Genomic DNA, 115,343 nt, shown 5'->3' with positions numbered 1-115,343 from the left:
CCGCCATGCGGAACTGGGTGTTTTGCTGTTCGGCCAGCGGCCTGCCGAACAGCTTGCGATCCATCACGTATGCGCGTGTAATGTCGAAGGCCTTGCGGCCATTGGCGATTGACCCGACCGCGGAGATCAGCCGCTCCTCGGCAAGGCCCTCCATCAGATAGTAGAAGCCCCTGCCCGCTTCTCCCAGCACGTTGGCCTTGGGCACCTTGACGTTCTGGAAGAACAGTTCGGCGGTGTCCTGCGCCGGCATGCCCATCTTCTTGAGATTGCGGCCACGCTCGAAGCCTTCCATGCCGCGCTCGACGATCAGCAGCACCATGGCGTGCTTCTTCTCGGTGCCTGCGAGCCTGGCGGCCACGATCACGACGTCGGAATTGATGCCGTTGGAGATATAGGTCTTCGAGCCGTTGAGCAGGAAATGGTCGCCCTTGTCCTCCGCCGTCGTCCGCATGCCCGCGAGGTCCGAGCCCGCGCCGGGCTCGGTCATCGCGATGGCCAGGATCGTCTCGCCGCTGACGCATTTCGGCAGGAAGCGGTCGCGCTGCTCCTCAGTGCCGAAGCGCTTGAAATAGGAGCCGACCAGGCGGCTGTGCAGCGTGTTGAACCAGCCCTTGCAGCCGGAGCGCGCGGTCTCCTCGATGATGATCTGCTCATAGCGGAAGTCCTCGTCGCCCATCCCGCCATACTTTTCCTCGGGCCAGATCATCAGGAAGCCGAGATCGCCGGCCTTCTTGAACGCGCTGCGGTCGACGATGCCGGCCTCCCGCCACGCCTCCATATGGGGCGAGATCTCGCTCGCGAGGAATTTGCGGTAGGCGTCGCGGAAGATGACCTGGTCTTCGGTAAAGCTGCGCATCATTCACCCAATAGCGCTCTCAAGCGGCGCGGAAACCGGCCGGCGCGCGGCGCGGCACGCACAAAAAAAATCGGAGCGCCGGTCTGCTTCAATTAAAACCGGCGCTCCGTCATTGAAACAAGCGACGCCTTACTTGCCCTTCCAGTTCGGCGCGCGTTTTTCTGCGAAGGCAGCAGCGCCCTCGCGGGCATCTTCGGACACGAAGACCGGAGCGACGATCTCCTGCTGCTTCTTCCACATCTGGTCTTCCGGCCAGAGCCGGGATTCGACGATCACCTGCTTGGATGCCTTGACGGCGAGCGGGCCATTGGCACCGATCGCGGCTGCAAGCTCGAGCGCGGCGTCGAGGGCGGGGCCATCGGTCACGCGATTGATGATGCCGAGCTCGTAAGCGCGCTGTGCGCCGAAGAACTCGCCTGTCAATGCGAACTCCATCGCCACGCGGAACGGCATCTGGCGCGGCATGCGGATCAGCCCACCGGCCGCAGCAGCCAGCCCGCGCTTCACCTCGGGGATGCCGAACTTGGCGTTGCGGTTGGCGACGATCATGTCGCAGGACAGCGCGATCTCCATCCCGCCGGCGAGCGCGTAGCCGTCGACGGCCGCAATCAACGGCTTCTTCGGCGGCGCCTCGGTGAGGCCGGCGAAGCCGCGGCCGGGAATCGACGGCCGCTCGCCCTTCAGGAATCCCTTGAGGTCCATGCCCGAGCAGAACGTGCCGCCGGCGCCGGTGATGATGCCGACGCTGAGGGCATCGTCGGCGTCGAGTCGGTCGATCGCTGCGGCCACGCCCTTGGAGAGGGCGAGGTTGGCAGCGTTCTTGGCTTCCGGCCGGTTCAACGTGATGATCAGTATGGGTCCGCGGACTTCAGTGAGGACCGGAGTTTCTTCGGACATCGCTTTGGTCTCCTGTTGCCGTGGTTATTGTTTGAGCATGATCTTTTCGGAAAACCGCTTTGCACTTTTCCGGATCATGCTCTAGCGCGGAGCCATGCGGATGGCGCCATCGAGGCGAACGTCTTCGCCGTTGAAGTAGCCGTTGGTGATCATGGTCAGCGCGAGATGCGCATACTCCTCCGGCATGCCGAGACGCTTCGGGAACGGCACCGACGCGCTGAGCGCGGCCTTGACGTTCTCCGGGGCGCCTTGCAGCAGCGGCGTGTTGAAGATGCCCGGCAGGATGGTGTTGACGCGGATACCCTCGGCCATCAGGTCGCGCGCGATCGGCAGGGTCATGCCGACGACGCCGGCCTTCGACGCCGAGTAAGCCGCCTGCCCCATCTGGCCGTCCTCGGCCGCGACCGACGCCGTGTTGACGACGGCACCGCGCTCACCGTGCTCCAGCGGGGACAGCGAAAGCATGCCCTGCGCCGACTTGGCGATGCAGCGGAAGGTGCCGACCAGGTTGATCTGGATGATGCGGTTGAAGGCGTCGATTGGGAAGTGCGTCGGTTCGCCGGTCTTCTTGTCCCGGCCTGCAGTCTTCACTGCATTGCCGGTGCCGGCGCAGTTCACCAGGATGCGCTCCTGGCCGTGCGCCGCGCGCGCCTTGGCGAAGCCCGCATCGACCTGCTCGTCGGAGGTGACGTCGACCTTGCAGAACACAGCGCCGATTTCCTTGGCGATGGCTTCACCCTTTTCTTCGTCGAAGTCGAAGATCGCAACTTTCACACCTTGCGCGGCGAGTGCGCGCGAGGTAGCTGCGCCGAGGCCGGAAGCGCCGCCGGTGACGACGGCGGCGACCGATGAATCGAGTTTCATGGCAATATCCTTTCGCCGATCAGATGCGTTCGATGATGATAGCGGGCGCCATGCCGCCGGCGGCGCACATGGTGACCAAGCCATAACGTCCGCCGCTCCGCTCGAGCTCGTCGAGCGCCGTGCCGATCAGGATCGATCCGGTCGCGCCGATCGGGTGGCCGAGCGCGATGGAGCCGCCATTGATGTTGACCTTCTCGCGATCCAGCTCGAGGTCGCGGATGAACTTCTCGGCAACGACCGCGAAGGCCTCGTTGATCTCCCAGACGTCAATGTCGTCCTTGGTCAGGCCGGCCTTGGCGAGAACCTTCTTGGCCGCCGGAACCGGCGCGTTGAGCATCAGCGTCGGATCGTCACCCTGATTGGCATAGGCCACGATCCGGCCGCGCGGCCTGAGGCCGTGCTTCTCGGCATATTCTTTGGAGGTGATGAGGACTGCGGCGGCGCCGTCCACCACGCCCGAGCTGTTGCCGGCGTGATGCACGCCCTTCCACTCGAGGTCCGGATAACGGCGCTGGATCTGCTTCTTGAAGGTCACACCGTTGCCGAGGTCGAAATCGGCAAGCTGCTCGAAGCTCGGCTTCAGCGAAGCAAGGCCTTCGGCCGTGGTCTCGGGGCGCGGGAATTCCTCACGATCGAGGGCGACGCTGCCGTCCTCGTTGAGCACCGGGATCACCGACTTGGCGAAGCGGCCTTCATCGATCGCCCGCTTGGCGCGCTGCTGGCTGACCAGCGCCAGCGCATCGCAGGCTTCGCGGCTGATCCCCTCGCGCGTGGCGATGGCGTCGCCGCATACGCCCTGGTGCGACTGCGGGTGGATCTCGTCAAGCGCCGGATTGCCCGAACCCATCATCCGCGCCGGCTGTCCCGCCTTGGAGCGCTCGGCAGCGAGGGTCTGCTGATAGCTCATCATCTCGGTACCGCCGGCGATGACGCAATCCTCCATTCCCGACATCACCGAAGCTGCCGCAAGGTTCACCGACGTGATGCCGCCGCCGCAGAAACGATCCAGCGTCGTGCCGCTGGCGTTGATGTCGTAGCCGGCCGCGAGCGCCGACATGCGTCCGAGATCGCCGCCCTGCTTGCCCTCCTGGGTCGAGGTCGACCAGATGATGTCATCGACGGTCGACGTATCGAGCTTGTTGCGCTCCTTAAGCGCGCCGAGCACCGTTGCCGCCAGTTGTTGCGGATGCAGGTGCGACAGCGCACCCTTGCCCGGCTTGCCGATGCCGCGCGGCGTGCGGACCGCGTCAATGATGTATGCTTCAGACATGCGTTTCCCTCTGCTTTGGATGTTCTTGACTGTGGGCTCGTGCCGGGGGTCCCGACCGTTTCGGGTCTTCTGTCCCAGAACTAGCCGAGGCGTCAGCGGTGTGGCGTGACCGCAAGCGGCGCGGCAACTGGCTTGCGCTGATCTTCGAAGTACTCGAAGCGCGAGTTGACCAGCATCGACGGTTGCGCCGGTGCGCGCTCCCGCTCGTCGGCGCGGACGGGCTTGTCGCACCCCTCCGCAAACAACGGGACGCCGGGCGCGGCCGCATGTGGACCGAGAGCATATTTCTGCTCTTGCGGCAGGTAGATCAATTGGCCGATCTGGGTGAGGGTCAAGGTGAGGCGGGAGACCGTCGATCGGGGAAGACCGCAGCGATCGGCGATCTCGCGATTGCCCAGGCGTATGCTTCGACCTTCGAAGCAACGCACGATGTCGAATGCGCGCGATACCACCTGTATCACGCGCCGGTTGTCCGTGCCGGCGGTGTCTTGCGCCATCAGTACCTCAGATCGACGTCCCATCGTTTACGCCTCACTCCTCATTGTCATACGGGTGAATGAAACCCACCCTGGTTCGGGCAGGACGCGCCGGTCCGCGACATCGCTGTCGAGCGCGCAACGCCGAGCGGCGTACGCGCGAGCGGACCTGCATGCAGGATCTGACGGCAGCGATCGGCGCACGCCGCGTCGCCGCCCGTGAGGATCGAGCCGGCGGCTGTGCCATGTCCGCGCGGCCACGAATTCGGCATGCCGGACAAGGCCATTCACGGTCTTTTCGAGGCCGGCCTGCATCGCGCCGATGGGCACCTGGCCGTCCAGCCCGGTGAAACCGCGACCTCGCGCGGCAAGCAGCTTCGGATAGCGACGGCCGGCCAGCATCAGGCGGATTCTTTCCCTAGGGCTTCGGGCTTTAATTAATTGATTAATTAGTCAGGTGATTAGAGTGGGCGCTCTCCCCTGTCAACTGTCCCCGCCGCAGGGCGCCCCGCGCTCGGGTCGCACCTCACGCATCGCTCAAGCCGCCCGGGGCCGGCTTGTCGGGCAGTAGCTGCCGATCCGTCGTGACGACCGTCAGACCGGTGCTGGACGGTAATCGAACGAAATGCGCGGCACGAGAGCCCACCCGCAAGCGCCGAGACGCAGCGACGGGGCATGGGGCCTCTTGGTTGCACGTCAGCTTTCGTCGTTCGGTATGGCGCGCGCCACGCGACGCCCGCTCCGCAAGTACCACTCAGATCTCGAAATGCCATCGCCGATGAGCGATCGCTCCGAGAATGAATTTCCTTTGTCGGTTCGACGGGCGAAGCGACCGTTCCAGAGAACTGGCGCCGCTCGACTCATTGATTGCAAACTTACGCGCTCATCCGCCTCTTCGCCGGCGCGACCGTGATCGTCGCGCCGACCCGGGCAGAAGCCGAAAACCTGCTCGCGGACTATGCCGCACATGTCGACCAGACCGGGCAGCTCGCTCTGCTCCCGGGTTGGACCGGCATCGATTTCTCGACCTATCGTCCCGACTAGGCGGTGCAATATGTTCGAGAGCAACGCGATCCAGTCGATGGTGGAGAACTTCACCCTGCGGAGCGAGCGCCCGATGCGCCGAATTCATTGTCGTACGAATGCCGAGCGGGGCCGCGGCGGAGACCTTAGCGGACCAATGCCACAGCGAGCTCACCTGGCTGCCGATGTCCTGAAAGAGCACCCGCGCTTCGTCGAACTCGGTTGTCGGCAACGAGTCGCAGGTCCGCTACATCGCGAACCTGCGCCACGGCCCTGCGCATCCGTTGTCGTTACCGCGACGACAGACGCTGCCTTTCGTCATCGGTCAGCTGCTGCGCCTGCTCGGCCGTCAGCGCACCGCTGCCGACCACGCGAAACATGCTGTTCGGATCATAACTCTGCCGCTCGCTGCCGCCGCGACGCTGGTCATTGTCTGCGGGCTCCGGCGTGCCATCGCCTCCGCCATAGCCGAGCACTTCGACAATGATGACCGAGGGCTGTCCAGTATTGGCTGCCGGTGCCGCCGCCGTCGGTTGCTGCGCCGCGCCCGCGGTGTTGTTCGCCGCGGTCAACGCGCCCACCGGCGGCCCCTGCACCACCGGCACACCGACCGACGTGCCCTGCACCTGGATATTGGCGATGTTGAGCACCTGCAGCGCTTCGAGGGTGAGATTGCCCGACACGCGGATGCCCGCCTCGCCGGCATCGATCGTGCCGTGCGGCGCGAACAGGTCGACGTTACCAGGGGGAACGCCGGGAACGCCAATCAGGGTTGCGATGCCGGCGCCGGTTTGCGGCGTGTTCGGCGTTTTGGTCGCGCCGCCATACTGATCGTAGACGACCAAAGGCGGCGATGTCACGATCGAGGTCTGCTTGCCCTTGCCGGCGTTGAGATCGCCGTTGGTCGAGAACATCAGGATGTCGCCGCCGAGTTCGGTGAAGACGCGCGACTGCGCCACCACGACGCTCCGATCGGTGAAGATGTTGATGTCGCCGCCTTCGAGCGTCAGCAGGCCGGGGCGCGCGGTGTCGGTCTGCCCGGTCAGGTCGGGCGTCTGGTTTTCGATGCCGAGCGACACGCCGCCACCGGGCGCTAGGATGTTGATGTTGCCACCCTGCTCGGTGCGGGCGCGTGCGAGCTGGAACAGCGAAAGGCTGCCGGCATAGGCTGTGGTGGTGCCACCGATCACGCTGCCCGGGAACAGGGTCTGGATCGCCCGGTAAGCCCGATCGTAACCCTTACCCCCTGCGCCATGCCCATTGGCTGCGGCTTCGCCGCCCGCCCTGAGCTCGGCGAAGTACACCTGCTCGATGAACGGCAATTGTGCGGCCGGGGCGAGGTTGCGGAAATCGGCGAGCGCCTGGTCGCGACTGAGGGCGATGCCCTCGATCCCGCTCATGTAGCTGGTGAGCTGCGCCAGATAGGCTTGCGTCGTCGCATCCGTGTTCCGCGGATCGAAATAGAGGTTGATGAAGGCCGCGTTGTCGGGACCGTTGGCACCGGTGCCGACCGCGATGCCGATCGAGGCACCGGTCGCGGGCAGCAACGGATTGTCCGCGTTGCCGACCGACGTGATGCCAAGCCCCTGCGTGTGATACGCGCCCATCTGCGCAACGATGTCGCGACCTGCAAGGACCGATAGCGATCCAGGCCCCGCCACACGAATGTTGAAGAAGTCCGGGTAGGCCAGGCTGCAAGGCTGGCAGCTGACGATGTCGCGCCCGGCCTGCACCAGCGAGACGTCGCCGGGCCCGGCGTTCTCGATGTCGATAATCGGCTTGACGATATCGAGGCCGGCGCGCACCTGCGCGCGCTCCGATGTCGCCAGCGCGAGGTTTGTCAGGCTCCCCTGGACCGCATAGACATGCACGGTGCGCGGATTGTTGAACTGCACCAGGTTCGAGGGCACTGACAAAGAGCCACCAAACGTGTCGTAGGACGGATTGGAGAGTGTGCTCGCGTAATCACTGCCTGCCGGTGCCGAGGCACCGGTGAGCTGGGACGCCAGATCGACCGCGGTCATGCTGACGCCAAAACCTATGATGTCCTGCTGCGCCAGCAGATCGAGGCGCGCCGTCGGCGCGGCCAGTGCAGCCAGATAATGGAAGTTGAAGCTGCTTTGTTGAATGCTGCCGGCGCGGATCGAGCCGCCGGCCGCGGTCAATTCGAAGATCGATGGCGCAAAATCACCATGCACCGTGATGTCGCCGCCGGCCGAGAACTCGGTCAGGGCGCTGCCAGCCGTCATGCTGGTGAAGAAGCCATAGGGTGCCACAGGGTTGTAGTAAAATGAGGGGGGCCCATTTCCCTCCAGACCAGCCGGGACGCGATAGCCGCCGCTGCTCGACGGATCGGGCTGCTGCGTCATCCGCGTCGGATCGCCGACGATCGCATTGATTCCCCGGCGCGACACCACATTGAACTGGGCATCGCCGATCAACAGATCCACCCGCGCAATGGCCAGCGAACTGGTGTTCAGCGGTGCCATCCCGACCTCGCCGGCCTGGATGTCGGCCGTCCCCCGCCCGACCAGCAGATTGGCGTAGTTGATACCGCCCCCGACGGTCAGCGAGAGATTGCCGCCGCCATACACCGACAATGCACCGGTGCCGGTCAATCCGCCGGTCGTCGGCAGGCTGATGTCGACAGCCTTCAGGTCACCATCGACTGCGACCCGGACGTTGCCTCCTCCCAGCGCGCCGAGCCCCTTGAACGCGGCCACCGATGGAAATGAGTCGGTCGCGTAATCGAGATACGGTTGATAGTAGGTGCCGAAATTGACGAACCAGGTCGGACTGGCAGCCTTCGGCTCGGTCCAAAGCCAATAGGTGTCGAGCTCAGAGGCCGCGTAGCTCTTCACACCATTATTGCTTGTATCCGCGCCGATCAGGCTGCCATGCGCCTTGACCGTGAGATTGCCGCCGCCATTCGAATAGCTGGCGTTGAATGTGAGGGGATACAGCGTATCGTACGACAGCAGATTGAAGTTCGCGTCGTACGTATAGCCAAGATAGCTGCTGTAGTCGTACGTGTTGGCAGACAGGATCGGAACGCGCTGTGCCGGCGTGAAATTCGGCGTCACGGGCTCCCCTGCGGTATAGATGCCGAACGCGGTCTGAATGTCGATATTTCCCGCCGCAGCGAGCTCGAGGTCGCGCGCGCCGGTGCGGACCACGCTCGGAATCTGGACGACGGTGCCGCTGTCATTGACGTTGGCGTCAATCAGGTACGGCGCCGCGAACACGATCGAGCCTGGCTCGGGATTGGCCACCGTGGCCGCGGGACGCAGCACGGCCGGCACGACCGCCAGCGGATCGGCACCGGCGAGATCCGCGCCCGCGACCAGCCGCAGCGTCGCTGATCCGGAGCCCGCCGTCAGCGGCGCCGCGATGGCGAAGATGCTGCCGTCCGGCGAACCGACCGGCGCGGCAAAGCCGTCGCTGATGCTGCCGTTGATCAGCAGGTTTCCGGCCGCACGCAACGTCAGCACCATCGGCTCGCCATTGTAGCGATAGGTGTGCAGATCGATTCCGGAATTGGCGCTGGACGGATTTTGCAACAGCTGGAGGTCACCGCTGCTGCGTAGCTCGATGCCAGGCATCAGGTGGAAGGCGGTGACGGAGGTACCCGTCAGCGTGCCGATGCCCGTCCTGATCGTGGCCGCGGCGATATACGCCTGCGCGTCGGCGTCGGCCGTCGCCAGGCTGGCGTCGACATAGGGCGTGCCGGTGACGTCATAGGTCTTGACCGCCTCGACAACGATCTCGCGCGCGCCGGCGACCTGGACCCCGTTGTTGCTGACGCGTACGCCGGTGCTGCCGTCGCCGTTGATTGTCCGCGGCACGCGCAGCCAGACCTGTCCGCCATTGAGCGCGATGTTCGGGTCGGCGCCGACGACGCTGATCGTCGGCGCGCTGCCGGAGCCGGCGTCGACATCGAACGTCAACATGCCCGAGCTGTTGCCGGCAAGGCCGAGAAACACCGTACCGCCCCTGGCCGAGGTGGTGCCGGCATTGAGCGTCGCATGCGCGCCGAGCTCCAGATTGTTGCCGGCGATCAGGCGAATGGTCGCATCGCTGCCGCCGCTCGCATCGATCAGGCCGGCAACGGTGATGCTGCCGCTGCTCGCGGTCAACTCGACGTTGCGCGCGGTGATGTTGCCGACATTGATGTCGCCGTTCGCCAGCGTCAGCGCCTGCTCGCCCGAGAACCCCGCGATGCCGCCGAGCAGTGCACCAGCGTCACCCGACTTGAGCGTGAGGACCGCCTTGCCGCCGGCGTAGCGCGGATCGGCGCTCGCCAGCAACTGCCCGTCGAGATGGGCGGTCCCGTTCGGCGCGACGATGGTGAGCGTCCCCGCGTTGCTGCCCTGGTCGGAGTCGATGACATTGAGCGCCGGCAGCGTCACCGAGCCGAGCCGGCCGCCGCGCAGATCGACCACCGCCCCGGACGCAACAGCGACATCGCCGTTCACGGTCTGCAGCGTGACGTCGCCGGCCGGCGCAATCCGCACCACGTCGAAGAACGGCGTCACCGCGCCGCCGACATTGGTGACCGACCCGGCCTGCAGTGTGATGCCGTTCTGCGCGGTGAAGGTGATCGCGCCGGATGGCAGGTCGATGATGGTGCCCTGGACGATGCTCTGCGCCGAGACCGAGAGCGTCGCGCCGTCGGAATTGACGGCCGACTGGACGGCGCCACCGGGCCGCGCGGCGAAGCTGACCGTGCCGGCATTGGCGACGAGCTGCGTCAGCGCGCCGGCCTGCGCCGTCACCAGGGGCGCCGCGATCGTCAGACCACCGCTGACGCTGAAGGTGCCCGGCATCACCTGACCGGGGGCGTAGGACACCGTGCCGATTTTTTGCATCGTGCCCGCAGCGATCGGGCCCGCATAGGCGACGCCGCCGATCACCTGCTCGGACGCCGCCAGCGTCACGGTGTTGAAGCCACCGAAGGCAAGATTGCCGCCGCCGCCCAGCGTCAGCTGCGTCGCATCGATCTCGAAGGCGCCTTGCCCAAATCCCGTCGCAGCTGCGCCCGTTGCGCCGCCGTTCAGCGTGATCGTGTCGGCGCGGAGCCTGACGCGGTCGGCGGCGGCACCAAATCCATTGACCACGGGCGCGCTCAACGTCAGCCCGGCGAGCAGGGGCTGACCGGTCGCCGGATCCAGATCACCGAGATCGACCGAGCCATAGACGTTGATCGCGGTGGACGCCGACAGCATCAGGTTGCCGGTCGCCGGCAGATGACGCAGCGGATCACCTTCGGACAACTGCGCGAGCAGGCTGGCACTCAGATTGAAGCCCGAAGCACCTCCCGCGCCGAAATTGATCACCGGCACGCTGACCATCACGGTCGGCGCCGCAAGGCGGGCGGAAGGATCCATGCTGATCGTGTTCGAGGCGCTCAGCGCCAGCACGCTGCCGCCGAAGATTTGCGCGCCCGCGCCGATACTCAGCTTGCTCGCGCCGCCGCTCCCCATCGGCAACGTGACCGGCAGCACCGGTGCGTTGGACGCCAGCACGAATGCGCCCGCCCCACCTCCGCCGACACGCGCGAGCGCGATCGATCCCAGGGTCTTGCCGGTGTTCGGATCGTTCGGGAACAGGGTGGAGATCGCGCCGAACGAGGTCGTGTCGATCTGCGCACCGGCGCCGATCGTTATCGCCTTGCTCGCCGTCAGCATGATTTCGGGTGCGGTCAGCACCGCCCCACTATCGATCTGGAGCTGCTGCGCCGCCGGCGTGATGGTCAGCACGTTACCGTTCAGGTTGCGTGTACCGCCGATCAGAATGCTCTGCGCGCCAATGCTGTCGAGCGCACTGGCCTGCAGCCCGGTCATGCCCGGCGCTGCGGTGCCCCCCGGCGCGAGGATCTCGAGATTCGAAGCCACGATATCGGCCTGCCCGCCCCGGCCGCCGGCCGGAGCCGAGAAGTCGCCGAACCCGCCGGTGACCGGCAACGACAGACTGTTGGTTGCACTGATGACAAGTTGCCCCGCATCGAGCGGCAGATAGGGTGCCGCGATGCCGCTTGCGGCTGCTTTGGACGTATAGAACTGGCTCGCCGTGGCTTCGGCATATTGCGACTGCCGGCGGACGACCGCTCCCGGTGTGACGATGTAGGCCGAGGGCAGCGAATCGCGGATGCCTGTATTGGCGACCTCGCCAAAGCCGATCACACGGTAGGAGCCGTCACGCAGTGCAAAGTTCCGGAGCGCCGTGGCGGAGGTCTGATTCTCGGCCACGGTGACCTTGTAAGCGCCGGGCAACAACGCGTAGTGGCCCGGCAGCAAGGTATAGGTGCCCGCCGGCAGCCCCGGAATTCCGCTCAAATAGACTTGCTGACCGACCTGCAGCGCAACTGGCGCTGACGTCGTCTGCGTTGGATCGCTGAGCTGCATCTGCGGGTCGCGCGGCGCATAGCGGTTGCCGAGGCTCGGCAGGACCGCGAATGTCTGGGTGCCGTCGAGCGTATCGACCGACCCGCCGGCGCCGCTGACGAACTGCGCGCCATAGAGGTCGCCGCCGCCGGACTCGTCGATGCGCGCAGTGGGGGCCCCACCGGACGCACCCGAAACCGTCAACGCCCGGCCGTAGAACGAGATTGTCTTGGCCGACGGCGCGCTGATCGTATTCGGCGTGCCGCTATTGTCGTAGCCGTAGATCCAGTCGGTGTTGCCGAGCGGCGCGCCATACGGGATCAGCGTGCCGCCCGCCGACACCGACGTGATGCTTCCCGGGAGCAGGTTGATCGCGCGCGTGCCGGCGGGATTGTTCGGGTCTCCGAAGGTGATCTGCCCGAGCGGCGCCAGCAGGACGCCACCCTGATTGATGGTCGGGGCGATGATCTGGACGGCTCCGCCCGCTGACAGCGGCACGTAGGGCGCCTGGCCGTTGCTGGCAAAGCTGACCACGCTGTTGGGCCCCGTCGCCTGGATCAGGAACAGACTGCTCGTAATGCTTGCGTATGCATTGCTGACCGGTCCGCTGCTGATCGGGTAGATTTCCGTCCCCGTGAACGTCACGTCGCCGGCCGTCGTCAACGTGGTCGGCTTGAGGGCGTAAGAGGGTGCCGTCCTCGAGACCGGCACCAGGCGGATGTCGCCCAGGCTGTTGAACGACATGCTGGCGAAGCCAGGCAGCGACACCGCCTGCCGAACCGGAGTGCTGAAATCGATGAAGCTGGTGACGTAGCTGTAACTCGCACCGCTGCGCAGCGTGCCCTCGATGTCGATCAGGTCGGCATCGACCGCAAGACGCGCCGTACCGGCCATGGGCACCGCGCTGTAGCTGCCGAGAGGGACGTAGCTGCTGCTGGAATATTCGTTGACGTTGCGCTGACCGCCGCCGATGTCGACATAGGGCGCGCTGAGCCGAACGCTCGCGCCCGGCGTCGCACTGATGTTGCTGGCGTTGATGGTCAGGCTGCGCGCCGCGGCAAGGTTGACGTTGCCGTTGAACACCAGGGCATCGACCGCGCCGAGCGACACCGACGCGAAGCCGCCGCTGGAGATCTGGTCGGCGCCGATGAAGATATCTCCGAGCAAGCTGCCTGGGACCGCCTGCCCCTGCGACAGACCAGTCGCCATCAGCGGCGCTGCCTGGCTCACGATCGTCTGGAAGACCGGCTGCACGAACTGCGAGACCCCGGTGTTATCAGCGACATTGGTCCCGATCACCTGATCGATCGTCAGGCTGCCGCCCACAGCGCCGGCTCCACCGGCCTGCGCCTTCATGCTGGCGTCGAACAGCAGACCGAGCGATGCCCGGATCGCGATGCTACCGCCCGGAGTCGCAACTTGTGTCTGGATCAGACCGGATCGACCCGCGACCTGGAGTATCGTTCCCGATGTCCCCGACACATCAATGATCGCTCCGGCTTGCGCCACGACGACACCGAGCGGTTGCTCTCCATAAGGCTGGGTGGCCGAATAGGGGTAGTAGAGCGAGGGCTGGGCTTCCTGATTGATGTTGACCTGACCGCCATCGAGCACGGTGTTGACTGGGCGCCCGGATACATCCAGCGTCGATGTGACGAGGCCGGGCGCCAGCAACCGGGCATCCGCTCCGATCCAGAGCGTCTGCGTGGCAGCATAGGACGGCCCATTGTTGGGCGGCACGCCAACCGGCGAGCCGACCGCGACCCAGGTTCCGGTCGTGCCGGTCAAATCGAGATTGATGGTTCCCGCGGGCGCGCTGATCGTGCCGTCGACCGTCAATTGATGGCGTGCGTGAAGAGATATCGTCGCCTGAGGATCGGCATTGATCACGGCGCCCCGCTGAACATCGAGATTGCCGTTGAAGGCGTCGATCGCGCTGAGGACGAGGTTGACCGGCCCCGGCCGCAGATACGAGGGCAGCATCCGCACCGTCGCAACGCCTGCGACATCGCTGCCGGTCGGTGCCGAAATAGCCTGCGGATTCGGAACCAGATTGACCCCATGCAGCTCGAGATCGGTGCCGCCCGCGACCGTCAGGTTCTGGTAGCTGTAGAGGGCGTACTGGCTGAAGCCGCCGCTGGCAAAGAAGCCGGTCGACAGCCGCATCACGCTGGCGGGATCGACCGGCGTGAGATTGCTGGTCCCGTCGGCGTTGATGCTGCCGATCGTGCGGAGCGGAAGGATGCCGTCTCCGCCGATCTGGATCACGGGGGTGGCGATACCGAGCATGCCGCCACGGGTGAAGCCATAGGACCGCAGCACACCGTCGAGATAGACCCGGCCCGGGTAAGTCTGGGCGACCGTCGTCGAATTGTGCAGCGTCGCACCGAAACCGTCGGCGATCAGCGTGATGTTGCCACCCGTCCCGACCGGCAGGCCGTTGCTGGTCTTGATCCGGCCCGTGCTCTGCATCCAGCCGCCGCTCGACGCATCGATCACCGCTCCGTCATCGATCCGAACGCTGCCGTAGGCGATCAGCTTGACGTTGCCGCCGTCGTAGAGCGCAGGCGGGGTATCGCTGCCGCCGGTGCGATCGTTGACCCAGAGGCCACGTGTATCGATCACACTGCCCGGACGCAGTTCGATGTCGCCGGTGAAGACAGTCGTTCCCTGCAGCGCCGCATTGACGGTTACCGAGCCGGCACGCGCTACCAGTTGACCATCGATCGAAATTCCCCCGCCAGCAAAGGCGACGTTCGAGTTCAAGGTGATCGAGCCGCCGGGGGCAACCTGAAGCTTGGCGCCGCCCACGATGCTGATGGCGGGAGATACCGTGCCGCTGACCGGATCGGTCACGCCGCCGCGCGCATTGATGGTGATGCTGCCGTAGTTCGCCTGGTTGAGCAGATCGGCCGACAGATAGACGGTCTGTTGCCAGGACGGCGGCAGCGGCGACGTCGCACTCGCGAGATCCGGCGGCGCAACTGACGGCGCGATGATGCTCGCATCGGCCGCCGCGATGGTGAGCGCGGCGCCCGCCGGAAGCGAGTTGGCGGACCGCTGATAGGGCCCATTGATTGTCGCCGCAACAACCGAGGCATCGACCTCTGCTGCGCTTGCCATCACGGTCAGAGCGCCGGCGGCGCGTCCTTCGAGATAGGCGGGCTGGTACACCTGATTGGGGACCATTGGATTGGCGTAGAATTCGGTGACGCCCCAGTGAGCGTGATTGACCGTGAAGCCGACCCCGATCGAGATGTAGGTCAGGTCGGCAGGGGCCTGATTTGCGCGGTAGATCCTGCCGTCCGAGCCGACCAGCCAGGTGACCGGCACATAGCCGGCCTGATGCGCGAGCGAGCCGCCGGCAATATCGATCAGCGCACCAGGCCGCAGGATGGCATCGCCCGTGGAGTAGGCGATCACCGAACCGCCCGTGGTCAGGCGCTGGTCGATCGGACGCGCGACCTGCCCGAGCCATCCCGACACCTCGAGCAGCCCGCCTGCGGTGTAGACCCGATCCGATGCCACAGGGTCGAGATCGTGTACGTTCACCCACACGTTCTTGCTGGACAAGATGCCGCCGCGCTGCAATGGCGAGTCGCGCAACTCGTTGGCGCGCACGTTCACCTGCACCACATCGCTCGACGCCGCGACCGGCACGCCCTGCAACCCCGAAACGTCGATCAGGGAACCTGCGTCGACAAGAACCCGCGCCCCGTCGCGGTTGTAGTTCGTGTTGATCTTGGCGGTGGGATTGTCCTGCAGATAGAGCTGGTCTCCGTAGCTCGATGCTTCAAGCGCAACCCGTCCGGACGGCGCGATGATCGCAGCTCCCGGCTGCATGTTGACGAAGCCGCCCTCGACCGTAATCCGCGACTGGGCCTGCGGCTGGGTGTCCATCGCGGTCAGACCGTCCTCCTCGGGAAGTACCGCGGTGAGGCTGCCACGCGCGAGCTGCATCGCACCGGTCTGCGTCGACACCGCGTAGTGCGAGGTGCTGTCATAGCCGAACATCCCCTGCAGTCCCTGCTGCGCGGACAACAGGATCGAACCGGCCTGGTTGACCGAGGTGGTCGCCACCAGCACGCCGGATTGCTGCAAATTCATGCCGGCCAGCGTGACGTTTCCGGTCGGCGCCGCGATGAGGCCGGTGTTGCTGACCGTGCCGCCATTGAGCACATTCAACAGCAGGCCCTGCTGGCTCGTGCTGCCGCTTGTCGTGACATAAACCGACGTGCCGGCGGCGAGCGCGGCCTGGCCGCCTGGCGTGACGATACTGCCGCCGTTCTGCACATTGGCGCCGAACAGGAATACGTTCCCGCCTCCCGTGGTGACGGATTGGGGCGCCGCCGTGACGATCACAGCACCAGCCTCGACGATGATGTTGCCGGTCGGGCCGCTGCTGCTGGCGAAGATCGGGGCCTGCAGGTCGCCTGCATTGTCGAACGGCGAGCGATTGAGCAGGGCGGTCTTGAATTGCTGATCGGTGATATTGAGCGTCGACGCCACCAGCGAGCCGACATTGATCTGACTCGCGCCGCCGAAAATGATGCCGCTCTGGTTGATCAGAAGCACCTTGCCGTCAGCCTTGATGTTGCCGAGGATCTGGCTCGGCCCGACATTGCCGGTCACGCGATTGAGCGCGACCCAGTTGCTGTTGCCCTGCTGGTTGAAGACGACGTCGGTCCGGGCGCCGACATTGAAGCTCTGCCAGTTGAGGATTGCCTGCGGCGCGGTCTGGGTGATGCCGACGCTGGTGCGTCCGTTGACGCTCGCCTGGCTCGGAAGATTGGCGCCCGACCAGAGGCCCGATCCGGGCCCAGCGCCCGGCGCGACCTGGAGCCCACCCGGCGCCAGACCATCGGGCACCACCAGCTGGGGCAGCGTCCGCGACGTGCCCGAGGCCCGTGCGGCACTGCGCGCGGCCGCCTGTGCCGCCTGCATGGCCTGGATTGCCTGCGCCGCCCGCGCCAATGAACCAGAGCTTTGGGCAGCCGCGTCTGCCGCCTGCTGGGCCGCAGCGCTCGCCGCATCGGCCGCGTAACGCGGCGCCGCGACCGTCCAGGCGCCGCTCGGCGACCTCGCACTCGCAGGATACGCAGCGAGCAACAACGTCACCAGGCTGGTGCCGGCCATCAACCCGCCGCGGGACACCCGGCGCGACGCCCGCAACGGCGCAACGGCGGCCAATTCACCGCGTGCACGGGGATGATGGGTGGCTTGAGCTCGAACCGGCATGACACGTCCTTCCAGCGAACACCGCAGAGGTCACACCAGCGTGACGGGAAGCCACGCCGAAAACCGCAAGGGACTTTTGTGAAAGTTTCGTGTCACCGCAGAGCGGCCGGAAGATCGTAAGATCGTGCTCAGCTCAGCAGCACGATCCCGCCAGGCAGCAACCGCACGCGCGCATCGAACGCCTGCTGGATCTGGGTCAGAACCTCGTCCATCCGATCGATACGAAAGCGGCCACTGACGGGCAACCGTGCGATCGCGGCATTGATGATGAAGATGCGGCCAGGCCGGTAGCGGTTGATCTCCTCGACCGCATCGGATAGCGGCGTGAAGCGAAACAGCAGGAAGCCGCGCTGCCAGGCAGAGGCGGCCTCGATATCGGCAGCGGCAAGTGTCTCCCCGCGCGCGTCGTAGCGCAGTTGCTGCCCCTCCTTCATGGCGATCGCCTGGGCGCCACGCTGGACCAGCAGCTCGCCCTTGAGGCAGGTCACACAGACCGGCTGCTCGCCGCCAGCCGGCACATAGCGCACGTCGAACTGCGCCTTGTCGGCGAGAATCCAGCGGTCGGCCGCGCGTACGCCAAAGCTGCGCCCGGTCGTGGCGAATGCCGCCTCGCCGGAGAGCAACTCGATCCGTGCCGCGCCGGGATCGGCCGGCCGAAGCGCAATGCTGGTCTGCACGTTCATCTGGATCGAAACATCGCCCGGCAACGCCACGTGGCGCTGCTCGCCAGTGCCGGTCCGGTAGTCGGCCGCGAACTCCGACCAGGACGGCCACAGACCGAGCGGCGGCCGCGCAAGCACATAGACGCCCCCCGCCGCGGCAGCGGTCGCGAGCCCGCCGCCGAGCAACGCACGGCGGTTGAGCGGGCGCGAAGCGCTCGGCAACTGTCCGGTCATCATTGCCGCCCGCACATTGCGGCCGGCCGGCGCAAGGTCTCGCCACAGGCGGCTCGCGGCGGCGAAAGCGGCGACATGGTCCGCGCTCTGGGCACACCAACGCCGCAGCGCCTCGGCGTCCGCGGCGGTGGCATGTCCGGAGGTGAGATGCCGGACCCAGCCTACTGCTTCCCGCTTGAGCGGATCAAATTCCATGTCGTCCTTATCCATCGCGCTCATGGTCGGCGTCCGCCTCGTGCCCACCTGCGCCGAGATGCGGCGGCTTTTGCCACCACTCTCAAGGAGACGTTTCCAGCCGGGCGGAACCGCATGCTATCCGCCGCTCCGATCACGCCGCTTCAGACAATACTCCTGCGCCCGCTGCAGCTCTAGCTCAACCAGGCGCAGGGAAATACCGAAGCGGCGGGCTATCTCCTGCCGCGGCATCTGGTCGAGCCGCGCTGCCAGCAGAATCGCGCGGCGGCGCGGCGGCAGCTCGTGCAGGATGGCTTCCAGCCCGCGCAGATCCGAACGCGCGCGCGCCACCTGCTCCGGATCTGGCGCGCCATCGGCGATCTCGAGCAGTCCATCGACCTCGGCTGCGCTCAGGGTGCGGCTATCGGTATTGCGTTGGCGATCACGCGCCGCGTTCATGGCGACGCCAAAGATATAGCTGCCGGGATCGCGGACGACACCGACCGAATCCACCCGGGCGATGCGCAGCCAAGCGTCCTGCAGCGCCTCGCCCGCCAGCTCGGCCGATCCGAGCCGTCTTGCCAGCCGTCGCTTGAGTTCATCATAGCGCTCGACCAGCAGGCGTCTCATCAGCGTCAGGGACGCCTCGGTCATGGTGCCGCGCTGGCGCGACGCGCCGGCGAACCATTGCAGGCCATCGTCGTGCCAGGTCCCTGTGGGACGACCACCAGGGTAACCGGCTGGGCAAGGCCGGGCGGCGGCGGCGCGTCGACCTGCATCCGGCGTAGCGCGTGATCGATGCCCGCATCGACCGCGGCGCTGCCCGCCGAGCCCAGCCGCGCGAACCTCTCCACGTTGCCGGCCGGATCGATCCAGAACTGCAGCGCGATCCGATAACGGCCCGGCCGTGCATCGGCCTCCGCGCACAGTGCGGTCCGAAGGCCGGTCTGCAGCCGCGCATAATAATGATTCACCGGAACCGGCAGCGCCGCCTGCGCCGTGGCCGGTGCGGGATAAAGTACGAAAGACGTCTCTCCGAGCACACGCGCCGACAGACCGCTGCCCGCAAGCAGACGCGCAAGCGCTGTGTCCGCGGTCATGGGCCCGCGCACGGCGCTGGAATGCAGTCCGGCCGTCAGGTTGCTGTTGTAGAGGACGTTCCGGCCAGCCACGGCACCATACTGCTCGAGCGCGGCCGCCAACGGCTGGGCCGTGATATCAAAGTCGATCTGCGCCTCCTGTGCCGACACTTCCGGCGGCGCCAGAACAAGACAGACGCCGAACATCAGAGCACGGCACAGCCGAGCGCTCGACGCTCGCGCATCGGGGGTCAACTCGGCTCCTCGCGCTTACAAGCCTGTCATGGTCGGGCGGGGACGATAGGCAGGCTGTGTAACAATCTCATGTCAGCAGGGACGGATGGCCGACATGCCCCGAAGCGGATGCGGTTCTTTGGTGGGCGCACCAGGCACCGAATTCGCGACCTGGCCGGTGTCAACCGCCCGCAGAGGCTACCGGACGCCGGTCGGCATCTACCGTCCCTATCAATTGGAGCGGATGCATTATTCCAAACTCTACGACTACACTCCGATGCCGTATTCGATCTTCTTTCACGCCGGATACGCCGTTCACGGCACCACTGAAGTCCGCAATCTGGGTCGTCCGGTGTCTCACGGCTGCGTCAGGCTCGGCCCGGACGATGCGAGATCACTATTCCAGTTGGTTCAAAGCCAGGGATTGCAAAACACGACGATCGAGATCGTCGAGTAGCGCCAGGATAGCGTCAATCGACACCACTTCAGTCAACGCAGTTTCAGTCAGTTGGCGCGATCAGGATCGCCTTTAGACGACGCGCAAGCAATTCTGACACTCCGGCCCGATTGAGATGACCAGTATCGCAATAGAACCGCGGCTCCTCCAGCTCGGCGGAGAAAGTGCAGAAGCCAATACCCAAATTCGCGAATGCCGCCGTTACCGCTTCATCAAACGCGACCTCATTCGGCAGGAGAGCTCGGAACCGAACGGACGCGCGCATCTTAACGACAGCGACACGGACATTTCGCTGCTTTGCAAATTCAAGCAGCTTCACAAGTTCCGTCGAATAGCGGGCCGCCACTGCTTGACGTCCCGGCCTCCGGGAAAAGGTAAGCAATCCGACTTAGTGGCTGATCCTGAGCGACCGGTAGGCACGATCGACTTGCAACTCTTCCTCCCAGACGTCTTGCAGGCTCTTGCCACGGCGAGTTTCAGTTCGGCGTGAAACGAGCGTGTCGCTCGCCGCTTTCTGAGCGCCTCCCTTGTTGATTGAGATCAAGGAGGCTTTGTCTTCTCGGCATATAGTTTAACAGTTCAGCAACCTCAAAGGAGAGTATTCGCCATGGCGGAAGCTGCGACCAAGTTACCCGTCAAGACCGAAGGGGCTCCGGCTGCGCAACCGACAAGGTCCTCGGATTGGCAACCGTTCGAAGCTCTTCGCAATCAGGTCGATCGGCTGTTTCATGAGTTCCAGACTGGATTCCTGCAGGCTCCGTCCTATCGTTCGTTGTTGGACATCGAGCCCTTCTGGCGCCGTGATTACGGGTTCAATGTCACGCCGGCTATCGACATCGTCGAAAAGGACAAGGCGTTCGAGGTGACCGCCGAACTGCCGGGCCTCGATGTCAAGAACATCGATCTTCAGCTTTCCGACAATGTGCTGACGATCAAGGGCGAAAAGCAGGAAGAGAAAGAAGAGAAGGCCAAGGACCACTACGTTTCGGAGCGTCGTTACGGCTCGTTCCGTCGATCACTTCAGGTGCCCGGGACCGTCGACACCGACAAAATCGAAGCACATTTCAAGGGGGGCGTTCTGACCGTCACCCTTCCGAAGTCGCCGGAAGCGCAGAAGAAGCAGAAGACTATCCCTGTGACCCCGAAGTGAGTGAACCGCTGGCCTCACCGTCGTACGTGATCGGTGAGGCCGCAGCGTTTTGACGATGGCGCCCGGAGACGCAGCTAAATGGCCCATAAGCAGATCCTGTTTCATTCCGCGGCCCGAGAGAAAATCCTGCGCGGCGCAACGCTGCTGGCGGATGCTGTCCGCGTTACGCTCGGCCCCAAGTCGAAATCGGTCCTGATTCAGAAGAGCTGGGGGGCGCCGATCGTCTGCAATGACGGCGTTACCATCGCTAAGGAATTTGACCTAAAGGATCCGGAAGAGAACCTCGGCGCTCAAGTGCTTCGCCAGGCCGCGGAGAGAACCGGCGACGTTGTCGGCGATGGCACCAGCACGTCGACCATTCTTGCCCACGCTATTCTTGCCGATGGCGTGCGCAACGTTGTGGCTGGAGCCAGCGCGATCGATCTCAAGCGAGGACTTGATCGGGCAGCCCGCGTCGCGATCGAGGCGCTTCACGGAATGTCGCGCCCGGTGAATTCCAAAGCGGAGAAGGCTCAGGTTGCAACCATTTCAGCCCACAATGACGCCGCGGTGGGCACCCTGGTGGCCGACGCCATCGAGAAGGTCGGCGGCGAAGGCGTGATCTCTGTCGAGGAATCGAAGACCACCGAGACCACACTGGATGTCGTCGAAGGCATGAAGTTCGATCGTGGCTTTATTTCACCTTACTTTGTAACCGACGCGGAGCGCATGGAAGCGGTCCTTGAAGATCCGTTTGTGCTGCTTTGCGACCACAAAATCGGCGCCTTGCGCGATCTTGTTCCCATCCTGGAGCAGGTCGCCAAGTCGGGCCGATCGCTATTGATCGTCGCCGAAGACATCGAGGGGGAAGCACTAGCGACCCTGATCGTCAATCAGCTTAGAGGCGTCCTTAAGGGCTGCGCCGTCAAGGCGCCCGGCTTCGGAGATCGGCGAAAGGCAATGCTGGAGGACATCGCAATATTGACCGGTGCACAGGTCGTGTCCGAAGAACTCGGATTGAAGCTCGAGAGCGTGACGCTGCAACAGCTGGGGCGCGCCTCACGGGTGGTGGCCGACAAGGAGAATACCACGCTGATCGGCAGCGGCGGCGATCGCTCCCGGATCGAAGCGCGCATTCAACAGATCCGGCGAGAAATCGAGAAGACAACCAGCGACTACGATCGCGAGAAACTCGAGGAGCGGCTTGCCAAGCTCGTCGGCGGCGTTGCCGTCATTCGCGTCGGAGCTCCGACCGAGGCCGAGATGAAGGCAAGGAAGGAGGCGCTGGATGATGCCATCAGTTCCACCAAGGCCGCAGTGGCCGAAGGAATTGTGCCTGGCGGCGGTCTCGCACTACTGAAGTGCATCGACGCGGTCACGCGGGAAGAAACCACCTGCGAAGGTGACGAAAAGACCGGCATCCAGATCCTGAGACGAGCGCTCGAAGCACCGGCGCGGCAGATTGCGGAGAATTCCGCTGTAGATGGTGGCGTGGTGGTTGCTCGCATGCTGGCAGGCCAGGGCAACTTTGGTTTCGACGCCGCGCGCAAGGAATACGTCGATCTTGTCGAGGCCGGTATCGTCGATCCAGCAAAGGTGGTGCGAACCGCACTGGAAAATGCAGTCTCCGTCGCCAGCGTGCTGCTGCTCACCGAAGCGACGATGACGGAAATTCCGGAGGCGAAGAGGGAACGGCCGGCCGAGCCGGAGATAACCATGTAGCTGACTTGCTAACGGCGGCGGCGAAAGAGGAGCGCCTACCTCAGGCGAGATTTCCTGTCCGCGGGAAGTGTGTTTGCGCAAGGCGCTACGCCTGCTGCATCCGACACTAGGCGGAGCCGGCGCGCTTCCAAACAATGAGAAGCAGCTTCGGATTATCAATCTGCCGCGACCAATCGCCGACTTGTCGACCACTTGATCTCGCTCAACACCAGACCGGTTATAGGGGCTCATACAAGATTGACCTTTCAACTCGTGAGCCGTGCGATGACAAAAGCACTACCCCTTCCCAATTTGTCGATCTCTCCGGAGAAGGCGTTCTTCATTGTCGCCATGGCGCGCCGGTACGACGCCAAGGACGGCGTCACCGATCCAGAATCGGGCTCCAACGCCACCGATGACGGCATGCGCTCCGTGCTTGAGGACCGAAAGGATGATCCGGTTCGTGCCGAACTCGACAGCTTCATCCACGATTTGAACGAGGACGAGCAGATAGATTTGGTTGCCCTCGCCTGGCTCGGACGCGGCGACGGGAGCATCGAGAATTGGGATGAACTTCGCGCCGAAGCTTCCCGTGCGCATAACAAGCGAACGGCCGCTTACTTATTGGAAATGCCTTTATTGTCCGATTATCTGGAGGAAGCCCTTTCGAAATTCGGCCATTCTGCAGAAGAATATGAAGGATCGCTCCTATAGGCCATCTCCATCAGTCATGAATGCCGACGCTCTGTATCGATCCGCAATCAAGCTGCATTCCATGCGCGGAACGTGTGTCCTGCGGCCTTTAACCGTGTCGTCGGTGCATCCGGAACCCGCAGACCGCACCGCGTGGGCGGCCGTCAGATGATCCCACATCCAAGACCGCGTTCAGTGCTGTCGCGCGAATCTCCCGGCTAAGTGCCCGCTCCAGGCCGAGAGGCGGTGCCTAAACCGCGGCCGGCATACCACAGGGCGCTCCGTACTTTTCCCTATGGAATCGACCCGAATTTTCGGCAGACACTTCCGTTGCTATCTGCAGAGCCTGTGGATCTCGTCCCGTAGGAGACGGAACATGACTCAGGTATATTTTCATTGCTCCAACATTGAAGGTGTCCTGATCGATCGAAGCGGCGTCGCTGTAGGCGACCTGGCTGAGGCATGTGATCATGCCACCCTTGTCGTGCAATCGCTCATCACGGCGCCCAACTTGGAAGATTGGCGGAGCTGGGTCTTGCACGTCAGTGACGATTGCGGCGAAGAGATACTGATCCTCCCCTTTGCGTCCGTGCTCGGCAAGCCACATTGAGAGGGGATCATGTGGATCGCACAAGCACACCCGCATTCGCCGGCGTCGCGCCAACGCTTGAAATCGATCATGACGAAGTGGCACAAGCTAATCAGAGCTGCCCGTGATCCCTATCGACCGGAGCTTCACTACATGCGAGGACCCGGGCCAAAGTGGCACGAAAAGCATCGAAGTCGCACCGGATGCGCTTGATCCAATCAGAACTACTCGCTTCTCTTGGCTGGCCTTGGGCCGTCATGTACGCTGCGCTTGGTCATCCCTTTTCTTAGGAAGAGCCTCTTTCTTCGTCCTCTTTCTTTTCTTCGTCGGCGAGCAGCTTCAGCAGCGCCTTGCGCTCCCCCTCCGTATGCAGGGGAATCGCACGTGCGCGGCTGCAAGTATTTGCCAAATCGGGAGAAAGAGATTCTGAAGGTCGCTCCTGATCTAGAGGGAGCGGCCGATGCAACGATTTGCCGAGTGCTTTGAAGATTTGCCCGACCCGCGGGCCGACAACGCGCTGCATGACCTGACCGAGATCTTGTTCATCGCACTGATGGCGACGCTGTGCGGGGCGACGAGTTGCACCGACATGGCACTGTTTGCCCGGATGAAGGCCTATCTTTGGCAGGATGTGCTGGAGCTCAAGAATGGCCTGCCGAGCCACGACACGTTCAGCCGGGTATTCCGGATGCTCGATCCGAAGGCGTTCGAGGTCGCGTTCCGGCGTTTTATGACGGCCTTTGCGCAAGGCGCGAAGATCAAGCGGCCGCGCGGGGTGATCGCGCTCGACGGCAAGGCGTTGCGGCGGGGTTACGAACGCGGCAAGAGCCACATGCCGCCGGTGATGGTGACCGCCTGGGCGGAGCAGACGCGCATGGCGCTCGCCAATGTGCTGGCGCCGAACAACAACGAAGCCGACGGTGCCCTGCAGTTGCTTGCGCTTCTGCAACTCAAGGGCTGCGTGGTCACGGCCGATGCCCTGCATTGCCACCGCGGGATGGCCGAAGCGATTGTGGCACGGGGCGGTGACTACGTGCTGGCGGTGAAGGCGAACCAGCCCGCTCTGTTGGAGGATGCCAAAGCCGCAATCCGCGCCGTCAAACGCAAGGGCAAGACCTCGCTGACCACCATCGATGCGGAACATGGACGCAACGAGAAGCGTGTGGCGCTGGTCGCATCGGTTCCTGGCATGGCCAAGAAGCACGACTTTCCGGGCCTCAAAGCTGTCGCCCGCATCACCAGCAAGCGGGGACAGGACGACACGGTCGAGCGCTACTTCCTGATGAGCCGCCCCTACAGCCGCAAAGAGGTCCTGCGCATCGTCCGTGCTCATTGGGGCATCGAAAATCGCCTGCACTGGCCGCTCGACGTCACCCTCGACGAGGACCTCGCCCGCAATCGCAAGGACAACGGACCGGCCAACCTGGCCGTGCTCAGGCGTCTGGCTCTCAACGTCGCCCAAGCCCACCCGGACACGACAGTCTCCCTGCGCGGCAAGCTCAAGCGCGCCGGATGGAACGATGCATTCCTCTTCGAACTCCTCGGCCACATGCGATAGCCCTGCCTCCGTATGCGGCTCTTCGAGGCGCTTTCGAAAAGCGCCAAGTTTTCCTGGTGGATGAACTTCTCCACGGCAGCCTCCTGGAAGGCATTGAGCAAGCTTCATGAAGCTCTCTCTTCGACTGCAGTCCAGTGCTCAATCTGGATTGTTTGGAGGCAGAACGCCGCACTCAAGATGGCTTTGCCCAGTCATTCACTGGCCCGAGCCTCACTTGGCAGCGGCCTGGAATCTCAGTCCTCGAACAAGGGCGGGTCCGGTTGGTCGCTGCGCTCGATTTGCTCGACCGACTGGTTGTGTTCTACTGGGATCTCGCGTTCGACGTCAACCTGCTCGTCTTCGATCAGGCCCGAGGCTTCGCCTGTCTGTTCGGAGAGAGGCGCACGCCCTTTCCGTGGAGGCGATGCTGATTGCGAAACATTCCGCTGGCTTGTGTATCGCATGTGCCTCGCAACTCATGACCTCAATGGGACATCAGACAGCAGATCGGCTCGAGGTTAGCAAATCGCGCGTCATACCGCCAAAGACCCACTCGTTGAGCCGGCTGTGGCCGTAAGCCCCGGTCACCAGCAAATCGGCCCCCTCGTCTTCGGCCAGCCCAACCAGAAGCGCGCGTAGGACATGGCGGCTCCTCATTGGCAATAGAAACATACGACCACGTCTCGGCCCAATCCTCTTGACTCAAATCAAATCCTTGCGGGCAGCCCGGTTCAGATGAAGCCGCTTCAGGCGGCGTCAAGATGCCTTTCAATTTCGCTGATTGGAATTTTCGTCAGGTCCTTGTTTATCTCGGCAACAATGCACGCCTTGACATCGGAATGGAACGAATTTCGCAACTCAGCGAGCGTTCTCGGTGGCGCTACCACAATGAGGGCCTTCGCCCTGCTGGTCCGAACCAGCTTTTCCATGGCTGCGGCGACCTTTCGCGCAAAGTGATGCTCTTCGATATCATGCCAATCGGTTGTTTCGAGAGCGCTACGACGGCCTGGCAGTGCCGCTTCGCTCATACGTCCCGGTCGGTCGCTGCCCTGATCGTGAGTTGACGGATTTACGTCTTCAAAAACCTCCTCAGCCCTGAGATTTGGAGATATCGCGTCGCCATCATTTCGCAGGAACAAGGCCTTTCGGCCGTCGCCGACAAACACCAGGGCGTTATGCGGGATCTTTAGCATGTTCGTGCGCTCCTCTTACCGGCACCTGTACCCGAGCCACGTTTCCCCACTTTGGCCGTTCACACGCCGAACGGATAGGTATCAGGAAGCCCCTTGATCTCAGCGGTCTCCAGCGGGGTCACGGCACGGGTATCGTCGAACCAGATGTACTCATCAAACTGTTGCGGCAGGGTGGCCCGGAAGTAATGGCTCGCGAGTTCAGTCTCGGGCCGGTAGATTACGCCGATTGCCCGCTCAAGACGCTCCTTGCCAAGACCGGCCGGCCCGCACAGATCGCTGCGGCCGCGCAAACCAAGCATAAAGCGCGCCAGCCCGGTTGCGTGACATAACTGCTCGTAGCTATTCGGGACCGAAAGTCGAACCTTCTTCACTTCCATCGGACCATCCCAGTCTGATGCTGCGGCAACCGTCCCGCTGTGGGTGCCGAACCCGACCAGATAGGCCAGCTCCCCGAACTCCTTGCGGCACAGTTGACCGAGATTGTACTCGCCGCGAACAGCCATCTCGGTCGCTCCTGCGTTGCCCACGTGCGAATTGTGCGCCCATACCACGGCTTTGCTGTCCGGGCCGTGAAACGCGAGCAAATTCTTCAGCGTCTCGAACATATGGCTGTCGCGCAAGTTCCAGGACGCGCGTGAGCCGTAATACATGACGCGATAATAGCGCTCCGCGTTCGCAACGAGACGCGCGTTCTGTTCGGCATCGAGAAAACGTTCGCCATCATGCTCGGCGTAAGTTCGGCGCTTTGCCAGAAGGTCGGTGAGGGCGCCTACCACGTGAGATTCGCATGTGGGATAGGATCCGGTCAACGCCGCATGACCGTACGTGGCCGGGTCGCGCTGCCAAGGCGTCAGGCAACCGTAGCGTTCGCGGGCGACGCTCGCCGATTCCGGGTCGACATCATCGAGGTAGTTCAGGACGGAGCGGATCGAGTCATAGAGGCTGTAGAGATCAAGACCATGAAATGCAACGCGCTTGTTGCGTTCGAGTGTGCCATTGTGTTTGCGAAGCCAACTGACGAAATCGCGCACCTCGGTGTTTCGCCACATCCAGGTCGGAAACCGCGCAAAAGCAGTCCACTCGGACGGCGGATACTGGAAGTGTCGCGCGTAATGGTCGACGCGCGCGGCATCTGGCCAGTCGGCCTCGATTGCAATAAAGCGAAAGCCCTTCTCGACGACGAGATCGTGGGTGATGCGCTCACGCATCCGGTAGAATTCCGAGGTGCCATGGGTCGCCTCGCCGAGCAGCACGATCCGAGCTGGGCCAACCCGGTCCATCAAGGGGTTGAGATCGGCAGTCTGGATCGATGAAAACGATTCAGCAGCATCCGCAAGTTTACGGACCAATTGTTCGTCCGTTGATACAGGACGCGACACCCGGCGCGCACGCGCGGGGCCGCCGCCTCTGGCGGTCTCCCAACCCTCTTCCCCGATCAATGGAACGAAGCGAACGTCGGCAATATCTTCGCTGCGATACTCGTTGGTTGAAACGCGGGTGACCCGCACCAATTCCTGACTGCGTTGGTCCGCCCCCACCGGGATCACCAGCCGGCCCCCGATCTTCAACTGCTCCTTGAGAGATTCCGGAACTTGCGGCCCGCCGGCGGCGACCACGATGGCATCAAACGGAGCGTGGTCCGGCCACCCCTTAGTGCCATCGCCATGCAGGACATGAACGTTGTCATAACCGAACTCGACCAGTGTCGACGCGGCTTTCTCGGCGAGCGTGCCGAGCCGTTCGACCGTGTAGACGTTGGCCGCGATCTCCGACAGCACCGCCGCGGCATAGCCGGAGCCTGCTCCGATCTCGAGAACCTTTTCTCCGCCTTTGAGCATCAAGGCCTCGATCATGAAGGCGACGATGTAGGGCTGCGAAATCGTCTGATCGCCCGCGATCGGAAGCGGCGAATCCTCGTAGGCAAATTCACGAAGTTTTGTTGGCAGGAACACTTCGCGCGGCACCTTCCGCATCGCATCAAGTACCAACTCGTCGCATACGCCGCGCGCGGCGATATCTCGCTCGACCATCCGCCTCCGAAGCGCTGTCATTTCACTGGAAGGCGGGTCTTTGAAGGTCGGAACTGCCATGATGATGGCTCTCTGCCGAGGTTAACTTATCAATTATCGACAATAATGCCTACGACCGTTGCGACCCAATAAGTTCCATTGACAGGATCGAAAGTGGCCACGCCAGCCGACTGGCGTTGCGTCCGTAGCACTCGCGGACGCTGTGGAGATGGCTGCCGCGAGCAGCGGAGCCGCCGAAACAGTCCCGCCTGCCAACACGACGATGGCGATCGCACTGGCCGCAATCATTTTTTCTAAGATATTCGCGTTGTCGTCCGAGCAGTTTGATCGACATCAAGGGCGACCGGCGGATCGGACCCAAATGCGGTTCGTCGAATCGGCCGTGCAGGCCATGCGTCCGGGGCATTTTTATGCGCTTAGGCCGACTGGCCCTGTCCACTCGGCGGCGAAAGATGATCACTCCTATTTTTCTCGGGCGAGAGACTATGGCACCCAGCGTAGAATGACCGGCCGCTTGCGCGAACCGCTGGCTGGCAACTCTCGTGGCACGCCCAAGATTATTGGGGCAACGGCCGCGCCGCTTTCCGGAATTCCAAGCTCCGCCTTTATGTCAGGCGTATTCAGGATGCCGACCGCGAACCCGATGCAACAGGTGCCAAGCCCCTGCGCCGTGGCTGCAAGCATGAGATTCTGTGCCGCCAACCAGCAATCCGCCTCGACGAACGGACCCTTGGCCTTGCAACACACGACGATGAGCGTGCCAGCGTCATAGAAGACGTTGAAGTTGGGGTCAGAAAGCACCGCCAATGCGCGCGGCTCGGCCTTTTGGAAATGCGATGTTGCCTGCTGCTGGCCGAGCAGCAGGGCCTTGGCACGGTCGGAATACTGTCGCAAGCGCGCCCTGTCCTGAATAACGACAAACGCCCAAGGCTCTGCATGAAGCGCCGTGGGCGCCTGCACGGCCGCACCAAGCAACTGTTCGATCGTGCCTCGTTCAATTTCGTCGGGCGTATAACTTCTCACTGCCCGCCGCTGATAGATTGCAGTCAGAGTGTCGAGCTTGGAATAGGTCAGCATCGGCCTTCTCCTTGTCAAAAATTAAATGTTAGACCTCTACGGCATTCGCACCTTGACCCGGCGCAACCGCGTACCAGCCATGGGCGCTGCTTGGCCGATCCAGCACCGGCGCCCGCACTGGCAGGTTGATGCGCATCAAGCCGCGACAGTATGATCCGTGCTATTTTGAAAGGTAATCATTTGGAAAATCATTTCCGTGGGCCTGAGGCCGATCAGGCCGAGCCGCGAACCTTCTGCTCCGCGGGCAAGTCAGCGGAGTGAAGGCAGATCAACCGAGAGCCACATGCCCTACCGCTCGAATGACGACCTCCCCTTCCCGATCCGCAATCACCTGCCCCCTCATGCCCAGGCCATCTATCGCGAGGCCTTCAACCACTGCTTTGCCGCGCATGCGGGAGACCGCAGGCAGGAAGAAGTCGCTCACCGGACCGCATGGTCTGCGGTTAAGCGATCTTACGTCAAACTCGGCGATCATTGGGTTGCCCGCTCGGATCGTTGCTAGACTACGGCCGGCCGCCCAGTGTCGCGCAAACAGGGCTGCGCGAGCACTGACAGACCTAATAGGCTATGGATCTGCACAAGGCTGGTGGCGAGCCGCCCCGGGGCGCCTAATGCGACATCATCAGGCAGATTGGAGCTTGCTGGAGCAAGCTCCGCGTCATGCCGCCGAACATCCATTCACCGAGCCGGCTATGCCCATAGCCTCCGGTGACGGTCAGGTCCGCGCCTTCGTTCCTCGCCAGTCTGATGAGGTAATCTCCGTACGGCTCGGCCGAATGAACGCGGACCTCGAACTGGCAACTGACGCTATGCCGCTCAAGAAAGCTTGCGACATCACGCGGCCGAGCCGGAGTATGGCTCGAGCCCGGAATCACCCCATGTGTGAAAACGTGCCCTAGCAAAGAGTGCGCAGAATTGTCTTCTCTCTTCTGTCTACGCTGAGCGCCAGATTCTATTTTGTCTTGTTCAGCGAAATCGAGACAAACCTTCTACGCTCAGGTTTGTCGGCGGAGTTTTCACCCAGCCCTGGGCCCGTAGCGGTCATGCCGCTGGGGTCGCCGCAGGTCCGCTCGGCTACGATTCCTCAGAACCCGAAGAATTTCTTCCGCAGCGCGTCCTCGTATTTCGCCTTCGCTTCCTTCACAGTTTTGCGCAGTTCTTCCTCTTCGAAATGCGCCTGCTCCCAATTGTCGACATCGGCGACGTCGTGGTTGACGGAAGCGAGTGCCTCCTCGTTACGGATTGCGGCTATCCAGGCTTCTACGGCGGCCTTGTAGGCGGCCTGCATTTCGTCCAGTTCCAGGTGCTCGCTCATGGCAGTCCCCCTGTGTGAAAGAGATCAAAGGTTTATAATAAGGCCGAATGAACAAGCGACGACACCGCAAGCTGTACGGTTTTCGCGCTCTGCGCGCTTCAGGATTGCCGGGAGCCCATGCGGAACGCGATCAGTGGCGGCCCGCGCCGGAATTTGGTGTAACGCAGCTCAGACGTGATCGCAGAATCCTTGGGCCGGCTTAATCGGCAGCGCCTTCTTCTGCGGGTCGAACAGCGGCTCGAAGCCGTTGTAGCAATCGGCTTGCAGGATACCGGCGAAGGCGGCCAGATGCTTCTGGGGATGCTCGCCTCGTCGGTCGCTCGAGGCGTAATAGACCGCCGCCAGTGGCGAAGGCCCGGCGAAGGGCCGATCATCCCGCACGCAGGTCCAGATCCGCCCGGTCGTGCACTTGCCCTTCGCGGGATGGTAGCGTCATCGCCATACGAGGAATGAAGAGGCCGCCAACTGAGGCAGCCTTACTCTGCCGCGCCTGGTTTCGAATTTTTGGCGTGCCAGTCCGGGAGCTTGGCTTCCTCTTCGGCCAATAGCCTGCGCAGCAACGCGGTTTTCACCGTGTCCGTTTCGGTCGCCAAGAGCCGTTTGAAGTGGGCGATATTCGCCGTGAAGATGAAGTCCGCCACGGCCTAATCCACGTACAATCACAGGAACCAAGACGGCACCGTGTCACAACCTCCGTTTGCAAACATCATGTTACTAAGTAGCGGCGGCGCCCGTAAGACTACGGGCTTATGCACGGAAGAAAGCTTACGGCGAGGCGACCTTACTTCTCCCCCGCCAATTTTCCGGTCTTTAGATTGATAAGATGGAGCCCGGAGCAGGCTGAGCATTCCACAACCTGGTATTCGTCGGCCGACGCGGGCTGGTGTTCCAGCCTGTGCTGAACGTTCAGGCGAGTCTGCTGGCATTTGAAGATGACGTGTCGAGTCATGCTTCGGCTTATGTCTAAGGTAGATGGGTGGCGGCAACTCCGGAGAACTACTTAGGGTGCGACTTTCCGTCCTCGATCAACGTCCCCGAACATTGTCCATTCGACGAGTTTAGCCGAATCTATGATTTGGCGTATGATCTGCAATTGACGGGCTGTACGACCTTCCGACCCAATCCCGTGACCGGAATGGTCCTGAGTGAGGATGAGACCGGCGTCGAGGCGCGCACTGCTGTGTGGTCTAGCGGGAGGCGGACTAAGTGCGTGGATGGTCCAGACATTCACAAGCGGTCGGCCGTCGCGTAGTGATCGATGGCGGCCAAAAGCATATTGACCTGTCCGTTGCCCCACAGAGGCAGTAGGACTCTGGAGAAGCTGTAGCCGGATAACAGTGTCAGGCGAAGGAACGTCGGCGCGGCGGCCTCCACCGTGGCGCTGCTCTGGGCGCGCAGAAAGCTGAAGTTCACGTTCGGCGATATCTCGTCGAGGAAGCCTCCAACCACCGTAGCACCCTGCAAGCTATCGCTCATGAATTCGAAGCGGTAGCGCTCCGGCGACTCGGACACGCTCAGCAAGAAAGGAGTTCCCGGCAGATTGGGTAGGCTCTGAACACCGAGGTCGTCAGCAAAAGGCATTCCATTCTCGCCGCGCCTTAGGCCCTTCCAGATAGAGACGACTGGCTGCAGTCTGGCATCGAGGCGATCAGGAACCGGAAAGGGATTGTGGCAGCGCATCATCTCGCTCATGTGACTGAGAACTACAATTAAAATCTAGATGGTTCTTTCAGCCCCCTCTTGATCTTCATCAATCGGACAATCGATAGGCTCTGCATTGTTTCTTTATTCACGGCATTCAAAGGGCGGCAATGGTCAAGATACAAGGTGCGCCGCAGATGTCACTGGCGCCGAACTCCGGTTTCGTGTGGGGCGTTTCGACGTCAAGTTTTCAAATCGAAGGTGCGGCGCGCATCGATGGTCGCGGCGACAGCATCTGGGATGTCTATTGCCGCGAGCCCGGCCGCGTCAAAAATGGCGATACCGGCGAAACCGCTTGCGATCACTATCACCGCTACAAGGAAGACGTTGCGCTTATGCGCGATCTTGGCATCGACGCATACCGCTTCTCGATCTCGTGGCCGCGGGTTCTGTCCAAAGGACGCGGCGCAGCCAACGAGGCCGGGCTGGCCTTCTACGATAGATTGATCGATGAGCTGCTCGCATCAGGCATCGAACCCTGGATATGCCTCTATCACTGGGATCTGCCGCTGGCCCTCCACGAGCTTGGTGGCTGGCAGAACCGGGATATCGCAGGATGGTTTGCCGATTACACGGCACTCATCGCACGACGCTATGGCGACCGCGTCAGACGGTTTGCAACGTTCAATGAACCGTGCGTCTTCACGCTGTTCGGATATGGTTTCGGCTGGAACGCGCCGGGGATCGCCGACGCCGACGCCCTGCACAAGGCCATCCACCACGTCAATCTGAGCCATGGCGCTGCCCTTGAGGTGCTCCGGGCCGCGGTCCCCCACGCCTCGCTCGGCGCTATACACAATCAACAGCCGTGCCTTCCGGCTGGTCCGAATGCTGACGATGCGGCTGCCGCGAGGCATTTTGCCGAATACTGGAACGATGCGTTTCCCTATCCGCAGTACTTCGCGTCCTACCCTCCTGCGCTGGCGAAGGCGATCGAACCCTTCCAAAAACCCGGCGATATGGCGCTGATCGCCGGGCCGGTCGACTGGTTCGGGCTGAATCACTACTCGCCGCATTACATCAAGACAGATACCAATGTCATCGGGGCTACTTTCGGTGCGCCGCCACCGGACGTGCCAAGAACCACAATTGGATGGCCAATCGAGCCTGAGGCCTTTCGCGATACCCTGCTCGACATTCATCGCCGCTTCGGCTTGCCGATCTACGTCACGGAGAACGGAACCGCATCCGACGACACTCCCGACAGCTCCGGTCACGTCGACGATGTTGGGCGGATTGCCTATTTGCAAGCCTATACCGATGCCATGCAGGACGCGATCGCAGCGGGTGCGGATGTCCGTGGCTATTTTGTGTGGTCGTTGCTGGACAATTTTGAATGGACCTCTGGCTATGATCAGCGCTTTGGCCTGGTTTACGTCGACTTCCCCACGCAACGGCGCATACCCAAAGCTTCGGCCCGATGGTACGCCAGCCTCATCACGGGAAAACGAAGACCTTCAGTTCCGCAAATCAGCAAAAATTCTGCTGAAGCAATAACGGCAACGCGATGAGCGACCGTCGATCGAGGAACGAGCAGGCTCTTCTCGCGGACATCGGCGGCACCAACGCACGCTTCGCGCTTGCGCAGCGAGACGAAATTGGGCCGATCGAGCATCTCAGGGTTGCCGATTTTTCGAGCGCGACCGAGGCGATCGCTGCTTTCCTCACCCGTCGCGCAGGCGCCTCGCCTACAGCCGCGGTCCTCGGGGTCGCGGGGCCGGTGGAGAACAATCGCTGCTTTATCACCAACAGCCGATGGATGGTCGATGCGACTGACCTGCAGAGCAGGCTTGGGTTCGGGACAATTCATCTCCTCAACGATTTCGAAGCTGTCGCCTGGTCGCTGCCGGCACTGCAACCGTCCGATCTCTTCGCCATTGGACGGCATCCTCCGGCAACTGGCGCAGCCATGCTTGTGGTCGGGCCGGGCACCGGCTTTGGCGCAGCTTGCCTCTTTCCACGGGTGCCGTTGGTGGCGATCACTGAAGCCGGTCACGCGACGCTTCCTGCGACTTCCGAAAGGGAGGAGCGTGTCATCGGCCAACTGCGCCGGCGCTTCGAGCATGTATCCGTGGAGCGCGTTCTGTCCGGGTCCGGCCTTGCAAACCTGTATCAGGCGCTCGCCGCGATCGATGGCGTGGCAGTGCCGGACCGTGATCCCGCAGGGATCACTCAAGCGGCACTGGACAAGAGTTGTGACGTCTGCTGTGCGGCACTCGATATGTTCTGTTCCCTGCTCGGCGCCGTCGCCGGAGATCTCGCGCTGAACTTCTGCGCCCGAGGCGGGGTCTATATCGCGGGCGGCATCGTGCCGCGCTTTGCGGATCGCCTCATCGAATCGAAATTTCGAGCGCAATTCGAAAACAAGGGACGCTTTGAACGCTATCTTCGCGGTATTCCGACCAGCGTCATTATCCACCCCGACAGCAGCTTCATTGGGCTCAAGGCGTTCTTCGATCGAAATATAGCAAGCACTGACACATAGGCGGTTCATGCCAGGTCATGATAGATATTGTGACGATCACGCCTAATCCGGCAGTCGATCTGTCGACATCGGTTGAGAAGATCCTCCCGGTCTACAAGCTGCGGGGCACGTCGCAACAACGCGATCCCGGAGGTGGCGGCATCAATGTGGCGCGCGTCATTCGACGCTTAGGCGGAGATGTCCGCGCAATCTACCCCGTCGGCGGCGCCACTGGAGATTTGCTGCGCAGATTGCTCGATAGGGAGGGAGTGCCAAGTCAAACTTTCCCTATCACGGAGGAAACGCGGGAAGACTTCTTCGTTACTGAAGCCAGCACTGGCCGGCCGTTCCGCTTCATCCTGCCCGGACCGAGCCTCAGTGAGGGGGAGTGGCAACAATGTCTGACATTGCTCTGCAAGATCGAGCCATTTCCCCGCTTTGTGGTCGCAAGCGGAAGTCTGCCGCGAGGGGTTCCCGACGATTTCTATGCAAGGGTGACGAGAATTGCGACGCGGCTCGGCGCAAAAATGGTTCTTGATACATCGGGCCCAGCACTTGCTGCCGCCGTCGCCGAAGGAGTCGATTTGATCAAGCCGAATTTGCGGGAAATGCGGGAGTTGGCCGGCCACGAGCTAAACGATGCCGGCGAATGGGAAGCCTCCGCCAAAGCTCTCGTCCATAACGGCAAAGTAGGCACCGTTGCCCTGACCATGGGCCATCTCGGCGCGGTGCTGGTGACTCGCGACCGGGTGTTGCGAGCTGAGCGGCTTCCCATCACGCCGGCCGGCGCCGTCGGCGCAGGTGATAGCTTTCTCGGAGCGCTGCTCTGGCGGTTCGCTTCGAGAAGTAATCTCGAAGAGGCCTTCCGGTACGCTGTCGCCGGTGGGGCCGCAGCGCTGCTGAATCCCGGCACCAGTCTCTGCCTGCCCGACGATGTCGAGCGTCTTGCGCGGCAGGTTGTGATTAAAGCGGCGTGACGGGTTCGCCGAGGATGGAGGCCTTCTCACGAGCGGCCGACAAGACTCCATGATCGAGCTCGTCGAGCGAAAGCAGCAGACCGCCTACCCTTTCGAGGGAAGAGACCCAATCCGCCAGACGGCTGTAGTTGTCGACCAACCAATTGAACGAGGCCTGAACGAGAGTGAAAGCTGCGGCGGCCTGTGTAAGCTCGCCGAGCGTCATTGTGCCCGTCAGGAATTTTGGTGAACACAGGACGAGCCCGACGATGGGCGCAAGCAATGTGTTTCCTTGCGACACCAGCGTTGTATGCACGAGCAGCCAACAAAGGCGCCGCCATTGAGTGAGCACGTTCCGTAACGCCAGCTGGAGTCCCCACCGGACATCCGCCTCCTGCTGCTTGGGCATCGCCCCCTCACCGATATCCCGCAGCAAGTGAGCTGCCGTAATCAATTCAGCCTCGGCCTGGTTCTTGATCTGAATGACCCTTGTCAGTGGCGAGCCCACCAAAATCATAGCGGTCGTTACGATGCCGGCATAGACCGCGACACTTCCGACCAGGTAACCCGGTATCCAAAGCCGATAACCGAACACCGAGAAGCTGGCATCCCCCCCGACATTCCACAACACTTGAATGAAGATGACGGCGGTCAACAGAGATGAGACAAGCCCAAGCGCAAAGTCGACCGGCGCATCTGTTGCGATCCTCACATCCTCGGCAATGCGATATTCCGGGATGATCTTCTGATTTCCTTGCACAAGCGACAAACCTGTATATCGGTTGTTGTCGGCCCAATAGTCGATCAGATTGTTGGTCAGCCATTCGCGCCATTTGCGCTGCACGGTCATACGGCCCCAGACCGACGTGGCTGCGAGTACAACGCTCGCACCGCACAAGGGGATGAGAACGATGGCCTGAGCCTGCAAACGCTCTGGATCCCGGCTCTCCAGCGCGTCGAAGAAATCGCGATTCCAGTAATTCAAGCGAAACTGAAAATAGAGCTGCAGCGCGACCATGGCGACCAGCGAGGCGCAGAGCAGCCAAATCCGCCACGCCGACAGGCCGCGCCAGAGACCTGACGCGCTTTCCCAAAATCGGCGCCACTCCCGGTACCGGTTGTCTTCGCGCTCTTTGGACATGATCAAATTTGACAGCTAAAGACCTATCGTCGCCAAACACTTGATCTTCCGCAAAAGCTGCCACCGCTGGTCGGGCAAAATTGCATTGAAAATGCTGCGGCGCGGGAGAAGCATCATGAACGCTTCTGTTTACACACGATGGTTTAAGGATATCCGGCTTGAGGATGTTCCCTTGGTGGGGGGCAAAACCGCCTCGCTGGGGGAGCTCTACTCGGCGCTCGCGCGGCACGGAGTCAAAGTACCGAACGGCTTTGCGCTGATCGCATCGGCTTATCGTGACGCGCTGACAGAGGCAGGAGCTTGGGACGAACTCGGCGGCCTGCTCGCTGGCCTGGACAAGCGGAACATTGCGGATCTCGCCAAGCGAGCTCGTGCAGCGCGTGCCATCGTTTACGCCGCGACTGATCAGGAGTATCTGCGCCGCGAAGTTGCTGACGCCTATCGACAACTGGAACAAGAATACGGCGCCAATGTCGCGGTCGCGGTGCGAAGTTCGGCGACTGCCGAAGACCTGCCGACCGCGAGCTTCGCGGGACAGCACGAGAGCTTTCTCAACGTTCGCGGTCCGGATGACGTTATGCTAGCATGCCGGCGATGCTTTGCCTCGCTGTTCACAGATCGAGCGATCTCCTATCGCATCGACAATGGTTTCGATCATTTCAAGGTCGCACTATCCGTTGCGGTCATGAAGATGGTCCGCTCCGATCTCGCGGCGAGTGGCGTGATGTTCACGCTCGACACCGAATCCGGGTATCGCGACGTGGTCTTCGTGACCGGAGCGTATGGCCTCGGCGAAAACATTGTCCAGGGAACCGTGGACCCGGACGAATTCTATGTACACAAGCCGACTTTCAATAACGGTTTCCGCGCCGTCCTCTCGCGCCGAATGGGAACGAAGGAAATGCGGATGGTCTATGCAAAAGGACACGCAACCACCCGCAACGTTGCGACGTCGCAAGCGGCTCGCAAACGGTTCTGCATCGACGATAAGAATGTCCTGGAGCTCGCGCGGTGTGCCATCGTCGTGGAGAGCCACTATTCTCAAAAGGCCGGCGCGCCTACTCCCATGGATGTGGAGTGGGCGAAAGACGGCAGCGACGGCGCGCTCTATATCATCCAGGCGCGTCCGGAGACGGTGGCATCTCGCCGCGGCCCCGAAGCGCTGGAAAGCTATGCGCTCCAATCAACGGGCAAGGTTGTTGCCGCTGGCCGCGCCGTCGGTGAGAAGATCGCCACCGGGAAGGTTCGGCTGATCAAGAACGAACGCGATCTTCGCGCTTTCAGGCCTGGCGAGGTACTGATTGCCTCCGCGACCAGTCCGGACTGGGAACCGGTGATGAAGACCGCTGCTGCCATCGTCACGGACCACGGCGGCAGAACCTGTCATGCTGCCATTATCGCCCGCGAGCTCGGAGTGCCGGCGGTGGTCGGCACCGAAAACATCACGCGGCAGGTGAAAACTGGAATGTCGGTCACTGTGTCCTGCGCGGACGGCGACATCGGTCATGTCTATGATGGCGCACTACCGTTTTCGGTCGAGCGGATCGCGACGGACAGACTGGAAAGACCGCACACCGAAATCATGGTCAACCTTGGCAATCCGGAAATCGCCTTCAAGACGGCAATGGCGCCGAACGACGGCGTCGGGCTCGCGAGGATGGAGTTCATCATCAATCAACATATAGGGATCCATCCGATGGCGCTTGCGCAGCCCGCGAAGGTCAAATCCGCGCGCGATCGCCGCTCAATCAAGCTCCTCACCGAGCGCTACCAGAAACCGTCCGATTTCTTTGTCGAGCGGCTTTCGGAGGGTGTCGGCACCATCGCCGCGGCCTTCTATCCGCGCCCTGTCATTGTCAGGCTTTCCGATTTCAAGACGAACGAATATGCCAACCTATTGGGGGGCGTCGACTTCGAGCCGAAGGAGGAGAATCCGATGCTCGGGTTCCGCGGCGCCGCACGGTATGCTCACCCAGCCTATGCCGAGGGCTTCGCGCTGGAATGCGCAGCGCTGCGCCGCGTGCGTAACACGATGGGACTGACCAACCTCAAGATCATGATTCCGTTTTGCAGGCGCCTCGATGAGGCGCGCAATGTCATCGAAGCCATGGCACGTCACGGCCTTACTCGAGGCGAAGGCGGCCTTGAGATATTCATGATGTGCGAGATTCCAAACAACGTAATTCTGATAGATCAGTTCGCGAAATTGTTCGATGGATTTTCGATCGGCTCCAACGATCTGACCCAGCTCACGCTGGGCGTCGACAGGGACTCCGACATCGTCGCGTTCGATTTTGACGAGCGCGATCCCGGAATGCTGCAAATGCTGACAATGGCGGTGAGAGGCGCCAAGCGCAGCCGGCGGCATGTTGGGATCTGTGGCGAGGCGCCGGCAAACTATCCTGAGATCGCGAAATTCCTGACCGAACTCGGCATCGATTCGATCAGCGTCAATCCGTCGAGCGTGCTGCGGACGATGGCTATCGTCCGTGAAGCTGAACGGAGTATCGCCAAATCGACGGTTGTCGCAAGCTAGGTGCCTTTGTCGCGCCTGCGACAGTTTCAGCGCTTCGCAAACTTCATCGTTTTTCACGGCATCCTGAAATCGGCGCTCTTCCTCCAGTTCGATAAGAAGCGCCCCCGCGATTGATCTTCGCTGTTTTCGAACCGTTCTCGTCCTGCTTTTTCCGCGCGCGCTCATTGCGCTCATGCATGAGTTTTAGCGCTTCGCGCACTTCATCGTCGTCCAAGGCGTCCCGCACTCTGCGCTCGTCATTCTGCTGCTCAAAGAGAAGGGTCCTGCGATAAGCCTTCGCTGACGGCGAACAATTCTCTTCTCGCTTTTTCCGCATCTCTTTGGTCATTTGGGCATTCTCCGAATAACCAAAGAATGGAAAACCCGGCCATCGGGCTGCTTGAGCGAGATCAATATCTTGGCCCGGCGGACGTTCGGCCTTTCAGAAGGTTGTCTTTGAAATCTTGCGTACGCCAGCAATCAGATCGTCGACAGAGTCCTTCGTTGGGTCTTTGCCCTTGTGATCGCAGGCATTTCGGATGTCGCCGAGATGCTGGATGAACCGCCAAGTCTGTTGGTCAATCACATTCGCCGATTTCAAGCCTTCGTAGTAGTCGGATAGGGTTGGCTTCTTTTTTGCAATCGAAACCGAATGGTTTCTACATACTGTCGCCAAGTGCCCTTCTAGTACGACGCCCGCTACGCCTTATCCACCGCCGTCTTTAATTCTGCTTCGAAGCCCCCGGGCGTCTTAAACCGTGCAAACTTGTCGAGGTTAACGAAGAAGAGCGCCAAACTAATCGCAACAATCGACAAAGACATTTCGCCTTTGGACCGAAATACTCCAAGCAGGATCGGAAAGACGACAAGCGCGACGACTAACTTCTGAGTCAATTCGTTCATATGCCACCTAAAGTGGCCAATGCGTTAGGTCTTCAAACGGTAGATTAGCCCAGCCCAGCCACGAAGGGTCTTCAGCAACTTTGGCGTGAGGGCAAGGTCGAACGAAACTTATTCATAGCAAAGGCGCCACCCTACGCATGAGCGAATAGCAACACCAACTGAGCGAGTGTCAGCTACTTTCGTAAGGAAATAAATGGCTTAGCGATGATGCTGCCGTCAAAGGCGCATCAAAGACCCGCTGACAGGTTCTAGTTTTGATCTCGCGAAGGGCTGCCAACCTATTGATTTGATTGGTGGGCGCACCAGGGCTCGAACCTGGGACCCGCTGATTAAGAGTCAGCTGCTCTACCAACTGAGCTATGCGCCCGGAACTTGTCCGGAAATGACCCTCGCAAGAGAGGCCGTCGTTTAGCAAAGCGATTCCGCGATGTCCAGCAAGCTGGCGCAACTTTTCCCGACTTTCTGACAGCCGAAAGGCCGCCGGATTCCGGCGGCCTTTCATAGGCTTGGCAAGTTTGCCGGCGGCTGGCTCTCAGAGCCGGCCGGAGAGCGCTCCTGATCCGGACCGTCATCGCGGTCGAAATGATGGTCGCGGCCGCCGCGCTCCCAACGGTCCATGCCGCGCTCGAGGCGATGGCGGCGCCAGCCCTCGGCACCGAAGCCGCGCCCTTCCATGTGGGTGAGCATGGTCAGCCGCCGCTTTTGGTTGTCGTCGAGCGTCTTGTAGAGCGGGTCGGCGGCATCCGCGATCTTCTTCAGCGACGACGCGGTCGCCGCCATGTTGTCGGCGCGCTCGCGCAGCCGCGCGACCGGATCATCCGGCTTGTCGGCCTTGTCCGCATCGGTCTTCTCCGCGGCCATCCGCGCATTGGCACGATCGAGCCGCATCTTGGCGAAGTCACGCACCGCGGTTTCGACCGGCGGCCACAGCTTCTCCTGATCGGCGGTCAGTTTCAGCCCGGCGTGCACCGCGGCAATGCGCGCGTCGAGGAAGGCGGCCCGATCCTCGGGGCTCATCCGCATCTGGCCATGGAACCACGGGCGATGCTGGGCATAGACCGCGGTCGAACCGGCAATCGTGAGCGCCGCGATGCCGGCGAGCAGAACTTTCTTCATCCAAACCTCCTTTGAAGGTTGCCTGAGAATGATACCGCCTGCTGCGGCCTTCAACTTACGGATTGGACAGAGAGACCTTTCTTGCCAAGATGTAATCCGCTTCGTTGCCCGCCAGAAACATCCAAAGCGCGAGGTCGCGCTTTGGTTTTCTGATTGTTTGCGCATGATCTTGCCGGAAAACCGCTTCACACATTTCCGGATCATGTGCTCGCTAGATCATTCCCAACAGCCGCGGCAGCCACAGCGAGATCTCCGGCACGTAGGTGATCAGGCCGAGGAACACCAGCATCGCGCATAGCCACGGCAGGACCGAGATCGTGATCTCGCTGATGCCCATCTTGGCGATACTGCTCGCGATGTAGAGATTGAGCCCGACCGGCGGATGGCACAGCCCGACCTCGGTGTTGACGATCATCAGGATGCCGAGATGCACCGGATGCACGCCGAGCTTGGTCGCCAGCGGAAACAGGATCGGCGCCATGATCAGGAGGATCGACGAGGGATCCATCACGTTGCCGGCGAGCAGCAGGATGACGTTGACGACGAGCAGGAACATCCAGACCGAGAAGTTCTTGTCGATGATCCAGGCCGCCATCTCCTGCGGGATCTGTTCATGCGTCATCAGGAACGAGAACAGCACCGCGTTGGTGATGATGTAGAGCAGCATCGAGCTCATGCTCGCCGCCTGCAGCAGCACCTTCGGCACCTCGGAGAGCTTCAGCTCCTTGTAGACGAACACGGTGATGAAGAAGGCGTAGGTCGCCGCGACTGCCGCGGCTTCCGTCGGCGTGAAGATGCCGCCATAGATGCCGCCGAGCACGATCGCGATCAGCGACAGGCCCCAGATGCTTTCGCGGAACGCCGTGAACTGCTGGCCAATGGTCGCCCGCGGCATCTTCGGATAGCCGTTGCGCTGCGCCACGAAGAAGGTCACCGCGGCCAGCATCAGCGCGAGCAGCACGCCCGGCACGATGCCGGCCATGAACAGCGCGCCGATCGAGGTGTTGGTCGAGACGCCGTAGAGCACCAGGATGATCGAGGGCGGCACCAGGATGCCGAGCGCGCCCGAGGTCGAGATCACGCCGACGCCGAATCGCTTCGGATAGCCGTGATCGACCATCGCCGGCATCATGATCGAGCCGATCGCGACCACGGTGGCGACGCTCGAGCCCGAGATCGCCGCGAACATCGCGCAGGCCGCGACGCCGGCGAGCCCAAGGCCGCCGGGCAGATGCCCGACCAGCGAGGTCGTGAACGCGATCATGCGCCGCGCGACGCCGCCGCGGGTCAGGAAGGTGCCGGCCAGGATGAAGAACGGGATCGCCATGATGCCGAAATTGTCGAGGCCCGAAAACAGCTTCAGGCCGACGCTTTCGATCGGCACCTCGGTCATGGTGAACAGGAAGGTGAGCACGGTCAGGCCGAGCGAAATCGAGATCGGCATGCCCGTCAGCATCAGGGCAAACAGCAGTCCGAAGATAAGTGCGGCGCTCATCACGCTTCTCCGAGCGCGACGGGCGCGGTCTTGCTGGTCTCGACGCCATCGACATGGGAGGCGTCATGGTGCGGCAGCTCGTCGGTCCACCAGTAATTCCAGCACACCTGCAGGAAGCGGAAGCACATCAGATAGGAGCCGAGCGGGATGCAGGCGTAGACGATCCAGCTCGGGATCTCGAGGTCGGGCGAGACCTGGTCGGTGTGCATCAGCTCGAACACGAACTTGGCGCCCATGGTGCCGACGATCGCGGTGAACAGAGCGCCGCCGAGCAGGCCGAAGCTGATGGTGCGCTTGCGCCAGGCGTCATTAAGGCGATTGATCAGCACGTCGACGCCGACATGGATGCCGGTGCGCACGCCATAGGCGGCACCGAACTTCGCCATCCAGATGAACATGTAGATGCACAGTTCCTGCGACCATGCGAGATTGATGCCGAACAAATACGGATAGAGCACCGGCACGTCGACCAGGAAGCGGTGCACGACCGTGACGAAGGTCAGAAGCGTCGCAGCGCCCATCAGGCTCGCGATGATGATTTCCTCGATCCGGTCCAGAATTTTCAGCAGCATTGATCTCCCCTGTCATGGCCTGATGCGGCAACCGGCCACGGCACCCAGGCCGCGGCCTCACGCGGCCGCGGCATTCGTTAGATTTGCAAGACGGCTCTCGGCTGAGAGGCCTGTCCACACACTCAGTCCACCTCCCCCGCAAGCGGGAGAGGGAGCGCACCGCCTGTTCGGCGGCTAACAGGCGATCCGCCTTAGTTCATCGGGCTGCGGCCCGTTTCCTTCAGGAATTCGTCGATCAGCGGCTGGCCGACGCGCGAGGCCACGTCCTTGTAGACCGGCATCATCGCCTTGCGCATCGCCTCGTCCTGCTCCGGCGTCAGCGAGATGATCTCGGTCTTGCCCGCCTTCTTGATCTCGGCGAGCGCGTCCTCGTTCTCCTTGGCGGACTGGTTGTTGCCGAACTCGGTGGCTTCCTTCATCGCTTTGTTGAGTTCGTCGCGGATGTCGGCCGGCAGGCCGTCCCAGAACTTCTTGTTCACGACCACGACGTAGCCGATGTAGCCGTGATTGGTGACGGTCGCGTACTTCTGCACCTCATGCATTTTCTGGGTGTAGATGTTCGACCAGGTGTTCTCCTGACCGTCGACCACACCGGTCTGCAGCGCCTGGTAGACGTCCGAGAACGCCATCACCTGCGGTATCGAACCGAGCGCGCGGAACTGGGCCTCCAGCACCTTCGACGACTGGATACGGAATTTCAGTCCCCTGTAGTCGGCGGGCGCGATCAGCTTCTTGTTCGCGCTCATCTGCTTGAAGCCGTTGTCCCAATAGGCGAGACCGGTCATGCCCTTGGAATCCAGCTTCTTGAGCAGCTGGGCGCCGAGCGGGCCGTCGGTCACCTTGCGCAGCGATTTCAGGTCCGGGAGAATGTAGGGCAGATCGAAGACTTCGAATTCCTTGATGCCGATCGGGCCGAACTTCGAGTTCGACGGCGCCAGCATCTGCACCGCGCCGAGCTGCAGTGCTTCGAGCTCTTCCTTGTCCTTGTAGAGCGTCGAGTTCGGATAGACCTCGACCTTCACCTTGCCGCCGGTGTACTTCTCGGCGAGTTCCTTGAACTTGTCGGCCGCCTTGCCCTTCGGCGTATCCGACGCCACCACGTGGCTGAACTTGATGACGATCGGCGACTGCGCCGAGGCCTGCCCGACAAAGGTCAAGGCCGCGATCCACGCCGCAGCCAAAATGAACTTACGCATGTTTCCTCCCGCGTATTGCGGAGCACGAATACCGGCCCCGAGACATCCGGTCGCACCATTACAGACAAGAACGACGAATTGCCATTGCCCCTTTAGCAGGGGCTAAATAGCGCCATTGCTGCACTGCAAAAATCGATACGGCGGCACCCCTTTCGGCTCTCGCGACCGCTCAATGACACCGCCCGCACGCTGTGCCCGGCCATGGCGGCGCGGTCAATGCGAGGTTTGGCAATGGCGAGTTCGCCGGGCGCGAATGCTGCGCGCTTCTTGCCGGCTGTCGTTCCTGCGAAAGTAGGACCCATAAGCTGCGGCGCGAATTGCGAGCTTGTCGTTTGTCGTCCTGGCGAACTGCCTGTTCGGTGTCCTCACCCGCGAAATGTTTAGACCGGAGACATGGCTGACACCTGTTCCGACACATCACTGACAGATTCGCCATTGGTCAAGTCGATTGATGCGACCTGCCAGCTGGCGAAGAAGATTCCGTAGTTGCCGTCGCGATCGAGCGGTCTGATCGCAAGGCGCTCGCCGCAGAAGGCTTGCGGGACTTTCCACATCTGTCCCTGGAAAGCGACGTAGCTCCGTGTCGAGGACATGGTGCGAACGATCTCTCCGGCATTGTATTCGACCTTCGGAATGCGGTCCGGTATGGACGCAGCGAGCTTGCTGCGTCCATGGATGCCAGCCGGCATGGCCGCCTCTCGCTTGTCCTCACCGCGACGCGGTGCTGATGTTCTCGCCAAAGAACTTCCACGTCTTGCCGTCGAACTTCGCGAGCTTGAACGTGTCGAAGGTGGAATAGTCCGTCGGCGACACCGATACCGTGATGCCGGGAAGCAGTAGCGGCAGCGAGACCTTGCTCAGGTTGGTGGCCTGCTTCAGCAGGTTCTCGCGCGTCAGCACGTCTCCGCAGTTCTTCAGGATGATGGCCGTGAACTGCGCGGACAGATAGCCGATCTGGTTGCTGCCATCGATCGGATTGCCTTCCGGATACCACTGCTTCATGAACGCGAGATAGTCCTGCACGCCCTTGTCGGTGTCCCATGCCGGGTCGCCCACCACCTTGGTCGCCAGCGCCGTCATCAGGCCGGGGATGCTTCGAGGCCGGCAGGCTCGAGCACGCCGCCGATCGAGCTGGCGACGGACACGATGAAGTGCGTCGGCTTCCAGCCGAGATCGGCCACCTTGCGGATCGCCTGCGCGCCGAACTTCGGCGTCGTGATCGTCATCAGCACGTCGGCGCCGGTGGCCTTCAGATTGACGATCTGGGAATCGATCGTGGGATCGGTCACCTCGTAGCTGAGCTCCTTGACGATCAGACCGGCCTTCTCTCCCAGCCCCTCCCTGAAGCCCTTCAGATAGTCCTTGCCGAAGTCGTCGTTCTGGTAGATCACGCCGATCTTCGCGTTGGGCAGCTCCTTGGCGATGTACTTGGCGTAGATCTTCGCCTCCTGCGCATAGGGCGGATAGAACGGCGTGGTCCAGGGGAATTCCTTCGGATCGTTCCACTTCGAGGCGCCGGTGGAGATCAACAGATGCGGGATCTTCTTGCCGTTCAGGTATTTTTGGATCGACGAATTTGTCGGGGTGCCCAGTGAGCCGATGTTGGCAAGGATCTCATCCTGCTCCACGAGCTTGCGCGTCTGCTCCACCGTCTTCGGCGGGCTATAGCCGTCGTCCATGCTCAGCAGCGTGATCTTCCGGCCGTTGATTCCGCCCTGGCTGTTGATCATCTTCCAGTATGCGGCCTCGGCCCTGCCCTGCGTGCCGTACGCCGAAGCCGGACCGCTGTAGGGCATAGTCTGCCCGATCTTGATTTCGGTATCGCTGGCGCCGTGATCGTATTTCTTGTCGGCAGCGAGAACCGCCGAAGGGGAAACAAGGCTGAGCGCGGCGACGGCCGCGAGCGTGATGCAACGCATGTATTCTCCCCATTCGCGTCGCTGTTTGCCGCGACGTCCGGCGAGATCATGATCAAGCCCGCGCGAGATGTCGACCCCTGAAGTCGGGACTTCGAACTGCACTAGCCGTCGAGCGTCACAGCCCCATCCAGTTCATCACGGCTCCGAACGTTGCCCAGAGCGTCCATCCGAGCCCGAGCAGGCAGATCAGCGCAGCCGCCATCGCAATCGTCAGCAGCAGGCCGTCCTCCTGCAGGTAAGCGACCGCGATCAGGACGACCACCATTCCCGGAATGACGTTCACCAGAGGCAGCGGCCAGCCTGCCGAGAAGGCGAGCAGAAACACGACCAGTCCGACGAGGCGGTCGATCACGTCGCGACGCGCGTCCCAGCGCGGCCGGCTGACGCGCTCGATCGCCTGCAGCATCGGACGAACGAGGACGGTGAACCGCTTGAAGCGCTTGAAGTCGAACTGTCGCTTCGACAGGAAGCTCGGAAACGACGGCGCGCTGCGGCCACGCATCATCTCGACCGCCGGAAACAGCAGCGCCAGCGTCGCAACCGTCGCGACGCCGGGGATGATGACCAGCAGCCCCAGGAGCAGCAGGAGAAGGCCGAACGACCGCTTGTCCAGGTTGCTGAGGAGCCATTCGAGATCGACGGGGCCGTCCGGTGCTTGAGCGACGAGTTCCTCAAGAAGTTGGGACGTGTGCGTGGGGGCCAATGGGGCTCCGGACGAAGGGGACATGGATGCCAAAGTGGTCAGACTCGGCATCGATTGCAACAGCTGCCGAAGCAGACTAGGAAGCATGGGTGACCAACGATTCCGACCAGGCATGGCAGCACCATGCGCCGTCAAGCCCGATTCCCGCCGTGCGCCGCCGCTGGCCGTGGTTCCTGCTGATCGTCGTCCTCGCCTGTGCGGGCGCCGGGGGTGTCTACGCCTGGCCGCAGATCGCGCCGCTGGTCCCGTCCCTGGGCAACGAAGCGGCCGGCGACAAGGTGGCCGCAGGCGACAAGGAGGCGTTGCCGGATCTGCTCGCGACCCAGCAGAAGCTCGAGGATGACATCGGCGCACTCAGCAAGTCGGTGGCGGACCAGCAGGAGCAGCTGAAGACCGTCGTCGACCAATTGGCGAGCCTGACGTCGAAGGTCGACGCGCTCCAGCGCCCGGCACTGACCCCTGTGCCGCCGCCGGCCACGGCAGCGGCCGACCAGCCGCATGCACCGGTCGCACAGGCTGCCGCGAAGCCCCGAAAGCCGCCGCCGGTTCGGACGCCAAAGCCGGCAGGTCCGATTTCGACCGGTGGCGCGCCGCTCAACGTGGCACCCGCCGCCAGGGATCGCTGAGCCGCGCCGCGATCAGCACACGATCAGCGCAACCAGTTCGTGACGGCGGCCTATCCGCCGGGCCGCTCCATGCCCGCCGCGCGCAAGACATCGGTATCGGAGGAAAGGAAATCGATCAGGCGCCTGGCTGCGTCAGGCGACTTTGAGTCGCTCACCACATCCGCTCTGGTGCCGTGCGCAAGCTGATGCCTGATCGTTTCCGGGCTATCGGTGATTGCCGTCGTCAATGCTGCGGCACTCTGTCGGCGGCCCGTTGGCTCATTTCTGAAGGTTTGCGGCAAACAGCTTGGCCGCTTCGGCCTTCGATTCCTGATCGGCCTTGGCGTCGTATCTGAGCGGCAGGTTGAACTTCTTGCCGAGCTCGGTGGCTTCGGGGTTCGTGAACGCGTGCACGGCGCCCGGATATTCGATGATCCGGTAATCGGCCTTCGCTGCGTCGAAATCCTTCTTCAGCGCATCATACTGCTCGCGCGTCACGAACGGGTCGTCCGCGCCGTTCAGAATCAGGATTTTCGCCTTGACGGTGCCCGGCGCCGGCGCGGGCGTGTTGGGCCCGAGCAACGCGTGAAAGCCCGCAACGGCGGCGAGATCGGCGCCGGCGCGCGCCATGTTCAGCACCACCGCGCCGCCGAAGCAGTAACCAACGGCGCCGATCCGCTGCGGATTGACCGAAGCCTGCCTGGCGAGTTGCTCGCGCGCGGCGTTGAAGCGCTGCTCCATCACCTTCGGGTTCTTCATCACCGACCCGGACAGCGCACCGGCGTCCTTCGGGTTGTCCGCGGTCTTGGCGTCGCCGTACATATCCGCAATGAAGGCTGTGTAGCCCTGCGCCGCGAACTTCCGCGCCTCGTTGTGGATATGCGGGGTGATGCCCCACCATTCGTGCACCATGACGATGCCGGGCCGCTTGGCCTTCGTCGCGTCGTCATAGACCACGAAGCCCTTCATCGTGGTCTCGCCGTCGGTGTAGGTGATCGGCTCTTCCTTGACCGCGGCGTGTGCGCTCGCGACCATTGCGATGGCGCAAAGTGCTCCGACGATGATCGTTCGCATGCTGATCTCCCTGCGGGTTTGGCACAACACTACATTGGCATACCAGCAATTCCCGCGCTAGGCTTTGAAAGCAGTGCCGATGTTCTCGCAGGCTGCGCGCGATCTTTACATGCGCGGGCGTCCGGCTCGAGGCCGAGCGTGCCGACATTGCGGTTGGTCACCGCTGGGTGAGCGACGATGCGGATCTCGCCCTGGTCAAACTCGGAATTTGGAACGTGCAACCGAAACTGTCCGCTTCACCCGCGACACCGGCCATTCGACAGGCAGCTTGGCATGACCGAGAGGGCCAACGACGAACGTCGAGCTCCGTAGTCTTACTTGGTCACCAAATGCCTGGTTGGCGTCACTGTACTTTCGGGCGGGGCCGGTGAAATTGAGAACGTCAACCACGTGTTCCACCCGGATGGGCGATTGGCCGCATCGAATTCGCCATAGCCCTTCAGGTTCAAGTATCCCTGCATGTTTCCGACCGGAAAGAGATAGCCAATCTGCGGGCCAACGCCGAGCACCCGCGACCTGAACCCTCCAAGGATCGGATGTCCACCCACATCGTCGGAGATTTGTTGATACGCATATCCGACAAGGCCGACGAAGAGCTGTTTCGAGAGAAACTGCGATGCGCCCCAGTCAAAGTGGAAATCGACGCCGCTCTGAACCTGTGTATCGGGATTCTTGAAGTTGTAAGTAAAGCCGGCGACCCCGGAGAACTCATGCCCCGTCGCTGGGTTAAGGTAAGTGTAGCCCCCGCCGCCATCGATCGCGCCGTGACCGATCCCAATATTTGAGAGGCGGCTTGGATCATAAGCGCCGACCGGAATATCTCCCGTTGCGTAGGTCATCCAGTTATGGACGCCATTGTTCCACTTAAGTGTCATCATCGGATACAGGTCGCCGACTGATGTGAGCGCGTCTGAGATGCTTCCCGAGCGCATTGCAGCGAGCCCGCCGACATTCGTCGTCAGTGTCCCGTCAATGGTAGTGCTGGTTCGGCCGAATATCCCCGTCACGCCCACCGCGAATTGTCCGCCAAGCACTGGAGTTGCGAAGGTATAGGTTGGGGCCAGAAACAGAAGGTCGGCTTGCGCATTTAGATTTGCGTTCAAGCTTACATTGGCAGCCCCAGTGAATCTGCCGATCTGAATCTCCCTTGCTGCGGCGACGCCCCCCGAAGCTCCAACCGTCGTATGGTAATAAACAGAGCCCAAGGACCAGCCTGGAGTCTGAGGGACCGCCGCGAGGCTACCGAACAGTCCCGGAACCCAGAAAGAAATGCCGCTCTCGTCAGCGCGAGCGATCTGGAAGGGAAATGCAAGTAAAGCGGTGAATATTCCAACGCACCACTGCCACTGCCGCCGCGCAGAACTTGACCTCAACCGTGACGTCTCGTGTTGCATGTTTTGTCCCTCGCTCTTGTCGGGAGTCGATTATGCTCCTTAATTGGCGTTGCTTACGAGGACGCGTTTGGCAAGCCTCCACCGAATGTGTCGATCTATCTGGAATGAGGCTTTTAGGTCACATCTTTAGATTGGCACAAAGAGTAGGATGAGAGCGTGATCGGCTTTCCATAGACATCATTGGTAGCCAGCTTGCCATCTTCGGATGTGTAGCGCGCCACGCCGCTCTCGCTGTTCGCCAGCGTGACGCGTGGTCTCGGTGACGCGGCACGTCATAAAGGTCATGTCGGTCGCATGATGATCGGCTACCTCGTGAAAAGCGTTGGGAAGTGAACAGTTCTGACTGTTGAGCCAGATGCTCGCGAATAGCGATTGGACCGGCTGCGGATTTCGTCTTGGTGAGGACCGTCATGGAAGGTCATACGGGCGGACCGTGGCAACGCGTTCGGTCGAAGGTTCGTGTACGGCTGATGCGACCGCGTCGGTTTCTTGGTGGCTAAGCGAAGTTACGGCGGGCGGCCCTTTTGCAAGCCGCCCGCCGTAAACATCATCGGTACTACTGGCCAGGGCCTTTGCTCGCCGCCTGTGCCTGCTCCATCCGCTTCGCCATCTCCGCCTTGACGGCGTCGAGATTAAAGCTCGCGCCCCGCTGCATCGGCGGATACTCGATGAAAGTCTGGAGCGTCTTGCCCATCACCTGCTGGACGAACACGAAGCGCCAGAACTGGTACTTGAACCAGTCGAAGTATTGCTGGCCACCCTCCTTCGTTCCATTGTTCGGCCAGCCGGTACGCTCGAAGGGGTCCAGTCGCAGGTTGGTGATGTAAGGGACATCCGGCTTGGTCTTTTCACCCACCCAGCCGGCAGGCTGGTCGATGAACCGGAACTTGTAGTCGTCAATACGCACCGCCCCTACCGTGCTTTCACCGAGGTAGAAGATTTCGTGACGTGCAGACGGACCCTTGCCGGTAATAAGATCAAGCTGGTTATAGCCGTCCAGATGGTTCTTGTAGGTTTGACCGCCGATTTCCTTTCCCTTCAGCAATTCATCGGTGATGTTTGGATTGCCGGCTGCCGCCACAAAGGTCGGTAACCAGTCAAGTCCGGAGAAGAGCCCGTTCTGCACCGTGTCCGCCGGCACCTTGCCGGGCCAGCGGATCATCGCTGGCACGCGGAAGCCGCCTTCCATCACGGTTCCCTTGGACTGCGCAAACGGCGTCTGACCGCCATCGGGCCAGGTGAAGACTTCGGTGCCGTTGTCAGTCGTGAAGACGACGATGGTGTTGTCGTCAACGCCCATGTCCTTCAGCTTCTTCATCACCAGACCGACGTCGTCATCGAGCTGGGCCATGCCGGCTTCTTCTTCCGACCAGCCGTTTTCTGCGTTCCGCAACGCTTCATACTTGGGGGAGAGATGCGTGACGATGTGCATCCGCGTCGGGTTGAGCCAGACGAAGAACGGCTTGTTGTCTTTCTTTGGCCTTGTCCATGAAGTTGATGGCAAGGTCGCGAATTTCGTCATCGACCGTCTCCATGCGCTTGGGATAGAGCGGGCCTGCATCCTCGATCTTCTGCTTGCCGATTTTGCCCCAGCGGGGCATTTCCGTTGGATCATCCTTATCGGTCGCGTAGCTGTGAACCATGTTGCGCGGACCAACGACGTTTAGCAGGTTTTGCGGATAGTTCGGATGCGCTGGATCTTCCATCGCATCGAGGTGATACAAATAACCGAAGAACTCGTCGAAGCCGTGGACGGTCGGCAGAAACTCGTTCTTGTCGCCAAGATGGTTCTTGCCAAACTGTCCTGTGGCGTAGCCCATCGATTTCAGCACGGTGGCGATGGTTACCGCTTCCGCAGGAAGCCCGACCGACGCACCCGCCTGACCAACGGTGGTCATGCCGGTGCGGATCGGCAGTTCTCCCGTGATGAAGTTCGCCCGACCTGCCGTGCAACTTGCCTCGGCGTAATAGTCGGTAAACAACATGCCTTCCTTGGCGATCTTGTCGAGGTTGGGTGTGCGGCCAGCCATCAAACCGCGGTGATAGGCCCCGATATTCCACATGCCGATGTCATCACCCATGATGACAACGATGTTGGGCTTCTGCGCCGGTGCCTGCGCAAATGCAGGCATCGCCGCCATGATCGCAGCGGCAACGGCCGCCAAAAGACCACCTTGAATGCTTCGCACAATACTCATGCGTGACTACCTCTGGTTGCCTGTGACGGGCCAAACAGCGATGCCCATGAAATCTCGTTAGATTGGGCCGGCGCGGCCTCGTTGATCTAGGTCAAGCAATTGCTCGTAGCATCGGCCATCAGCGACCCACGAGCATCGCAAGATACGAGGTTGGCCGTTTCCTCTAGATCGCAAGATGCACGCCAAGCGGGAGGCAGGCCGAGCTCAAAAATACCCTCAAAAACAACGGAGTAGCGTATCGGAGCTAAAGTTGTTCGTATTTGCTTTCGACAGGTCGCTACGAAATGCTGGAGCATCTCCGGTATAATCGGAGGACGCGACTAACGACCGATAGACGCGACCGCTCCGGCAACGCGATTGCGACCGGCGTGGTCAGGTCAGACATACAACCGCCGTAGGGCGGGTCACGATTCAGCCCAACAATGCCCTGCTTATCCAACGGCTTAGGCCTATTGCGTACAGACGCATCAGCATACTCGCACCGCAGGCGCTGAGGCGGGTGTTGCACACAATGATGCCATGTCCATCCCGGGACAAAGCGCGACACACGCGCACTCCGCGCTCCGTTGCGGACGGCTATTCCGCCGCCGTCCGGATATCGATCTTCTCGGCGCGGACTGCGCAGAACTTGAACTCCGGAATCTTGCCGAACGGATCGAGCGCCGGGTTGGTCAACAAATTCGCTGCCGCTTCCGCGTAGCAGAACGGCATGAAGACCATGTTCTCGGGCACGTCGCGGTCGGCGCGCACCTTGACCTCGACCGCGCCGCGGCGCGTCTCGAGGCGGATGAAGTCGCCCGGCGCGAGCCCCTTCTTGCGCATGTCCTTCGGCGTCATGAACGCGACCGCCTCGGGCTCGATCTGGTCGAGCACCTGCGCGCGGCGCGTCATCGAGCCGGTGTGCCAATGCTCGAGCACGCGGCCGGTCGACAGCACCATCGGGTACTCGTCGTCCGGCAATTCGTCCGGCGGGATCACCTTGGCCGGCACGATCTTGCCGCGGCCACTCTCGGTCGGGAAACCGGTCGTGAAGATGATCTCATTGCCCGGCTTGTCCGGATCGTCGACCGGATAGGTCACCGCGCCCTCGCGAACCAGCCGCTCCCAGGTGATGTTCTTCAGCGACGGCATCAGCTCGGCCATCTCAGTGAAGACCTCGCCCGGCCCGGCATAATTCCAGGGCAACCCCATCCGCTTGGCGATTTCCTGGATGATCCAGAGATCCTGCCGCGCATCGCCCGGCGGCTTGATCACCTCGCGCGCCAGCTGCACGCGGCGGTCGGTGTTGGTGAAGGAGCCGGACTTTTCGGCGAACGCCGAGGCCGGCAGGATCACGTCGGCATGGAACGCCGTCTCGGTGACGAACAGGTCCTGCACGACGAGATGATCGAGCTTCGCCAACGCCTGGCGCGCGTGCTGCAAGTCGGGATCGGACATCGCCGGATTTTCGCCCTCGACATACATGCCGTGGATCTCGCCGGCATGGATCGCGTTCATGATCTCGACGACGGTCAGCCCGCGCACCGGATCGAGCTGCTGCCCCCACAACTTCTCGAAGGCGCCGCGCATGTCGTCGCGGCCGACCGGCTGATAGTCCGGCAGGAACATCGGGATCAGGCCGGCGTCGGAAGCGCCCTGCACGTTGTTCTGCCCGCGCAGCGGATGCAGCCCTGTGCCGGGGCGGCCGACCTGGCCGGTGATCAGGGCGAGCGCGATCAGGCAGCGCGCATTGTCGGTGCCGTGGACGTGCTGGCTGATGCCCATGCCCCAGAAGATGATCGACGACTTGGCGCGAGCATAGGCACGCGCCACCTCGCGCAGCGTCTCGGCGGGAATGCCGCAGATCGGCGACATGCGCTCCGGCGTGAACTCCTGGATCTTCGCCTTCAGCTCGTCATAGCCCTCGGTATAACCGGCGATGTACTGCTCGTCGGTCAGGCCCTCGGTGATGATCGTGTGGATCATCGCGTTGAGCATCGCGACGTCGCTGCCCGGCTTGAAGGCGAGGTGCTGCGTGGCATGACGCGACAACGCCTGCCGACGCGGGTCCATCACGTAGAGCTTGGCACCACGCTTCGCGGCGTTCTTGATGAAGGTCGCGGCGACCGGATGGTTTACGGTCGGATTGGCGCCGATCACCCAGATCACCTCGGCATCGGCCGCGGCCGAGAACGGCGCCGACACCGCGCCGGAGCTCAGTCCCTCGAACAAGGCCGCCACCGACGAGGCGTGGCACAGCCGCGTGCAGTGGTCGACATTGTTGGAGCCGAAGCCGGTGCGGACCAGCTTCTGGAACAGATAGGCTTCCTCGTTCGAGCCCTTGGCCGAGCCGAACCCGGCGAGCGCCTTGGCGCCCTTCTCGTCGCGGATTTTCTTCAAGCCGGCCGCGGCAAGGTCGAGCGCCTCTTCCCAGGATGCTTCGCGGAAATGGGTGTAGGGATTGGCTGGATCGACCTGGTCGTTGGCATCCTTCTTCACGCCCGGGAGCCGCACCAGCGGCTTGGTCAGCCGGTTCGGGTGGTGGATGTAGTCGAAGCCGAAGCGGCCCTTGACGCAGAGCCGGTTGTGATTGGCCGGACCATCACGGCCTTCGGCGTAGATCACCTTCTCGTCCTTGACCTCGTAGGTGACCTGACAGCCGACGCCGCAATACGGGCACAGCGAATCCACCTTGCGGTCGGGCCAGGTGACGCGCGTCTGCTTGTCGTCGAGCATCACCGCCGGCATCAGCGCTCCGGTGGGACACGCCTGGACGCATTCGCCGCAGGCGACGCAGGTCGATTCGCCCATCGGATCGTCGAAGTCGAACACGATTTTCGAGCCGTGACTACGATAAGCCATGCCGATCACGTCGTTGACCTGCACCTCGCGGCACGCCCGCACGCAGAGGCCGCACTGGATGCAGGCGTCGAGATTGACGCGCATCGCCGGATGGCTGGTGTCGGCGTGCCAGCGCTCGGTGGCGGGGAAGCGGCTCTCGGTCACGCCGGTCTTCTCGGCCCAGTGCCAGAATTTCGAGTCCGGATCGTGCGAGGTCTCGCGCGGCGGCTGGTCGGCGACAAGCAGCTCCATGACCATCTTCTGCGCCGCGACGGCGCGCTGGCTGGCCGACTTCACCTTCATGCCGACCGAAGGCGTCCGCTTGCAGGACGCCGCCAGCACGCGTTCGCCTTCGATTTCGACCATGCAGGCGCGGCAATTGCCGTCCGGCCGATAGTCCGGCGCGGGCGAATAGCAGAGATGCGGGATCTCGGTGCCCTGGCGCTTGGCGACCTGCCAAATCGTTTCGCCGGCCCGCGCTTCGACCTGATGGCCGTCGAGCTCGAACTGGATCGTCTGGCCGGAGTTGTGATCGTTGCTCATTCAAATCCTCGTCGAATTCGCCTGCTTGGCCCGCCCTACTCGGCGGCTTGCTACGGACGAAACCCGTCCGGAAAATATTTGATCACGGAGGTCAGCGGATTGGAGGCCGCCTGACCGAGCCCGCAGATCGACGCGTCGCGCATCGCCTGGCTCAATTGGTCGAGCAGTTCCTTGTTCCAGACCGGTTGCTGCATCAAGAGCGCCGCCTTCTCGGTTCCGGCGCGACAGGGCGTGCATTGCCCGCAGCTCTCGTCCTCGAAGAACTTCATCAGATTCAGCGCGGCCTCCCTGACGTCATCGGCCTGCGAGAGCACGATGACAGCGGCGGAGCCGATGAAGCAGCCGTATTTCTCCAGCGTGCCGAAATCGAGCGGGATGTCGTCCATCGAGGCCGGCAGGATGCCGCCGGACGCACCGCCCGGCAGATAGGCCTGCAAGGTATGGCCGTCGGCCATGCCGCCGCAGAACTCGTCGATCAGCTGGCGCACGGTGATGCCGGCCGGTGCGAGCTTGACACCCGGATTCTTGACGCGTCCCGACACCGAGAAGCTGCGCAGGCCGTGGCGCTCGTTGCGGCCGTGGCTCTTCCACCAGTCGGCGCCCTTCTCGACGATGTCGCGCACCCACCACAACGTCTCGATGTTGTTGATCAGCGTCGGCAGGCCGAACAGCCCGACCTGGAACGGATATGGTGGCTTGTGCCGTGGCAGGCCGCGCTTGCCCTCGATCGATTCCAGCAGCGAGGATTCCTCGCCGCAGATATAGGCGCCGGCGCCACGCCGCAGATGCAGCGTCGGACCGCCGGGCGGAAGCTTTGCGATCTCGCGCGCAAGGATCTCGCGGCAGGCCGGGTACTCGTCGCGGATGTAGATGTAGACTTCCGGCGCCTCGACCACGTGGGCGCCGATCAGCATGCCCTCGAGGAAACGATGCGGATCGGTCTCGAGATAGTAGCGGTCCTTGAACGTGCCGGGCTCGCCCTCGTCGCCGTTCACCGCCATCAGCCGCGGACCGGGCTCGCCCAGCACGGCGCGCCACTTGCGGCCGGTCGGAAAACCGGCGCCGCCTAGACCGCGCAGCGACGCATCGTCGAGCGCCTTCAACAGGTCTTCCCGCGGCAGCTCGCCCGAGCGCAGGCGCGCCAGCAGCCGGTATCCGCCGTCGGCGACATAGGCGTCGCAATCGATGTAAGGGGAGAGATGCACATGCGTGTCGCCGCCCTTGGCCGCAGCGACCACGTTGCTGACGGCCGCATGATCGACGAAGTTGTGGCCGATCTCGGCAGTGGGTGCGGTGTCGCATCGGCCGACGCACGGTGCCCGCACGACGCGGATGCCGGGGCCGGCGCGGCTCTTGAGATCCTTCAGCAGCTTCTCGCCGCCGAGCATCGCGCAGGTCAGCGAATCGCAGACCCGCACGGTGAGCGGGGCGATATCAGGCTCGCCCTCCTTCACGATGTCGAAATGCGCATAGAAGGTCGCGGTCTCGAACACTTCGGCGAATGACAGCCTCATCTCGTCGGCGAGCGCCGCAAGATGCGCCGCCGAAATCTGATGGTATTTGTCCTGGATCAGATGGAGGTATTCGATCAGCAGGTCGCGACGCCTCGGCCGGTCCGCGAGCAGCGCCTCGATCTCATGAGCCGCCGCAGGGTCGACCTGACGTCCCTTGGGCGTGGCTTTCGCCCGCTTCCTGCCTGCTCCGGGATGCTCGAACGCGCGGACCTTGTGAACGTCGTCTCCACTCATGAAACCTCGCCTTGGAACCCGGCTTTGCGCAAGTTGCGCCGATTCAGCCAACTCTATTCTCTGGCATGCCACAGGCAAGCACATTTAGAATGCCTCTAGCAGCGTCGGGTTGCCGCGCAGGCCGTTGTTAATGTTTGCCTATCGGTCGATCTGAATTCCCAATCGCGCAAGCGGCCGGCTCGCGCGATCTCGACCGCGCCTGCGGCCTCAGAGCAGGTCGGCGTAGCCGAGAAAGCCGACCGTATCGCCCGGCTCGACCCGCACGATGGACTCGCCGAGCTCGATCAGCCCATCCGTCTCGATCAGCGACGACAACAGACCGGCCCCCTCGCGGGGAAACTTGGTCGCCTCCAGCGAGCCGTCCGCCGCCCGGCGCAGCGAAGCGCGGACATATTCGCGGCGGCCGCTCTTCTTCTTGTAGCTGAAGGCGGCACGGACCGGCATCGGCAGCAAGGCAGACGGCACCGCACCCGAGAGCGCCAGCACGGTCGGCCGCACGACATGGACGAAGGTGACGAAGCTCGCGACCGGATTGCCGGGCAGGCCGATCAGCGGCGTGCCGTCGATGATTCCCATCGCCACCGGGCGGCCCGGCTTGATCGCCATCCGCCACAGCACCAGCGAGCCGACCTGTTCGATGCCGGCCTTGACGTGGTCCTCTTCGCCGGTCGAGACGCCGCCCGTGGTCAGGATCAGGTCGTAGCGTCGTGCAGCCTGCTTGAGCGCATCGGCGAGCCCGGCGCGTTCGTCGCGCAGGATGCCGAGATCGCCGACCTCGCAACCGAGCCGCCGCAACATCGCGATCAGCATGAAGCGATTGGAATCGAACAATTGCGCTTCGCCGCGAGACGTGCCCGGCGCGGCCAGTTCGTCGCCGGTGGAGAACACCCCGACACGCAGGCGTCGCACCACGTCGAGCGTGGTGAGCCCGAAGGCCGCGGCGACGGCGATGTCCTGCGGCCGCAGCCGCCGACCCGCCGCCAGTGCGACGTGGCCGCGCGGAATGTCTTCGCCGGCGGGACGCACATTGGCGCCGGCCTTCAGGCCCGACGGCAGGATCACGCTGCCCGCATCGTCGATCCGCACGTCCTCCTGCATGAACACCGTGTCGGTGCCCTCGGGCATCGGCGCACCGGTGAAGATCCGCACCGCCCGGCCGGGCCGTGCGGGCTCGGCCGGCGCTCCCGCCTGCACGCGCCCGGCGACGGGGAACGCGCGTTCGCCGCTCGCCTGCAGGTCTGCACCTGACACCGCGTAGCCGTCGACGGCGGAATTCATGAAAGGCGGCAGCGGCAGCGGCGCTACCACGTCGTGGCTAAGGATGCGCCCGTCGGCGTCGACCAGGGCAACGGCTTCGGTCTCACCGACAGGCTTGACGCGCGAGGCGATGATCGCGACGGCCTCGTCGACCGACATCATCGGTCCGCCGAAAGCGAAGCAGTCGTCGGAGAGCTGCGCCATGATGTCCTCGGTCCTCGGCCATCGACAAGATTTGTTCGACCCACATCGCGAACTGCGGCGTTATCCTCAAGGCCGGACCATCCTTGACGAATCCTTGGCAGTTCCGGCGATGCGGCGGAGAGTGGCCAGTCAGTCTCCGATCGTGCTTATATCCCGAGCTTCGTTGCCATGTGAACCCATTGGGACGCCGACCTGTGACCGAGAAGACCACCGCGCCCGTTATTGTTCCAGACCCGGACGATCCGCGACTGACCGAGCGCGTCATCGGCATCGATCAGACCGGCGCGCGGACCGAGATCAAGGTGCCGGTCGAGCGGCCGCTGACGCTGTACCTCAACGCGCAGGAGATCGTCACGATGATGACGATCAACGACTATCCCGAATACCTCGCGCTCGGCTACCTCCTGAACCAGAACATGCTCAAATACGACGACGTCGTCACCGAGGTCGAATATGACGACGACCTCCAGGTGGTGGTGGTCCGCACCGAGCACCACACCAATTTCGAGGCGAAGCTGAAGAAGCGGACGCAGACCTCGGGCTGCGCCCAGGGGACGGCGTTCGGCGACCTGCTTGAAGCCGTCGAGAAGGTCGCGCTGCCGAAGGCCGAACTGCGGACCTCCTGGCTCTACCAGATGACCCACACCATCAACACGATGCCGTCGCTCTATCTGGAAGCGGGCGCCATTCACGGCTGCGTGCTGTGCAAGGAGAGCACCCCGGTCTGCTACACCGAGGACGTCGGCCGGCACAACGCCGTCGACAAGATCGCGGGCTGGATCTATCGCCACAATGTCGATCCGGCAGACAAGATCCTCTACACTACCGGGCGGCTCACCTCCGAGATGGTGATCAAGACGGTGCGGATGGGCATCCCGATCCTGGTCTCCCGCTCCGGATTCACCGCCTGGGGCGTCGATCTGGCGCGGCAGGTCGGGCTGACGCTGGTCGGGCGCGCGCGCGGCAAGCGCTTCATCGCGCTGTCGGGTGAGGGGCGGATCGTCTACGACCAGAACCTCGATTATGTCGAAGAGGAATCGATGCGGCACAAGCGCAAGGGCGAGGCCGACAATGATTGATATCCCGGGCGTGCTGCTGGCCGGCGGCCTCGCGCGGCGGATGGGCGGCGGCGACAAGCCGATGCGCAAGATCGCCGGCCGGACCATTCTGCAACGGGTGATCGACCGTCTCGCCCCGCAATGCAGCGGGTTGATCATCAACGCCAATGGCGACCCCGCGCGCTTCGCCGCGTTCGGCCTTCCGGTCGTCGCTGACGATGTCGCCGATTATCCGGGTCCCCTCGCCGGCATCCTCGCCGCGCTCGATTGGACCGCGGCCAATCGGCCGGATGCGAAATGGGTGCTGAGCGCAGCGGGCGACTGTCCGTTTCTTCCGCGTGATCTTGTCGCACGCCTGGAGCAGGCGCGCGCGGCAGAGAATGCCGAGCTCGCGGTCGCCTCATCCGGCGGGCAGACGCATCCGGTCATCGGTCTCTGGAGCGTGCGGTTGCGGAACGAATTGCGCCACGCGCTGGTCGTGGAGGACGTGCGCAAGATCGATCGCTGGACCGCGCGCTATCCGCTGGCAACGGTCGAATGGCCGACCGAGCCGCTGGATCCGTTCTTCAACGCCAACACCGTCGAAGACATCGCGGAAGCCGATCGCCTCGCCGCACTCGACGACGGCTGAGACGCGCGCCTGCGCTTGCGTCCGGAACGGGCATCCCCGGCTGCGAGCACGCACGCAGCTAGCCGAGCTGTCCGCCGGCCCGCCCTCTCCGATCCGTTTCCACGGCGCGCAGATAGTCCAGCATCAGGCGGCCGGTTGCGGACAGATTCGCGGCATCGCGGACCACGATCTTCAGCTCGCGCCGCCCCCAATCGTCGCGCAGCGGGATCGCACGACGCCGAACGCCAGCTCGAAATCGTTCATCCGTTTCGACACGGCGGTGGCCGCGATCCCTCGCGCTGCGCGGCGCGAGCGAGGTTCTGTTCGTCGCAGACCGCGACGAACAGGCGCAGCGTCGTGAGGTCCACCCGGCGCGTCAGCGGTCTCTGCCGGCGTCGGGCTGCGTTGCGTGTCGACATCGATGGAGGCGAGCGGCATGGGCGGCGTCCTTGCGGGAGGGACAATGACAGGCTAGCGCGGGCGGCCGCGTAAAAAATCCCAAACCGATCGGGAGACAGTCGGATTGCTGGGAATAGAATCCAGCAAAGCCCTTCAAGGGCAAACTTGATTCCAATCGAAAAACATTCTCTTCAGCATTCAGATCACGCAGCTACCGCCAATATCTGGTACAGTGCAGCCTTCGGGTGCCCCGATTAGCGTCAGCAATTGACAGGGCCCTGTTCCGACACGGACGCAGTACGCCCATCGGGCTGCCTTGCCGATTCCTTGGATCAGGAGAGCATCATGCGTGACGAAGTCATAATTAAACTACGTGAAAATTTGCGCGGCGCGGTCATCGCGCGCGGCGAAACCGATTACGACGAAGCTCGTGCACTCTTTAACGGCATGATCGACAAGCGGCCATCGCTCATCGCACGATGTGTCGATGTCGCCGACGTCGTCGCCGCAGTGAAGTTCGGCCGCGAGAACGACCTGCGCATCGCAATTCGCGGCGGCGGTCATAATGGACCCGGTCTCGGCAGCGTGGATGACGGACTGGTCATTGACCTGTCTGCCATGAAGGGCGTGCGCGTCGATCCGGTTGCCCGCACGGCGCGGGTCGGCGCGGGATGTACCCAGGGCGATGTCGACCATGCCACCCATGTGTTCGGCCTCGCCGTCCCGGCGGGTATCATCTCGACCACCGGGATCGCCGGCCTGACATTGAGCGGCGGCCATGGCTATCTCACCCGCAAATATGGCCTCACGATCGATAATCTGCTCGAAGCCGACGTCGTGCTCGCCGACGGCAGCTTTGCCGTCGCCAGCAAGGACGAGAACGCCGACCTGCTCTGGGCGCTGCGCGGCGGCGGGGGCAATTTCGGCATCGTCACGTCCTTCCTGTTCAGGCTCCATCCGGTCAATGCGGTGTTTGCCGGGCCGATCGCCTGGGATCAGCAGCATGCGCGCACGATCATGCAGCATTATCGCGACTTCCTGCCGACCGCGCCGGAGGAGCTCAGCGTCTTCCTCGGACTCAAGACGATCCCGTCAGGTCCGCCATTTCCGCAGGAGCATTGGGGAAAGCGCATCTGCCTGTTGATGTGCTGCTACGACGGCGCCGCGGACGGCGGCAGAGGAGCGCTGGCACCGCTGCTCGATGCCTTGCCGACGCCATGGTTCAACTGGATGGGGACGATGCCCTATCCTGCGGTGCAGAGCATGTTTGACGGGCTCTACCCCAAGGGCATGCAGTGGTATTGGCGCGGCGATTTCGTCAAGACGTTGCCGGACGCCGCGATCGACGCCCATCTCGAGCAGGCCGCAAAGACCCCGAGCGAATTGTCGCTCATGCATCTCTACCCGATCGACGGCGCCGTCCATCGCGTCAGCAGCGGCGAGACCGCGTGGAATTGTCGCGACGCGACCTGGTCGATGGTCATCGCCGGAATCGATCCGAATCCGCAAAAGGCAGGGCCAATCACACGATGGACCAAGGCCTATTGGGAGGCGGTTCACCCGTTCGACCTCGGCGGCGCCTACCCGAATTTCATGATGGATGATGAGGGCGAAGCCCGTCTCAAGGCTACCTACGGATCCAACTATGCGCGGCTGGCCGAGGTGAAGCGCAAATATGATTCCGCCAATCTGTTCCGGGTCAACCAGAACATCAGGCCGGCCGCTTGACGCCGACAGATGACGGCGCGCCTTGGCAAATGAAAAACGCGGCGCCCAGGGCGCCGCGTTTCCAAATGCATAAATAAACGAACCTTAGCTCGCGGCGGCGGTCGGGACGTCGCGCTGGCGCTTCATCACGATCTTGTTCAGCGCGCCGAGATAGGCCTTGGCGGAGGCAACCAGCGTGTCCGGATCGGCGGCGCGCGCGGTCATCGAGCGGCCCTCATGGGCGAGGCGCACCGAGACTTCGGCCTGTGCATCGGTGCCTTCGGTCACCGCGTGGACCTGATAGAGCTCCAGCTTGGCCTCGTGCGGGACCAGACGCTTGATGCAGTTGAAGACGGCATCGACCGGACCGTTGCCCTCGGCTTCCTCGATCTTGATCTGGCCGTCGACGTCGAGCTTCATGGTCGCTCGCTGCGGACCATGGGTGCCGGCGATCACGGTCAGCGAGGCCAGCTTGATGCGGTCGTGCGCGGCAGCCATCTCCTGGTCGACCAGTGCCTCGATGTCCTCGTCGTAGATGTCCTTCTTGCGGTCGGCCAGCGCCTTCATCCGCGTAAAGGCATCCTCCAGCTGGTTGGCGCCGAGCTTGTAGCCCATCTCCTCCAGCTTGTGGATGAAGGCGTGGCGGCCGGAATGCTTGCCCAGCACCAGCGAGGACTGCTTCAGGCCGACCATCTCGGGCCGCATGATCTCGTAGGTCGAGGCATCCTTCAGCACGCCGTCCTGATGGATGCCGCTCTCATGGGCGAACGCGTTGCGGCCCACGATCGCCTTGTTGTACTGCACCGGGAACGAGGTGGCGGCGGACACCACCTTCGAGGCGCGGGTCAGCTGCGTGGTGTCGATCTTGTTCCAATACGGAAACTTGTCGTTCCGCACATTGATCGCCATCACGACCTCTTCCAGCGCGGCATTGCCGGCGCGCTCGCCGATGCCGTTGACGGTGCACTCGACCTGCCGCGCGCCGCCGACGATGCCGGCCAGCGAGTTCGCCACTGCCATGCCGAGATCGTTGTGGCAATGCACCGAGAAGATCGCCTTGTCGGAGTTCGGCACCCGCTCGATCAGCGTCCGCATGAAGTGGGTGTATTCCTCCGGCACCGTGTAGCCGACGGTGTCCGGGATGTTCACCGTGGTGGCGCCGGCCTTGATCACCGCTTCGACGATCCGGCACAGATAGTCCATCTCGCTGCGGGTGCCGTCCTCGGCCGACCATTCGACGTCGTCGATCTGGTTGCGGGCGCGGGCGACCATAGCAACCGAGGTCTCGATGACCTCCTCGGGGGTCTTGTTCAACTTCACGCGCATATGCAGCGGCGAGGTCGCGATCACGGTGTGGACGCGGCCGCGGCGGGCGAACTTGACGGCTTCGGCGCAGCGGTCGATGTCGGCCGGATGGGCGCGGGACAGGCCCGCGATGATCGCGTTCTTGGAGCGGCGGGCGATCTCGCTGACCGCCTGGAAGTCGCCTTCCGAGGTGATCGGGAAGCCGGCCTCGATGACGTCGACGCCCATATCGTCCAGCAGCTCGGCGACCTCGAGCTTCTCCTCGAAGGTCATGGTGGCGCCGGGGCACTGCTCGCCGTCGCGCAGGGTGGTGTCGAAAATGATGACGCGGTCCTTCTCGGACTTGTTCGCGGTGGCCATGTCAGAAATTCCTTTAAGCTTCTGCGCCCGTCATGTTGCTCCTTGAGCAATTACTTGGGCGATTATCAGGGTCCGGTGATCTCGTACAAACCCCTGAGTGCCCAGGCGCAAACGCCCAGCCGGCCCTCAGGGGCAGGTAAGAAGAAGGCCGCCAATAAGCAGGATGGGCGCCGCGGCCGGGAACGTGGCGGTAGCCTCGGCCACCTCCCCCGAAATCCCATCATTTTGGCCGCGAATCAGCATTGCCAGACCCTGTTGAGCGCCGAAATCCTCGGTCAAAACCCTTGACGGTTGGTTGCCGGGACGCGCCATGCGCCGTCGTTCTAGACGATTATGGCAAGCTGCCGCAATGGGTAAAGAGAGACAGAGCGGCTGACCTAACGCTTCGTCATGGCTGCGCACGCCACGTTGGGGGAACGCGCGGGCGGATCATTGCCTCCTCCTTGTGCGGAGGAAGCATCAGGTGGCCCGGCCTCCACGTCTTTCATCAGCAGCACCAAGACATCGATGCCCCGGACGGCCCCCCGTGCGCAGCGAAACCTCTCCTACACCATGACGCCATGCGTGACCGCGACAACGACAACCATGGCGCGTGCGCCGCCGGTCAAATCAATGATTGCTCAACAGGTTGCATCTAGCGTGCGTCCGGCGACCGGGTGTTAAGGGCGCGACCTTGTTTGGTTAAGGAGATATGGGGATCATGCCCACGACGAACCTGGCCGATGGGCCTAATCAGCGCCAAGCGGGCTTCAATCTCTTCCTGGTCGGATTCCTGATCCTGTTTCTCGAACTGGCCTGCATCCGCTGGTTCTCGGCCAAGGTCGTGTTCCTGCAATTCTTCACCAATATCGTGCTGCTCGCGGCCTTCCTCGGCATGTCCTGCGGCTGCCTTGCCGCGCGGCGGAGCGCCAACTGGCTTGCGCTGTTTCCGGGGCTCGCGCTCGTGACCTTCGCTGCCGTGGCCACGATCATGGCGCTGTATTCCAACTGGGGCCAGTTCGCGGTCGACGTCGGCCATCAGGCCTCGCCCCAGGAGGTGTTTTTCGGCACCGAGTATCGCAACCCGGATCTCGCCAAGTTCGTCGTGCCGATCGAGGCAATCGCCGGGCTGTTCTTCGTGCTGATCGCGCTGATGTTCGTCGGCCTCGGCCAGACGCTCGGCCGCGCCTTCGACGCCTACCCCAACCGCGTCGCCGGCTATTCGCTGAATATCGGCGGCAGCCTCGCGGGCATCGTCGGGTTCTCGCTGCTGTCGTTCGCGCAGGCGCCGCCGGTGGTCTGGTTCGGCATCGGCTGCGCCGGCATCGTCTACCTGCTCTACCAGGACAAGGCGCTGTCGATCCTGCGCCTTGCGACGATCATCATCGTGGTGGGATTTACCGCCTTCTACACCGATCGTTCCGACAGCCATGACATCCGCTGGTCGCCCTATTACGCCGTCGACCTCAACAAATCGAACGGCGTGATCACCGTCAACAGCATCGGCCATCAGGAAATGATGCCGTTCAGCGAACGCGGCTCGTCCTATTCGCTGATCCACCTGCTGCAGAAGCACAGCGGCGGCGCGCCGTTCAAGGACGTCATGATCATCGGCGCCGGCTCCGGCAACGACCTCGCGCACGCCTTGCGCTTCGGCGTCGAGCGCATCGATGCGGTCGAGATCGATCCCGTGATCCAGAACATCGGCATCCACAACCATCCCGACAAGCCCTATCAGGATCCGAGGGTGGTGCCGCATCTCGACGACGGCCGGCATTTCCTGCGCACCACCGAACGCAAATACGATCTGGTCGTGTATGCGCTCGTCGACTCGCTGATCCTGCACAGCGGCTACGCCAACATCCGCCTCGAAAGCTATCTGTTCACCGAACAGGCGTTCCAGGACGTCCGCCGCGTGCTGAAGCAAGACGGCGTCTTCGTGATGTACAACTACTATCGCCAGGGCTGGATCGTGCAACGCGTCGCCGAGATGGCCAAGCAGGTGTTCGGCTGCGATCCGCTGGTGCTGCCGCTGCCCTACAAGGAAACGCTGACCTCGTCCGAAGCTGTCGGCTTCACCACCATCATCGCGGGCTGCAATCCGCGCATCTCGACCGCGTTCCGCGACCGCGGCCAGTTCTGGCTGAACAGCCTTCCGCCGGAGAACCTGGCGGTCAACGGCTTCGACAAGCCGCAACAAAAGGGACGAGACAAGGGCCAGGACAAGGCTGCGGCCCAGCACGGCGACTGGGTGCCGCTGGCGCCGGCCAAGCTGGTGGTCGACAATGAAGGCGCCAGGCAATCGACCAGCGACGACTGGCCGTTCCTCTATGTCAGCGGCAGGCTGATTCCCGACCTGACCGTTCGCTCGATGATCCTGCTCGGCGTGCTTGGGCTTGGCCTCGTCTATCTGTTCAAGCCGAAGGGCGCCTGGCGGCCCAACAACCGGATGTTCTTCCTCGGCGCGGCTTTCATGCTGCTCGAGACCAAGGCGGTGGTGCAGATGGCGCTGTTGTTCGGCAGCACCTGGCTGGTCAACTCTGCGGTGTTCTTCACCGCGCTGCTGCTGATCCTCGCCGCCAATTTGTACGTGATCAAGGTGCCGTCCACCCGGCTGGCGCGGCACTATGCCGGGCTGCTGGCGCTGCTGGCGGTCTCGGTGCTGGTGCCGCTCGACACGTTCCTGAGCGGCGGCATCGTCTGGCGCTACGTGATCCCGTGCGCGCTGGCGCTCGGCCCGATGTTCTTCGCCGGCGTGATCTTCGCCCGCTCGTTCCGCGACGAAGCCAATCCCGATCAGGCGTTCGGATCCAATATCGCGGGATCTGTGATTGGCGGCCTCGCCGAATCGTGCTCGACCCTGCTCGGCTTCCGCTATCTCCTGATCGTGGCGATCGGCTTCTATCTCTTGTCGGCCTGGATGCCGTCACGCAAGGGCTAGCGCGCAAGGGACGCGCTGGCAGGCCGGAGAACGGTAGTCGCTACCGCAGATATCTGCGGTAGCGATCAAGCTCCCATCGCGGGCGCGCGCGGCCAAAATATCGAAAACAACCCCATGCAAAGGAGCCGGCGGCTGCCGGCGCTCGACCGCGCCACTTGACACGTCGGGCAAATCAAGGGCATATTTCCAATATTCCGAAATTGTGCCTCGCCCGCAGGGCGCGAGAAAACCGCCGCCCTACTTCTTCGCCGCATTCTTCTCCGCCGCGCCGCCCTTGCCTTCCGCCTCCAGCGCAGCACGGACACGCTTGAATTCGCTCAGGTCCGCCTTGTCGACCTCGGGGAATTTCAGCTCGAGCCTGTCGAGCGCATTGACGATGGTCGAGCCGATCACGACGCGGGCGAACCATTTGTGGTCGGCGGGCACGATGTGCCAGGGCGCTTCCTTGCTCGCGGTCTGGTGGATCATGTCTTGATAGGCGGCCTGATATTTCGCCCACAGCGCGCGCTCGGAGACGTCGGCCATCGAGAACTTCCAGTTCTTGGCCGGCTCCTCGAGCCGGTCGAGAAAGCGCCGGCGCTGCTCCTCCTTGGAGACGTGCAGGAAGAACTTCAGGATCACGGTGCCGTTGCGCGACAGATAGCGCTCGATCGCGGAGATGTCCTCGAAGCGCTCGCGCCAGATGTTCCTGGTCACCAGCCGTTTCGGCAGCTTCTGCTTGGCGAGCACATCGGCATGAACGCGCACGACAAGGCATTCCTCGTAGTAGGAGCGGTTGAAGATACCGATGCGGCCGCGCTCCGGCAGCGCGATCATGGCGCGCCACATGAAATCATGGTCGAGTTCCTTGGTCGAGGGCTGCTTGAACGAGGACACCTCGCAGCCCTGCGGGTTGACGCCCTCGAACACGCTCTTGATCGCACTGTCCTTGCCGGCGGCATCCATGCCCTGGAAGATCAGGAGCAGCGACCAGCGGTCCTGGGCGTAGAGCTTCTCCTGGAAGTCGTTGAGCCGCGTGCGGTTGGCCTCGATGATCTTGCCGCCGGCGTCCTTGTCGATGCCGCCTTTCTCGGCGGTCGCACACGATTTCAGGTGGAATTCGCCTGATCCGTCGAAGCGGAACGGCGCGACGAAGGGCTTCAGTTCATCGGCGAGCGATGGGGACGGTTTGTTGCTCATGGCCTCTCGATGGCTTGCGTGGCGACTTGATCCGGTCGATCACGCTACCAAGAATGCCCTTGGGCAGGAAGATGATGAAGAGCACCAGCAGCACGCCATAGACCAGGTTGTCCCAGCCGACCGCCTTGGTGCCGAATGAAATGCGCAGCACCTCGGCCAGCACGATAGTGATGATGGCGCCGACGGTCGGTCCCAGCGCCACATAGACGCCGCCGACGATCGCGGCGAACACCATCTGCAGGGAGACCGCGATGCCGCTCACGGTGTCCGGCGAGATGAACATCTGGTACTGGCAATAGAGTGCACCGGACAGCGCGGTCATCAACGCGCTGATCAGGGTGATCTTGAGCTTCTCGGCGGTGACGTTGACGCCGGCGGCGGCCGCCGCATCCTCATCCTCCGAGATCGCCTCCATGGCGTGGCGGATCATGCTGCGATCGATCGCGCGCCAGATCACGAGGCCTGCGACCCAGACCGCGAGCGCAATCAGATACCAGGTGACCTTGTCGTCGAATTGCAGTGCGACCAGCCCCTTGCCGCTCGGCGCGCGCTGTGGCGTGTAGCCGAGCGAGCCGCCGGTATAGTCGCGGGTCGCGGTGATGACCTGGAGCACGATGCCGGACAGCGCCAGCGTCACCAGCACGAAATAGTGCCCGGTGATGCGGAAGCGGAAGCAGGGATAGGCAACGACGAGCGCGAGCACGCCCGCGGTCGCCATGCTCAGGGGAATCCCGATCCAGGGCGAGATGCCGAGGTGATTCCAGAGCAGCGCGGTGACATAGGCGCCGATCCCCATGAAGCCGCCATGGCCGAGCGAAACCAGTCCGAAGCGGCCCATGATCGACCACGAGGTGTAGGCGAACGACCAGATCAGGATCAGCACCAGCACGTGAAGATGATAGGGGTCGCGGTGCACGAAGGGCAGCGCGACGAGCGCGAGCAGCGCGATGATCCAGCCGGCGAGCTTGCTGTTCACGAGCGCCTCGCCAGGAGGCCCGCGGGCCGGATGAACATCATGACGATGAAGAAGGCGAACGCCAGCACGTAGCCCCATTCGAGATCGGAGAACAGGCCGCCGAGCGAGATGATCTCGGCGAACACGAAAGCCGCGACGAAGCCGCCAATGAAATTGCCGAGGCCGCCGAGCACGCAGATCAGGAAGGTGATCGGCCCGAACGACAGCCCGACGAACGGATGCACGTCATATTGCAGCACCAGGAGGCAGGCGGCGAGACCGGCGAGCCCGCCGCCGATCGCCGAGGTGACGAGATAGATCCGCCTGGGATCGACGCCCATCAGCGGCATGATCTGGCGGTCCTGCGCGATGGCGCGGATCGCTGTGCCGGTGAAGGTGCGGGTCAGGAACAGATAGACGCCGATCATGCCGACCAGCGCCGCGCCGAACGACAGGAGCCGCGCGTAGCTGAAATTCATCTCGCCGAGCGCCAGCACCGGGAGGCGGATGCCGAGATTGCGGAAATCGATGCCGAAGGCGACGGTGGCAAAGCTCTGCAGGATGAACAGCACGCCGCCGGTGGCGAGCAGCTGATTGATCGGCGGCGCGGTCAAGAGCGGCGCGATGACGAGGAAATGCAGCGCGGCCCCGAGCAGCGCCACCAGGAGGATGACGAGCGGCGCAGCGGCCCAGTACGGCAAATGAAACACCTGCACGAGATAGTACATGCCGTACATGCCGATCATCACGAGCTCGGCGTAGCAGATCCAGGTAACGTCGATGACGCCGAAGATCAGGTTGAGCCCGAGCGCCAGGAGCGCCAGCACGCCGCCGAGCAGGATGCCGTTGATCACGGCCTCCAGCAGGTAGATGTCGAAAATGTCGAGGAAGGATTGCATGGCCGCTCTGCCTTAAAGCGTGTGGTCGGCTGGTTGAATTGGCAGCACCGTCATCCTGAGGAGCCGCGAAGCGGCGTCTCGAAGGATCGACGGCCACCAGCCGAGCCGTGCATCCTTCGAGACGCGCGTGCCACGCTCCTCAGGACGACGGGAGAATGAGTGAACGCACTTGCTGGCCAATCCCATCATCCCCTCACACGCCCAGATACGCCTGCTTGATGGTGTCGCTGGCCGCGAGCTCCGCCGCCGTGCCGGCGGCGCGGATGCTGCCGGCTTCCAGCAGATAGGCGCGGTCGACCACGCGCAGCACCTGCTGCACGTTCTGCTCGACGATCAACACCGTCAGCCCTGAGGCGCGGATGCGCTTGACCAGCTCGAACACCTGCTGCACCACGACCGGCGCAAGCCCGGCCGAGGGCTCATCGAGCAGCAGCAATTTCGGGTTCGACATCAGCGCCCGGCCGATCGCGCACATCTGCTGCTCGCCGCCCGACATGGTGCCGGCCATCTGGTGGCGACGCTCCTTCATACGCGGGAACAGCTCGAACACGAAGTCGAGCCGCTCGGCGTAATGCGCGCGGGCGCCGGGCATGTAGGCGCCCATCTTCAGATTGTCTGCCACGGTGAGCCGCGGAAACAACCGGCGGTTTTCCGGCACATGCGCAATCCCGAGGCTGACGATGCGATGCGCCGGCGTCCTGACGACGTCGGCACCCTCCATCGATATCTTGCCGTTACTCGGGCGGATCAGGCCGGAGATCACGCGCATGAGGGTCGTCTTGCCGGCGCCGTTAGGGCCGATCACGCCGACCGCCTCGCCCGCCTTGACGTCGAGGCCGACGTCGAACAGCGCCTGGAAGCTGCCATAGCCCGCGTCGATCGATCGGAGCTCCAGCATGCCGGTCACGCCCCGATCCGGCGGCGCGCCTGCTCGGCGACGGCGGCGGCCAGGCTCGCATCCGCATCGGTGCCGAGATAGACCTCGATCACCCTGGCATCGCCCGCGACGTCCGCCGGCAGGCCTTCGGCGATCTTCTCGCCGTGATCCAGCACCATCACGCGATCGACCACGCGCATCAAGACACCCATGATGTGCTCGACCCAGATGATGGTGATGCCGAGCTCGTCGCGGATTCGGCGCAGCATGTCGGCGGCCTGGTCCATCTCGGTTTCGTCGAGACCGCCGAGGCTTTCATCGGCCAACAACAATTTCGGCCCGGTGGCGAGCGCCTTGGCGAGTTCGAGCTTCTTCAACCCGGCCGCGCCCAGGCCTTCGACGCTGCTATGCCGATCGGTCGGCAGGCCGACCATCGCTAGCGCGCGTTCGGCCGCCTCTTCGGCCTTGCTGCGGCTGTGGCGGCCCTGGCCGTAGAAGCCGGCGAGCACGGCGTTCTCGAAAATGCTGAGGCGATGGAATGGCCGCGGGATCTGGAAGGTGCGGCCGATCCCGCCGACGATGATCCGGTGCGGGGCGAGACCGGCGATCTCGCGGCCGTCGAACAGGATCGAGCCTTCGGTCGGCGGCAGCGTGCCCGACAGCATGTTGAAGATCGTGCTCTTGCCCGAGCCGTTCGGCCCGATCAGGCCGAGGATTTCGCCCTGCTCGACGCGGAACGACACGTTGTTGACGGCGCGAAATCCGCCAAACCGCTTGACCAGGCCTTCGACGGCGAGCACGGCGTCCCTTTCGCGAGCGCTAGTGCAGGATGAAGTCAGATTGAAACAGCCTGGCCGCAGACTCGCTGCACCTCTCCCGCTTGCGGGGGAGGTCGGAACGCATCGAAGATGCGATCCGGGTGGGGGTTCTCTCCACGATACGACTCGTGGAGAGAACCCCCACCCCAACCCTCCCCCGCAAGCGGGAGAGGGAGCGCGGTTCCTTCGCGGCTGCTGCTCGACCTGATCTCATCTTGCTCGGCTATTTGTAGCTGTAGGTGGTGCCGGCCGGCAGCGGCAGCACGGTCTCGCGCTGCATCTGGCTCTTCGGCCACACCACATAGGATTTATCGTCGATATATTGCAGCACCACCGGGAACGAGCGCGCGTTCTGCCCGGCGTACTGCTCGCCCTCGCCGTAGAACTTCACGCCGTAACCGAGCATGGTGCCGCCCTCGGGAATGTCGGTGTCGAGCGCGGCCTTGCGCAGCGCATCGGGATCGATGCCGCCATACTTCTTGATCGCGCGCGGCAGCACGTCGTCGAGGAAGACATAGGCATTGGCCGCGCCGATGCCGACATGGGCGGAGCGGATCGACACGCCGGGCTTGAGCTTGTCGAACTCCTCGCCAACCATCTTGATCACCGGCGGCAGCTTCGGGTCCATGGTCTTCTGGTTGGCGAGCCAGATCGAGATCGGGTCGGTGTTGAAGAGGTAATTGGCGTCGGCGCCAAGGCCTTCCTTCAACTTCTCGTAGACGCCATAGCCGGCACCGTGGCCGACGATGGCGCCGAACTTCAGCCCCTGCTCGCGCGCCTGCCGAAACAGCAGGGTGATGTCGGGATTGTAGCCGGTGTGGAAGATCACGTCGGGCTTGGCGCGCTTCAGCTTGGTGACCAGCGCCGACAGATCGGGTGCGGTCGCCGAATAGCCCTCCTTGAGCACGATGTTGAAGCCGGCCTTCTTCGCGCCGGCCTCGTTACCCTTGGCGACGTCGACGCCATAGGCGCCGTCCTCATGGATGATGGCAACGCGGAGGTCTTTCGGCTCCTTGCCGAACTTGGACATGGAGTATTGCGCGATGAAGTCGGTCGTCATCATGCCATACTGGTTGCCGGCGGCCTGCGGGCGGAACACGTATTTGTAGTTCTTGCCGTCGAACACGCCGGAGGAGATGCAGGTCGTGATCCACATGAATTTCTTCATCTGGTCGACCCGGGCCGCCACCGGCACGCATTGCGCCGAGGAGAAGAAGCCCATCACCATGTCGACCTTTTCCTGCTCGAGCAGGCGGACGGCCTCGTTGATGGCGATGTCGGGCTTGCTCTGCGCGTCGGCGTAGACGGCCTCGACCTTGTAACCCTCGACGCCGGTCCTGGCGTAATGGTCGAGCATGATCTTGACGCCGGTATATTGCAGCTCCGAGCCGCCTCCGGCCAGCGGGCCGGTCAAGTCGAAGATCACGCCGATCTTGATCTTCTTGTCCTGCGCATGCGCTGAAACAGCCACGCCCAGCGCCGCAAGCGCGACAGACAGACCCGCAAGCCAGCGGGCGGCGGCCTTCCTGACCGGCATGAATCCCTCCCCAGAGATTGTGCACTGCATTTTTTGTTATCGTGCCCTCCTATCACAGGGGGAGCGGCCGATGATGTCAAGTGCAATGGCTGCGTCGCCACGGCGCGGGCTTGCGCAAAGTTTTGGCGGTGCCGACGCATCCGCTGGGATGTTCGCTCGTAAAGCCACGTCCGCTTTGCCCTAAAAAAAGGGCGAGATAGAAGGCGGGCCCAATGAACGTCGAATATCAGCCGCTACCCGACGTTCCGATGCAAGCGTTCAGCTGCGCGTGTGATGCGTGATTCCGTAGAAGAATCCGGCGACAATCCAGCCAAAAAAACAGAAGTGCGCAAACGCGCAAAATCACAATTGCGGGACGCAGATCCCGAACAGCTGCTACAACCTGCATCTCTTGTTCTGGCGACAGACCGTCCCTGAACATGGGACCGCCGAATTGCCGGGACCACCATGGTTGTCCCAGTTGAAATGAAAACTCGGCATAGGAAAACCTCTTTCTCACACCGTCAAGCGATCTGTACAGCGAATAGATGCGCCAGTGCCAATACACTGCACAAAGCAGGACAACTGCACAGACGAGCCCAGCGAAAGAGAAGGCAACAACCGATGACATCCGTGCTTCCACTATTCTGACCAAACGCCCTACGCCGGCAGCTGCGTCTCGATGAACGCGGTGACGAAGCGCGGCATTGCGGAGTTGAGATCGGCGCGGCTGCGCACCAGATGGATGCCGACGAGTTCGGGATTTTTCTGGCGCGCCAGATTGGCCTCGATCCGCGCACGCAACGCGTCAGCGGTCATGTCGACGCGCAGGATCTGCATCATTGCGAGCGCAATGCCGGTGTAGATGCAGTGCCAATCGGCATCCGGGCGGCAATCCGCTGCGGTAAGGCCGGTCTCCTCCTCGAGCTCCCGCATCACGCTGCTGGCAATATCGACGGTCTCTCCGCTGATGTCGTCGAGATCGGGCGTACCGGAGGGGAAATAGATGCGTCCGGCGTTCGCCGTCCGCTGGCCCATCACCCCGCACACGAAGGCGCCGTCGCTCGAGAGCAGCGCGCCCATGCCGAAGCCGTTGAAGATCTCCTTGTCGGGAAAACCCCAGTCGCGCCAGGCGAGGAAGCTTGCGAAATCGGTCTCGAAATAGCTCGCGCTGTGCCGCTCGCCGGCAAACATTGGATCGCGCCCGAGCAGGACGCGTCCGTTCCACAGGTTCGGGTTGAGCCGCTGCTGCTCGGCGAAATGCGCATCGATCTCGCCGCGTCGCTCGTCCGCGAACGGCCAGGGACGCCGCTGCAATGCCAGATCGAGCGCGGTGACGCGACAAATCAGCGGAGACTGCATGTCACTCACCGCAAACTCATTTCGGCATGATCTCCGCGCAAATTACTTCGCGCTTCCGGTCGTCTTCTTGACCTGATCGACATATTTGTTGGTGTAGGTCTTGGTGACGTCGATGCCGGCCTTCGCCACTTCGGGTGAACCTTCACTGAACACGGCGAGCACCGCCTCCGCGCCCTTGGGATCCATCTTGCCGGTCTCCGAATACATCGGGATCGTGTTCTTCAACGCTGCGAGATACTGCGCCCTGTCCTTTCCGACGATCTCGTCCGGCATCTTGGCCATGATGTCTTCGGCGGTGTGCGAATGGATCCAGGCCAGCGTCGCCATGATGGCATTGGTCAGCGCCTGCACCTCCTTCTCGTGGCCGTTGACCCAGGCCGTGGTCGAATAGAGCGCGCCACCGGGATATTCGCCGCCGAACACCGCAAGCGTGTCGTGCGGGGTACGGGTGTCGCTCAGGATCTTGAGATCGGAATGGCTGCCCTGCAGCACGGTGACGGCGGGATCGAGCATCACGGCGGCATCGATCTGGCCCTGCTCCATCGCCGCGACCGCGGTGGCGCCGAGGCCGACGCCGATCACGGCGGTCCCGGCCGGATCAAGGCCATTCTTCTTCAGCATGTATTTCAGGAAGAAGTCGGTCGAGGACCCCGGCGCGCTGACGCCGACCTTCTTGCCGGCGAGATCCTTGACCGAGTTGATCTCGCCGGTGTGCTTGGGCGACACCACCAGCACGAGGCCGGGATAGCGGTCATAGACCACGAAGGCCTGCAGTTCCTGCTTCTTGGCCGCGAGATTGACGCAGTGGTCGAAGTAGCCGGAGACGACGTCGGCGCTGCCGCCGAGCACGGCCCTGAGTGCATCCGAGCCGCCCTTGAGATCGACCAGTTCGACCGCAAGCCCGGCCTTCTCGTATTCGCCAAGCTGCTTGGCCAGCACGGTGGGCAGATAGCACAGGCAGGCGCCGCCCCCGACCGCGATGGTGATCTTGCTTTGCGCCGCGGCAAGGCCCGTGGACAGGGTCAGCGCCAGCAGCGTTCCGGCAAGCTTGCCCAGCAGTTTGTTCATGACGTCCTCCGTTCGACTGGCCGGCAAGATAGAGGAGCGGGCCTGCCTTGAGAAGGCGACTTTCCGGTTACTGGTCAAGCCTGCGGCCACGGCATGCACCCCAACACCAACGAGATGCAATTCGTGCTCGAAGGCACCGGCACGGTCTGGCTCGGCGACAAGGAGGTGACGGTCAAGCCGGGCGATTTGATCGTGATTCCGAAGGGCACGCCGCATGGCGGCACCAAGCCGAACGGCCGCGCCATCAAGGCAATCGCGATCAAGACGCCGCCGCAGGCGCCGGATGATACCAAGCTGCTGGATTGACGACGGCTTCCTCCCCCGTCATTGCGAGCGGAGCGAAGCAATCCATCTCTCGGCATGTGCGGACCGATGGATTGCTCCGTAGCTTCGCTTCTCGCAATGACGACGTTGCGCCGAGTGCGCCCCAGGAGCCGGTTCCATTACATGACGATTGACAGATAATTCGCTTGCCTCGCGCCCGCCCGCTCCATAATATGATGATCGTAATTTAATAGAGGCAGCTCGATGAGCCTGGACGATCACCCCACGGTCAAGGCGGCGCGCGCGCGCAGCAGCCAGCCCGTTCACGACGCCCCGGTCTCTTCGGAACTGCTCAAGCGGATCGCGCGCGAGTGCGGCGCCGATGACGTCGGCATCATCGAGTTCGAGCGCGCCGCCATCGCGCCGCAGCGCGACTTCATCCGCAAGGTTTATGGGCGGACGCGTTCGCTGCTCGCGATCGCCTGCCACATGAACCGCGAGCCGGTGCGCTCGCCGTCGCGCTCGGTCGCCAACGAGGAATTCCACGGCACCTACGATCACGTCAACGAAACCGCGCGTGCCATCGTTCGCGCGCTCGACGCGCACGGTATCCCGGCCTGCAATTCGGTCGCCGCCTTCCCGATGGAGATGGACCTGCCCCGGATCATGATGGTCCAGCACAAGCCGATCGCGGTGGAAGCAGGCCTCGGGCGGATGGGAATCCACCGCAGCGTCATCCACCCGAAATTCGGCAGCTTCGTCCTGCTCGGCACCGTCCTGCTCGGATGCGAGGTGGACGCCTATGACCAGCCGATCGACTATAATCCCTGCCTGGAGTGCAAGCTGTGCGTCGCCGCCTGCCCGGTCGGCGCCATCAAGCCGGACGGCGGCTTCGATTTCCTGTCCTGCCACACCCACAATTATCACGACTTCCTCGGCAACTTCACTCAGTGGGTGGAGAAAGTCGCGGATTCCAAGGACGCCAAGGATTATCGCGCCCGCGTCCCCCGCACCGAGACGCTGAACATCTGGCAATCGCTGTCGTTCAAGCCGGGCTACAAGGCGGCCTATTGCATCTCGGCCTGTCCGGCCGGCGAAGACGTGATCGGCCCCTTCCTGCATGATCGGGACGCGCATTTCGCCGAGGTGGTGCAGCCGCTGATCGACAAGGACGAGTTCGTCTACGTGATCCCGGATACCGACGCCGAGGACACGGTGACGCGGCGCTTTCCGCACAAGAAGGTCCAGCATGTCACGTCCGGCCGCCATACCGGCAGCATCCAGGCCTACATCTTCTCGCTCTCGCTCGGATTTCAACGCGGCAGGGCGCGCGGTCTGGATTTCGTGACGCATCTGCGCTTCACCGGGGCAAGCGCGCTGGACATGACAGTCGTGATCAAGGGCAAGGATCTGCAGGTGGTGCCGGGGCGGCACGTGGGAGAGGCGGCGTTGAGCATCACCGCCGATACCCAGGCATGGCTGCGCATCCAGAACCGCGACCTCGAACTGGCCGACGCGATTGCCTCGGAGCTGGTGAGCTACAGCGATGAGAAGCTTTTCGCGGCCTACATGCGCTGCTTCCCGCTCTGAGCGGCGGAGGACGGTAACCACCAACTTTGGATTACGCCTCCTGCCACCCCACCCTTACCTCACCCTTGCATTTTGCTCCGCGAAATAAGCGGGGTGATCGATGTCGGCGAGCAAACCGGGCTGCTGCGGCTGCCAGTCGAGCCGCGCGCGCGTGCGCGCGCTCGAGGTCGGCACATCGAAGGCGACGAACCGGCTGAACATGCCGAAATGCTCGGCCGCTTCCTCCGGCGACTTCGACACCAGCGGAACGTCGAGCCGGCGGGCGATGACCTCGGCGATCGCCTTGAACGGCACGCCCTCGTCGGCGACCGCATGGAACGGGCCGCCTTCGACGCCGCGCTCGAGCGCGAGCCGGTAAACACGGGCCGCATCCAGCCGATGCACGCCAGGCCAGCGATTCTGTCCCTCACCGATATAGACAGAGGCGCCCTTCTCGCGCGCAAAGGCGACGAGGCGCGGCACGAAGCCGTGGTCGCCATGACCATGCACCGAGGGCGGCAGCCGGACCACGGCGGCATGCACGCCGCGCGATGCCACCGCCATCGTCGTCGCCTCGGACGCACGCGGATAGGCCTCGGAGACCGGAATCGGCGGATCCTCTTCGGTCGCGACGCGGCCCTGCGCCACCCGCGCGACGCCCGATGTCGTGATCAGCGGACGCTTCGAGCCTTCGAGCACGGCACCGAGCGTCTCGATCGCCCGCCGGTCGTCCGCGCAGTTCTGCGCGAACTTCGAGAAGTCGTGGTTGAAGGCGCAGTGGATCACGGCATCCGCCTGCGCGGCGCCGCTCTTCAGGCTGTCGAGATCTTCCAACGTTCCGTAGTGAACCTCGGCGCCGGCGGCGGCGAGCGCTGCCGCGCCCTTGTCGGAGCGGGTCATGCCGAGCACCCGATGACCGGCGGCAATCAGATCATTCACGACGGCCGAGCCGACCCAGCCGGTAGCTCCAGTGACAAACACACGCATCAGCAATCTCCAGGTTTTGCTGGCGACAAATCTGGGCGGCCCGGCTATCGTGGTAAAGTAGTGACTTTATCATGGTATAATGGCTAACAGGATGAGCGAACCGCTCACGCATGAGAACCTGCTCGGCGCCTATCTGAAGGACCGCCGCGGCAAGCTCGATCCGGCGACGTTCGGCTTTCCGCCGGAGCGGCGACGCACGCCGGGCCTGCGCCGCGAGGAAGTGGCGCAGCGCGCCAACATCTCGGCGACCTGGTACACCTGGCTCGAACAGGGCCGCGGCGGCGCTCCGTCAGCCGATGTGCTCGACCGCATCGCGCGGGCACTGATGCTGACGGAGGTCGAGCGCGAGCATCTGTTCCTGCTCGGCCTCGGCCGCACGCCCGAGGTGCGCTACCAGAAGAATGAAGGCGTCACGCCGCGGCTGCAGCGCGTGCTCGACGCGTTGCTGCCGAGCCCCGCCGTGATCAGGACCGCGACATGGGACATCGTCGCCTGGAACCGGGCGGCGACCGTGATGCTGACGGACTACGGATCGCTGCCGCCGCGCGCGCGCAACGTGCTGCGCTTCTTGTTCCTCGATCCGCGCGTCCGCGCCGCGCAACACGACTGGGCAAGCGTGGCCCGCTTCGTCGTTGGCGCCTTCAGGGTGGACGCGATGCGCGCGGGAGCTGCCGCCGAGGTGCAGCCCTTTGTCGACGAGCTCTGCCGGCTGAGCCCGGAATTCGCGGCGCTGTGGCGCGATAACGACGTGCGCGCCCATGGCGAGGGCATCAAGCAGCTCCGGCATCCGATCCTGGGCCCGATCAAGTTCGAATATTCGGCGTTCGCAGTCGATGGCCGATCCGACCTCAGCATGATCGTCTACAATCCTGTCGACCCCGAGGTGAAGGAGAAGATCCGCGGCCTGATGAACGCGGCGCCGACAGATCAACGAGCATAATCGTCGCCGCCTTTCGCAAGGTCTCATGCGACCTTTTCGCGCAACCAAGAACCGTTAACCATCGCTTGGCCGCCCTTTACCAGATCATCCCGGCGCCGAATACCGACGATGGCATCGCCGAACGCGACGCGCGCGGCATTCACTGCATTTTTAATGAATGAGGGTATGCAACTTTAAGGCGCGAATGCGATGCAGCTGTCGCAGTGCGAGGTAAGAAGGTATGACCAATCAAGTCATCGAGACACGGGCCTTGTGGCTTGTCATCGCCATCATCGCCGTGATCGACCTGGTGTGGCTCCGCACGTCCGGAATGTCGGTCGCCCTCGCCCCTGCCAAGGCGGTCATGTTCGTGATCGTTGCGTCGCTCGCACTGGTCTACGTCCGGTTCAGGCCCGATCGACGCATCGCCGAACTCGCCATCGCATGCGCACAACTGATCGCCTTCACGGCGGTCGCCGCGGTGTTGAGCTACCTGACGGTCACCTCGAATTTCCCATTGATCGATCGCCAGCTCGCCGCGATCGACGCCGCGCTGTATCTGGACTGGCCGGCTTATTTCGATTGGGTCGACGCGCGCCCCGGGATCAAGTGCATCCTCGATACCGCATACGATAGCTGCCTGGCGCAGACCGCGGTGCTGCTGGTGTCGCTGAGTGCGTGCGACCGGTTCGAACAGATGCGCGAGTTCGTCTGGCTCTTTATGACGGCGCTGCTGGTTGCGATTCCGATCGCGTGGATCTTCCCTGCCGCCAGCGCCTGGGTTCAGTTTGACGTCGTCGCCCGCGCCGACGCCTATCATCTGGCCGATTTCAACGCGCTTCGCGCCGGTCAGATGACGCGCATCCCACTGGCGGAGGTGAACGGTCTGATCACCTTTCCATCCTTCCATACGTCGCTGGCCGTCATCCTGATCTACGCCAGCAGAGGCGTGAGGCTGCTGTTTCCTGCGTTCCTCGTCCTGAACCTGCTGGTGATCGCCTCGACACCCACCATCGGCGGCCATTATTTCATCGATGTGATCGCAGGTGCGGCCCTCGTCCCGTGCCTTATCGGCCTGCGCCGGATGTCATGGCGGACATTGTTCGCGCGCCGGGCCGCCTCGCCATCCTACCAGATCGAATATGTCCGGGCTGATCAGCGCCGCCGCTGAAGCCTGATCCGGTGGCACCAGCTTGCGTCCGCGGATCTCCTAGTCCCGTGCCGCCGCCGTCGGCCGCCAGACCAGCAGCCGCTTCTCCACGACAGTCACCGCCATGTCGATCAGGATGACGAAGGCCGACAGCACGAACATGCCGGCGAACACGCCGGCGACGTCGAACACGCCCTCGGCCTGCTGGATCAGATAGCCGAGGCCGGCCGCGGAGCCGAGATATTCGCCGACCACCGCGCCGACCACGGCAAAGCCGACCGAGGTGTGCAGCGAGGAGAACATCCACGACAGCGCCGAGGGCCAATAGACGTGGCGCATCAGCTGCCGCTCGTTCATGCCGAGCATGCGGCCGTTGTCGAGCACCGTGGTCGGCACTTCCTTGACGCCCTGGTAGACGTTGAAGAATACGATGAAGAACACCAGCGTCACGCCAAGCGCGACCTTGGACCAGACGCCGAGCCCGAACCACAGCGCGAAGATCGGCGCCAGCACCACGCGCGGCAGCGCGTTGACCATCTTCACATAGGGGTCGAACACGGCGGCGACGCGCGGCTGCCGCGCGAACCAGAAGCCGACCAGGATGCCGCCGGCCGAACCGATCACGAAGGCGAGGATGGATTCCCACAAGGTGATCGCAAGATGCTTCCAGATCACCCCGGTCGCGAACCATTTTACAATTTGGCTGAAGACGTCGACCGGATTGGAGAAGAAGAACGGCGGCAGCAGCACCTTGCCGAAAACCGGCACGGTGGCAAAGAACTGCCACAAGGCCAGTGTGACGACCGCGACCAGAACCTGCAGGGATAGCAACGTCAAGCGTGACATCAGGCGGCTCCCGCCTGCGTCGACTGCACATAGCCCTTCATCACCTCGTCCTTCAGCACGCCCCAGATCTCGCGGTGCAGGGCATGGAAATCCTTCTCCATCCGGATTTCGGCGATATCGCGCGGCCGCGGCAGCGTGATGCGCCAGTCGCCGATGATGCGCGCGCTGGGCCCGGCCGACATGATTACGACGCGGTCGGCAAGCGCGATCGCCTCCTCGAGATCGTGGGTGACGAACAGCACCGCCTTGCGGTCGGCGGTCCACAATTCCAGCAGCAGATTGCCCATGATCTGCCGGGTCTGGGCGTCGAGCGGGCCGAACGGCTCGTCCATCAGCAGGATCTTCGGATCGCGGATCAGGACCTGCGCGAGCGCGACGCGCTTGCGCTGGCCGCCCGACAGCATGTGCGGATAGCGGCCGGCGAAGGCGCCGAGCCCGACCGAGGTCAGCCATTTCTGCGCACGGGCGAGCGCATCAGCGCGCGGCGTGCCCCGGATCTCGAGCCCGATCACGACATTGTCGATCACGGTCTTCCATGGGAACAGCGCATCCGCCTGGAACAGATAGCCGGCGTCGCGGTTGAGGCCACTGAGCGGCTTGTCGAAAATCCGCGCCGCCCCGGCGGCCGGTTTCAACAGCCCCGCGGTGACATTGAGCAGTGTCGACTTTCCGCATCCGGTCGGGCCGACAATGGCGACGAACTCGCCGTGCGCGACCGAAAGATTGGCCTGCTCGACCGCGGTATAGACCCGTCCATCCGCCAACCGAAACGCCACCGTCGCACTGTCAAGCGCGACCGCCGTCGGCTCCGTCATCGCCACGCATTCCTCCCGAACATCAGGCGCATGGCTTAGCGGTTCGCTCGGGCAAGTTCAACGCAGGAGATGACGCAGGATGCGTGCTGGGGGACCGCGGTCACGCGATTTTCAAAGAGGCCGGGTGGCACACTGCGCGAACGGGGTTGCGCATCGCACCGACTTCGTCGAGGCTGCCGCCAAGACCGTGGACAAGGAGACAATCATGCGGATCGCAGTGGTCGGCGCCGGAGGCGTCGGCGGCGGCTTTGGCGCGGCACTGGCGCATGCCGGCGCCGACGTCACCTTTATCGCGCGCGGCGCGCACCTCGCCGCCATGCGCAGCGAAGGTCTGAAGGTTCAGGGCGGCCGCGGCGAAACCCATCTGGTCCCGACCCAGGCGACCGACGACCCCGCAAGCGTCGGCCCGGTCGATATCGTGCTGTTCTGCGTCAAGCTGTGGGACGTCGAGAGCGCCGGCGAGCACATCAAGCCGTTGGTCGCTCCCGACACCGCGGTGATCCCGCTGCAGAACGGCATCGACGCGCCCGACCGGCTGATCCCGATCCTGGGCCGCGATGCCGTGATGGGCGGCGTAGCGCAGATCTCTGCCTCGATCATCAAGCCCGGCGTGATCAACCAGGTCGGCACCTTCATGCGCATGATCTTCGGCGAGCTCGACGGCCGCATCACGCCGCGCGGCAAGGCGCTGCTCGCGCTCTGCCTGAAGGCCGGCTTCGACGCCACGCTGAGCGAGCAGATCAACACCGAGCTGTGGATGAAGTTCGTTGGCCTCGCTACCAATGCCGGCATGACCGCGGTCACGCGCCAGCCGATCGGCAGGCTGCGCGACGATCCCGACCTGCGCCCGTTGTTCGTGTCGGCCTGCGAGGAGACCATCGCCGTCGCGCACGCCATCGGCATCAAGCTGCCGCCGGACCCGCTGGCGAAAGTGCTCGACTTCATCGGCCACGCGCCGCCGGCGATGAAGGCCTCGATGGCGCTCGATCTCGAACGCGGAAATCGGCTCGAACTGCCCTGGCTGAACGGCAAGGTGGTCGAGCTCGGCCGCAAGCTCGGCGTGCCGACCCCGACGCACGACTTCCTCTATGCCGTGCTGAAGCCCTACGCGATGGGTACGCCGTCGTAAGCAGGCGGTCGCGCGTTGGAGCAGCGGCCCCGCTCAGGCATGTTGCGGCGGGGCAAGCGTGGCGACCTGATCCGGATGCACCGTGATGGCCGTGCCGCCATGCCCATCGCTCGCGGCGACGAAGGTGGATGCCATGTAGTTTCCGAGCAAGGCGATGCTGGCGGCGTGGACGCCGTCCGAGACGGTGATCGATCCGCCTGCGGCGTTGCCGGCAAAGCCCACGGTTTGCCCAGCCGCAAAATCGATATTGGCGAAATCGATCGCGTCGGCTCCCGTCATGCCGGCGACGGTGCCGGAGAAGCCTGTGGGGTCGTCGAGCTTCAATATCCCGGAGCTTGATGCAAAGGAGATTTGCGCCGAGCTCGCCGACGCAAGCTCGAGGGTCTGTCCGGCTGGAATGATCGAGGGATCGCTGATCGTGAAGGCGCTGGACCAGGCACCCCAGACGGTCCCGTCATTGGCCTTGATCCAGAGCGTGTCCGTGTCCGACCCGACGTGATACGCAAGCTGGGAGAGCTGCGAGGCCGCGACGACGTTGTCCTGCTTTGCTCCGAGCGCAACACCGTTCAGCGTGAAGTAGCCGTTGCCGCCTCCGCTATTCCAGACATCATATGATGTCGCGGAACTGCCGAACGAATCCGAATAGGTGAAGAGCGAGGACACCGAGAATGTCTGGCCCTGCACGGACAGCGTGCTCGAATTGCTCGGGGTCACCACCGGACCCGTGTCCACCGGCGCAGTCACCGTGAAAGCGCTTGACCATGATCCCCAGACGGTGCCGTCGTTCGCGCGGACCCACAGCGTGTCCGCGCCCGAGCCCGATTGATAGCTCAGCGACGCCAGCTGGGCGGCCGTGATGTAATTGTCCTGGTTGGGCGCAAGCGCCACCCCACTCAAAGCAAAGTGCCCGCCACCTGTGCCCGTGTCCCAGACGTCATATTGGGTCGCGGGGCTGTTGAACGGATCGCTGTAGGTGAACAGCGACGAGGCCGCATAGCGCTGGCCGTGGGACGCGACGATGTTCGACACCGCCTCAACGGGTCCGCTGTCGAGGGGAGCATTGACGGTGAACGCGCTCGACCACGCGCCCCACACCGTGCCGTCATTGGCGCGGATCCAGAGCGTGTCGATGCCGGAGCCGGATTGATAGCTCAGCGACGCCAGCTGGGCGGCCGTGATGTAATTGTCCTGGTTGGCGGGCAGCGCCACGCCGTTCAGGAGGAAGTGGCCGCCGACGGTGCCCGTGTCCCAGACGTCATATTGGGTCGCTGCGCTGTTGAACGGATCGCTGTAGGTGAACAGCGACGAGACTGCATAGCTCTGACCGTGAGCCGCGACGATGCTCGACACCGCTTCAACGGGCCCGCTGTCGAGGGGAGCATTGACGGTGAAGGCGCTCGACCATGCTCCCCACAGCGTGCCGTCATTGGCCCGGATCCAGAGCGTGTCGGTCCCCGAGCCGGATTGATAGGTCAATGACGACAGCTGCGCGGCCGTGATGTAATTGTCCTGATTGGCGGGCAGTGCCACGCCGTTCAGGCGGAAGTGCCCGCCGACGGTGCCCGTGTCCCAGACGTCATATTGGGTCGCAGCACTGTTGAACGGATCGCTGTAGGTGAACAGCGACGAGGCCGCATAGCTCTGGCCGTGGGGTGCGACGATGTTCGACACCGCCTCAACGGGTCCGCTGTCGAGGGGAGCATTGACGGTGAAGGCGCTCGACCACGTGCCCCATACCGTGCCGTCATTGGCCCGGATCCAGAGCGTGTCGATGCCGGAGCCGGATTGATAGGTCAGCGACGTCAGCTGGGCGGCCGTGATGTAATTGTCCTGGTTGGCGGGCAGCGCCGTGCCGTTCAGGAGGAAGTGCCCGCCGACGGTGCCGCTATCCCAAACGTCATATTGGGTCGCGGGGCTGTTGAACGGATCGCTGTAGGTGAACAGCGACGAGGCCGCATAGCTCTGGCCGTGGGTCGCGACGATGTTCGACACCGTCTCGACGGGCCCGCTGTCAACCGGCGCATTGATGGTGAAGGGGCTCGACCACGCGCCCCACACGGTGCCGTCATTGGCGCGGATCCAGAGCGTGTCGATGCCAGAGCCCGATTGATAGCTCAGCGAGGCCAGTTGGGCGGGCGTGATGTAGTTGTCCAGGTTGGCGGCAAGCGTCACCCCGTTCAGAACGAAGTGGCCGCCGCCTGTTCCCTTGTCCCAGACGTCATATTGCGTTGCCGGACTGCTGAACGGATCGCTGTAGGTGAACAAGGACGAGGCCGCATAGCTCTGGCCATGAGCCGCTACAATGTTGGACACCGCCTCAACGGGACCGCTATCGACCGGCGCGGTGACGGTGAAAGCGTTCGACCATTGGCCCCACACCGTGCTGTCGTTGGCCCGGATCCAGAGCGTGTCCGCGCCGGAGCCGGATTGATAGGTCAATGACGACAGCTGCGCGGCCGTGATGAAGTTGTCCTGATTGGCGGCAAGCGCCACCCCGTTCAGAACGAAGTGGCCGCCACCGGTGCCGCTGTCCCAGACATCGTATTGGGTCGCTGCGAGCCCGAATGGGTCGTAATAGGTGAACAGCGAGGAGACGGCAAAGCTCTGGCCGTGCGTTGCCGTCACGTTTGCGGCCGTCAGCACGGGCCCTTCAGGGATTGCCGTAAATTCGGTCCAGGCGCTCCAGAACACGCCATTGAACGCCTCCACCCACAGCTGATCGCTCGCGGGACCGAACTGATAGGCAATGCTGGACCACTGTGAGGCAGCGACGTCGATCTCGACCCCGTTCGCCTGCGCCACCCCGCCCACGGTGAAGTGCCCGTTACCGGTGGAGTCCCAAAGCGCATATTCGATGATCGGCAGAGTACCGCCCGTCGTATAGAACATGGACGACGCTGCAATCGAGGTTTGCACGCGGCCGGTTATGTTTGACGCGACCACCGTGGGCGCGACGTCGATGGCGCCGGAATTGTCGATGACGAAGTCGCCGCCCTCGCTGGCGATCTGTGTCAGCGAAACTTCAAATTGTACATCCCAGTTTTGGCCGGGATAGCTGTTTCCCCATGGGTTGCGAACGATGAAATTGCCCGTCGCGCTGTCATAGCCGACGACTCCGAAAGCATGGTCCGGGACCAGCTGGATATTTCCGGCACTGTCATGCGTGTACGGAGACGTTGAGGGAATCTCGAGGATGACGTCGTCGTGGTTGGAGAGCGCTGCGATATAGACGGACTTGTTGCTGTACCAGGAGGATGAACTGCTCAGATAATAGTTGACGCTCGTCGCGTCGGTCAGATTCTCCAGGACGTCTGTCGGAGGGTCCGCGGAAATGTTGTTGTAGCTGTTGACCGCCGGGTGCCCGATCTGTCCCGTTGCACTGAGCTGCGCGTAGGCCTTCTCCACCAGGGCAACCCACATTGCAGTGGGCTGCTCATTATAGTTGTGGCCATAGTCAAGTTCGGTGCCACTGACGACTGGAAACTCGTCATTGACGGTCTCCCATGTCTCCTGACCATTGACGTAGAAGCGCACGCCATAGGTGCCGTTTCCATTGTCCACGATCATGGAGCTCATGACCTGAGGGTGAAAGACGACGACATCGATCAATCCCGACATCAGTTCGCAATCGCCGTCTGCTCCCTGACAGATGTCGTTGACGGTGGCCGCGCCCGTCGAAGAATACAACGGTCCGGTAACCGCGCTGTAGCCCTGCAATGTCCAGCCGCTCCCGCCTGCATCGGGCGGCAAAGTCGGGTCCGGAAGATCGGTCCCCTGAAACCACTTTCCGATCAGTTCAGACATCTGCGTCGACGTCGTGCCAACCTGCAGATTGCCGAGCGTGATGTGAGCAGTGCCGCCCCCTGTCCAGGTGGCGTTCGCTGGATTGCCATCAACGAGCTGGTTGAAGAGATGGTAGACATAATCCGATGTGCAGAGGCCGCTGTTCAGATTGGCCGCAATCAGCTGCAGCGAGTTCAGCTCATTCGCGGTGACACTCCCGCGATTGGCGACATCCGCCAGCAACTGGATGGCTTCAGCGTCGGTGAAGACGCCGTCCGCGGCAAAGTTGAGCATGTCGGACTTGATGCCGCTGTCGACCAGTGAATTGACCCAGCTTGCCGTCATGGAATTCCTTCGCAAGTCTTGACGCAATATGATTGCTGTCGGCCAGGCCTGTCCTGGCGAGGTTGCGCGCGTCCCGTCGCGACGAATCCAGCAATAGAATGCGTAACTATCGCCATAGTTTTGAACGAATTCGAGACGCGTGTCGATCTAGCCGAACGCTGCCAACGGCCAAAGCGGCCCACATGATCGTGAAGATTCGTTAACGTCTGCCTGATGCGCCGTCCACCACCCGGGATCGCGGCAGGGCTTAGCCCCCGACGCCGAGGGCGCCGACGCCCAGTCTCTCCCGAATGGGAGCCCGACTGGGCCTGGGAGCGCGATGGCCGGCCGTTCACCTGTGCGCACGCGCCGGCCTGACGGCAGGCCGACCGCCCGGTGTTCCCACATCAGTGGGCACGATGCCGTCCGCGGTGCGCCCGGCGCTTCGGAGGCTGTGGTGGCGCGAAAAACGGATTCTCCGAGCACATCGCACCCCGGCCCGACGCCGACGCCTGGCACTGCGGAATCGAGGTGAAGCTGCAATCGATGTAGTTTCCGCCGTACTTGCCCTGAAAGACGTGCATGCACACCGGATAGTTCGGATCGTAGGCCTGCCCGGCGGCAGGTCCGGCCAGGGCGACCGCAGCTGCGGCGATCGCGAGCAGTTTCAGGCGCATCGGTCTCTCCTTGCCGCTCGGAAGGTTTCCCCACAACAGGAGTTAGTCAACTGCGCCAGCGACGCGACGGCGGGCTAGTTGACAGGCTGACGCGGTCGCTGACCGCGCTCCCTGGGCGGCTTTTTCGGACCTTTGTAGAATGGATTGACCGAGCATGTCGCCGATCGCCCGGAGGCCGTTGCCTGGCATTGCGGAAGCGACGTGAAGCTGCAATCGATGTACTCGGGCGTCAGCCTGCCGCCATAGACTTCCATGCAGACCGGATAATTCGGATCGTACATTTGCGCGGCGGCGGGCCCGGCGATGCCGACGCCGATGGCGGCGATGATGGTGAATGTCAGGCGCATCGAATTCTCCTCAAGCTCGCTCCGGAACGCCGGGCGCGCGGCTATCGCTGCTCGCCGGCCGGCTTGCCGTCGTCCTCACCAAGACAACGGATCATGAAGGCCGTGGTGTCCCGCGGCAGAACCTGCGCGGCCCGCGCCTTGAGGCGGCATTCGAGCTGCGCGATCTGGCGTGCCCGTTGCCGTTCCGACGGCAGCGTCGATTGCCGCAGCCGGCGCAAGGTCATCGGCGAGCCATCCGACTCGAAGCTCAGCTCGTACCGCTTGCCGTTCTGGTCGGTGGCGGCGCAGGTGATGGTCGACACCTGCCGCGTGATGAAGCTTCCGACCTGGCGGCAGGAGCCCGTCGACATCTCGACCAGCGGCACCGGCAGACCATCGACACGCGGACGGTCGCTCGACTTCAGCAACATGCGGTCGACCGCGAGCTCGAACAGATTGTCCTGGGTGCGCTCGGTGCTCTCGCCGGAGAACGAGACGATGTGGCTCTTGTCGGCGGGATCGTCGAGCACGACGGTGAATTCGGAACGGCCGCGCAGGGTGTGGAAGTAGGCCACCGCCTTGCAGGTATAGCTGCGGCCGGCGACCGTGACATTGCGGCAGGTGCCGGACATCAACGCATACAGGTCGACGTCGTAGACCGGGCCGGCGGCAACGGCGAGCGCAGGCCAGCACACGATAGCAATCGCAATCAATTGAGCGAAACGGGGGATCATGCTGGAATGATCGAGAACACGGTCGATGGAGAGGTCCATGGCGCAAGGTCGCCGATTTGCGCGGACTGTGCAACGATGAAGCAGGCCGAAATGTGGACGTCCCGCAAACGACCGGGGAATGCAGGCGAGCCGTGCTGAAAGGCCGCGCCGCTGGTGCCGTGCGTCAGATTTGCGGGCCGGACAGGGTGACCTCGCGCTCGGCGCGGAAGACGTTGCTGTAGAGGTTCGCGATCCACTGACGGCCGCTTGCCGTCATGTTCAGGCAGTTGATGGCGCCCTGGATGTGCGGCGCGACCATATTCCAGTAGAATTGCGGATAGCGATCGACGATATCGGCCGGCGATTCATAGCCGAGCTGACGGTTGATGCCGACTTCCTCGAACTCGTGATAGAGCGCGTTGGCTTTCCTGATGTAGTTGGGATCGCCGAGCTGTCCGATGAAATCGGCGGCCCGGACGATCGCCGCCTCGTCGTCATATTGCAGGCCTTCGGGTGCCGGAAACCGCGTGCCTTCGATGTTGCGCGCGACACGCTCGCGATCGAGCGGGACGACGGCCGCGAGCCTGTCGAGCACATAGAGCTTCGAGCGGTCGACGTGATACGGCATCAGGCCGGCATCCGACGAGCCGCGCGGCAGCACGACCTTCTTGCCGGACGCATCGATCACATAACCATCCGGTCCGTCGCCCTTCAGCAGGCCGCGCACATAGCCGATGTCGTGCGTCAGGCAGGCGATGATCGTGTGGGTGTAATCCTCCGCGGTGACATGGGTGTGCAACGCGCGACCTCGGATGATGTCGTGCCCGGCCAGCGTGACCAGCATGGTGTGCTCGACATTGTGGTAGAGCGCATCGCTGTTGCCGATGCATTCGAGCGCAATGCGGGCTGCGGCCGGCAGGAGTTCGCCAAAGCGCGCCTGCGAAGCCCCGAACGTGCGGCTGACGTGCGTGGCGAGAAACTTCTCCAAAGCACCTGCCGCCAACTCAGGCAACGTCATCATCGATGCAGCCCCCGACCGCGCAACGTTCCTCGCCCGCCCCGATCTCACGTCGTAGTTGGGCAGAACTATAGCGCATCTGCGGGCGTGCGGCTACGCGCCGGCGAGCGCGTGATTCGTTCCGCCGTACTTTCCCGGTCTTGCCGGCTGTGACACCAAAGCCGCTGATAATGGCATGAACCGTGCATGATTCGGTTCAGACCGGGTTAATCTTACGGAAAATGACCATCATGCTTGTTACGCTCGTCGCCGTCCTTTGCAATGCCCAGCTCTGCATGGAAAAGGTCGTCACCAACAGCGACCAATCCGGCATCACCATGGGCGCCTGCGCTGTGAGCGCCCAGATCGGCATCGCCGACTGGCTGGCCAAGGGGCCGTATCACGATTGGCGCTTGCAGAGCTATAAGTGCATCATGGGCAAATACGTACCCAAGAACGAAGTGTGATGTGTGCTCACAGCCCCCGAAGGGGCTGAGCCGCTTCGCGTGGCCACCTGGACCAGCCTGCGAACCCCGTGATGCAGGCGCGTGCACCTCGAGTCAAAGTCCATTTTATGGGCTATCACTGTCGTTCACGATGGTGAGACATGAGGTCGCCCAGGAATGGCCCGAGAATGCCCGCAACGCCGCTGATTGCCTACGCGCATGTCGGCAAGAGTTTTGACAATGGTCGCGTGGTGGCGGTCGACGACGTCTCGCTTGACGTGGCCGAGGGTGAATTCCTGGCTGTTGTCGGCGGCTCGGGCTCCGGCAAGACGACGCTGCTGCGGCTCGCCAACCGCCTGATCGAGGCCGACCGCGGCCGGATCGCCGTCGAGGGCGAAGACGTCAGCCGCATCGACCCGATCCTGTTGCGGCGCCGCATCGGCTATGTCTTCCAGAGCGGCGGACTGTTTCCGCATCTTTCCGTCGCCGGCAATGTCGGCATCACGCCAACGCTGCTCGGCTGGCCGCAGGCCGAGATCTCGGCACGGGTCGATGAACTGCTCGACCTCGTGCGGCTCGACCGCGCGCAACATCGCGACCGCCTGCCGCACGAGCTCTCCGGCGGCCAGCGCCAACGCGTCGGCGTCGCGCGTGCGCTGGCTGCGAGGCCGCGCATCGTGCTGATGGACGAGCCGTTCGGCGCGCTCGATCCGCTGACCCGCGACGCGCTCGGCGACGATTATCGCACACTGCACCGCGACCTCGCCCTGACCACGGTCATGATCACCCACGACATGACCGAGGCGCTGCTGCTGGCCGATCGTGTCGCGGTGATGCGTGGCGGCAAGCTGCTCGCTTTGGGCACGCCGGCGGAGCTCGCGGCCAACACCGACGCCTATGTCGGCGAGCTCTTGCGTACGCCGCGCCGACAGGCGGAACGGCTGGGCGCATTGCTGCCGCGGGATGCCACGGCATGAGCGATCCACGCTGGAGCGAGGCGCTCGCGCATCTGCCCGATTATCTCGGCAACCATGTCCGGGTCAGCGTCGCCGCGCTGGCGCTCGGACTTCTGATTAGCCTGCCGCTTGCGCTCATCGCGCGCAACCGGCCAGTGCTGCGCGGCACGCTGCTCGGGCTTGCCAGCATCGTGCAGACGGTGCCCGGTCTCGCGCTGCTCGCGCTGTTCTATCCGTTGTTGCTGGCGCTCACGGCGCTGAGCGCGACGTGGCTCGGCTTCAGCTTCTCCGCCTTCGGCTTCCTGCCGGCGGTGCTGGCGCTCGCGCTCTATTCGATGCTGCCGGTGTTGCGCAACACCGTCACCGGCCTCTCGGGCGTCGATCCGGCGGTGCTGGAGGCTGCCCAGGGCGTCGGCATGACGCCGCGGCAATCGCTCACCATGGTCGAGCTGCCGCTGGCGCTGCCGGTGATGATGGCGGGGATCCGCACCGCCGCGGTGTGGGTGATCGGCACCGCGACGCTGTCGACGCCGATCGGCCAGACCAGCCTCGGCAACTACATCTTCGCGGGGCTGCAGACCCAGAACTGGGTGTTCGTGCTGTTCGGCTGCTTCGCCGCCGCCGTGCTCGCACTGGTCGTCGACCAACTGCTGGCGCTGATCGAGAACGGCCTGCGCAATCGCAGCCGCGTCCGGACCGCACTTGGCGGGCTTGGCATCGCCGCCCTGATCGCAGCGACGCTGGTGCCCGCGATCGCGCGGCCGCACGCGCGCTACGTCGTCGGCGCCAAGACGTTCACCGAGCAATATGTGCTGTCGGCGCTGATGGCACAACGGCTGCAAGCGGCCGGACTGCCGACGACGACCCGCGCCGGCCTCGGCTCCAACGTGATCTTCGATGCGCTCGCGGCCGGCGATATCGACGTCTATGTCGACTATTCCGGCACGCTGTGGGCGAACCAGTTCCACCACGCCGAGATCAGGCCCCGCGCCGAGCTGCTGGGCGAACTGAAGACGACGCTGGCGAAGCAGGACATCACGCTGTTCGGCGAGCTCGGCTTCGAGAACGCCTATGCGCTGGTGATGCCGAGGAAGCGCGCCGATCAGCTCGGCATCCATTCGATCGCCGACCTCGCGTCGCACGCCGCGACGATGTCGATCGCCGGCGACTATGAATTCTTCTCGCGGCCGGAATGGGCCGGCGTCCGGAAGGCCTATGGGCTGACGTTCCGCGCCCAGCGCCAGATGCAGCCGGACTTCATGTATGCGGCGGTTGCCTCCGGCGAGGTCGACGTCATCGCGGGCTATACCAGCGACGGGCTGATCGCGAAATACGACTTGGTTGCGCTCGCAGACGACAGGCACGCGATCCCGCCCTATGACGCGATCGTGCTGCTGTCGCCAAAGCGGCGCGAGGACGAGACTCTCAAAGCGGCGCTGCGGCCGCTGCTCGGCAAGATCGGCATCGCCGCGATGCGCGAGGCCAACCTGCGCGCGTCGGGCAACGACGCATCATCGTCGCCCGACGCCGTGGCACGCTGGCTGTGGGAGAAGGTAGGGCCGCACTGAGCGGCCGCTCCACTTCAGGCCCGAACCTCCTGGCGCTGGAACAGGATGTAGCCCGCCACGAACAGCACGATGGTACAGGCGATCAGGCCGACCGTCTGCGGCCAGGCGATCATCACGCTCTGACCGAACGGCAGCGGGGCGCCCATCACCGCGCCGCGGATCTGGTCGAGGAACACCGGGCCGAGCGTGCGCGTGGTCGGCGACAGCACCGCCAGCATCGCCTCGCCGAACAAATCGTTGGGCGAGAATCGTTGCAGCAACTGGCTCCAGATCGCGGTACCCGGCGTATCGAGCCCGAGCGCGGCAAAGCGCGGATCGGGTGGCACGATGGCCTGCGCGATCGCCGGTGCCAGCATCGGCCACAGCACGGTCAGGAACAGCCAGATCCCGAGCGCCACCAGCGCCGCGGTCGCCGGCGAGCGGAACACGATCGAGAGCAGCATCGCGAGCGACAGCCAGACGCCGGCGTAGAAGACCGCGATCACCAGAAAGGCAAGCGAGCGGGCAATCTCCTCGCCGCCCGGCGGCACGCCAAGAAAGATCAGGCCGAGCCCGATCACGAGCAGCCACAGCGCGGTCAGGCTGATCGCGATCGTCGCGAGCCCGGCAAGATATTTGCCGAGCAGCAGCGCGTCGCGATAGATCGGCTGCGCCAGGATGCGCGACAGCGTGCGCCGGTTGTGCTCGCTGTTGATCAGGTCGAAGCCAAGGCCGATCGCCATCAGCGGGATCAGGAATCCGAGGATGGCGACGAAGGACGGCAGCAGCGCCTGGCTCACCGTGAACAGCCGCAACAGCAGGAACGGATCCTCCGCCGTGTTCTGGCGCAGCGCCGTGATTGCCTCGTAGAGCGCCGCCATCGCCGTCACCACGATCAGAAGCTCGAGCATCAGCATGCGGACGCTCGAAATGTTGTCCGACAGCTCCTTGACGAAGACCGCGCCGACGCCCTGGAATGCTGAACCTTCACGCCGCATCGCGCACGCCTCCTGATGGAGTGGCCTGGAAGTAGTGGGCGTAGATCGCCTCGAGGCTGGGCTCGTCGACCGAGAGCCGCCGCAGTGCGCCGTTGGCCGCGACCACCGCGCGCGCGGCATCGGCGCGGACGTCGCGGTCCGCGGTCATGCGGAAGCGGTCGTCGGCGAGCGTCTCGACATTGCCGACCCCCGGGATCGCCGCAAGCCGCCGGGCAATCCCGGCACCCGTCGGCCTCGACCTCGACGACGAAGCCCGCGCCCAGCACCTGGACCGAGAGCTCGGCCACCGAGCCCATCATCGCGATCTTCCCGGCACGGAACAGCGCGACCCGATCGCAGACCCGCTGCACCTGGTCGAGCATGTGCGACGACAGCAGCACGGTGACGCCCTCGGCCTTCAACTCCCTGATCAAATCGAGGAATTCGATCGTCGCCTGTGGATCGAGGCCCGAGGTCGGCTCGTCGAGGATCGCGATCTCGGCGCGCTTGACGATGATCTCGGCAAGCCCGAGCCGCTGCCGCATGCCGCGCGAGAAGGTCGCGACCCGCTTGTCGGCAACGTCGAGCAGGCGGACACGGGTCAGCGCCGCGGCGATCCGCCGCGCGCGTTCGGCCATCGGGAGGCCCATCAGCTTGGCGGTGTAGGCGAGGTTCTCCACCGCGGTCAGATGGTCGTAGAAGCCGACGGCGTCGGGCAGATAGCCGACGCGCCGCTTGACCTGCAACGGCGACCGCGCCGGATCGAAGCCGAGCACGCTGACCCGGCCGGCCGAGATCTCCGTGAGGCCGAGCATCATCAGGATGGTCGTGGTCTTGCCGGCACCGTTCGGGCCGAGCAGCCCGAACACCTCGCCCTTCGCGATGTCGAAATTGATGGCGTCGACGACACTGGTCTTGCCGTAGCGCTTGGTGAGATCGCGCGCTGCGATGACGACCTCCGGCCGTGTTGCAGCCCTAGTGTTCTGCTGCTCGCTCATCGCCGTCCGAACCTCGCAACGGCACCGAGCATCAACAGCAGGGCGACGCCGATCACGCCGGCGCCGGCCATGCCCCAGATGGTGGACGTATTCACGGTGACGCGGAACTGGCTCGATGCCGTTTCGCCGCGCGAGGTGGCGCGCATCGCCAGCTGGTAATCACCCGCAAGCGACTTGTCGCTCGGCGTCACCAGCGCCTGAACCTCGGTGTCCTTGCCGGGCACCAGCCGCTCGATCTTGGCGGGCTGGAACGTGACCTTCCACCCGCTCGGCGCCGTTGCGGCGAGCTCGATATTATCGGCCGGCGCGGTGCCGTTATTGGTGACGACGACCGGGATCGTGCTCTGCTCGGCGGCGACGGCACGCGCACTCAGCAGTCCGTCCCGGCCGGAGAGCTGAAGCTGCGGCTGGCCGGCCACGTCGAGCGCGACCTCGGTCTGCGCCGACGCATCCTCGGCGTTGACGGTGACCTTGACCGGGAAATGCCCGGCATCGATCGCGCTCGGCGGACGCACCTTGAGCTTGATGTCCTTGGACTGCCCGGCATCGATCGGGATCGATGACAGCTCCTGGGTGCCATAGGCTTCGGTGAACGAGGTCTCGAAGTTTTGCGGCGCCGCAGCGGCGAAACTTGCGACCAGATTGCGGCCGCTGTCGTTCTTGATGGTCAGCGTATATTCGAAATTCGATTTGGGGCTGCCGCGCAATTCAGGAAGCTTTGACGATACCGTCAGTTTTGCTGGCAATTCCTTGGCGAGCGCGACCACGATCGGCAATGACGCCTCGCTGCCCTGCCCTTCGGCCTTCACCGTCAAGGTCTGCTCGGCGAGCGAGGCGTTTGCCGGCACATCGAGCCGAAGCTGCAGCGGCACGCTGGAGTCGGGCGCCGGCATCGCGGCGGCGACCGGCTGGCCACCGCCAAGCAGCGTCGCGGTCCAGCCGCTCGGCACGCCGTCGACGGAAAGCTTGTAGCGCTGCGGGCCGAGATCGTAGTTCTGCAGACGCAACGAGATATTGGAGGTGGTGCCGGGCCTGATGGTGACGGCCGGATAGTCCGTCATCAAATAGAGCCCCTTGATGTCGTGAGGCGGCTCGGCGGCATAGGCCGAGGGAACGGCAAGGGGAACAGCAAGTCCGAAGGCGACGATAAGGCGCGCAACATCGAGCGCTCGCATGGGCAAACACTCCTGCAAGAAGGGCGGGATTGGCTGACTTGACGCTGCGCGCTGGTGAACACCGTGGCAGCGGCGCGACAGATCATCGCAACAATCGTGACGAAATCTCGGCAACGTAATTACAAATGAGTAATGCGCGCGATTTCGTGCGCCGACCTTCGTCTAACGACGTTAGTCTAAAGGCCCTTGATGATCCCCGCGTCGATCAACAGGCGGTTGAAGCGGCGCGCTTCCGCGCCGTCCTCGCAGGAATAGAACGCGCCGTTGCAGCGAAGCATGATCGCCTTCTGCTCCTCGAACGACGGATCGAGCGGAATGCCCGCGGCTTCCTGAATCACCAGCGGCAGATAGGCGGCGTCGATCGTGTCCATCACCGTCGGGCTCTTCACCGGTTCGAAGTTGATGGCGTCGATCGCGTAATATGTCGCGTAGTAGCGCGGATCGTAATCCATCAGCTTCCTGCCGATGCCGGCCTCGTCGAGTCCGGGATCGAGCAGCCGCGGCGAGAACTCCGGCTGATGATCGCCATAGCGCACGATCAGGAACGGCTGCGCCGGAAACTTCTTCTTCAGCGCAGCGACGAAGCCGGCATAGTCGCTGGCGCTCATCGCCTGCCGGCGCAGATATTCGTCGACCGACGGCGAGTTGCCCGGCCGCTTCCATGCCGGCAGCAGCTCGGGACGGAATTTCCTCTCCCACGGGAAATGGTTGGCGGCGAGATAGACGAAGGTGAACAGCGGCGTGCTGAGCGTCTTCTGCTCGGCCATCAGCTTCAGCGCCTTGTCGTAGAAGAATCTGTCCGGTTCGACGTCCTTCGCATGCAGGTCATGCGCGTCGTAGAATTGCTGGATGCCGGTCGTGGTCTGGAAGCTGCGCGCGCTCATGAAGGCACCGAACGCCGGATAGAGCGACAGCGTGTCGTAGCCGCAGCGGCGCAGCGCCAGCGGCAGGCCGCGTTCGACCCGGCCCGATGCGATGCGGGTGACGAAATAGGCGAACCGGCCGAACGAGCGCGAGGACAATCCCGCCAGCACGTTGTACTCGGTGAACCAGCTCGGCCCGCCATTGCTCTCGGCGAGGAATTTTCGCTCAATGCCGTCATAGGACTTGAACTGGCTGCCATAGCCCGGCGGAACCTTGACGCCGGACGCGGCGCGGATGTCGAAGCTCGATTCATCATGGATCATGATGATGTTCGGCCGCCGACCGGCGGGGTGGCAGGCGTCGACCAGGGGCATTTTGAGCTGATCGCTCGCGCTCGGATCCGACTCCATGAAGCCATAGGCGACAAAGTCCGACACCGCCGTCACGCCGGAGCGCGCGAATTTCGACAGATAGCCGTCGTCGTAATAGCCGCGCCAGGCCTCATCCGGCCAGGCGAAGGCGTAGCCCGAGAGCGCCGCCGTGCAGGCAAGGCACGCGGCCGCGGCCGGCAGGCGGCGGATACGGAACGGATCGAGCCACCACAGCGCGTACATCAAGGGCAGCGTGACGAGGCCGGCGCCGATGATCGACCAGCGCAGGTTCGGAAAGATCGTGAGCAGGAACGCCGCGGTGTCGCGATCGATCACCATCAGGTCGACGAAGTTCGCGGTCATCTGCACCACGTCGTGCTTGAACCGCGACAGCAACACCAGCACCACGACCAGCGTCAGCGACAGCGCGCCCGACAGCGCCGGCCGGCGCAGCAATGCGATGAACAGGAAGTTGAGGATTCCCCAGGTGAGCAGAAAGCAGAGCCGCGAGCCGAAATCGGTCTCGGTCCGCAGCATCAGGATCAGCGCGCCGAGATGCGGGGCGGCGACCGCCATCAACCTCCAGACGCCGATCGCGGCGAGACCGCCGGCCAGCGCGGCGACGGAAGAGTTTTGCTGAGGCGCGGGCGCCATGGCGGGACGCAATACAACCCGGCGCAATGCCACGGCCTTGACTGGCAAGGGCCAGGAGGCACACCGCACAGCCGGAGTCTGCGCCGTGTCACAAAAACGTAGTTGAATCGTCATGAACGCGCAATGAATTTGCCCGCCCTGAGCACGCCCGGCCGGCGCGGCGGGCCTCAGACCTTCGCCGCAGGCCTTGCAATGCCGGCGATGAAGAGGTCGACGATGTCAGCGGCCATCTGCTCGGCCTCCGCCTCGGCGACGCCCCAGCGCGGCAAATGGCCGTCGATATGCATCCGCGCAAAACCGTAGACCAGGGCGCGGCCGGCGATCTGGACCTGCTTCAGATCACGCGCCGCAAGCTGACCGGCTGAAAACGCCTCCGCCAGCGTGCGCTCGGTGAGGCCGATCAACTCCGCATTGTCGCTGGAAACGCCAGCAGAGCGGTCGTGGTCGAAGAAGCGGCGGCTGGAGATGATCTCGAAATGGGTCGGGTTCTTCATCGCCCAGCGCAGATAGGCGATCCCGAGGCAGCGGAAGCGGCCGAGCGGATCGCCTGACGGCGCATCGGCCAGCGCCGTCTCGATCTCGGCGCGGAAGCGGCGCTGCGCTTCCTCGGCCACCGCGTTCATCAGGGCATCCCGGCTCGGGAAATGCCGGAACGGTGCCCCGGGCGAGACTCCGGCGCGGCGGGCGGGCCTCGCGCACGCTGACCGCCTCCGGCCCGCCCTCGCCGACCAGTTGCATGGCCGCATCGATCAGGACCCGGCGGAGGTCGCCATGATGATAGGGCTTGGCCGCCGGCACCCGCTCCGCGACGGCCGGACGCGGCTTGGCGGGCCGGCGTCCGATCGGCGGGTTTTTGGCGGGGCGACGCATGGCGCACCTCTAGCATCACCCGCTTGTGAATGTAAGCATCGATTACACGGATTGACCGCAGCTCGCCACGCAATGTAACTGGCGATTACATCAACGATGGGAGGCAGGAGATGGCGACGCGTCGAAACTGGTTCGAGGGCTGGCGGCTGTTCGGCCCGCTCACGCTGACCCTGATCGGGCTTTCGATCTGGATCGCCGCGATGCGGCAGTTCGAGGTCGACGGCGTGCGGATGGTGATCCGCTTCACGGCGCGGACCTCGCTGCTGTTGTTCTGCCTCGCCTTCTCAGCGGCGGCGCTGGCACGGCTCTGGCCGAACGCCTGGACGCACTGGCAGCGCCGCAACCGCCGCTATCTGGGCGTCACCTTCGCCGCCTCGCACGCCATCCACGCGGTCGCGATATCAGCGTTCGCAATGCTCGATCCGGCCGGCTTCGCCGCCGCGACCTCTATCGTTTCCTATATCTTCGGCGGTATCGGCTATCTCGTCATCATCGCGCTGGCCGCGACCTCGTTCGATCGCACGGCTGCGCTGCTGGGCCCGCGCGCCTGGCGCAGGCTGCATCTGATCGGCGGCTACTATCTGCTGCTGCAGTTCACGGTCTCGTTCGGCAAGCGGATTCCCGAGATGCCGCCCTACGCGCTGTTCCTCGTGCCGCTCGCCACGGTGTTCGCGCTCAGGATGATCAGCATGGCCGCGCGGCCCGCGCCGCGTCAGGCACAGGCGAGCTGAGGTGCGACCGGGTCAGATCGGATCACACCAGGTGAAACTGGCGGCCGAGCCGGCGATGCACCGATAGCACCGCGCGGTCGACGTCGCTGATCAGGCTGTCGCCGAGCACGACGTTCGGAATCTCCCAGTTGCGCCCGACCTGCCCATCGGGCAGCGCGGCGACCGCCGGCACGCGGGCGGTCTCGCAGCCGGGCTGGGCGCGCAGCGCCGCCTCCGCAAGCTGGGTCAGTTCGTTCTGGCTCTTTCCGTCGGTCATGACCAAGTCCTGGCACCGGAAGATGGCTCACTGATGGCCGAGATTCTCCAGTTCCTTGGCACGGATTTCGGTCATGCTGCGCATGCATTCGCCGGCGTCGAGGCGGGCGATGGTGCCCTCGCCGAGGTCGTAATACAGGCAATTCGCGTCACGGTACTGAATCCATAACCGTTGCGCGGTGCGCAGCTGTTCGCGCTGCTTGTCGCCCGCGGCATCCTTCAGCGCCTGCTGATAGGCGACATTCATCCGCTTGTCCCATTGCGCGGTCTTGGCCTTGAGGCACTCGACCATCTGGTAGGTATTGCCGTCGCAGGACTGTTCGGGATCGCCCTGATCGCCGGCCGAGGCCGACGAGATGGCGATGATGAAAATGGCCGCAACCAAGGACCCGAGCCTGAACACGCCTGTCGTGAGAGCCGATTTCATGCCGCCTTCCCTTCCGATGGACCCCGTAGGGCCATACGTTAGTGCGGCCTTAGCCCATCCCGTTCATATCGCTCGCACCGCGGCTGGCCTTCCCGATCCCTGCAGGATATTTCAGGGGCATGGAGGTATTCATGCGGCGGACGGTGACGCCTGCAATCGTTTTGGCCGGGTTCGGTCTGCTCGTCGGAGCGCTGTTTCGCTACGCCTTCGACCAATCCGACGAGGCCACCGTTGCGAACTATGCGCGCAGCGCGCTCGAAGGCGCCGTCATCACCCTGATCGTCTGGGCCACGCATCTCTATCTGACCACGCGCAGCGGCTGGCTGCGGCGTCTGCCGCTCGCTGTCGAGCTGGTCGTTCGCTCCGTCAGTATCGCCGTCATCGTTGCAGTTGCCGCGATGGCGCTGGAGATCATTCTGTATGGGCATGGGCTCGAGGCGAAGTGGGTTCGCGAGACCTTCCTGAAGATCGTCGGCGTGTCCCTGCTGCTGTCGGTCCCGATCACGACGATCTACGAACTGGTCCGGATGATCGGTGGGCATACGCTGCTCAACATCGTGCTTGGACGCTATCGCCAGCCGGTGCGCGAGGAACGCGTGCTGCTGTTCCTCGACCTGGTCGGCTCGACGTCGCTGGCGGAGGCGATGGGCGAGCTGCGCGTGCAGGAGCTCTTGACGCGCTTCTTCTTCGACATCGACGAGCCGATCGTGGCGCATGGCGGCGAGGTTCATGCCTATGTCGGCGACGAGGTCATCGTGACCTGGCCGGCCGACACGGGCCAGCCGTCGCGGCGGTGCCTCGACTGTGTGTTCGCGATCGAGGACCGCCTGGCCAAGCGGGCCGACCATTATCGCGAGGAGTTCGGCGTGGTGCCGGCGTTTCGCGCCGGGATGCATGCCGGCGCTGTCGTCATCGGCGAATGCGGCGACTCGCGGCGGCAGATCGCCTATTTCGGCGATACCGTGAACGTCACGGCGCGGCTGCAGGCACATTGCAAGGAGGCCGGCCGGCCGCTGCTGATATCGGGCGAGCTGCTTCGCCTGCTGCCCTCGGCCCCGGATTTTGCCGTCGAGCCGCTCGGCTCGACGCAGTTGCGCGGCCGCGCCGCCTCGATCGACATCTTCGCCGTCACGCGGCGCGCATCGTCCTAAACAATCCGTTAAGGCGCATCGCCATTGTGGCGATGGCACCAATTGCGTCTTGTCCAGTCGGGCCCCGTTAAGGATGCGACGCACCCGTATTTGCACCGGGTTCCACCTTAACGCAGGTGTAAGATCACTAGCATTATCGTGCAAACAGTTGTCATCCAAGAAAAACAAGGTTGCCCGTCGATGGCGCAACAGGCGTCACAATCGATTATTGCCGAACTCGAAGATGCCGTCCGGGACGGGACGTCGGCCAAGCGCGTGCAGACGCTGCGGCAGGTCACCGATCTGTTCCTGAACGACGGCGACCGCCTCAACGATGAACAGGTCAAGGTGTTCGACGACGTGCTTTGCCTGCTCGTCGCGCGCGTCGAGACGCGTGCGCGGGCCGAGCTCAGCAAGCGGCTCGCACCGCTCGACTACGCGCCGTTCGAGGTGATTCAGCACCTCGCCTGGGACGACGACATCAGCGTCGCCGGCGACGTGCTGACCCACTCCAGCCGCCTCTCGAACGACGCACTGCGCGAGATCGCCGCCAGCAAGGGCCAGGACCATCTGTTCGCGATCTCGGCGCGGGAGAACCTGCCGGCTTCCGTCACCGACGTCATCATCGACCGCGGCGAGGACAAGGTGATCCGGCGTCTTGCCAAGAACGCCGGCGCGCAGTTCTCCGACAACGGCTATTGCTCGATCGTCGCCCGCGCCGAAGGTGATGACGAGCTGGTCGAAATCCTCGGGCTGCGCATCGATATTCCGGCCAAGCTGCTGCGCGACCTACTGCAGCGCGCCAAGGAAACGGTGCGCGCCCGCCTGCTGGCAATCGCATCACCCAGGGCGCGCGAGGAGATCAGCCAGGTGCTGAACGACATCGCGCAGGAAGAGGCCGCGGCTCCCCGCCGCAACTACGGCATCGCCGAAGAGCTGGTCAAGCTGATGAAGCAGCTGAACGAGCTCGATGATGCGGCGGTCTACAAATTCGCCGAGGACGGCAAGTTCGACGAGGTCACGGTCGCGCTCGCCGTGCTCAACGACATGCCGATCGCGATGATCGAGCGCCTGATGCTCGGGCTGCGCTCCGACCTGCTCCTGATCCCGTGCCGCTCGGCGCGGCTCAACTGGCCGACGGTCGAAACCATCCTGCGCAAGCGGCCGCTGCCGCATCCGCTCGACCATGCGACGCTCGAGATCGCGCACCGTGATTACCGGCGGCTGTCGCTGGAGACCGCACAGCGCACCGTGCGGTTCTGGCAGCTGCACAACAGGATCGAGAAACAGCCGATAGCGGCTGGCTAGCTGCCGCCGCTGCCTTGCCGTGACAAAGAATAAAGGGTGGGCAACGCGCCCACCCTTTTTTGATTCGATGCTTAGGGTGGGTTCGCCGAAGGCGTAACCCACCAATTCGTTCCGCGCAGACGCGTCCGGCGCTTAGTTCTTGCTCTTGTCGACCAGGGCGCCCTTCTTGATCCAGGGCATCATGTCGCGCAGCTTGGCGCCGACTTCTTCGATCGGATGCTGGGCGAGCTTGGCGCGGGTCGCCTTGAACGAGGTCTGGTTGACCTTGTTCTCCAGCATCCAGTCGCGGGCGAACTTGCCGCCCTGGATGTCGGCGAGCACGCGCTTCATCTCCGCCTTGGTCTCGGCCGTGACGATACGCGGACCGGTGACATACTCGCCGTATTCGGCGGTGTTGGAGATCGAGTAGTTCATGTTGGCGATGCCGCCTTCATAGATCAGGTCGACGATCAGCTTCACTTCGTGCAGGCACTCGAAATAGGCCATCTCCGGCGCATAGCCGGCCTCGACCAGCGTCTCGTAGCCGCCCTTGATCAGCTCGACCAGGCCGCCGCAGAGCACCACCTGCTCGCCGAACAGGTCCGTCTCGCACTCTTCCTTGAAGGTGGTCTCGATGATGCCGGCGCGGCCGCCGCCGATCGCCGAGGCGTAGCTGAGGCCGAGGTCATGGGCGTTGCCCGACGAATCCTTGGCGATCGCGATCAGGCAGGGCACGCCGCCGCCGCGCTGATACTCCGAGCGCACGGTGTGGCCGGGGCCCTTCGGCGCGATCATCAGCACGTCGAGGTCGGCACGCGGATCGAGCAGGTTGAAGTGCACGTTGAGGCCGTGGGCGAACACGAGCGCCGCGCCCTTCTTCATGTTGTCGTGCAGGTGCTCGCGATAGATGTCGCCCTGCAGTTCGTCCGGGGTCAGCATCATGACGAGGTCGGCCCACTTGGCGGCCTCGGCGACTTCCATCACCTTGAAGCCGGCGTTCTCGGCCTTCTTGGCCGAGGCCGAACCCTTGCGCAGCGCGATCGCCACTTCCTTGACGCCGGAATCCTTCAGGTTCAGCGCGTGGGCATGGCCCTGGCTGCCGTAGCCGACGATGGCGACCTTCTTGCCCTTGATCAGGTTCAGGTCGGCATCGCGATCGTAGTAAACTCGCATCGTGTTTTCCTCGTTTGCAGGGGGCCAAAATCGGCCGATGAGTCAGGCTTTCGGAAGGTCAGAACCGCCGGGCGCCCGCGAATTTCCGGCGTTGTCTAGAGCATTTTTCCCCTCAGGGGAAACCCCCATCTCGCATGGCGCGGTGCGGCATCATGCGTCCATGAAGACCGGGTAAAGCGAGGCCAGCAGCAGGATGGCCATCACCACATTGAAGATGCGGATCGCCCGAGGCGAGGTCAGGATCGGCCGCAGGGCGGTGCCGAACAGCGCCCAGACGATGCAGGACACCGTCCCCAGGACCAGGCTCAGGCCGACCTGGATCGCGATGTTCCAGGGGAAGGCGGCAATCGCCGCGTAGGCCGTGATGGTGCCGATCACCATCACCCAGCCCTTGGCATTGATCCACTGGAACATGGCCGCGCCCCAGAACGTCATCGGGCCGCGGCCGGGCCGGTCGTCCTTGTCCGCCGAGGGCGGTTCGGCCATGGCGATGACGGCGGCGAGATAGAGCAGATAGGCGACGCCGCCATATTTGAGGATCGTCTGCAGCACCGGATAGGCGATGAAGACCGCCCCGAGCCCGACGCCGACCGCACCGACCATGAAGGCGAAGCCGACCGTGATGCCGACGAACACGATGCTGGAGGCGGCGGAGCCGACGAACGGCACCAGCAGCGCGAACGGCACCACCTGCGCCGCCGGATAATCCCGGAGCAGGCGGCCCCACAGCCAATAGGCAATGCTGGTGGACACGGTGCCGACAAACAGCATCGAGGCAATGCCGGCCGGCGACAGATGCGACAGCGCCTGCCACATCGGCTTCGCGCCCAGCGTCAGCAGCGACAGACCGAACAGCGGGATCGCCGCACACAGGCACAGCCATGCGAACAGGTCGAACATGCGCGCGCCCTGCGCCGGCCGCAGCAGCAGGTTTCCGATTGCGAACGAGATCGGCGAGATCATCAGGATGGCAAAGGCGGTGACGCTGAAATCGTATCCGACGGTGCCGCAGATCATCAGCAGGCCGATCGCGGCGATGGCGATGCCCACGGTCTGCAGCCGCGACGGCAATTCGCCAAACAGCACCGCAGCAAAGCCGATGGTGAACAGCGCCTGGCTCTGCACGATCACGCTGGTGAGCCCGACCGGCACGCCGCGTGCGATGGCGATGGATTGCGCAAGGAACTGGCCGAGGAACAAGGTCAGGCTGATTCCGATCAGAAGCGGCCACGAAACCTGGCCCGGCCTGGGCAGCAGCAGGCACGGCACCGCCGCGATGCCGACGCGCAGCGCCGTCATCAATTCGGGCGGCAGCTCATCGAGTGCGATCCGGCTCGCGACGAACGCAAGTCCCCAGATCACCGCGACCATGACGGCGATGCCAACATCGGCCGGCTTCATTGTTCTTCTTCTTTGGTTCGGTTTGGCTCTGTCGATGCGAGGATCTAGATCTGTTCGTCCGGCTTCGGCTTGCGCAGCAGATAGGTGCCGTGCAACGGCGCGTGGTAGTCGGCGGCGACTAGCGTGAAACCGGTCTCGGTCAGCATGCGCTCCATCACCCAGCCGAAGGTCGAGTATTCGTCGCGCATATGGGTCATCACGCTTTCGCGCTCGAAATCGTGGTTCTTGATCGAGAAATCGGCCCAGCCCTCGACATCGCGATCGACCCCGTCGGGCATGCTGACGAACACCATGTCGCGCAGATAGAAGTTCGCGCCGGGCTTCAGCGCGTTGAAGATCCGCGACAGCGCCACCGCCTTCCAGAAGTCCGGCAGGTGGTGCAGCGTGAACTCGCTGACGATCAGGTCGTAGGAATTCGGCTGATAGGCAAAGGACAACAGGCCGGCCGGCTGGGTCCGGATCTTCGCCTTGCGGTCGCGCGCATAGATTTCGGCAAGCCCGATCATCGCCGGCGAGATATCGATGGCGTCGACCTCGGCGCCCATCAGTGCCGCCTCGGTCGCCAGCACGCCGTTGCCGCAGCCGATATCGGCGATCCGCCAGCCCGGCCTGACGCCGAGCATGGTCAGCGCCTGGCGGGCACGGACATCGCTGTCCTCGCTGACGTCATAGATCGAGGCAACCGCGGTATCGAGACCGACCTGCCGCCGTTGCGTGTAGTACCAGTCGCGCGCCAACATGATTCACATCCCTTCCGGCCCACGCGTGATCGCGGCCACCCCGGTTCGTGACACCTCGACCAGACCCAGCGGGCGCATCAGGTCGATGAACTGACTGATCTTGGACGAGTTGCCCGTGATCTCGAACACGAAGCTCTCGGTCGTGGCATCGATCACCCGGGCGCGGAACGCATCCGCCAGCCGCAGCGCCTCGACGCGGTGATCGCCACCGCCCCTCACCTTGACCATCGCAAGCTCGCGCTCGATCGAGCTGCCGGTCAGCGTCATGTCGACGACCCGGTAGACCGGGATCATGCGGTCGAGCTGATGCTTGATCTGCTGGATCACCATCGGCGTGCCCGTGGTGACGATGGTGATCCGCGAGAGGTGTTTCTGGCTCTCGGTTTCCGAAACCGTGAGACTCTCGATGTTGTAGCCGCGACCGGAGAACAGCCCGATCACGCGCGCGAGCACGCCGGGCTCGTTCTGCACGAGGACGGACAGCGTGTGCGTCTCGTTCGGATCGTGACGTTCCTCGAGGAAGTAGGCGGATGCGGGCTGGTTCATGGTCGTCCCCTTACATTCTTTTCACGCCACCGCCCGCTGGGCGGCCGGCGCAGCATCCGTCCCGATCCAGGTCCGGAACAGATCGAAATCGATATTGCCGCCGCTCAGGATCAGGCCGACCCGCTTGCCGGCGAGCTTGCTCTTTTCCTGCAGCGCGGCCGCGAGCGCCGCGGCGCCTGCGCCCTCGGCGAGATTGTGGGTGTCGGTCCAGTAAGCGCGGATCGCCTGCCCAACCTCGTCGTCGGTGGCCTGCACGATGCGCGAGGCGCCCTTGCGGATCAGGGCGAACGCATCGGCGTCCGGGATCCGCGTCGCCATGCCGTCGGCAAGCGTGTTGCTGGTCTCGGTGGTCACGATCTTGCCGGCCGCGAACGACAGCGCATAGGACGGCGCCTCGGTCGACTGCACGCCGACGATCTCGGTCTTCAGGCCGAGCAGGTCGCGCGCCATGATGCAGCCGGAGATGCCGGAGCCCTGCCCGATCGGCACATAGAGAATGTCGAGATCGGGCGCCGCACGAAACAGCTCGAGCGCGTAGGTCGCAACACCCAGCACCAGGTCCGGATGGAACGACGGCACCATGTGCAGGCCGGCGAACTGGGCACGGCGCTCGGCCTCTTCCCGCGCGGCCTGGAAGTCCTCGCCGTGCTCGACCAGTTCGGCGCCGAACGCATGCATGGCACGGTTCTTCTCGACCGAGTTGCCGCGCGGCACGTAGATCACCGCGGGCACGCCGTGGCGGCTCGCGGCAAACGCCAGACTCTGGCCGTGATTGCCGCGCGTCGCCGAGATGATGCCGGGCACATCGGGCCGCTCGCGCTTCAACCGCTCGAGATAGACCAGGCCGCCGCGCACCTTGAAGGCACCGATCGGCGTGTGGTTCTCATGCTTGACCACGACCTCGGTGCCGAGCCGTTCGGCCAGCAACGGCCAGGCATACGCCGGCGTCGCCGGCACCGCGGTGCCGACGATCCTGTGCGCGCGCTCGAGCTCGCTGAGATCAAACATGGGAGCCGCCCTCCATCCGAGCGTGCGATAGGCTCCCTCGCCCCGCTCTTCGCGGGGAGAGGGTTGGGGTGAGGGGCTGCCTCCAAGGCAATGGTGAGAGACGGACTCGCGGAGACTCCCCCTCACCCGGATTGCGCTCACGCGCAATCCGACCTCTCCCCGCAAGCGGGGCGAGGTGAAGAGAGAGTGCTCCGCGCCGATCCGTCATCACACCAGCGCCTTGCCGCCGGAGAAGGCCTTCGCGGTCGCCTCATCGGTCGCTTCTTCCGGCAGCAGCATCTCGTTGTGCGCCTTGCCCGACGGGATCATCGGGAAGCAGTTCTCCAGCGCGGCGACGCGGCAGTCGAACAGCACCGGGCGCCTGATCGAGATCATCTCCTTGATCGCGCCATCGAGGTCGGACGGCTTGGTCGCCTGCAGGCCGACGCAGCCATAGGCATCGGCGAGCTTGACGAAGTCCGGCAGCGCCTCGGAGTACGAATGCGACAGGCGGTTGCCGTGCAGCAGCTGCTGCCACTGCCGCACCATGCCCATGTACTGGTTGTTCAGGATGAAGATCTTGATCGGCAGCTCGAACTGAACCGCGGTCGACATCTCCTGGATCGTCATCTGCACCGAGGCGTCGCCGGCGATGTCGATCACCAGGCTGTCCGGATGCGCCACCTGCACGCCGACCGCGGCCGGCAGGCCGTAGCCCATGGTGCCGAGACCGCCCGAGGTCATCCAGCGGTGCGGCTCCTCGAAGCCGAAGAACTGCGCGGCCCACATCTGGTGCTGACCGACTTCGGTCGTGATGTAGGTGTCCTTGCCGCGGGTCAGCTCGAACAGGCGCTGGATCGCGTATTGCGGCAGGATGATATCGTTGTTCTTGCGGTAGGACAGCGAGTTGCGCGCGCGCCATTGCGCGATCTGCTGCCACCACGTCTTGATATCCGGCTTCTTCGCCTCCGCCTTGAACACCTGCAACAGGTCGCCGAGCACATTGCCGGCGTCGCCGATGATCGGCACGTCGACGCGGATGTTCTTGTTGATCGAGGACGGGTCGATATCGATGTGGATTTTCTTCGAGCCCGGCGAGAAGGCATCGACGCGGCCGGTGATGCGGTCGTCGAAGCGCGCGCCGACGCACAGCATGACGTCGCAATCATGCATCGTCATGTTGGCTTCGTAGGTGCCGTGCATGCCGAGCATGCCGAGCCAGTTCGGCCCCGACGCCGGATAGGCGCCCAGTCCCATCAGGGTCGAGGTGATCGGGAAGCCGGTCGCCTCCACCAGCTGACGCAGCAGCTTTGAGGCCTCCGGACCCGAATTGATCACGCCGCCGCCGGAATAGATCACGGGACGCTTTGCATTGGCGAGCAGCGCCACCGCCTTGCGGATCTGGGTCGCATCGCCCTTCACGCGCGGCGTGTAGGAGATGTGAACGTCCGACTTGCGCGGCGGATGATAGGTGCCGGTCGCGAACTGCACGTCCTTCGGCACGTCGACCAGCACCGGACCGGGGCGGCCGGTGGTGGCGACATAGAAGGCTTCGTGCAGCACCCTGGCGAGGTCGTTGACGTCGCGCACCAGCCAGTTGTGCTTGGTGGCGGGCCGCGTGATGCCGACGGTGTCGCATTCCTGGAAGGCGTCGTTGCCGATCAGGTGGGTCGGCACCTGGCCGGTGATGCAGACCAGCGGTATCGAATCCATCAGCGCGTCGGTCAGCGGCGTCACCATGTTGGTGGCGCCGGGCCCCGACGTCACCAGCACCACGCCGGGTTTGCCGGTCGAGCGGGCATAGCCTTCGGCGGCATGGCCGGCGCCCTGCTCGTGGCGGACGAGGATATGCTCGACTTCGCTCTGCTGGAAAATCTCGTCGTAGATCGGAAGCACCGCGCCGCCGGGATAGCCGAAGACATGCTGCACGCCGTGATCGATGAGCGCGCGCACGATCATCGCGGCGCCGGTCATCTGATTGGGATCGTGGCTCTTGTCGGTCATGGTTCGCTCCGGATGCGCTTGTTTTTGCGCGGCTTTTGTCAGTTCTCGTCAGTTCTGCTTCGGGCAATAAAAAGGGGCCCCAGAGGCCCCATGCACACCGCCCGAATTTGGATGGCCGCTAGCCATCCCCGGCGGTGTGCCTGGGTACGACGGCGATAAGCAGTTTGGTAATAATGTTGCGCACGAGGTGACCCAGTCTTCTCAAAGGTTGCGCGAACATAGCGGCCAAACCCCGAATGTCAAGGCAAGGCAGCCAGTTTCGCGATTTTTGAATTGTAACGGGGTTCCGACCGTTCGGCGAGTGTTTTTGCGCAGCGCAACGCGCATGGCAGACGGGCGCGCGGCGGCCGGAGGCGCTTCCGCAGCCCGGATGGCCGCTGCGCTCCATCTGGGGCTATAGGATTTGCTGCTGCAGCCACCCCTTCGCGGCCTCGGGCACCACCCATTCGAATTCCGGGAGCTGGTGGCGAAACCAGGTGAACTGGCGCTTGGCGTAGTGGCGGGTGTCGGCCCGGCCGATCTCGGCGGCCTCCGCCCGGCTGATCTCGCCCTTGAGGTGCCGGATCAGGGCCGGGACGCCATGTGCCTTCATCGCCGGCAGCAGCGGATCGAGCCCGCGCGCGGCCAGCGCCGCGACCTCGTCGAGCGCACCAGTATCGAGCATCGCGCCAAACCGCGCGTCGATCCGCGCATAGAGCCGCTCGCGCTCCGGCGCAAGAAACAGCGCGTGGAATTGGCCCGGCGGCAGCAGCGGCGGCAGGCCATTGCGATGCCAGTCCGGCAGCGGGCGGCCGGTGGCCTCGACGACCTCGAGCGCCCGCGCGATGCGGGTGCGGTCGCGCGGCTTCAGCCGATCGGCCGACACCGGATCGCGCGCCGCAAGCTCGGCATGCAGCGCCTCGACGCCGTGCTGCTCCAGCCTTGCGCGCACGCCGTCACGCACATCGGGGGGGATCGGCGGCACCGCCGATAGCCCGCGCGTCAGTGCCTTGAAATACAGGCCCGAGCCGCCAATGAAGATCGGCAGGCGCTTGTCCGCACGGGCCTCGCCGAGCACCCTGGCCGCGTCAGTCACCCAGGCACCGGCGGAGAAATTCACACCGGCATCGACATGGCCATAGAGCCTGTGCGGAACCTGCGCCTCCTCGGCGGCGGTCGGCCGTGCGGTGATGATCCGGAGGTCGCGATAGACCTGCATCGAGTCGGTGTTGATCACGACCCCGCCGGCGCGCTGGGCAAGCTCGAGCGCCAGCGCCGACTTGCCGCTGGCGGTCGGCCCTGCGATAAGCACCGCCTTGTCCAACAATTCTGAATGCGCCTGCATGTCCCTCGTTGCCACGCTGATCTGCAATCCTGCAAGCCCCGCGCTCGACTCCACCATCGTCGACGGTGCGCGGGCCGTGCTGCCCTCACCGGGCCCGGTGCAGTGGCTGTTCAACGAGGTCGCCGTCGACATCCCGTTCGAGAGCCAAAATTCCAGCGGAGACGCCGGCAGGGACGACATCAAGGCCATCGAGGAGCGCCTGCGCCAGGCCCGCGGCGACCTGCCGATCGACATTGTCGTGCAGCCTCGGATCGGCCGGCGCAAGAAGCTTTTTCTGGCCGACATGGATTCGACCATGATCGGCCAGGAATGCATCGACGAGCTCGCCGATTTCGCCGGGCTGAAGGCCCATGTCGCCGCCATCACCGAGCGCGCGATGCGCGGCGAGATCGAGTTCGAATCGGCGCTGCGCGAGCGCGTCGCGCTGCTCAAGGGCCTGCCGGTCGGCGTCGTCGACGAGGTGCTGGAGAAACACATCACGCCGACGCCGGGCGGCCGCGCGCTGGTCACGACGATGCGCGCGCACGGCGCCTATACCTGCCTGATCTCCGGCGGCTTCACCCTGTTCACCAAGGTGGTCGCGGAGAAGATCGGCTTCCAGGAGAACCGCGCCAACCAGTTGCAGGTCGCGGACGGCAAGTTGACCGGCGAAGTGGTCGAGCCGATTCTCGGCCGCGCCGCCAAGCTCGCCACCCTGGTCGAGCTGACCGAATCCTTCGACCTCGACGACATCGACACGCTGGTCGCGGGCGATGGCGCCAACGATCTCGGCATGATCCAGGCCGCAGGTCTCGGCGTCGCCTATCACGCCAAGCCGGCAGTCGCAGCCGCCGCGGCGGCGCGGATCGATCACGGCGACCTCACCGCGCTGCTCTATGCGCAGGGCTATCGCCGGGACGAATTCGTGGCGGAGTAGGCTCGCGAAGCTTGTCTTCCCGGCCGAGTGCGCGTTTGCGCACGGAGCCGGGCCCCATAACCACCGATGCCGATTGCCTGGAAAAGCCGTTGCCGACTTTTCTCAACAGGAGCGGCCGCGGCGTACTGGATCCCCCGCTTTCGCGGGGGATGACAGTGAGGGTGAGGCGTCAGCGCGCCTCTACTGCACCCCGAGCGCGACGAAGCGCAGTTCGCCGTCGCCGTTGGAGACCAGCAGCAGCACGGACTTCTTGCCGTCCTTCTTCAGCTGGTCGATCCGCTTCTTGATGTCGGCGGCGCTGGACACCGCCTCCTGCGCCACCTCGACGATGACGTCGCCAGCCGACAGACGCTTCTCGGCAGCATCGGAGTTGCTGTCGACGCCGGTCACAATGACACCCTTCACGCTGTCCTTGATCTTGTACTTGGTGCGCAGATCCTTGCTCAGAGCCGCGAGATCGAGACCGAGCGCCTTCTGGGTCACCGGCTTCTCGGCGGTGTCGTCCTTGGGCTTGGCGTTTGCCTGCTGAACCTTGTCGTTGTCCTCGAGCCGGCCAAGCGTGACCTTGCGGGTCTCTTCATTGCCCTTGCGGATGACGACGACGTCGACTTCCTTGCCGACCGCGGTATCGGCGACGATGCGCGACAGATCCTTCGGATCCTTGACGTCCTTGCCGTCGAACTTGACGACGACGTCGCCCGGCTCGATGCCGGCCGGCTTGGCCGGGCCCTTGTCGTCGACGCCGGCAACAAGCGCGCCGCGTGCCGGCTTGATGTTGAGGCTGTCGGCGATCTCATCGGTGACCTGCTGGATGCGAACGCCGAGCCAGCCGCGGCGCAATTCGCCGAACTTCTGCAACTGGTCGACGACGCCGGCCACCGTCTTCGACGGCACGGCGAAACCGAGGCCGATCGAGCCCCCGGTCGGGGAGATGATCAGCGTGTTGACGCCGATCACCTCGCCATCGAGGTTGAACAGCGGACCGCCGGAATTGCCGCGGTTGATGGCGGCGTCGGTCTGGATGTAGCTGTCATACGGCCCTTGGCTGATGTCGCGGTTCTTGGCCGAGACGATGCCTGCGGTCACCGTGCCGCCGAGGCTGAACGGGTTGCCGATCGCGACCACCCAGTCGCCGAGGCGGATCTTGTCGCTGTCGCCGAACTTGACCGCGGTGAGCGGCTTCGGCGGCTTGAACTTCAGAACCGCGAGATCGGTCTTCTTGTCGACCCCGACCAGCTCGGCCTTGATCTTGGTGCCGTCGTTGAGAATGACGTTGATCTCGTCGGCGTCGGCGATGACGTGGTTATTGGTGACGACGATGCCCGCGGTGTCGACGATGAAGCCCGAGCCGAGCGAGTTGGTCTTGCGCGGCTGGAACTCGCCGCTCTTGTCGCCGCCCTTGCCGGGCGGGCCGCGGCGGTTCTTGAAGAAGTCGTCGAAGAATTCCTCGAACGGCGAGCCCGGCGGCAATTGCGGCATCGTCCGGTCCTTGGCCTCGATCGTCTGCGACGTCGAGATGTTGACGACGGCGTCGATCACCTTCTCGGCGATGTCGGCGATACCCTCGGGGCCGCGTGCGAACGCCGGCACGGAGCTCAGCATGCTCGCAGCACCGATCGAGATCGCAGCTCCCATCATGCGGAGGCGACGGCTCAGGGCTGGTCTGGCAGCGATCATGTCGGAGTTTCTCCAGGCAAACGGGTTCAAATTAGCTGGTCGCAGTATGCGCCCGTGATTACAGAGTGCGCCCGAACGGGCATATGGCGCAAGCATCTCACCCGGGCATTTCGGCGAAAAACCGGCCGCCAGAGGCTCACGATTATGTTCATTCCGGCGCGGTCTGCGCGGTGGAACAGGCAATGGTCAGCGCCGCACCAGCCAGATCAGGATCAGTCCCGCAACCGCCGAACCGATGCCGACGATGCGCAGAATGTTGTCGGGCGTGGCCAGCGCGCTCTTCATCGCCCGGCGCATCCAGGCGGGGCTTGCCGCAAACAGGATGCCTTCGAGCACGAACAGGATTCCCAACCCGATGAGGAAGTCGCCGAACGCTATGGACTTCATCGGATGGCAGCCTCCCGCTCGATGCTTGTTGTTGTTGAGTGGCGGCGACGCGGTATCCGCATCGCCGCCAGGTCTTGATTCAAGTCGTGATGTTCAGTCGTGACGTTACTGTTTCGGCGCGGCGGCCGCCTCAGGCGCGTTGCCGTTCGCATTGCCGAAGTATCTGAAGAATTCCGAGTCCGGCCGCAACAGGAAACGCGTGTCGCCGGACTTGAGGCTGTTCTCATAGGCCGTCATCGAGCGATAGAACGCGAAGAAGTCCTTGTCCTTGCCATAGGCCTCGGCGAACAGGCGGTTGCGCTCGGCATCGCCCGCACCGCGGGTTTGCTCCGC

General features: G+C 63.6%; 91 protein-coding genes, 1 tRNA gene and 8 pseudogenes (2 of these 100 running past the window's edge). 30 read left to right on the top strand and 70 right to left on the bottom strand.

Annotated features, from left to right (window positions below):
• The 5 genes and pseudogenes from ACVW1C_RS32775 to ACVW1C_RS32755 form a co-directional block, all read right to left on the bottom strand.
• On the bottom strand, positions 1-856 hold the 5' portion of the coding sequence (locus ACVW1C_RS32775; protein ID WP_456761797.1) for an acyl-CoA dehydrogenase family protein. It extends 305 nt beyond the left edge of the window; only the first 856 of its 1,161 coding nucleotides appear in the window; it begins with the start codon at positions 854-856; the stop codon falls past the left edge of the window.
• A 129-nt stretch (positions 857-985) separates the two neighbouring features.
• Positions 986-1,753 (bottom strand): crotonase/enoyl-CoA hydratase family protein, encoded by a 768-nt coding sequence (locus ACVW1C_RS32770; protein ID WP_212310333.1) that lies wholly within the window; start codon positions 1,751-1,753, stop codon positions 986-988.
• Between the two features lie 81 nt (positions 1,754-1,834).
• Positions 1,835-2,617 (bottom strand): SDR family NAD(P)-dependent oxidoreductase, encoded by a 783-nt coding sequence (locus ACVW1C_RS32765; protein WP_456761796.1) that lies wholly within the window; start codon positions 2,615-2,617, stop codon positions 1,835-1,837.
• A gap of 19 nt (positions 2,618-2,636) precedes the next feature.
• On the bottom strand, positions 2,637-3,887 hold the full coding sequence (locus ACVW1C_RS32760) for an acetyl-CoA C-acetyltransferase (protein WP_456761795.1): 1,251 nt from the start codon (positions 3,885-3,887) through the stop codon (positions 2,637-2,639).
• Positions 3,888-4,144: 257 nt separating this feature from the next.
• Positions 4,145-4,408: pseudogene (locus ACVW1C_RS32755) on the bottom strand (helix-turn-helix domain-containing protein); the annotation flags it as partial.
• A gap of 225 nt (positions 4,409-4,633) precedes the next feature.
• Here ACVW1C_RS32755 and ACVW1C_RS32750 point away from each other — a divergent pair.
• Positions 4,634-4,804 carry a hypothetical protein gene (locus tag ACVW1C_RS32750; protein ID WP_456761794.1) on the top strand — a complete coding sequence of 57 codons (171 nt, stop codon included), beginning with the start codon at positions 4,634-4,636 and terminating at the stop codon, positions 4,802-4,804.
• Between the two features lie 426 nt (positions 4,805-5,230).
• Positions 5,231-5,407, top strand: coding sequence for a hypothetical protein (locus tag ACVW1C_RS32745; RefSeq protein ID WP_456761793.1), 177 nt, complete (start codon positions 5,231-5,233; stop codon positions 5,405-5,407).
• 269 nt (positions 5,408-5,676) lie between these two features.
• Here the strand turns inward: ACVW1C_RS32745 and ACVW1C_RS32740 are convergent, their stop codons facing one another.
• The 4 genes from ACVW1C_RS32740 to ACVW1C_RS32725 all read right to left on the bottom strand — a co-directional run bounded on the left by ACVW1C_RS32740 (position 5,677) and on the right by ACVW1C_RS32725 (position 19,411).
• On the bottom strand, positions 5,677-17,007 hold the full coding sequence (locus tag ACVW1C_RS32740; protein WP_456761792.1) for a filamentous haemagglutinin family protein: 11,331 nt from the start codon (positions 17,005-17,007) through the stop codon (positions 5,677-5,679).
• 128 nt (positions 17,008-17,135) lie between these two features.
• Positions 17,136-18,122 carry a FecR family protein gene (locus tag ACVW1C_RS32735; RefSeq protein WP_456761791.1) on the bottom strand — a complete coding sequence of 329 codons (987 nt, stop codon included), beginning with the start codon at positions 18,120-18,122 and terminating at the stop codon, positions 17,136-17,138.
• A gap of 93 nt (positions 18,123-18,215) precedes the next feature.
• Entirely contained in the window at positions 18,216-18,731 is a 516-nt protein-coding gene (locus ACVW1C_RS32730; RefSeq protein WP_456761790.1) for an RNA polymerase sigma factor, read from the bottom strand.
• Positions 18,728-19,411, bottom strand: coding sequence for a TonB family protein (locus ACVW1C_RS32725; RefSeq protein WP_456761789.1), 684 nt, complete (start codon positions 19,409-19,411; stop codon positions 18,728-18,730). The genes ACVW1C_RS32730 and ACVW1C_RS32725 overlap by 4 nt, the downstream gene beginning before the upstream one ends.
• Before the next feature lie 85 nt (positions 19,412-19,496).
• Between ACVW1C_RS32725 and ACVW1C_RS32720 the strand changes: the two genes are divergently transcribed.
• Complete coding sequence (locus ACVW1C_RS32720) at positions 19,497-19,847, top strand: L,D-transpeptidase (protein ID WP_456761788.1); 351 nt, start codon at positions 19,497-19,499, stop codon at positions 19,845-19,847.
• A 43-nt stretch (positions 19,848-19,890) separates the two neighbouring features.
• Here ACVW1C_RS32720 and ACVW1C_RS32715 read toward each other — a convergent pair whose 3' ends face one another.
• Positions 19,891-20,193, bottom strand: coding sequence for a hypothetical protein (locus ACVW1C_RS32715; RefSeq protein ID WP_456761787.1), 303 nt, complete (start codon positions 20,191-20,193; stop codon positions 19,891-19,893).
• A 261-nt stretch (positions 20,194-20,454) separates the two neighbouring features.
• On the opposite strand from ACVW1C_RS32715, the gene ACVW1C_RS32710 reads away from it, so the two are divergent.
• From ACVW1C_RS32710 to ACVW1C_RS32690, 5 genes are all read left to right on the top strand, one after another.
• A complete protein-coding gene (locus tag ACVW1C_RS32710; RefSeq protein WP_456761786.1) occupies positions 20,455-20,997 on the top strand; it encodes an Hsp20/alpha crystallin family protein in 543 nt (180 codons plus the stop codon).
• A 78-nt stretch (positions 20,998-21,075) separates the two neighbouring features.
• A complete protein-coding gene (gene groL / locus ACVW1C_RS32705) occupies positions 21,076-22,698 on the top strand; it encodes a chaperonin GroEL (protein ID WP_456761785.1) in 1,623 nt (540 codons plus the stop codon).
• 264 nt (positions 22,699-22,962) lie between these two features.
• Positions 22,963-23,391, top strand: a complete 429-nt coding sequence (locus ACVW1C_RS32700) for a DUF3775 domain-containing protein (protein WP_456761784.1) — start codon at positions 22,963-22,965, stop codon at positions 23,389-23,391.
• Between the two features lie 355 nt (positions 23,392-23,746).
• Entirely contained in the window at positions 23,747-23,980 is a 234-nt protein-coding gene (locus ACVW1C_RS32695) for a DUF6894 family protein (RefSeq protein WP_456761783.1), read from the top strand.
• 439 nt (positions 23,981-24,419) lie between these two features.
• Positions 24,420-25,517, top strand: a complete 1,098-nt coding sequence (locus ACVW1C_RS32690; RefSeq protein ID WP_456758476.1) for an ISAs1 family transposase — start codon at positions 24,420-24,422, stop codon at positions 25,515-25,517.
• Positions 25,518-25,980: 463 nt separating this feature from the next.
• On the opposite strand, the pseudogene ACVW1C_RS32685 reads toward ACVW1C_RS32690, so the two are convergent.
• The 4 genes and pseudogenes from ACVW1C_RS32685 to ACVW1C_RS32670 form a co-directional block, all read right to left on the bottom strand.
• A pseudogene (locus tag ACVW1C_RS32685) lies at positions 25,981-26,123 on the bottom strand (universal stress protein); the annotation flags it as partial.
• A gap of 119 nt (positions 26,124-26,242) precedes the next feature.
• Positions 26,243-26,689 (bottom strand): baeRF12 domain-containing protein, encoded by a 447-nt coding sequence (locus ACVW1C_RS32680; RefSeq protein ID WP_456761782.1) that lies wholly within the window; start codon positions 26,687-26,689, stop codon positions 26,243-26,245.
• Positions 26,690-26,748: 59 nt separating this feature from the next.
• Positions 26,749-28,779, bottom strand: a complete 2,031-nt coding sequence (locus ACVW1C_RS32675) for a protein-L-isoaspartate(D-aspartate) O-methyltransferase (RefSeq protein ID WP_456761781.1) — start codon at positions 28,777-28,779, stop codon at positions 26,749-26,751.
• 423 nt (positions 28,780-29,202) lie between these two features.
• Positions 29,203-29,796 (bottom strand): nitroreductase family protein, encoded by a 594-nt coding sequence (locus ACVW1C_RS32670; RefSeq protein WP_456761780.1) that lies wholly within the window; start codon positions 29,794-29,796, stop codon positions 29,203-29,205.
• A 283-nt stretch (positions 29,797-30,079) separates the two neighbouring features.
• Between ACVW1C_RS32670 and ACVW1C_RS32665 the strand changes: the two genes are divergently transcribed.
• The gene (locus ACVW1C_RS32665) at positions 30,080-30,298 is read left to right on the top strand and encodes a ChaB family protein (RefSeq protein WP_456761779.1); all 219 of its coding nucleotides are present in this window, start codon (positions 30,080-30,082) and stop codon (positions 30,296-30,298) included.
• A gap of 582 nt (positions 30,299-30,880) precedes the next feature.
• Here ACVW1C_RS32665 and ACVW1C_RS32660 read toward each other — a convergent pair.
• The 4 genes and pseudogenes from ACVW1C_RS32660 to ACVW1C_RS32645 all read right to left on the bottom strand — a co-directional run bounded on the left by ACVW1C_RS32660 (position 30,881) and on the right by ACVW1C_RS32645 (position 32,803).
• On the bottom strand, positions 30,881-31,111 hold the full coding sequence (locus ACVW1C_RS32660) for a hypothetical protein (RefSeq protein ID WP_456761778.1): 231 nt from the start codon (positions 31,109-31,111) through the stop codon (positions 30,881-30,883).
• 180 nt (positions 31,112-31,291) lie between these two features.
• Positions 31,292-31,531: pseudogene (locus ACVW1C_RS32655) on the bottom strand (IS66 family transposase); the annotation flags it as partial.
• 56 nt (positions 31,532-31,587) lie between these two features.
• Positions 31,588-31,752, bottom strand: coding sequence for a hypothetical protein (locus ACVW1C_RS32650; protein ID WP_456761777.1), 165 nt, complete (start codon positions 31,750-31,752; stop codon positions 31,588-31,590).
• 586 nt (positions 31,753-32,338) lie between these two features.
• Positions 32,339-32,803 carry a hypothetical protein gene (locus tag ACVW1C_RS32645; protein WP_456761776.1) on the bottom strand — a complete coding sequence of 155 codons (465 nt, stop codon included), beginning with the start codon at positions 32,801-32,803 and terminating at the stop codon, positions 32,339-32,341.
• A 119-nt stretch (positions 32,804-32,922) separates the two neighbouring features.
• On the opposite strand from ACVW1C_RS32645, the gene ACVW1C_RS32640 reads away from it, so the two are divergent.
• The 3 genes from ACVW1C_RS32640 to ACVW1C_RS32630 are packed head-to-tail and all read left to right on the top strand — an operon-like array spanning position 32,923 to position 36,253.
• A complete protein-coding gene (locus tag ACVW1C_RS32640) occupies positions 32,923-34,323 on the top strand; it encodes a GH1 family beta-glucosidase (protein ID WP_456761775.1) in 1,401 nt (466 codons plus the stop codon).
• Positions 34,320-35,297 carry a glucokinase gene (gene glk, locus ACVW1C_RS32635; RefSeq protein ID WP_456761774.1) on the top strand — a complete coding sequence of 326 codons (978 nt, stop codon included), beginning with the start codon at positions 34,320-34,322 and terminating at the stop codon, positions 35,295-35,297. The genes ACVW1C_RS32640 and glk overlap by 4 nt, the downstream gene beginning before the upstream one ends.
• A 17-nt stretch (positions 35,298-35,314) precedes the next feature.
• Positions 35,315-36,253, top strand: a complete 939-nt coding sequence (locus ACVW1C_RS32630) for a 1-phosphofructokinase family hexose kinase (protein ID WP_456761773.1) — start codon at positions 35,315-35,317, stop codon at positions 36,251-36,253.
• Here ACVW1C_RS32630 and ACVW1C_RS32625 read toward each other — a convergent pair.
• Positions 36,240-37,373 carry an SbmA/BacA-like family transporter gene (locus tag ACVW1C_RS32625; RefSeq protein WP_456761772.1) on the bottom strand — a complete coding sequence of 378 codons (1,134 nt, stop codon included), beginning with the start codon at positions 37,371-37,373 and terminating at the stop codon, positions 36,240-36,242. The genes ACVW1C_RS32630 and ACVW1C_RS32625 overlap by 14 nt on opposite strands.
• A gap of 115 nt (positions 37,374-37,488) precedes the next feature.
• Between ACVW1C_RS32625 and ppsA the strand changes: the two genes are divergently transcribed.
• Positions 37,489-39,909: a phosphoenolpyruvate synthase gene (gene ppsA / locus ACVW1C_RS32620; protein WP_456761771.1), complete on the top strand. Its 2,421-nt coding sequence runs from the start codon at positions 37,489-37,491 to the stop codon at positions 39,907-39,909.
• 43 nt (positions 39,910-39,952) lie between these two features.
• On the opposite strand, the gene ACVW1C_RS32615 is transcribed toward ppsA, so the two are convergent.
• The 10 genes and pseudogenes from ACVW1C_RS32615 to ACVW1C_RS32570 all read right to left on the bottom strand — a co-directional run bounded on the left by ACVW1C_RS32615 (position 39,953) and on the right by ACVW1C_RS32570 (position 47,792).
• Positions 39,953-40,237, bottom strand: a complete 285-nt coding sequence (locus ACVW1C_RS32615; RefSeq protein WP_456761770.1) for a hypothetical protein — start codon at positions 40,235-40,237, stop codon at positions 39,953-39,955.
• 350 nt (positions 40,238-40,587) lie between these two features.
• The gene (locus ACVW1C_RS32610) at positions 40,588-40,791 is read right to left on the bottom strand and encodes a hypothetical protein (protein WP_456761769.1); all 204 of its coding nucleotides are present in this window, start codon (positions 40,789-40,791) and stop codon (positions 40,588-40,590) included.
• Between the two features lie 291 nt (positions 40,792-41,082).
• Positions 41,083-41,158 (bottom strand) — tRNA-Lys (locus ACVW1C_RS32605).
• 131 nt (positions 41,159-41,289) lie between these two features.
• Complete coding sequence (locus ACVW1C_RS32600; RefSeq protein WP_456761768.1) at positions 41,290-41,907, bottom strand: Spy/CpxP family protein refolding chaperone; 618 nt, start codon at positions 41,905-41,907, stop codon at positions 41,290-41,292.
• A gap of 211 nt (positions 41,908-42,118) precedes the next feature.
• Positions 42,119-43,402: a TRAP transporter large permease gene (locus ACVW1C_RS32595; protein WP_092115778.1), complete on the bottom strand. Its 1,284-nt coding sequence runs from the start codon at positions 43,400-43,402 to the stop codon at positions 42,119-42,121.
• Complete coding sequence (locus tag ACVW1C_RS32590; protein WP_456761767.1) at positions 43,402-43,974, bottom strand: TRAP transporter small permease; 573 nt, start codon at positions 43,972-43,974, stop codon at positions 43,402-43,404. Before ACVW1C_RS32590 ends, ACVW1C_RS32595 begins: the two co-directional genes overlap by 1 nt.
• 191 nt (positions 43,975-44,165) lie before the next feature.
• Entirely contained in the window at positions 44,166-45,170 is a 1,005-nt protein-coding gene (locus ACVW1C_RS32585) for a TRAP transporter substrate-binding protein (protein WP_456761766.1), read from the bottom strand.
• Between the two features lie 380 nt (positions 45,171-45,550).
• A pseudogene (locus ACVW1C_RS32580) lies at positions 45,551-45,820 on the bottom strand (IS481 family transposase); the annotation flags it as partial.
• A 58-nt stretch (positions 45,821-45,878) separates the two neighbouring features.
• Positions 45,879-47,089 (bottom strand): annotated as a pseudogene (locus tag ACVW1C_RS32575) (ABC transporter substrate-binding protein).
• Between the two features lie 115 nt (positions 47,090-47,204).
• Positions 47,205-47,792: an exopolysaccharide biosynthesis protein gene (locus ACVW1C_RS32570; RefSeq protein ID WP_456761765.1), complete on the bottom strand. Its 588-nt coding sequence runs from the start codon at positions 47,790-47,792 to the stop codon at positions 47,205-47,207.
• A gap of 89 nt (positions 47,793-47,881) precedes the next feature.
• Here ACVW1C_RS32570 and ACVW1C_RS32565 point away from each other — a divergent pair, with 89 nt between their 5' ends.
• Positions 47,882-48,418, top strand: a complete 537-nt coding sequence (locus ACVW1C_RS32565) for a hypothetical protein (protein WP_456761764.1) — start codon at positions 47,882-47,884, stop codon at positions 48,416-48,418.
• A gap of 258 nt (positions 48,419-48,676) precedes the next feature.
• Here the strand turns inward: ACVW1C_RS32565 and ACVW1C_RS32560 are convergent, their stop codons facing one another.
• From ACVW1C_RS32560 to ACVW1C_RS32535, 6 genes and pseudogenes are all read right to left on the bottom strand, one after another.
• Positions 48,677-49,471: a dienelactone hydrolase family protein gene (locus tag ACVW1C_RS32560; protein WP_456761763.1), complete on the bottom strand. Its 795-nt coding sequence runs from the start codon at positions 49,469-49,471 to the stop codon at positions 48,677-48,679.
• Between the two features lie 314 nt (positions 49,472-49,785).
• Positions 49,786-50,865, bottom strand: a complete 1,080-nt coding sequence (locus tag ACVW1C_RS32555; protein WP_456761762.1) for a SphA family protein — start codon at positions 50,863-50,865, stop codon at positions 49,786-49,788.
• Positions 50,866-51,421: 556 nt separating this feature from the next.
• A pseudogene (locus tag ACVW1C_RS32550) lies at positions 51,422-53,063 on the bottom strand (arylsulfatase).
• Between the two features lie 576 nt (positions 53,064-53,639).
• Entirely contained in the window at positions 53,640-56,426 is a 2,787-nt protein-coding gene (gene fdhF, locus ACVW1C_RS32545; RefSeq protein WP_456761761.1) for a formate dehydrogenase subunit alpha, read from the bottom strand.
• A gap of 50 nt (positions 56,427-56,476) precedes the next feature.
• The gene (locus tag ACVW1C_RS32540; protein ID WP_456761760.1) at positions 56,477-58,174 is read right to left on the bottom strand and encodes an NADH-ubiquinone oxidoreductase-F iron-sulfur binding region domain-containing protein; all 1,698 of its coding nucleotides are present in this window, start codon (positions 58,172-58,174) and stop codon (positions 56,477-56,479) included.
• 207 nt (positions 58,175-58,381) lie between these two features.
• The gene (locus ACVW1C_RS32535; protein ID WP_456761759.1) at positions 58,382-59,635 is read right to left on the bottom strand and encodes a molybdopterin molybdotransferase MoeA; all 1,254 of its coding nucleotides are present in this window, start codon (positions 59,633-59,635) and stop codon (positions 58,382-58,384) included.
• Between the two features lie 194 nt (positions 59,636-59,829).
• On the opposite strand from ACVW1C_RS32535, the gene ACVW1C_RS32530 reads away from it, so the two are divergent.
• The 3 genes from ACVW1C_RS32530 to ACVW1C_RS32520 all read left to right on the top strand — a co-directional run bounded on the left by ACVW1C_RS32530 (position 59,830) and on the right by ACVW1C_RS32520 (position 63,430).
• Complete coding sequence (locus ACVW1C_RS32530; RefSeq protein WP_456761758.1) at positions 59,830-60,714, top strand: formate dehydrogenase accessory sulfurtransferase FdhD; 885 nt, start codon at positions 59,830-59,832, stop codon at positions 60,712-60,714.
• Entirely contained in the window at positions 60,707-61,324 is a 618-nt protein-coding gene (mobA, locus tag ACVW1C_RS32525) for a molybdenum cofactor guanylyltransferase MobA (protein WP_456761757.1), read from the top strand. The genes ACVW1C_RS32530 and mobA overlap by 8 nt, the downstream gene beginning before the upstream one ends.
• A 723-nt stretch (positions 61,325-62,047) precedes the next feature.
• Positions 62,048-63,430 (top strand): FAD-binding oxidoreductase, encoded by a 1,383-nt coding sequence (locus tag ACVW1C_RS32520; protein WP_456761756.1) that lies wholly within the window; start codon positions 62,048-62,050, stop codon positions 63,428-63,430.
• An 84-nt stretch (positions 63,431-63,514) separates the two neighbouring features.
• On the opposite strand, the gene ACVW1C_RS32515 is transcribed toward ACVW1C_RS32520, so the two are convergent.
• Positions 63,515-65,074, bottom strand: coding sequence for a 2-isopropylmalate synthase (locus ACVW1C_RS32515; protein WP_456761755.1), 1,560 nt, complete (start codon positions 65,072-65,074; stop codon positions 63,515-63,517).
• A 700-nt stretch (positions 65,075-65,774) separates the two neighbouring features.
• Here ACVW1C_RS32515 and ACVW1C_RS32510 point away from each other — a divergent pair.
• Positions 65,775-67,994, top strand: coding sequence for a spermidine synthase (locus ACVW1C_RS32510; protein ID WP_456761754.1), 2,220 nt, complete (start codon positions 65,775-65,777; stop codon positions 67,992-67,994).
• 237 nt (positions 67,995-68,231) lie between these two features.
• Here ACVW1C_RS32510 and ACVW1C_RS32505 read toward each other — a convergent pair whose 3' ends face one another.
• The 8 genes from ACVW1C_RS32505 to ACVW1C_RS32470 all read right to left on the bottom strand — a co-directional run bounded on the left by ACVW1C_RS32505 (position 68,232) and on the right by ACVW1C_RS32470 (position 76,668).
• A complete protein-coding gene (locus tag ACVW1C_RS32505; RefSeq protein WP_456761753.1) occupies positions 68,232-69,173 on the bottom strand; it encodes a polyphosphate kinase 2 family protein in 942 nt (313 codons plus the stop codon).
• Positions 69,139-70,149: a branched-chain amino acid ABC transporter permease gene (locus ACVW1C_RS32500; protein WP_456761752.1), complete on the bottom strand. Its 1,011-nt coding sequence runs from the start codon at positions 70,147-70,149 to the stop codon at positions 69,139-69,141. The genes ACVW1C_RS32505 and ACVW1C_RS32500 overlap by 35 nt, the downstream gene beginning before the upstream one ends.
• Positions 70,146-71,027 (bottom strand): branched-chain amino acid ABC transporter permease, encoded by an 882-nt coding sequence (locus ACVW1C_RS32495; RefSeq protein ID WP_176529921.1) that lies wholly within the window; start codon positions 71,025-71,027, stop codon positions 70,146-70,148. The genes ACVW1C_RS32500 and ACVW1C_RS32495 overlap by 4 nt, the downstream gene beginning before the upstream one ends.
• Positions 71,028-71,220: 193 nt before the next feature.
• Positions 71,221-71,925 carry an ABC transporter ATP-binding protein gene (locus ACVW1C_RS32490; RefSeq protein ID WP_456763233.1) on the bottom strand — a complete coding sequence of 235 codons (705 nt, stop codon included), beginning with the start codon at positions 71,923-71,925 and terminating at the stop codon, positions 71,221-71,223.
• Positions 71,926-71,930: 5 nt separating this feature from the next.
• Positions 71,931-72,704 (bottom strand): ABC transporter ATP-binding protein, encoded by a 774-nt coding sequence (locus ACVW1C_RS32485; RefSeq protein ID WP_456761751.1) that lies wholly within the window; start codon positions 72,702-72,704, stop codon positions 71,931-71,933.
• A 241-nt stretch (positions 72,705-72,945) separates the two neighbouring features.
• Entirely contained in the window at positions 72,946-74,259 is a 1,314-nt protein-coding gene (locus tag ACVW1C_RS32480) for an ABC transporter substrate-binding protein (RefSeq protein ID WP_456761750.1), read from the bottom strand.
• 639 nt (positions 74,260-74,898) lie between these two features.
• Complete coding sequence (locus ACVW1C_RS32475) at positions 74,899-75,600, bottom strand: NUDIX hydrolase (protein ID WP_456761749.1); 702 nt, start codon at positions 75,598-75,600, stop codon at positions 74,899-74,901.
• A 42-nt stretch (positions 75,601-75,642) separates the two neighbouring features.
• Complete coding sequence (locus ACVW1C_RS32470) at positions 75,643-76,668, bottom strand: ABC transporter substrate-binding protein (protein WP_456761748.1); 1,026 nt, start codon at positions 76,666-76,668, stop codon at positions 75,643-75,645.
• A gap of 87 nt (positions 76,669-76,755) precedes the next feature.
• Between ACVW1C_RS32470 and ACVW1C_RS32465 the strand changes: the two are divergent.
• Both ACVW1C_RS32465 and ACVW1C_RS32460 read left to right on the top strand, forming a co-directional pair.
• A pseudogene (locus tag ACVW1C_RS32465) lies at positions 76,756-76,974 on the top strand (cupin domain-containing protein); the annotation flags it as partial.
• A 222-nt stretch (positions 76,975-77,196) separates the two neighbouring features.
• On the top strand, positions 77,197-78,522 hold the full coding sequence (locus tag ACVW1C_RS32460) for a 4Fe-4S binding protein (RefSeq protein WP_456761747.1): 1,326 nt from the start codon (positions 77,197-77,199) through the stop codon (positions 78,520-78,522).
• Between the two features lie 54 nt (positions 78,523-78,576).
• Here the strand turns inward: ACVW1C_RS32460 and ACVW1C_RS32455 are convergent, their stop codons facing one another.
• Positions 78,577-79,488: an SDR family oxidoreductase gene (locus ACVW1C_RS32455; RefSeq protein ID WP_456761746.1), complete on the bottom strand. Its 912-nt coding sequence runs from the start codon at positions 79,486-79,488 to the stop codon at positions 78,577-78,579.
• Positions 79,489-79,579: 91 nt separating this feature from the next.
• Between ACVW1C_RS32455 and ACVW1C_RS32450 the strand changes: the two genes are divergently transcribed.
• Both ACVW1C_RS32450 and ACVW1C_RS32445 read left to right on the top strand, forming a co-directional pair.
• Positions 79,580-80,428: a helix-turn-helix transcriptional regulator gene (locus ACVW1C_RS32450; protein WP_456761745.1), complete on the top strand. Its 849-nt coding sequence runs from the start codon at positions 79,580-79,582 to the stop codon at positions 80,426-80,428.
• Positions 80,429-80,705: 277 nt separating this feature from the next.
• Positions 80,706-81,578, top strand: a complete 873-nt coding sequence (locus ACVW1C_RS32445) for a phosphatase PAP2 family protein (RefSeq protein ID WP_456761744.1) — start codon at positions 80,706-80,708, stop codon at positions 81,576-81,578.
• Between the two features lie 39 nt (positions 81,579-81,617).
• Here the strand turns inward: ACVW1C_RS32445 and ACVW1C_RS32440 are convergent, their stop codons facing one another.
• Together ACVW1C_RS32440 and ACVW1C_RS32435 are read right to left on the bottom strand one after the other, a co-directional pair.
• Positions 81,618-82,403: an ABC transporter permease gene (locus tag ACVW1C_RS32440; protein WP_456761743.1), complete on the bottom strand. Its 786-nt coding sequence runs from the start codon at positions 82,401-82,403 to the stop codon at positions 81,618-81,620.
• A complete protein-coding gene (locus ACVW1C_RS32435) occupies positions 82,403-83,218 on the bottom strand; it encodes an ABC transporter ATP-binding protein (protein ID WP_456761742.1) in 816 nt (271 codons plus the stop codon). The genes ACVW1C_RS32440 and ACVW1C_RS32435 overlap by 1 nt, the downstream gene beginning before the upstream one ends.
• Positions 83,219-83,342: 124 nt before the next feature.
• Between ACVW1C_RS32435 and ACVW1C_RS32430 the strand changes: the two genes are divergently transcribed.
• A complete protein-coding gene (locus ACVW1C_RS32430; RefSeq protein ID WP_456761741.1) occupies positions 83,343-84,347 on the top strand; it encodes a ketopantoate reductase family protein in 1,005 nt (334 codons plus the stop codon).
• 33 nt (positions 84,348-84,380) lie between these two features.
• Here ACVW1C_RS32430 and ACVW1C_RS32425 read toward each other — a convergent pair whose 3' ends face one another.
• From ACVW1C_RS32425 to ACVW1C_RS32405, 5 genes are all read right to left on the bottom strand, one after another.
• Positions 84,381-88,475, bottom strand: coding sequence for a C2 family cysteine protease (locus tag ACVW1C_RS32425; RefSeq protein WP_456761740.1), 4,095 nt, complete (start codon positions 88,473-88,475; stop codon positions 84,381-84,383).
• A 386-nt stretch (positions 88,476-88,861) separates the two neighbouring features.
• A complete protein-coding gene (locus ACVW1C_RS32420) occupies positions 88,862-89,131 on the bottom strand; it encodes a DUF3551 domain-containing protein (RefSeq protein ID WP_456761739.1) in 270 nt (89 codons plus the stop codon).
• Positions 89,132-89,205: 74 nt separating this feature from the next.
• Positions 89,206-89,478 (bottom strand): DUF3551 domain-containing protein, encoded by a 273-nt coding sequence (locus tag ACVW1C_RS32415; RefSeq protein WP_456761738.1) that lies wholly within the window; start codon positions 89,476-89,478, stop codon positions 89,206-89,208.
• A gap of 41 nt (positions 89,479-89,519) precedes the next feature.
• Positions 89,520-90,230 (bottom strand): hypothetical protein, encoded by a 711-nt coding sequence (locus ACVW1C_RS32410; protein WP_456761737.1) that lies wholly within the window; start codon positions 90,228-90,230, stop codon positions 89,520-89,522.
• A 124-nt stretch (positions 90,231-90,354) separates the two neighbouring features.
• A complete protein-coding gene (locus ACVW1C_RS32405) occupies positions 90,355-91,191 on the bottom strand; it encodes a metal-dependent phosphohydrolase (protein ID WP_456761736.1) in 837 nt (278 codons plus the stop codon).
• Positions 91,192-91,418: 227 nt separating this feature from the next.
• On the opposite strand from ACVW1C_RS32405, the gene ACVW1C_RS32400 reads away from it, so the two are divergent.
• From ACVW1C_RS32400 to ACVW1C_RS32390, 3 genes are all read left to right on the top strand, one after another.
• Positions 91,419-91,634 (top strand): hypothetical protein, encoded by a 216-nt coding sequence (locus ACVW1C_RS32400; RefSeq protein ID WP_456761735.1) that lies wholly within the window; start codon positions 91,419-91,421, stop codon positions 91,632-91,634.
• 167 nt (positions 91,635-91,801) lie between these two features.
• Entirely contained in the window at positions 91,802-92,590 is a 789-nt protein-coding gene (locus ACVW1C_RS32395) for an ATP-binding cassette domain-containing protein (RefSeq protein WP_456761734.1), read from the top strand.
• Positions 92,587-94,137 (top strand): ABC transporter permease/substrate-binding protein, encoded by a 1,551-nt coding sequence (locus ACVW1C_RS32390; protein WP_456761733.1) that lies wholly within the window; start codon positions 92,587-92,589, stop codon positions 94,135-94,137. The genes ACVW1C_RS32395 and ACVW1C_RS32390 overlap by 4 nt, the downstream gene beginning before the upstream one ends.
• A 14-nt stretch (positions 94,138-94,151) precedes the next feature.
• Here ACVW1C_RS32390 and ACVW1C_RS32385 read toward each other — a convergent pair whose 3' ends face one another.
• From ACVW1C_RS32385 to ACVW1C_RS32365, 5 genes are all read right to left on the bottom strand, one after another.
• The gene (locus ACVW1C_RS32385; protein ID WP_456761732.1) at positions 94,152-95,114 is read right to left on the bottom strand and encodes an ABC transporter permease; all 963 of its coding nucleotides are present in this window, start codon (positions 95,112-95,114) and stop codon (positions 94,152-94,154) included.
• Positions 95,027-96,091 (bottom strand): ABC transporter ATP-binding protein, encoded by a 1,065-nt coding sequence (locus ACVW1C_RS32380; RefSeq protein ID WP_456761731.1) that lies wholly within the window; start codon positions 96,089-96,091, stop codon positions 95,027-95,029. The genes ACVW1C_RS32385 and ACVW1C_RS32380 overlap by 88 nt, the downstream gene beginning before the upstream one ends.
• On the bottom strand, positions 96,088-97,266 hold the full coding sequence (locus tag ACVW1C_RS32375) for a COG1470 family protein (RefSeq protein ID WP_456761730.1): 1,179 nt from the start codon (positions 97,264-97,266) through the stop codon (positions 96,088-96,090). The genes ACVW1C_RS32380 and ACVW1C_RS32375 overlap by 4 nt, the downstream gene beginning before the upstream one ends.
• A gap of 176 nt (positions 97,267-97,442) precedes the next feature.
• Positions 97,443-99,155, bottom strand: coding sequence for a sulfatase-like hydrolase/transferase (locus ACVW1C_RS32370; RefSeq protein WP_456761729.1), 1,713 nt, complete (start codon positions 99,153-99,155; stop codon positions 97,443-97,445).
• 167 nt (positions 99,156-99,322) lie between these two features.
• Entirely contained in the window at positions 99,323-99,778 is a 456-nt protein-coding gene (locus ACVW1C_RS32365) for a TetR-like C-terminal domain-containing protein (protein WP_456761728.1), read from the bottom strand.
• Between the two features lie 357 nt (positions 99,779-100,135).
• Here ACVW1C_RS32365 and ACVW1C_RS32360 point away from each other — a divergent pair, with 357 nt between their 5' ends.
• Positions 100,136-100,756 (top strand): hypothetical protein, encoded by a 621-nt coding sequence (locus ACVW1C_RS32360; RefSeq protein ID WP_456761727.1) that lies wholly within the window; start codon positions 100,136-100,138, stop codon positions 100,754-100,756.
• A gap of 22 nt (positions 100,757-100,778) precedes the next feature.
• Here the strand turns inward: ACVW1C_RS32360 and ACVW1C_RS32355 are convergent, their stop codons facing one another.
• Together ACVW1C_RS32355 and ACVW1C_RS32350 are read right to left on the bottom strand one after the other, a co-directional pair.
• Positions 100,779-101,012 (bottom strand): hypothetical protein, encoded by a 234-nt coding sequence (locus ACVW1C_RS32355; RefSeq protein ID WP_456761726.1) that lies wholly within the window; start codon positions 101,010-101,012, stop codon positions 100,779-100,781.
• 27 nt (positions 101,013-101,039) lie between these two features.
• A complete protein-coding gene (locus ACVW1C_RS32350; protein WP_456761725.1) occupies positions 101,040-101,438 on the bottom strand; it encodes a lysozyme inhibitor LprI family protein in 399 nt (132 codons plus the stop codon).
• 131 nt (positions 101,439-101,569) lie between these two features.
• Between ACVW1C_RS32350 and ACVW1C_RS32345 the strand changes: the two genes are divergently transcribed.
• Entirely contained in the window at positions 101,570-102,589 is a 1,020-nt protein-coding gene (locus ACVW1C_RS32345; protein WP_456761724.1) for an adenylate/guanylate cyclase domain-containing protein, read from the top strand.
• A 180-nt stretch (positions 102,590-102,769) separates the two neighbouring features.
• Positions 102,770-103,876, top strand: coding sequence for a DUF2336 domain-containing protein (locus tag ACVW1C_RS32340; RefSeq protein ID WP_456761723.1), 1,107 nt, complete (start codon positions 102,770-102,772; stop codon positions 103,874-103,876).
• A 132-nt stretch (positions 103,877-104,008) separates the two neighbouring features.
• Here the strand turns inward: ACVW1C_RS32340 and ilvC are convergent, their stop codons facing one another.
• The 8 genes and pseudogenes from ilvC to miaA all read right to left on the bottom strand — a co-directional run bounded on the left by ilvC (position 104,009) and on the right by miaA (position 112,030).
• Positions 104,009-105,028 carry a ketol-acid reductoisomerase gene (gene ilvC, locus ACVW1C_RS32335; RefSeq protein WP_028342350.1) on the bottom strand — a complete coding sequence of 340 codons (1,020 nt, stop codon included), beginning with the start codon at positions 105,026-105,028 and terminating at the stop codon, positions 104,009-104,011.
• Positions 105,029-105,178: 150 nt separating this feature from the next.
• Positions 105,179-105,799, bottom strand: a complete 621-nt coding sequence (locus tag ACVW1C_RS32330) for a LysE family translocator (protein WP_456763232.1) — start codon at positions 105,797-105,799, stop codon at positions 105,179-105,181.
• Between the two features lie 252 nt (positions 105,800-106,051).
• Positions 106,052-106,399, bottom strand: a pseudogene (locus ACVW1C_RS32325) (EamA family transporter); the annotation flags it as partial.
• A 74-nt stretch (positions 106,400-106,473) separates the two neighbouring features.
• Positions 106,474-107,169: a class I SAM-dependent methyltransferase gene (locus tag ACVW1C_RS32320; protein WP_456761722.1), complete on the bottom strand. Its 696-nt coding sequence runs from the start codon at positions 107,167-107,169 to the stop codon at positions 106,474-106,476.
• 3 nt (positions 107,170-107,172) lie between these two features.
• Positions 107,173-107,715 (bottom strand): acetolactate synthase small subunit, encoded by a 543-nt coding sequence (gene ilvN, locus ACVW1C_RS32315; protein ID WP_016841057.1) that lies wholly within the window; start codon positions 107,713-107,715, stop codon positions 107,173-107,175.
• 21 nt (positions 107,716-107,736) lie between these two features.
• On the bottom strand, positions 107,737-108,723 hold the full coding sequence (locus ACVW1C_RS32310) for a threonine dehydratase (protein ID WP_456761721.1): 987 nt from the start codon (positions 108,721-108,723) through the stop codon (positions 107,737-107,739).
• A gap of 207 nt (positions 108,724-108,930) precedes the next feature.
• Positions 108,931-110,706, bottom strand: a complete 1,776-nt coding sequence (locus ACVW1C_RS32305) for an acetolactate synthase 3 large subunit (RefSeq protein ID WP_456761720.1) — start codon at positions 110,704-110,706, stop codon at positions 108,931-108,933.
• A gap of 394 nt (positions 110,707-111,100) precedes the next feature.
• Positions 111,101-112,030, bottom strand: a complete 930-nt coding sequence (miaA, locus tag ACVW1C_RS32300; protein ID WP_456761719.1) for a tRNA (adenosine(37)-N6)-dimethylallyltransferase MiaA — start codon at positions 112,028-112,030, stop codon at positions 111,101-111,103.
• Between miaA and serB the strand changes: the two genes are divergently transcribed.
• Positions 112,029-112,946 (top strand): phosphoserine phosphatase SerB, encoded by a 918-nt coding sequence (gene serB, locus ACVW1C_RS32295; protein ID WP_456761718.1) that lies wholly within the window; start codon positions 112,029-112,031, stop codon positions 112,944-112,946. The two genes, miaA and serB, sit on opposite strands and share 2 nt — an antisense overlap.
• A gap of 180 nt (positions 112,947-113,126) precedes the next feature.
• Here serB and ACVW1C_RS32290 read toward each other — a convergent pair whose 3' ends face one another.
• From ACVW1C_RS32290 to hflC, 3 genes are all read right to left on the bottom strand, one after another.
• Positions 113,127-114,623 carry a Do family serine endopeptidase gene (locus ACVW1C_RS32290; protein ID WP_176529885.1) on the bottom strand — a complete coding sequence of 499 codons (1,497 nt, stop codon included), beginning with the start codon at positions 114,621-114,623 and terminating at the stop codon, positions 113,127-113,129.
• A gap of 186 nt (positions 114,624-114,809) precedes the next feature.
• A complete protein-coding gene (locus ACVW1C_RS32285; protein ID WP_092115850.1) occupies positions 114,810-115,010 on the bottom strand; it encodes a DUF2065 domain-containing protein in 201 nt (66 codons plus the stop codon).
• Between the two features lie 105 nt (positions 115,011-115,115).
• Positions 115,116-115,343, bottom strand: partial view of a protease modulator HflC gene (gene hflC, locus ACVW1C_RS32280; protein ID WP_456761717.1) — the 3' portion only. 672 nt of this gene lie beyond the right edge of the window; 228 of the gene's 900 nt are visible here — the last part of the coding sequence; the start codon falls outside the window, past its right edge — the gene reads right to left on this strand; it ends in the stop codon at positions 115,116-115,118.

It is taken from the genome of Bradyrhizobium sp. USDA 4011, from assembly GCF_054063415.1.
The sequence above is the reverse complement of the archived record's forward strand: the minus strand, read 5'-3'. Positions and strand labels throughout refer to the sequence as shown.

Excerpts from the sequence above, each read along its gene's own strand:
- ACVW1C_RS32770 (WP_212310333.1), bottom strand. The coding sequence starts at position 1,753 with ATGTCCGAAGAAACTCCGGTCCTCACTGAAGTCCGCGGACCCATACTG.
- ACVW1C_RS32765 (WP_456761796.1), bottom strand. The coding sequence starts at position 2,617 with ATGAAACTCGATTCATCGGTCGCCGCCGTCGTCACCGGCGGCGCTTCC.
- ACVW1C_RS32760 (WP_456761795.1), bottom strand. The coding sequence starts at position 3,887 with ATGTCTGAAGCATACATCATTGACGCGGTCCGCACGCCGCGCGGCATC.
- ACVW1C_RS32750 (WP_456761794.1), top strand. The coding sequence starts at position 4,634 with ATGCCGGACAAGGCCATTCACGGTCTTTTCGAGGCCGGCCTGCATCGC.
- ACVW1C_RS32740 (WP_456761792.1), bottom strand. The coding sequence starts at position 17,007 with ATGCCGGTTCGAGCTCAAGCCACCCATCATCCCCGTGCACGCGGTGAA.
- ACVW1C_RS32735 (WP_456761791.1), bottom strand. The coding sequence starts at position 18,122 with ATGAGCGCGATGGATAAGGACGACATGGAATTTGATCCGCTCAAGCGG.
- ACVW1C_RS32730 (WP_456761790.1), bottom strand. The coding sequence starts at position 18,731 with ATGACCGAGGCGTCCCTGACGCTGATGAGACGCCTGCTGGTCGAGCGC.
- ACVW1C_RS32720 (WP_456761788.1), top strand. The coding sequence starts at position 19,497 with ATGGCCGACATGCCCCGAAGCGGATGCGGTTCTTTGGTGGGCGCACCA.
- ACVW1C_RS32710 (WP_456761786.1), top strand. The coding sequence starts at position 20,455 with ATGGCGGAAGCTGCGACCAAGTTACCCGTCAAGACCGAAGGGGCTCCG.
- groL (WP_456761785.1), top strand. The coding sequence starts at position 21,076 with ATGGCCCATAAGCAGATCCTGTTTCATTCCGCGGCCCGAGAGAAAATC.
- ACVW1C_RS32700 (WP_456761784.1), top strand. The coding sequence starts at position 22,963 with ATGACAAAAGCACTACCCCTTCCCAATTTGTCGATCTCTCCGGAGAAG.
- ACVW1C_RS32695 (WP_456761783.1), top strand. The coding sequence starts at position 23,747 with ATGACTCAGGTATATTTTCATTGCTCCAACATTGAAGGTGTCCTGATC.
- ACVW1C_RS32690 (WP_456758476.1), top strand. The coding sequence starts at position 24,420 with ATGCAACGATTTGCCGAGTGCTTTGAAGATTTGCCCGACCCGCGGGCC.
- ACVW1C_RS32680 (WP_456761782.1), bottom strand. The coding sequence starts at position 26,689 with ATGCTAAAGATCCCGCATAACGCCCTGGTGTTTGTCGGCGACGGCCGA.
- ACVW1C_RS32675 (WP_456761781.1), bottom strand. The coding sequence starts at position 28,779 with ATGGCAGTTCCGACCTTCAAAGACCCGCCTTCCAGTGAAATGACAGCG.
- ACVW1C_RS32670 (WP_456761780.1), bottom strand. The coding sequence starts at position 29,796 with ATGCTGACCTATTCCAAGCTCGACACTCTGACTGCAATCTATCAGCGG.
- ACVW1C_RS32665 (WP_456761779.1), top strand. The coding sequence starts at position 30,080 with ATGCCCTACCGCTCGAATGACGACCTCCCCTTCCCGATCCGCAATCAC.
- ACVW1C_RS32660 (WP_456761778.1), bottom strand. The coding sequence starts at position 31,111 with ATGAGCGAGCACCTGGAACTGGACGAAATGCAGGCCGCCTACAAGGCC.
- ACVW1C_RS32645 (WP_456761776.1), bottom strand. The coding sequence starts at position 32,803 with ATGAGCGAGATGATGCGCTGCCACAATCCCTTTCCGGTTCCTGATCGC.
- ACVW1C_RS32640 (WP_456761775.1), top strand. The coding sequence starts at position 32,923 with ATGGTCAAGATACAAGGTGCGCCGCAGATGTCACTGGCGCCGAACTCC.
- glk (WP_456761774.1), top strand. The coding sequence starts at position 34,320 with ATGAGCGACCGTCGATCGAGGAACGAGCAGGCTCTTCTCGCGGACATC.
- ACVW1C_RS32630 (WP_456761773.1), top strand. The coding sequence starts at position 35,315 with ATGATAGATATTGTGACGATCACGCCTAATCCGGCAGTCGATCTGTCG.
- ACVW1C_RS32625 (WP_456761772.1), bottom strand. The coding sequence starts at position 37,373 with ATGTCCAAAGAGCGCGAAGACAACCGGTACCGGGAGTGGCGCCGATTT.
- ppsA (WP_456761771.1), top strand. The coding sequence starts at position 37,489 with ATGAACGCTTCTGTTTACACACGATGGTTTAAGGATATCCGGCTTGAG.
- ACVW1C_RS32615 (WP_456761770.1), bottom strand. The coding sequence starts at position 40,237 with ATGACCAAAGAGATGCGGAAAAAGCGAGAAGAGAATTGTTCGCCGTCA.
- ACVW1C_RS32610 (WP_456761769.1), bottom strand. The coding sequence starts at position 40,791 with ATGAACGAATTGACTCAGAAGTTAGTCGTCGCGCTTGTCGTCTTTCCG.
- ACVW1C_RS32600 (WP_456761768.1), bottom strand. The coding sequence starts at position 41,907 with ATGAAGAAAGTTCTGCTCGCCGGCATCGCGGCGCTCACGATTGCCGGT.
- ACVW1C_RS32595 (WP_092115778.1), bottom strand. The coding sequence starts at position 43,402 with ATGAGCGCCGCACTTATCTTCGGACTGCTGTTTGCCCTGATGCTGACG.
- ACVW1C_RS32590 (WP_456761767.1), bottom strand. The coding sequence starts at position 43,974 with ATGCTGCTGAAAATTCTGGACCGGATCGAGGAAATCATCATCGCGAGC.
- ACVW1C_RS32585 (WP_456761766.1), bottom strand. The coding sequence starts at position 45,170 with ATGCGTAAGTTCATTTTGGCTGCGGCGTGGATCGCGGCCTTGACCTTT.
- ACVW1C_RS32560 (WP_456761763.1), bottom strand. The coding sequence starts at position 49,471 with ATGCGAACGATCATCGTCGGAGCACTTTGCGCCATCGCAATGGTCGCG.
- ACVW1C_RS32555 (WP_456761762.1), bottom strand. The coding sequence starts at position 50,865 with ATGCAACACGAGACGTCACGGTTGAGGTCAAGTTCTGCGCGGCGGCAG.
- fdhF (WP_456761761.1), bottom strand. The coding sequence starts at position 56,426 with ATGAGCAACGATCACAACTCCGGCCAGACGATCCAGTTCGAGCTCGAC.
- ACVW1C_RS32540 (WP_456761760.1), bottom strand. The coding sequence starts at position 58,174 with ATGAGTGGAGACGACGTTCACAAGGTCCGCGCGTTCGAGCATCCCGGA.
- ACVW1C_RS32535 (WP_456761759.1), bottom strand. The coding sequence starts at position 59,635 with ATGGCGCAGCTCTCCGACGACTGCTTCGCTTTCGGCGGACCGATGATG.
- mobA (WP_456761757.1), top strand. The coding sequence starts at position 60,707 with ATGATTGATATCCCGGGCGTGCTGCTGGCCGGCGGCCTCGCGCGGCGG.
- ACVW1C_RS32520 (WP_456761756.1), top strand. The coding sequence starts at position 62,048 with ATGCGTGACGAAGTCATAATTAAACTACGTGAAAATTTGCGCGGCGCG.
- ACVW1C_RS32515 (WP_456761755.1), bottom strand. The coding sequence starts at position 65,074 with ATGGCCACCGCGAACAAGTCCGAGAAGGACCGCGTCATCATTTTCGAC.
- ACVW1C_RS32510 (WP_456761754.1), top strand. The coding sequence starts at position 65,775 with ATGCCCACGACGAACCTGGCCGATGGGCCTAATCAGCGCCAAGCGGGC.
- ACVW1C_RS32505 (WP_456761753.1), bottom strand. The coding sequence starts at position 69,173 with ATGAGCAACAAACCGTCCCCATCGCTCGCCGATGAACTGAAGCCCTTC.
- ACVW1C_RS32495 (WP_176529921.1), bottom strand. The coding sequence starts at position 71,027 with ATGCAATCCTTCCTCGACATTTTCGACATCTACCTGCTGGAGGCCGTG.
- ACVW1C_RS32490 (WP_456763233.1), bottom strand. The coding sequence starts at position 71,925 with ATGCTGGAGCTCCGATCGATCGACGCGGGCTATGGCAGCTTCCAGGCG.
- ACVW1C_RS32480 (WP_456761750.1), bottom strand. The coding sequence starts at position 74,259 with ATGCCGGTCAGGAAGGCCGCCGCCCGCTGGCTTGCGGGTCTGTCTGTC.
- ACVW1C_RS32475 (WP_456761749.1), bottom strand. The coding sequence starts at position 75,600 with ATGCAGTCTCCGCTGATTTGTCGCGTCACCGCGCTCGATCTGGCATTG.
- ACVW1C_RS32470 (WP_456761748.1), bottom strand. The coding sequence starts at position 76,668 with ATGAACAAACTGCTGGGCAAGCTTGCCGGAACGCTGCTGGCGCTGACC.
- ACVW1C_RS32460 (WP_456761747.1), top strand. The coding sequence starts at position 77,197 with ATGAGCCTGGACGATCACCCCACGGTCAAGGCGGCGCGCGCGCGCAGC.
- ACVW1C_RS32455 (WP_456761746.1), bottom strand. The coding sequence starts at position 79,488 with ATGCGTGTGTTTGTCACTGGAGCTACCGGCTGGGTCGGCTCGGCCGTC.
- ACVW1C_RS32450 (WP_456761745.1), top strand. The coding sequence starts at position 79,580 with ATGAGCGAACCGCTCACGCATGAGAACCTGCTCGGCGCCTATCTGAAG.
- ACVW1C_RS32440 (WP_456761743.1), bottom strand. The coding sequence starts at position 82,403 with ATGTCACGCTTGACGTTGCTATCCCTGCAGGTTCTGGTCGCGGTCGTC.
- ACVW1C_RS32435 (WP_456761742.1), bottom strand. The coding sequence starts at position 83,218 with ATGACGGAGCCGACGGCGGTCGCGCTTGACAGTGCGACGGTGGCGTTT.
- ACVW1C_RS32425 (WP_456761740.1), bottom strand. The coding sequence starts at position 88,475 with ATGACGGCAAGCTGGGTCAATTCACTGGTCGACAGCGGCATCAAGTCC.
- ACVW1C_RS32420 (WP_456761739.1), bottom strand. The coding sequence starts at position 89,131 with ATGCGCCTGAAACTGCTCGCGATCGCCGCAGCTGCGGTCGCCCTGGCC.
- ACVW1C_RS32415 (WP_456761738.1), bottom strand. The coding sequence starts at position 89,478 with ATGCGCCTGACATTCACCATCATCGCCGCCATCGGCGTCGGCATCGCC.
- ACVW1C_RS32410 (WP_456761737.1), bottom strand. The coding sequence starts at position 90,230 with ATGGACCTCTCCATCGACCGTGTTCTCGATCATTCCAGCATGATCCCC.
- ACVW1C_RS32405 (WP_456761736.1), bottom strand. The coding sequence starts at position 91,191 with ATGATGACGTTGCCTGAGTTGGCGGCAGGTGCTTTGGAGAAGTTTCTC.
- ACVW1C_RS32400 (WP_456761735.1), top strand. The coding sequence starts at position 91,419 with ATGCTTGTTACGCTCGTCGCCGTCCTTTGCAATGCCCAGCTCTGCATG.
- ACVW1C_RS32395 (WP_456761734.1), top strand. The coding sequence starts at position 91,802 with ATGCCCGCAACGCCGCTGATTGCCTACGCGCATGTCGGCAAGAGTTTT.
- ACVW1C_RS32390 (WP_456761733.1), top strand. The coding sequence starts at position 92,587 with ATGAGCGATCCACGCTGGAGCGAGGCGCTCGCGCATCTGCCCGATTAT.
- ACVW1C_RS32385 (WP_456761732.1), bottom strand. The coding sequence starts at position 95,114 with ATGCGGCGTGAAGGTTCAGCATTCCAGGGCGTCGGCGCGGTCTTCGTC.
- ACVW1C_RS32380 (WP_456761731.1), bottom strand. The coding sequence starts at position 96,091 with ATGAGCGAGCAGCAGAACACTAGGGCTGCAACACGGCCGGAGGTCGTC.
- ACVW1C_RS32375 (WP_456761730.1), bottom strand. The coding sequence starts at position 97,266 with ATGCGAGCGCTCGATGTTGCGCGCCTTATCGTCGCCTTCGGACTTGCT.
- ACVW1C_RS32370 (WP_456761729.1), bottom strand. The coding sequence starts at position 99,155 with ATGGCGCCCGCGCCTCAGCAAAACTCTTCCGTCGCCGCGCTGGCCGGC.
- ACVW1C_RS32365 (WP_456761728.1), bottom strand. The coding sequence starts at position 99,778 with ATGAACGCGGTGGCCGAGGAAGCGCAGCGCCGCTTCCGCGCCGAGATC.
- ACVW1C_RS32360 (WP_456761727.1), top strand. The coding sequence starts at position 100,136 with ATGGCGACGCGTCGAAACTGGTTCGAGGGCTGGCGGCTGTTCGGCCCG.
- ACVW1C_RS32355 (WP_456761726.1), bottom strand. The coding sequence starts at position 101,012 with ATGACCGACGGAAAGAGCCAGAACGAACTGACCCAGCTTGCGGAGGCG.
- ACVW1C_RS32350 (WP_456761725.1), bottom strand. The coding sequence starts at position 101,438 with ATGAAATCGGCTCTCACGACAGGCGTGTTCAGGCTCGGGTCCTTGGTT.
- ACVW1C_RS32345 (WP_456761724.1), top strand. The coding sequence starts at position 101,570 with ATGCGGCGGACGGTGACGCCTGCAATCGTTTTGGCCGGGTTCGGTCTG.
- ACVW1C_RS32340 (WP_456761723.1), top strand. The coding sequence starts at position 102,770 with ATGGCGCAACAGGCGTCACAATCGATTATTGCCGAACTCGAAGATGCC.
- ilvC (WP_028342350.1), bottom strand. The coding sequence starts at position 105,028 with ATGCGAGTTTACTACGATCGCGATGCCGACCTGAACCTGATCAAGGGC.
- ACVW1C_RS32330 (WP_456763232.1), bottom strand. The coding sequence starts at position 105,799 with ATGCTGTTTGTCGGCACCGTGTCCACCAGCATTGCCTATTGGCTGTGG.
- ACVW1C_RS32320 (WP_456761722.1), bottom strand. The coding sequence starts at position 107,169 with ATGTTGGCGCGCGACTGGTACTACACGCAACGGCGGCAGGTCGGTCTC.
- ilvN (WP_016841057.1), bottom strand. The coding sequence starts at position 107,715 with ATGAACCAGCCCGCATCCGCCTACTTCCTCGAGGAACGTCACGATCCG.
- ACVW1C_RS32310 (WP_456761721.1), bottom strand. The coding sequence starts at position 108,723 with ATGTTTGATCTCAGCGAGCTCGAGCGCGCGCACAGGATCGTCGGCACC.
- ACVW1C_RS32305 (WP_456761720.1), bottom strand. The coding sequence starts at position 110,706 with ATGACCGACAAGAGCCACGATCCCAATCAGATGACCGGCGCCGCGATG.
- serB (WP_456761718.1), top strand. The coding sequence starts at position 112,029 with ATGTCCCTCGTTGCCACGCTGATCTGCAATCCTGCAAGCCCCGCGCTC.
- miaA (WP_456761719.1), bottom strand. The coding sequence starts at position 112,030 with ATGCAGGCGCATTCAGAATTGTTGGACAAGGCGGTGCTTATCGCAGGG.
- ACVW1C_RS32290 (WP_176529885.1), bottom strand. The coding sequence starts at position 114,623 with ATGATCGCTGCCAGACCAGCCCTGAGCCGTCGCCTCCGCATGATGGGA.
- ACVW1C_RS32285 (WP_092115850.1), bottom strand. The coding sequence starts at position 115,010 with ATGAAGTCCATAGCGTTCGGCGACTTCCTCATCGGGTTGGGAATCCTG.